At 61.9% G+C, this 113,561-nt stretch carries 108 protein-coding genes, 1 tRNA gene and 1 other RNA gene (2 of these 110 only partly in view); 68 read left to right on the forward strand and 42 right to left on the reverse strand.

The window, feature by feature from the left end; all coding sequences use genetic code 11:
- The 5 genes from NUH88_RS18760 to NUH88_RS18780 form a co-directional block, all read left to right on the forward strand.
- A protein-coding gene (locus tag NUH88_RS18760; protein WP_257768080.1) for a tetratricopeptide repeat protein crosses the window boundary here: on the forward strand, positions 1 to 30 show its 3' end. The gene continues 660 nt to the left of window position 1, outside the view; 30 of the gene's 690 nt are visible here — the last part of the coding sequence; its start codon lies off the left edge, out of view; it ends in the stop codon at positions 28 to 30.
- 93 nt (positions 31 to 123) lie between these two features.
- Positions 124 to 1,374 carry a TIGR04372 family glycosyltransferase gene (locus NUH88_RS18765; RefSeq protein ID WP_257768082.1) on the forward strand — a complete coding sequence of 417 codons (1,251 nt, stop codon included), beginning with the start codon at positions 124 to 126 and terminating at the stop codon, positions 1,372 to 1,374.
- A 103-nt stretch (positions 1,375 to 1,477) separates the two neighbouring features.
- Complete coding sequence (locus NUH88_RS18770) at positions 1,478 to 2,230, forward strand: FKBP-type peptidyl-prolyl cis-trans isomerase (protein ID WP_257768084.1); 753 nt, start codon at positions 1,478 to 1,480, stop codon at positions 2,228 to 2,230.
- Positions 2,231 to 2,239: 9 nt separating this feature from the next.
- Positions 2,240 to 3,154, forward strand: a complete 915-nt coding sequence (locus NUH88_RS18775; protein ID WP_257768086.1) for a heme-dependent oxidative N-demethylase family protein — start codon at positions 2,240 to 2,242, stop codon at positions 3,152 to 3,154.
- 11 nt (positions 3,155 to 3,165) lie between these two features.
- Positions 3,166 to 3,540 carry a VOC family protein gene (locus NUH88_RS18780; RefSeq protein WP_257768088.1) on the forward strand — a complete coding sequence of 125 codons (375 nt, stop codon included), beginning with the start codon at positions 3,166 to 3,168 and terminating at the stop codon, positions 3,538 to 3,540.
- Positions 3,541 to 3,976: 436 nt separating this feature from the next.
- Here the strand turns inward: NUH88_RS18780 and NUH88_RS18785 are convergent, their stop codons facing one another.
- Both NUH88_RS18785 and NUH88_RS18790 read right to left on the reverse strand, forming a co-directional pair.
- On the reverse strand, positions 3,977 to 4,870 hold the full coding sequence (locus NUH88_RS18785) for a dimethylarginine dimethylaminohydrolase family protein (protein WP_257768089.1): 894 nt from the start codon (positions 4,868 to 4,870) through the stop codon (positions 3,977 to 3,979).
- A 40-nt stretch (positions 4,871 to 4,910) separates the two neighbouring features.
- Complete coding sequence (locus NUH88_RS18790; RefSeq protein ID WP_257768091.1) at positions 4,911 to 6,449, reverse strand: acyl-CoA synthetase; 1,539 nt, start codon at positions 6,447 to 6,449, stop codon at positions 4,911 to 4,913.
- 202 nt (positions 6,450 to 6,651) lie between these two features.
- Here NUH88_RS18790 and NUH88_RS18795 point away from each other — a divergent pair, with 202 nt between their 5' ends.
- Positions 6,652 to 8,937: a mechanosensitive ion channel family protein gene (locus tag NUH88_RS18795; RefSeq protein ID WP_257768092.1), complete on the forward strand. Its 2,286-nt coding sequence runs from the start codon at positions 6,652 to 6,654 to the stop codon at positions 8,935 to 8,937.
- Positions 8,938 to 9,057: 120 nt separating this feature from the next.
- Complete coding sequence (locus NUH88_RS18800; protein WP_257768093.1) at positions 9,058 to 9,228, forward strand: hypothetical protein; 171 nt, start codon at positions 9,058 to 9,060, stop codon at positions 9,226 to 9,228.
- A gap of 7 nt (positions 9,229 to 9,235) precedes the next feature.
- On the opposite strand, the gene NUH88_RS18805 is transcribed toward NUH88_RS18800, so the two are convergent.
- Both NUH88_RS18805 and NUH88_RS18810 read right to left on the reverse strand, forming a co-directional pair.
- Positions 9,236 to 10,099, reverse strand: coding sequence for an alpha/beta hydrolase (locus tag NUH88_RS18805; protein ID WP_257768094.1), 864 nt, complete (start codon positions 10,097 to 10,099; stop codon positions 9,236 to 9,238).
- Complete coding sequence (locus tag NUH88_RS18810; RefSeq protein ID WP_257768096.1) at positions 10,096 to 11,313, reverse strand: OpgC family protein; 1,218 nt, start codon at positions 11,311 to 11,313, stop codon at positions 10,096 to 10,098. Before NUH88_RS18810 ends, NUH88_RS18805 begins: the two co-directional genes overlap by 4 nt.
- Before the next feature lie 264 nt (positions 11,314 to 11,577).
- Here NUH88_RS18810 and mdoH point away from each other — a divergent pair, with 264 nt between their 5' ends.
- Entirely contained in the window at positions 11,578 to 13,443 is a 1,866-nt protein-coding gene (mdoH, locus tag NUH88_RS18815) for a glucans biosynthesis glucosyltransferase MdoH (RefSeq protein WP_257768097.1), read from the forward strand.
- A 69-nt stretch (positions 13,444 to 13,512) separates the two neighbouring features.
- Complete coding sequence (locus tag NUH88_RS18820; RefSeq protein WP_257772260.1) at positions 13,513 to 14,100, forward strand: NUDIX domain-containing protein; 588 nt, start codon at positions 13,513 to 13,515, stop codon at positions 14,098 to 14,100.
- 2 nt (positions 14,101 to 14,102) lie between these two features.
- Here the strand turns inward: NUH88_RS18820 and NUH88_RS18825 are convergent, their stop codons facing one another.
- Positions 14,103 to 14,774, reverse strand: a complete 672-nt coding sequence (locus NUH88_RS18825) for a Fe2+-dependent dioxygenase (protein ID WP_257768099.1) — start codon at positions 14,772 to 14,774, stop codon at positions 14,103 to 14,105.
- 131 nt (positions 14,775 to 14,905) lie between these two features.
- Here NUH88_RS18825 and NUH88_RS18830 point away from each other — a divergent pair, with 131 nt between their 5' ends.
- The 4 genes from NUH88_RS18830 (at position 14,906) to NUH88_RS18845 (ending at position 17,636) form a co-directional block, all read left to right on the forward strand.
- Positions 14,906 to 15,880 (forward strand): glutathione S-transferase family protein, encoded by a 975-nt coding sequence (locus NUH88_RS18830; RefSeq protein WP_257768100.1) that lies wholly within the window; start codon positions 14,906 to 14,908, stop codon positions 15,878 to 15,880.
- An 80-nt stretch (positions 15,881 to 15,960) separates the two neighbouring features.
- The gene (locus NUH88_RS18835) at positions 15,961 to 16,608 is read left to right on the forward strand and encodes a hypothetical protein (protein ID WP_257768101.1); all 648 of its coding nucleotides are present in this window, start codon (positions 15,961 to 15,963) and stop codon (positions 16,606 to 16,608) included.
- A 44-nt stretch (positions 16,609 to 16,652) separates the two neighbouring features.
- Entirely contained in the window at positions 16,653 to 17,108 is a 456-nt protein-coding gene (locus tag NUH88_RS18840; protein ID WP_257768102.1) for a hypothetical protein, read from the forward strand.
- A gap of 51 nt (positions 17,109 to 17,159) precedes the next feature.
- Complete coding sequence (locus NUH88_RS18845) at positions 17,160 to 17,636, forward strand: hypothetical protein (protein ID WP_257768104.1); 477 nt, start codon at positions 17,160 to 17,162, stop codon at positions 17,634 to 17,636.
- A 68-nt stretch (positions 17,637 to 17,704) separates the two neighbouring features.
- Here the strand turns inward: NUH88_RS18845 and NUH88_RS18850 are convergent, their stop codons facing one another.
- Positions 17,705 to 18,193, reverse strand: coding sequence for a hypothetical protein (locus tag NUH88_RS18850; protein WP_257768105.1), 489 nt, complete (start codon positions 18,191 to 18,193; stop codon positions 17,705 to 17,707).
- A 603-nt stretch (positions 18,194 to 18,796) separates the two neighbouring features.
- Here NUH88_RS18850 and NUH88_RS18855 point away from each other — a divergent pair.
- Both NUH88_RS18855 and serA read left to right on the forward strand, forming a co-directional pair.
- Positions 18,797 to 19,960: a phosphoserine transaminase gene (locus NUH88_RS18855; RefSeq protein WP_372743527.1), complete on the forward strand. Its 1,164-nt coding sequence runs from the start codon at positions 18,797 to 18,799 to the stop codon at positions 19,958 to 19,960.
- A 77-nt stretch (positions 19,961 to 20,037) separates the two neighbouring features.
- Positions 20,038 to 21,615, forward strand: coding sequence for a phosphoglycerate dehydrogenase (serA, locus tag NUH88_RS18860; protein ID WP_257768108.1), 1,578 nt, complete (start codon positions 20,038 to 20,040; stop codon positions 21,613 to 21,615).
- A gap of 75 nt (positions 21,616 to 21,690) precedes the next feature.
- Here the strand turns inward: serA and NUH88_RS18865 are convergent, their stop codons facing one another.
- Positions 21,691 to 22,248, reverse strand: coding sequence for a P-loop NTPase family protein (locus tag NUH88_RS18865; RefSeq protein ID WP_257768110.1), 558 nt, complete (start codon positions 22,246 to 22,248; stop codon positions 21,691 to 21,693).
- Between the two features lie 10 nt (positions 22,249 to 22,258).
- Positions 22,259 to 23,467, reverse strand: a complete 1,209-nt coding sequence (locus NUH88_RS18870) for a DUF3500 domain-containing protein (RefSeq protein ID WP_257768112.1) — start codon at positions 23,465 to 23,467, stop codon at positions 22,259 to 22,261.
- Positions 23,468 to 23,664: 197 nt separating this feature from the next.
- Between NUH88_RS18870 and NUH88_RS18875 the strand changes: the two genes are divergently transcribed.
- The 3 genes from NUH88_RS18875 to NUH88_RS18885 are packed head-to-tail and all read left to right on the forward strand — an operon-like array spanning position 23,665 to position 25,194.
- The gene (locus NUH88_RS18875) at positions 23,665 to 24,243 is read left to right on the forward strand and encodes a TetR/AcrR family transcriptional regulator (RefSeq protein WP_257768114.1); all 579 of its coding nucleotides are present in this window, start codon (positions 23,665 to 23,667) and stop codon (positions 24,241 to 24,243) included.
- 39 nt (positions 24,244 to 24,282) lie between these two features.
- Positions 24,283 to 24,573, forward strand: coding sequence for a YciI family protein (locus NUH88_RS18880; RefSeq protein ID WP_257768116.1), 291 nt, complete (start codon positions 24,283 to 24,285; stop codon positions 24,571 to 24,573).
- 9 nt (positions 24,574 to 24,582) lie between these two features.
- A complete protein-coding gene (locus NUH88_RS18885) occupies positions 24,583 to 25,194 on the forward strand; it encodes a DNA-3-methyladenine glycosylase I (protein ID WP_257768118.1) in 612 nt (203 codons plus the stop codon).
- 98 nt (positions 25,195 to 25,292) lie between these two features.
- Here NUH88_RS18885 and gcvA read toward each other — a convergent pair whose 3' ends face one another.
- Entirely contained in the window at positions 25,293 to 26,174 is an 882-nt protein-coding gene (gcvA, locus tag NUH88_RS18890) for a transcriptional regulator GcvA (protein ID WP_257768120.1), read from the reverse strand.
- 95 nt (positions 26,175 to 26,269) lie between these two features.
- On the opposite strand from gcvA, the gene NUH88_RS18895 reads away from it, so the two are divergent.
- Positions 26,270 to 26,809, forward strand: a complete 540-nt coding sequence (locus NUH88_RS18895) for a GNAT family N-acetyltransferase (protein WP_257768122.1) — start codon at positions 26,270 to 26,272, stop codon at positions 26,807 to 26,809.
- A gap of 3 nt (positions 26,810 to 26,812) precedes the next feature.
- On the opposite strand, the gene NUH88_RS18900 is transcribed toward NUH88_RS18895, so the two are convergent.
- The gene (locus tag NUH88_RS18900) at positions 26,813 to 27,067 is read right to left on the reverse strand and encodes a DUF1127 domain-containing protein (protein ID WP_257768123.1); all 255 of its coding nucleotides are present in this window, start codon (positions 27,065 to 27,067) and stop codon (positions 26,813 to 26,815) included.
- 192 nt (positions 27,068 to 27,259) lie between these two features.
- Between NUH88_RS18900 and NUH88_RS18905 the strand changes: the two genes are divergently transcribed.
- Positions 27,260 to 28,171: a transcriptional regulator GcvA gene (locus tag NUH88_RS18905; protein ID WP_257768124.1), complete on the forward strand. Its 912-nt coding sequence runs from the start codon at positions 27,260 to 27,262 to the stop codon at positions 28,169 to 28,171.
- A 766-nt stretch (positions 28,172 to 28,937) separates the two neighbouring features.
- On the opposite strand, the gene NUH88_RS18910 is transcribed toward NUH88_RS18905, so the two are convergent.
- Positions 28,938 to 29,453, reverse strand: a complete 516-nt coding sequence (locus NUH88_RS18910; RefSeq protein WP_257768125.1) for an adenine phosphoribosyltransferase — start codon at positions 29,451 to 29,453, stop codon at positions 28,938 to 28,940.
- Between the two features lie 145 nt (positions 29,454 to 29,598).
- Here NUH88_RS18910 and NUH88_RS18915 point away from each other — a divergent pair, with 145 nt between their 5' ends.
- The 8 genes from NUH88_RS18915 to NUH88_RS18950 all read left to right on the forward strand — a co-directional run bounded on the left by NUH88_RS18915 (position 29,599) and on the right by NUH88_RS18950 (position 39,084).
- Positions 29,599 to 30,732 carry an MlaE family lipid ABC transporter permease subunit gene (locus NUH88_RS18915; RefSeq protein ID WP_257768130.1) on the forward strand — a complete coding sequence of 378 codons (1,134 nt, stop codon included), beginning with the start codon at positions 29,599 to 29,601 and terminating at the stop codon, positions 30,730 to 30,732.
- 3 nt (positions 30,733 to 30,735) lie between these two features.
- Positions 30,736 to 31,575, forward strand: a complete 840-nt coding sequence (locus NUH88_RS18920) for an ABC transporter ATP-binding protein (protein WP_257768131.1) — start codon at positions 30,736 to 30,738, stop codon at positions 31,573 to 31,575.
- A complete protein-coding gene (locus tag NUH88_RS18925) occupies positions 31,576 to 32,565 on the forward strand; it encodes an MlaD family protein (RefSeq protein ID WP_257768132.1) in 990 nt (329 codons plus the stop codon).
- Positions 32,562 to 33,227: an ABC-type transport auxiliary lipoprotein family protein gene (locus NUH88_RS18930; protein WP_257768134.1), complete on the forward strand. Its 666-nt coding sequence runs from the start codon at positions 32,562 to 32,564 to the stop codon at positions 33,225 to 33,227. The genes NUH88_RS18925 and NUH88_RS18930 overlap by 4 nt, the downstream gene beginning before the upstream one ends.
- Before the next feature lie 69 nt (positions 33,228 to 33,296).
- Positions 33,297 to 34,619: an aspartate aminotransferase family protein gene (locus tag NUH88_RS18935; protein ID WP_257768136.1), complete on the forward strand. Its 1,323-nt coding sequence runs from the start codon at positions 33,297 to 33,299 to the stop codon at positions 34,617 to 34,619.
- A gap of 269 nt (positions 34,620 to 34,888) precedes the next feature.
- Positions 34,889 to 35,872, forward strand: a complete 984-nt coding sequence (locus NUH88_RS18940) for a TAXI family TRAP transporter solute-binding subunit (RefSeq protein ID WP_257768138.1) — start codon at positions 34,889 to 34,891, stop codon at positions 35,870 to 35,872.
- Positions 35,873 to 36,053: 181 nt separating this feature from the next.
- The gene (locus tag NUH88_RS18945) at positions 36,054 to 38,645 is read left to right on the forward strand and encodes a TRAP transporter permease (protein ID WP_257768140.1); all 2,592 of its coding nucleotides are present in this window, start codon (positions 36,054 to 36,056) and stop codon (positions 38,643 to 38,645) included.
- A gap of 13 nt (positions 38,646 to 38,658) precedes the next feature.
- On the forward strand, positions 38,659 to 39,084 hold the full coding sequence (locus NUH88_RS18950) for a universal stress protein (protein WP_257768142.1): 426 nt from the start codon (positions 38,659 to 38,661) through the stop codon (positions 39,082 to 39,084).
- 93 nt (positions 39,085 to 39,177) lie between these two features.
- Here the strand turns inward: NUH88_RS18950 and NUH88_RS18955 are convergent, their stop codons facing one another.
- Positions 39,178 to 39,999, reverse strand: a complete 822-nt coding sequence (locus NUH88_RS18955) for a flagellin (protein ID WP_257768144.1) — start codon at positions 39,997 to 39,999, stop codon at positions 39,178 to 39,180.
- 594 nt (positions 40,000 to 40,593) lie between these two features.
- Between NUH88_RS18955 and NUH88_RS18960 the strand changes: the two genes are divergently transcribed.
- Positions 40,594 to 40,845, forward strand: coding sequence for a hypothetical protein (locus NUH88_RS18960; protein WP_257768146.1), 252 nt, complete (start codon positions 40,594 to 40,596; stop codon positions 40,843 to 40,845).
- On the opposite strand, the gene NUH88_RS18965 is transcribed toward NUH88_RS18960, so the two are convergent.
- The 5 genes from NUH88_RS18965 to NUH88_RS18985 all read right to left on the reverse strand — a co-directional run bounded on the left by NUH88_RS18965 (position 40,842) and on the right by NUH88_RS18985 (position 45,576).
- Positions 40,842 to 41,483 (reverse strand): alpha/beta fold hydrolase, encoded by a 642-nt coding sequence (locus NUH88_RS18965; protein ID WP_257768148.1) that lies wholly within the window; start codon positions 41,481 to 41,483, stop codon positions 40,842 to 40,844. The two genes, NUH88_RS18960 and NUH88_RS18965, sit on opposite strands and share 4 nt — an antisense overlap.
- A gap of 9 nt (positions 41,484 to 41,492) precedes the next feature.
- Positions 41,493 to 43,103 (reverse strand): fumarate hydratase, encoded by a 1,611-nt coding sequence (locus tag NUH88_RS18970; protein WP_257768149.1) that lies wholly within the window; start codon positions 43,101 to 43,103, stop codon positions 41,493 to 41,495.
- An 89-nt stretch (positions 43,104 to 43,192) separates the two neighbouring features.
- Complete coding sequence (locus NUH88_RS18975) at positions 43,193 to 43,681, reverse strand: SspB family protein (RefSeq protein WP_308220073.1); 489 nt, start codon at positions 43,679 to 43,681, stop codon at positions 43,193 to 43,195.
- 42 nt (positions 43,682 to 43,723) lie between these two features.
- Positions 43,724 to 44,079, reverse strand: a transfer-messenger RNA (tmRNA) gene (ssrA, locus tag NUH88_RS18980).
- A gap of 24 nt (positions 44,080 to 44,103) precedes the next feature.
- Complete coding sequence (locus tag NUH88_RS18985; protein WP_257768150.1) at positions 44,104 to 45,576, reverse strand: tetratricopeptide repeat protein; 1,473 nt, start codon at positions 45,574 to 45,576, stop codon at positions 44,104 to 44,106.
- 217 nt (positions 45,577 to 45,793) lie between these two features.
- On the opposite strand from NUH88_RS18985, the gene NUH88_RS18990 reads away from it, so the two are divergent.
- Genes NUH88_RS18990 through NUH88_RS19000 form a run of 3 tightly spaced genes read left to right on the forward strand, consistent with a single transcriptional unit; the run spans position 45,794 to position 47,642 of the window.
- Positions 45,794 to 46,588 (forward strand): thymidylate synthase, encoded by a 795-nt coding sequence (locus NUH88_RS18990; RefSeq protein ID WP_257768151.1) that lies wholly within the window; start codon positions 45,794 to 45,796, stop codon positions 46,586 to 46,588.
- Positions 46,589 to 46,596: 8 nt separating this feature from the next.
- Positions 46,597 to 47,121, forward strand: a complete 525-nt coding sequence (locus tag NUH88_RS18995; RefSeq protein WP_257768152.1) for a dihydrofolate reductase — start codon at positions 46,597 to 46,599, stop codon at positions 47,119 to 47,121.
- Positions 47,122 to 47,123: 2 nt separating this feature from the next.
- Positions 47,124 to 47,642, forward strand: coding sequence for a GNAT family N-acetyltransferase (locus NUH88_RS19000; RefSeq protein ID WP_257768154.1), 519 nt, complete (start codon positions 47,124 to 47,126; stop codon positions 47,640 to 47,642).
- A gap of 20 nt (positions 47,643 to 47,662) precedes the next feature.
- Here the strand turns inward: NUH88_RS19000 and NUH88_RS19005 are convergent, their stop codons facing one another.
- Positions 47,663 to 48,118 (reverse strand): GNAT family N-acetyltransferase, encoded by a 456-nt coding sequence (locus tag NUH88_RS19005; protein ID WP_257768156.1) that lies wholly within the window; start codon positions 48,116 to 48,118, stop codon positions 47,663 to 47,665.
- 14 nt (positions 48,119 to 48,132) lie between these two features.
- Positions 48,133 to 49,287, reverse strand: coding sequence for an iron-sulfur cluster carrier protein ApbC (gene apbC / locus NUH88_RS19010; protein WP_257768158.1), 1,155 nt, complete (start codon positions 49,285 to 49,287; stop codon positions 48,133 to 48,135).
- A 142-nt stretch (positions 49,288 to 49,429) separates the two neighbouring features.
- Between apbC and hflK the strand changes: the two genes are divergently transcribed.
- The 4 genes from hflK (at position 49,430) to NUH88_RS19030 (ending at position 53,479) form a co-directional block, all read left to right on the forward strand.
- Positions 49,430 to 50,611: an FtsH protease activity modulator HflK gene (gene hflK / locus NUH88_RS19015; RefSeq protein ID WP_257768160.1), complete on the forward strand. Its 1,182-nt coding sequence runs from the start codon at positions 49,430 to 49,432 to the stop codon at positions 50,609 to 50,611.
- Complete coding sequence (gene hflC / locus NUH88_RS19020; protein WP_257768162.1) at positions 50,608 to 51,483, forward strand: protease modulator HflC; 876 nt, start codon at positions 50,608 to 50,610, stop codon at positions 51,481 to 51,483. The genes hflK and hflC overlap by 4 nt, the downstream gene beginning before the upstream one ends.
- Positions 51,484 to 51,523: 40 nt before the next feature.
- Complete coding sequence (locus tag NUH88_RS19025; RefSeq protein WP_257768164.1) at positions 51,524 to 51,712, forward strand: DUF2065 domain-containing protein; 189 nt, start codon at positions 51,524 to 51,526, stop codon at positions 51,710 to 51,712.
- A gap of 267 nt (positions 51,713 to 51,979) precedes the next feature.
- Positions 51,980 to 53,479: a DegQ family serine endoprotease gene (locus tag NUH88_RS19030; RefSeq protein WP_257768166.1), complete on the forward strand. Its 1,500-nt coding sequence runs from the start codon at positions 51,980 to 51,982 to the stop codon at positions 53,477 to 53,479.
- 85 nt (positions 53,480 to 53,564) lie between these two features.
- Here NUH88_RS19030 and serB read toward each other — a convergent pair whose 3' ends face one another.
- A complete protein-coding gene (gene serB, locus NUH88_RS19035; protein ID WP_257768168.1) occupies positions 53,565 to 54,461 on the reverse strand; it encodes a phosphoserine phosphatase SerB in 897 nt (298 codons plus the stop codon).
- Positions 54,462 to 54,492: 31 nt separating this feature from the next.
- Between serB and miaA the strand changes: the two genes are divergently transcribed.
- From miaA to NUH88_RS19090, 11 genes are all read left to right on the forward strand, one after another.
- Positions 54,493 to 55,458: a tRNA (adenosine(37)-N6)-dimethylallyltransferase MiaA gene (miaA, locus tag NUH88_RS19040; RefSeq protein WP_257768170.1), complete on the forward strand. Its 966-nt coding sequence runs from the start codon at positions 54,493 to 54,495 to the stop codon at positions 55,456 to 55,458.
- Positions 55,459 to 55,620: 162 nt separating this feature from the next.
- Positions 55,621 to 57,411, forward strand: coding sequence for an acetolactate synthase 3 large subunit (locus tag NUH88_RS19045; RefSeq protein WP_257768171.1), 1,791 nt, complete (start codon positions 55,621 to 55,623; stop codon positions 57,409 to 57,411).
- Between the two features lie 111 nt (positions 57,412 to 57,522).
- Positions 57,523 to 58,116: an acetolactate synthase small subunit gene (gene ilvN, locus NUH88_RS19050; protein ID WP_257768172.1), complete on the forward strand. Its 594-nt coding sequence runs from the start codon at positions 57,523 to 57,525 to the stop codon at positions 58,114 to 58,116.
- A gap of 119 nt (positions 58,117 to 58,235) precedes the next feature.
- Positions 58,236 to 59,273 (forward strand): ketol-acid reductoisomerase, encoded by a 1,038-nt coding sequence (gene ilvC / locus NUH88_RS19055; RefSeq protein ID WP_308220102.1) that lies wholly within the window; start codon positions 58,236 to 58,238, stop codon positions 59,271 to 59,273.
- A 272-nt stretch (positions 59,274 to 59,545) separates the two neighbouring features.
- Entirely contained in the window at positions 59,546 to 60,589 is a 1,044-nt protein-coding gene (locus tag NUH88_RS19060; RefSeq protein ID WP_193171299.1) for a rod shape-determining protein, read from the forward strand.
- A gap of 50 nt (positions 60,590 to 60,639) precedes the next feature.
- On the forward strand, positions 60,640 to 61,581 hold the full coding sequence (mreC, locus tag NUH88_RS19065) for a rod shape-determining protein MreC (protein ID WP_257768178.1): 942 nt from the start codon (positions 60,640 to 60,642) through the stop codon (positions 61,579 to 61,581).
- On the forward strand, positions 61,578 to 62,087 hold the full coding sequence (mreD, locus tag NUH88_RS19070) for a rod shape-determining protein MreD (RefSeq protein ID WP_257768179.1): 510 nt from the start codon (positions 61,578 to 61,580) through the stop codon (positions 62,085 to 62,087). The genes mreC and mreD overlap by 4 nt, the downstream gene beginning before the upstream one ends.
- Positions 62,088 to 62,094: 7 nt before the next feature.
- The gene (mrdA, locus tag NUH88_RS19075; RefSeq protein ID WP_257768181.1) at positions 62,095 to 64,101 is read left to right on the forward strand and encodes a penicillin-binding protein 2; all 2,007 of its coding nucleotides are present in this window, start codon (positions 62,095 to 62,097) and stop codon (positions 64,099 to 64,101) included.
- A gap of 3 nt (positions 64,102 to 64,104) precedes the next feature.
- Positions 64,105 to 65,268: a rod shape-determining protein RodA gene (rodA, locus tag NUH88_RS19080; RefSeq protein WP_257768183.1), complete on the forward strand. Its 1,164-nt coding sequence runs from the start codon at positions 64,105 to 64,107 to the stop codon at positions 65,266 to 65,268.
- Positions 65,269 to 65,427: 159 nt separating this feature from the next.
- Positions 65,428 to 65,985 (forward strand): hypothetical protein, encoded by a 558-nt coding sequence (locus NUH88_RS19085; protein ID WP_257768184.1) that lies wholly within the window; start codon positions 65,428 to 65,430, stop codon positions 65,983 to 65,985.
- A gap of 120 nt (positions 65,986 to 66,105) precedes the next feature.
- A tRNA-Lys gene (locus NUH88_RS19090) sits at positions 66,106 to 66,181 on the forward strand.
- Positions 66,182 to 66,213: 32 nt separating this feature from the next.
- On the opposite strand, the gene cysG is transcribed toward NUH88_RS19090, so the two are convergent.
- The 10 genes from cysG to NUH88_RS19140 form a co-directional block, all read right to left on the reverse strand.
- Positions 66,214 to 67,686: a siroheme synthase CysG gene (gene cysG / locus NUH88_RS19095; protein ID WP_257768187.1), complete on the reverse strand. Its 1,473-nt coding sequence runs from the start codon at positions 67,684 to 67,686 to the stop codon at positions 66,214 to 66,216.
- The gene (locus NUH88_RS19100) at positions 67,661 to 70,318 is read right to left on the reverse strand and encodes a nitrate reductase (RefSeq protein ID WP_257768189.1); all 2,658 of its coding nucleotides are present in this window, start codon (positions 70,316 to 70,318) and stop codon (positions 67,661 to 67,663) included. The genes cysG and NUH88_RS19100 overlap by 26 nt, the downstream gene beginning before the upstream one ends.
- A gap of 5 nt (positions 70,319 to 70,323) precedes the next feature.
- Positions 70,324 to 70,677 (reverse strand): nitrite reductase small subunit NirD, encoded by a 354-nt coding sequence (gene nirD, locus NUH88_RS19105; protein ID WP_257768192.1) that lies wholly within the window; start codon positions 70,675 to 70,677, stop codon positions 70,324 to 70,326.
- Complete coding sequence (gene nirB, locus NUH88_RS19110) at positions 70,674 to 73,121, reverse strand: nitrite reductase large subunit NirB (protein ID WP_257768194.1); 2,448 nt, start codon at positions 73,119 to 73,121, stop codon at positions 70,674 to 70,676. Before nirB ends, nirD begins: the two co-directional genes overlap by 4 nt.
- Complete coding sequence (locus NUH88_RS19115) at positions 73,121 to 73,564, reverse strand: globin family protein (protein WP_257768196.1); 444 nt, start codon at positions 73,562 to 73,564, stop codon at positions 73,121 to 73,123. The genes nirB and NUH88_RS19115 overlap by 1 nt, the downstream gene beginning before the upstream one ends.
- Positions 73,565 to 73,592: 28 nt before the next feature.
- Positions 73,593 to 75,269: an ABC transporter ATP-binding protein gene (locus tag NUH88_RS19120; RefSeq protein ID WP_257768199.1), complete on the reverse strand. Its 1,677-nt coding sequence runs from the start codon at positions 75,267 to 75,269 to the stop codon at positions 73,593 to 73,595.
- Positions 75,270 to 75,282: 13 nt separating this feature from the next.
- Entirely contained in the window at positions 75,283 to 76,377 is a 1,095-nt protein-coding gene (locus NUH88_RS19125) for an ABC transporter permease (protein WP_257768201.1), read from the reverse strand.
- 73 nt (positions 76,378 to 76,450) lie between these two features.
- Positions 76,451 to 77,833, reverse strand: coding sequence for a CmpA/NrtA family ABC transporter substrate-binding protein (locus tag NUH88_RS19130; RefSeq protein WP_257768203.1), 1,383 nt, complete (start codon positions 77,831 to 77,833; stop codon positions 76,451 to 76,453).
- 320 nt (positions 77,834 to 78,153) lie between these two features.
- A complete protein-coding gene (locus NUH88_RS19135) occupies positions 78,154 to 79,320 on the reverse strand; it encodes a CmpA/NrtA family ABC transporter substrate-binding protein (RefSeq protein WP_257768205.1) in 1,167 nt (388 codons plus the stop codon).
- Entirely contained in the window at positions 79,317 to 79,892 is a 576-nt protein-coding gene (locus NUH88_RS19140) for an ANTAR domain-containing response regulator (RefSeq protein WP_257768207.1), read from the reverse strand. Before NUH88_RS19140 ends, NUH88_RS19135 begins: the two co-directional genes overlap by 4 nt.
- 758 nt (positions 79,893 to 80,650) lie before the next feature.
- On the opposite strand from NUH88_RS19140, the gene NUH88_RS19145 reads away from it, so the two are divergent.
- From NUH88_RS19145 to NUH88_RS19160, 4 genes are all read left to right on the forward strand, one after another.
- Entirely contained in the window at positions 80,651 to 81,499 is an 849-nt protein-coding gene (locus NUH88_RS19145; RefSeq protein WP_257768209.1) for a formate/nitrite transporter family protein, read from the forward strand.
- A gap of 53 nt (positions 81,500 to 81,552) precedes the next feature.
- Positions 81,553 to 83,292, forward strand: a complete 1,740-nt coding sequence (locus NUH88_RS19150) for a bifunctional protein-serine/threonine kinase/phosphatase (protein WP_257768211.1) — start codon at positions 81,553 to 81,555, stop codon at positions 83,290 to 83,292.
- A gap of 27 nt (positions 83,293 to 83,319) precedes the next feature.
- Positions 83,320 to 83,769, forward strand: coding sequence for a cyanase (cynS, locus tag NUH88_RS19155; protein WP_257768213.1), 450 nt, complete (start codon positions 83,320 to 83,322; stop codon positions 83,767 to 83,769).
- A gap of 253 nt (positions 83,770 to 84,022) precedes the next feature.
- Positions 84,023 to 84,520: a PAS domain-containing protein gene (locus tag NUH88_RS19160; RefSeq protein WP_257768215.1), complete on the forward strand. Its 498-nt coding sequence runs from the start codon at positions 84,023 to 84,025 to the stop codon at positions 84,518 to 84,520.
- Positions 84,521 to 84,560: 40 nt separating this feature from the next.
- On the opposite strand, the gene NUH88_RS19165 is transcribed toward NUH88_RS19160, so the two are convergent.
- The 4 genes from NUH88_RS19165 to NUH88_RS19180 all read right to left on the reverse strand — a co-directional run bounded on the left by NUH88_RS19165 (position 84,561) and on the right by NUH88_RS19180 (position 89,030).
- The gene (locus NUH88_RS19165) at positions 84,561 to 85,052 is read right to left on the reverse strand and encodes a PAS domain-containing protein (RefSeq protein WP_257768217.1); all 492 of its coding nucleotides are present in this window, start codon (positions 85,050 to 85,052) and stop codon (positions 84,561 to 84,563) included.
- A 122-nt stretch (positions 85,053 to 85,174) separates the two neighbouring features.
- On the reverse strand, positions 85,175 to 85,696 hold the full coding sequence (locus NUH88_RS19170) for a hypothetical protein (protein ID WP_257768219.1): 522 nt from the start codon (positions 85,694 to 85,696) through the stop codon (positions 85,175 to 85,177).
- A gap of 62 nt (positions 85,697 to 85,758) precedes the next feature.
- On the reverse strand, positions 85,759 to 88,170 hold the full coding sequence (locus tag NUH88_RS19175; RefSeq protein WP_257768220.1) for a GcvT family protein: 2,412 nt from the start codon (positions 88,168 to 88,170) through the stop codon (positions 85,759 to 85,761).
- Positions 88,167 to 89,030 carry a MurR/RpiR family transcriptional regulator gene (locus tag NUH88_RS19180; RefSeq protein ID WP_257768221.1) on the reverse strand — a complete coding sequence of 288 codons (864 nt, stop codon included), beginning with the start codon at positions 89,028 to 89,030 and terminating at the stop codon, positions 88,167 to 88,169. The genes NUH88_RS19175 and NUH88_RS19180 overlap by 4 nt, the downstream gene beginning before the upstream one ends.
- 272 nt (positions 89,031 to 89,302) lie before the next feature.
- Here NUH88_RS19180 and NUH88_RS19185 point away from each other — a divergent pair, with 272 nt between their 5' ends.
- The 4 genes from NUH88_RS19185 (at position 89,303) to NUH88_RS19200 (ending at position 92,615) form a co-directional block, all read left to right on the forward strand.
- Complete coding sequence (locus NUH88_RS19185) at positions 89,303 to 90,133, forward strand: transporter substrate-binding domain-containing protein (protein WP_257768226.1); 831 nt, start codon at positions 89,303 to 89,305, stop codon at positions 90,131 to 90,133.
- Between the two features lie 69 nt (positions 90,134 to 90,202).
- Positions 90,203 to 90,958, forward strand: coding sequence for an amino acid ABC transporter permease (locus tag NUH88_RS19190; protein ID WP_257768227.1), 756 nt, complete (start codon positions 90,203 to 90,205; stop codon positions 90,956 to 90,958).
- Positions 90,955 to 91,845, forward strand: coding sequence for an amino acid ABC transporter permease (locus NUH88_RS19195; RefSeq protein WP_257768228.1), 891 nt, complete (start codon positions 90,955 to 90,957; stop codon positions 91,843 to 91,845). Before NUH88_RS19190 ends, NUH88_RS19195 begins: the two co-directional genes overlap by 4 nt.
- A gap of 14 nt (positions 91,846 to 91,859) precedes the next feature.
- A complete protein-coding gene (locus tag NUH88_RS19200) occupies positions 91,860 to 92,615 on the forward strand; it encodes an amino acid ABC transporter ATP-binding protein (protein ID WP_308220074.1) in 756 nt (251 codons plus the stop codon).
- Positions 92,616 to 92,622: 7 nt separating this feature from the next.
- Here NUH88_RS19200 and NUH88_RS19205 read toward each other — a convergent pair whose 3' ends face one another.
- Positions 92,623 to 93,495 (reverse strand): LysR family transcriptional regulator, encoded by an 873-nt coding sequence (locus tag NUH88_RS19205; RefSeq protein WP_257768229.1) that lies wholly within the window; start codon positions 93,493 to 93,495, stop codon positions 92,623 to 92,625.
- Positions 93,496 to 93,598: 103 nt separating this feature from the next.
- Here NUH88_RS19205 and NUH88_RS19210 point away from each other — a divergent pair, with 103 nt between their 5' ends.
- Together NUH88_RS19210 and NUH88_RS19215 are read left to right on the forward strand one after the other, a co-directional pair.
- Complete coding sequence (locus tag NUH88_RS19210; protein WP_257768230.1) at positions 93,599 to 94,069, forward strand: c-type cytochrome; 471 nt, start codon at positions 93,599 to 93,601, stop codon at positions 94,067 to 94,069.
- 62 nt (positions 94,070 to 94,131) lie between these two features.
- Positions 94,132 to 95,046 carry a cytochrome c gene (locus NUH88_RS19215; protein WP_257768231.1) on the forward strand — a complete coding sequence of 305 codons (915 nt, stop codon included), beginning with the start codon at positions 94,132 to 94,134 and terminating at the stop codon, positions 95,044 to 95,046.
- A 36-nt stretch (positions 95,047 to 95,082) separates the two neighbouring features.
- Here the strand turns inward: NUH88_RS19215 and NUH88_RS19220 are convergent, their stop codons facing one another.
- Both NUH88_RS19220 and NUH88_RS19225 read right to left on the reverse strand, forming a co-directional pair.
- Positions 95,083 to 97,134 (reverse strand): methyl-accepting chemotaxis protein, encoded by a 2,052-nt coding sequence (locus tag NUH88_RS19220; protein ID WP_257768232.1) that lies wholly within the window; start codon positions 97,132 to 97,134, stop codon positions 95,083 to 95,085.
- 530 nt (positions 97,135 to 97,664) lie between these two features.
- Entirely contained in the window at positions 97,665 to 98,093 is a 429-nt protein-coding gene (locus NUH88_RS19225) for an Hsp20/alpha crystallin family protein (protein WP_257768233.1), read from the reverse strand.
- A gap of 270 nt (positions 98,094 to 98,363) precedes the next feature.
- Between NUH88_RS19225 and NUH88_RS19230 the strand changes: the two genes are divergently transcribed.
- The 3 genes from NUH88_RS19230 (at position 98,364) to NUH88_RS19240 (ending at position 101,896) form a co-directional block, all read left to right on the forward strand.
- On the forward strand, positions 98,364 to 99,539 hold the full coding sequence (locus NUH88_RS19230; protein WP_257768235.1) for a M20 aminoacylase family protein: 1,176 nt from the start codon (positions 98,364 to 98,366) through the stop codon (positions 99,537 to 99,539).
- A gap of 189 nt (positions 99,540 to 99,728) precedes the next feature.
- Entirely contained in the window at positions 99,729 to 100,583 is an 855-nt protein-coding gene (locus tag NUH88_RS19235; RefSeq protein ID WP_257768237.1) for an FkbM family methyltransferase, read from the forward strand.
- 89 nt (positions 100,584 to 100,672) lie between these two features.
- The gene (locus NUH88_RS19240) at positions 100,673 to 101,896 is read left to right on the forward strand and encodes an aminotransferase-like domain-containing protein (RefSeq protein WP_257768239.1); all 1,224 of its coding nucleotides are present in this window, start codon (positions 100,673 to 100,675) and stop codon (positions 101,894 to 101,896) included.
- Here the strand turns inward: NUH88_RS19240 and NUH88_RS19245 are convergent.
- The 4 genes from NUH88_RS19245 to NUH88_RS19260 form a co-directional block, all read right to left on the reverse strand.
- Positions 101,893 to 103,002: a pyridoxal phosphate-dependent aminotransferase gene (locus NUH88_RS19245; RefSeq protein WP_257768241.1), complete on the reverse strand. Its 1,110-nt coding sequence runs from the start codon at positions 103,000 to 103,002 to the stop codon at positions 101,893 to 101,895. The two genes, NUH88_RS19240 and NUH88_RS19245, sit on opposite strands and share 4 nt — an antisense overlap.
- 112 nt (positions 103,003 to 103,114) lie before the next feature.
- Entirely contained in the window at positions 103,115 to 103,621 is a 507-nt protein-coding gene (locus NUH88_RS19250; RefSeq protein ID WP_257768242.1) for an SRPBCC family protein, read from the reverse strand.
- Positions 103,618 to 103,932, reverse strand: coding sequence for an ArsR/SmtB family transcription factor (locus NUH88_RS19255; RefSeq protein ID WP_257768244.1), 315 nt, complete (start codon positions 103,930 to 103,932; stop codon positions 103,618 to 103,620). The genes NUH88_RS19250 and NUH88_RS19255 overlap by 4 nt, the downstream gene beginning before the upstream one ends.
- Before the next feature lie 95 nt (positions 103,933 to 104,027).
- The gene (locus NUH88_RS19260; protein WP_257768246.1) at positions 104,028 to 104,408 is read right to left on the reverse strand and encodes a hypothetical protein; all 381 of its coding nucleotides are present in this window, start codon (positions 104,406 to 104,408) and stop codon (positions 104,028 to 104,030) included.
- A gap of 222 nt (positions 104,409 to 104,630) precedes the next feature.
- Between NUH88_RS19260 and NUH88_RS19265 the strand changes: the two genes are divergently transcribed.
- From NUH88_RS19265 to NUH88_RS19280, 4 genes are all read left to right on the forward strand, one after another.
- Complete coding sequence (locus tag NUH88_RS19265) at positions 104,631 to 105,275, forward strand: TetR/AcrR family transcriptional regulator (RefSeq protein WP_257768248.1); 645 nt, start codon at positions 104,631 to 104,633, stop codon at positions 105,273 to 105,275.
- Positions 105,276 to 105,413: 138 nt separating this feature from the next.
- Complete coding sequence (locus NUH88_RS19270; RefSeq protein WP_257768249.1) at positions 105,414 to 106,730, forward strand: MFS transporter; 1,317 nt, start codon at positions 105,414 to 105,416, stop codon at positions 106,728 to 106,730.
- 12 nt (positions 106,731 to 106,742) lie between these two features.
- A complete protein-coding gene (locus tag NUH88_RS19275) occupies positions 106,743 to 108,959 on the forward strand; it encodes a TonB-dependent receptor (protein WP_257768250.1) in 2,217 nt (738 codons plus the stop codon).
- A 162-nt stretch (positions 108,960 to 109,121) separates the two neighbouring features.
- Positions 109,122 to 110,093, forward strand: a complete 972-nt coding sequence (locus tag NUH88_RS19280; protein ID WP_257768251.1) for an MBL fold metallo-hydrolase — start codon at positions 109,122 to 109,124, stop codon at positions 110,091 to 110,093.
- Between the two features lie 59 nt (positions 110,094 to 110,152).
- Here the strand turns inward: NUH88_RS19280 and NUH88_RS19285 are convergent, their stop codons facing one another.
- The gene (locus tag NUH88_RS19285; protein ID WP_257768253.1) at positions 110,153 to 110,662 is read right to left on the reverse strand and encodes a PAS domain-containing protein; all 510 of its coding nucleotides are present in this window, start codon (positions 110,660 to 110,662) and stop codon (positions 110,153 to 110,155) included.
- Between the two features lie 241 nt (positions 110,663 to 110,903).
- Here NUH88_RS19285 and NUH88_RS19290 point away from each other — a divergent pair, with 241 nt between their 5' ends.
- The 4 genes from NUH88_RS19290 to NUH88_RS19305 form a co-directional block, all read left to right on the forward strand.
- The gene (locus NUH88_RS19290; protein WP_257768254.1) at positions 110,904 to 111,377 is read left to right on the forward strand and encodes a YHS domain-containing (seleno)protein; all 474 of its coding nucleotides are present in this window, start codon (positions 110,904 to 110,906) and stop codon (positions 111,375 to 111,377) included.
- Position 111,378: 1 nt separating this feature from the next.
- Complete coding sequence (locus tag NUH88_RS19295; RefSeq protein WP_257772266.1) at positions 111,379 to 112,347, forward strand: NAD(P)-dependent oxidoreductase; 969 nt, start codon at positions 111,379 to 111,381, stop codon at positions 112,345 to 112,347.
- A 174-nt stretch (positions 112,348 to 112,521) separates the two neighbouring features.
- Positions 112,522 to 113,106, forward strand: a complete 585-nt coding sequence (locus NUH88_RS19300; RefSeq protein WP_257768255.1) for a PAS domain-containing protein — start codon at positions 112,522 to 112,524, stop codon at positions 113,104 to 113,106.
- Between the two features lie 114 nt (positions 113,107 to 113,220).
- Positions 113,221 to 113,561 carry the 5' portion of a response regulator gene (locus NUH88_RS19305; RefSeq protein WP_257768257.1) on the forward strand. Its footprint extends 25 nt past the window's final position, so only the first 341 of its 366 coding nucleotides appear in the window; the start codon lies at positions 113,221 to 113,223; its stop codon lies beyond the right edge, outside the window.

The following is a 113,561-nucleotide window of genomic DNA, read 5'->3' on the forward strand; positions in this document are numbered from 1 at the left end:
GATGGCTGGAAAATGACGCTCCCGGAGTAGGGCCGAGGTATCGCGGCCGAGGCGTTTTCCAGGCGGCAAAGGTCCCGGTTCCGGTACGCTTGAGCGAAATATAGACCGGTTTGGGTACAGCCTTTGACCCCTCAGGAACATCTTGCCGAACTCAACAAACCGGAGACTCTGCAGGAGCTGTACGCTCTCGTTCAGCCGCATCTGAGAGAGGGAGAGAAGGCGCTCGTCTACCCCTTGCCGTTCGCCATTGCGATCGGTCACCTGGCGCCGGAGCCGCATTATCTCGCGTCTCTCTATGACGAGGTGTACGACAAACTGGTCTTGCTGACGCCGCCGCGGGCTCTGCCGCGTATCAACAAGCCTCTGTTCGATATTCTCTCCAACAGATTTGCCATGGTCGAGACGCAGAACGTCACGTTACTGACGGCCCGCGACCTTGATCTCGGCATGACAAGTGTCGGGCCCTTCGATTTTTGCCTGGAGCACACCAACAGGTTCTACCGTGCTTTCACGCTCCATTGTGCTGCGGGGAAGCGACAGGTGCATCTCGGGCTGGATCCCGGTGCCCGCGAACGCGGCGAAAGCTGGCTGAAAAACGAGGCCGGTATCGATCCGGGGACGCCGTTCGTCGTCATGCATGTGCGTGAGCCGAATTATTCCAACGATTCCGGGAGCGCTTCATTTGGACGGACCCGCGTCGTCGACCCCGAGAGTTTCCGGCCCGCTGTCGACTGGCTCCTGGAGGCGGGATATGCGGTGTTCCGGATCGGCCGGCCCGGATCTCCGCCATTCCGGCATGTGTCCTCCCGAGTCTTAGATCTGGCGAATGAAGACCGGGGTTCGGATTTTCTGGATGTGTATCTTTCGGCCGCCTGCGCGTTCTCGCTCAATTGCATGTCCGGGCCGGAGGCACTCGCCAGGGCGTTCGGCAGGCCGAGCGTGAACACAAATCTGCTGCACAACATCTACGCTCACCACCTGCCGGAAGATCTTTTTCTTTTCAAGAAGTTCCACATCAGGGACTCAACCGAACCCCTGTCCTACGAAGAGCAGCTGGAATTGAAAATGCCGAGCCGGATGGTGCTCGGTCCGCTCCCGGACTCTCGCTGGTACGAGGCAGAACAAATCCGCGCCGAGGCCTGTACGCCGGAAGATATTCTGGGAGCGGTTCGGGAAATGCATGACCGGTTGTCAGGAGCGCGGCAGGCGAACCCGGCGAACGAGCGTTTCCTCGAACTGAGCAGGTCTTACGAGAACTCGATTTCGAGGGACGAGCAGGCCAGGTCGCTTGGCATGGACATCTATTCCTACGCGCATGGGATGGGCGAGCTGTCGTCGGCATGGGCGAACCTCAACCCATGGTTCCTTGGCTGAGCCGCTTGGCAAGGTGCTCGGGCGGATTGCGTGTCTGCACGGATTGGATTCCCGAGCGTCACCGATTACCGTGGGCGCGACGACGAATTTTAGGACCGTGCCGATGTCGAACCAACTTCGTGCCGCGCTGGCTGCGCTGATCCTTGTTCTTGCTCCGGCGACAGGTGAGGCGCATCACCAACCCGGCCACCTCACCGTGACGGATCTGACGGTCGGCACGGGCGCCACGGCTGCGGAGAACGCGTCCGTAACTGTGCACTACACCGGTTGGCTGATGGACGGCACCAAGTTCGACTCCAGTCTCGACCGCAACACCCCCTTTACCTTCACGCTCGGCGCGGGACGGGTAATTCGCGGGTGGGATCAGGGTGTCGAAGGCATGAAGGTGGGCGGCAAGCGGGAGCTCATCATTCCGGCGGACCTTGCCTACGGAGAGCGGGGGGCCGGCGGAGGTCTCATCCCGCCGAACGCGACGCTGAAGTTCGAAGTGGAACTGATCTCGGTGGCGGCGCCGAAATTCAGGACGATCGGCAATGCCGATCTGAAGTCTCTGATGGACCGAGGTGTGACTGTGATCGACATCCGGCGCCCGGACGAATGGGAGCAGACCGGAACAATCCCGGGGGCGAAGCGCCTGACCGCTTTTGACGGGCGCGGTCAGTTTGTTCAGAGTTTTCCGGGCGCGCTCGAAAAGCTCGTGACCCGCGATCAGGAGGTTGTGCTTATCTGTCGGACGGGAAGCCGCTCACTCGCGCTCGCTCGCGCCATGGCCGATCAGGCCGGGTATACGAGGGTCTATAATCACGGATCCGGCATCCTTGACTGGGTGAAGGATGGGAATCCGGTCGAGAAATAGGAAGAAAAAGTGCCTGCAACGGAGAATACGGGGCCGCGCTATGCGCCCTATGCCAACGGCAAATACGCGCTGGCGATGGGATTGGTCGGACTCGATCTGAAGGACTGGATCGATATCGACGACAAGCGCGCGGTGGAATTGCAGGAAAAGGAGCGCCTGCTTGCAGCGGATCGTAAGGCGGTCTTCGGGGATCTGCCGGGCAGTGAGGAGGCCCAGCGCGAAGTGCTCGTGCTGCTGCTTGAGCATCTCGAGCGGCACCACCCAGACCTGATCGGCTTCGCGGACGGGACGATCACCATCAAGGAGACGGGCAAGAGCTACCGGATGGCCGATTTCGCCGATCATGCGCTCGATCTCGCGGGCCGGCTCGTTCAGGAGGATCTCTGCCTGATGCGACCGGGAGAGGAGGGCTATGTCCTGCACGCCGCCTCGCTCTGCTTTCCCGCGCGCTGGCTGCTTGCCGAGAAGCTGGGCCAGCCGATGATGCGGATCCACGAGCGGGTCTCCGGCTATGCCGAGAAGCTCGGGCGCCCGGTCGACCGTTTCTTCGAGCATCTCCGGTCCGACAAGCCGGTGCAGCGGCTCAACTGGTCGATCGTCGACGATCCGGCCCTGTTCCAGAGTGGCGGCAAGTTCCGCACGGAGGCGGAGGACGCCATCACGCCCGAGAATGCGAGCGACAGGCTATGGATCCGGATCGAGCGCCAGACCCTCAGGCGTCTGGAGAAATCCGGAGACATCCTTTTTACCATCCGCACCTTCGTCGATCCGCTTTCCTGTCTCGAAACCCGCCCGGACCTTGCGTCGGCTCTGCGCTCCGCGCTCGCGGAAATGCCGGACGGCATGCAGCATTACAAGAGCCTGCCGCCGTTCCGTGACGCGCTTGACCGGTATCTGGAGCGCATCGGCCAGCAGGCAGCCTGAGACGGCGCCGGATGATCGACCACGTCTCCATCGCCGTCTCCGATCTTGCCCGCAGCGCCGCGTTCTATGACCGCGTGCTGGCCCCGCTCGGCCTCGTCCGGCTCGCCGAGCGAGAACGGACGATTGGCTTTGGCAAGAGGTATCCCGAGTTCTGGCTGAACCTGCGCGAGGGTTTGGCGACCGTGGAGGAGGGCACCGGCATCCATATCTGCCTCCGCACGTCGTCGAGGGAAGCCGTGGACGACTTCCACGCAGCGGCGCTCGCGTATGGCGGCCACAGCGACGGCGTGCCGGGCGAACGGCAGGCGACGGTGACAATCTACTACGGCGCCTTCATCCGCGATCCGGACGGCAACAAGATCGAGGCGGTGACCTTCCCGCGCTGAAAAGAAGCAGGCAAGCTGTTGCCGGCCTGATCGCGCTAAAACAGTTTTTGAAACAGCGATCTGATCTTGAAAAAAATGTGAGCAGATATTTCCAAAATCATCAATGCCACGAACGAACTCAAGGTGAGGTATTTATGATACATGGAAATGTAAAACACAGTTTCGCTTACTTCTTTTTGGCTGCCGTGGCTATTGACATAAAATTTTCCATCTATGGCCCACTCAGTGTCGGCGGCGCCACCTAAATAAATGGCGGTTATTATGAAGAGAATAAAGTTCGCTACTACGATTTTGTAGAGAGTCTTGAAGCGAACATTCATAAATCCAGACCCAATATCCGGGACGCTCTCGAATTTTCACGCTTTAATGATCGTTTTGATCGACGTGCAGCGCGAGCGCGGCGAAACAACTTCAATTATCCAATCCGATCGCGAGTTTAAATCGCTTCCCGCTTCAGCGCCATCGAGAGGCAGCGCGGTCCGCCTCCGGCCTGGGTGAACATCGAGAGGTCCGGGTCGAGCACCGTGATGCCCTCGGCCCGCAGTGCCTCGTTCACCCGTTTCGCACCCTTCGAGGAAATCACCCTGTCGTTCCCGAGCGACATGCAGTTGCACTGGAGCTGCATCGCCTCCTTGTAGGTGACGGCGACCGGCTCGATGCCATGGCCCTTCACCCAGGCGACGAAATCCTCCGGCAGCACGTCGAGGCACATCAGGGCGAGGCGTTCGTTCACCGTGGCGTAGAGCAGGTCGAGATGCAGGAAATGCTCGGCGAAGCGCTGCAGGCGGCATTCCCAGCCCTCGGCCTCGAGCCAGGTCTGGAGCTGTTTCGCCGCGACCTCGGTGGTGCGCTGGCCGGTATAGCCGACGACCGCGACGCCCGGCTTGATCAGGTGGATGTCGCCGCCCTCGATCGGTCCCGCCGTCGCCCAGTTCCAGACCGGAATGCCGAGCCTCTCGTAGAAGCGGTGGGTCGGCGCGATCTCGCCCCGGCGCTGCTGGCGGTACATCTGGCAGAGGAAGACGCCCCAGGGCGTCATCACCGAGGGGTCGCGGGTGTAGACCTGATAGCTGAGCGCGGGATCTGTCTCGGCGAAATGGCAGGAGACGCCGGCGCTTTCATAGGCATCGATGAATTCCTGAAATCCACCGCTCGCCGCGCTCCGGTCGAAGGCGACGCCGTCGCGCAGGGTGGCCCGGACCACGGCGTTGGCCGTCGTGTCCTCCTTGGCGATGTCCGACCATTGAAAATTGTCGGGGCGGCAGAGATAGACGTCTTTCAGGACACCGTATTCGGAGCCGACGGCGAAGGCGTTCGAGCCAGAAGACATATGGGAGATCCGGAGAGGGTGATCAGATAAGGCGGGCAGCTTAGCCTTCCGCCTCGCCCGCCAGCAAGTCGCGCAGCTCGGTTTTCAGGATCTTCCCGTAATTGTTCTTGGTCAGCGCCGTGACCAGCCGATACTCCTTCGGTCGTTTGAAGCGGGCGATGTTTTCGAGGCAAAGCGCGTCCAATTCCGCCGTCTCGATCTCCTTGTCGGGATGCGGCACAACGAAGGCGACCACTTCCTCGCCCCAGTCGGGATGTGGGCGCCCGACCACCGCGCATTCATAGACGTCCGGGTGGCGCAACAGCACCTCCTCGATCTCGCGCGGATAGATGTTGGTACCGCCGGAGATGATCATGTCCTTGGAGCGGTCCTTCAGCGTGACGTAACCGTCCGGATCCATCGCGCCGAGATCGCCGGTCCAGAGCCAGCCGTCGCGGATCGTCTTGGCGGTCGCCTCCGGGTTCTGCCAATAGCCGCCCATGACGATATCGCCGCGGCAGATGATCTCCCCGGTCTCTCCGAAGCCGACATTGTTGCCGTCGGCATCGACCACGCGGACTTCTACTCCGGTGCGCGCGAACCCGGCGGAGCCCAGGCGGGCGAGATAGCGTGGATGGTCCTTGTCGAGATAGGCCGATTTCGGCAAGCCTGTGATGGTCATCGGCGCCTCTCCGAGACCGTAGATCTGGGTCAGCTTCGGGCCGAGCTTTTCCTGCGCCCTCAGCACGTCCTCCAGATACATCGGCCCGCCGCCATAGACGATGGTCTTGAGATTGGTCAGGTCCGCACCGCCGAGGGCCGGATGGTTGATCAGGCGGCTCACCATGGTCGGGGCGAAGAAGAAGCTCGCACCCGGCCAGTTCGAAATCAGGTCGAGGCACTCCTCCACATCGTAGCCGCCGCTTTCCGGCACGACATTGTTGGCGCCGCGGGCGATATGCGGCATCGCGTAGAGCCCGGAGCCGTGGCTCATCGGTGCGGCGTGGATCATGCAGTCGCCTGGATCGATCCCGTCGACGTCTGCGAGATAGTTCGTGGTCGCGAACATCAGGCTGCGATGGGTGATCATCGCGCCTTTCGGCCGCCCGGTGGTACCGGAAGTGTAGAAGAGCCAGCAGAGCGTGTCCGGATCGACGGAGGCGGGCGGGACGGGATCGGCCTCGTAGAGTTCCTCGATATCGGCGTCGACGGTGGAAATCAGGTGTTCCAGGTCGGGAACCTCGTTCTTGATCCCGGCCAGCATGCCTGCGAGGTCCGGTGTTGCGAAACAGGCCCGCGCCCCGCTGTTGTCGAGGATGTAGGCGAACTCCTTTGGATGCAGCTTGGCGTTGATCGGAACCGCCGCAAGACCGGCATGCCAGATCGCGTAAAGGATTTCGAGATAGAGCGGGTGGTTCTTCATCGCCAGTGCGACCCGGTCGCCCGGCACAAGGTCGAGTTCGGTTCTGAGCGCGCCGGCGAGGCGGGCAGCACGAGTACCCAGTTCGCGGTAGCTCCGGAACACCGATCGGCCGAATGAAACGGCCGGCCGGTCGCCATGAATGCGCGCCACCTGCGCCAATATTGCGGCCTGATTCATCAGGTGGTCTCCTTCCGGTGCTCCCATGATCCGGTCTCTAAATGTGCCGGCACGAGCGATATCAGCCCAATTCCCCAACCAACTCAAGGGATTGTCGAAACTGGCAGGCATCCGTTCTACGGATGCACAACGCCGTGATCTCGCGATAGGATCGTGATTGCGCGACACGCAGATGTCCGCCGTTTCGCACCGGAGGAAAGACATGAAAGCGCTGACCGGACTTCGCCGTCTTCTGCTCGGGCTGGCCATCTGCGCGTATGCGATGATTTTCGCAAGCGGCGCGTCCATGTCGCAGATGCCGGTAACGGCGCAGACCGCCGAGCCGGACCCTTTGCAGAAGCTCGTCTCCGAGATGACGCCGGAGCAGAAAGATGCCCTGACCAGACTCATTGAGACACTGGACGCGCATGAGAAGACCGGTGCGTCCGTGGAAACCGGTCCCTCGATGGTCGCTCGGATGCAGACCGTTCTTTCCGGCTTTCGTCTTTATGTAAGCGAAAAAATCGCCGGGTTACCGGATCTGCTATCGAGTATTGGTTCGGGCTTGGCGCAGGCTGAAGGAGAGCTGCTGAAGCTACTCGGCTTTTTGCTGTTGAGCATTGCCGCCGCCGTCGCGGCGGAACAGCTCTTTATCCGCGTGGCTGCTCCGTGGCGCGATCGGATCAGGGTTCCGAGCGGCGGCGCTCTCGGAGAGATCATCGGCAAGCTCGGCCTGAGAGCGGTGCTCGAGCTTGGCGGTGTCGTCGTTTTCCTGGTGGTGGCGTTGCTGATCGCCAATGCGGTCCCGTCGAACAAGGAGCATGTGGTTTCGGTTTCCAGCTTCGTGCTTCTGGCGGTCGGGCTGGCGCGCATCGCCGCCGCCATCCTGCGATTTGTTCTCGCGCCGAACCGGCCAGACCTGCGTCTAGTCGCGGCGAGCGACGACACCGTGCGGACGCTCTACCGCTTTCTCGTGTTTGTTTTCGGAGCCGGCGGTTTTCTCATGTTCCTGTCGGATTTTGTCGTACGCGCCGGTCAGGATGTCGGAGAAGACATGCGCTTCTGGACCTCGCTCCTCGCGACACTTTGGCTGATAGGCACTCTCTGGCACACGCGCGCGGGATTGACCCGGATTTTGATCGGCGATGCAGACGAGCCGACCCCGGGCCTCGCGCGGATGGCGCGCTGGTGGCCGCCGGTCATGATTTTGCTGCTGACGGCAAACTGGCTGTTCCTTCAGACGGCGATCAGTGCGGGTGTCGAAGTGATCTCGCCGCTGCGTGGCACGCTCGTGATCGTCCTGATTCTCATCACGCCCTTTCTCGATACCATGGTTCGCGGGATCGCGAGTTATCTGGTGCCGTCCGAAGCCGTTTCCGGAGGAACGGAGTTTGCGGACGAGAGCGAAAGGCCGGTCCCGGAGATCGAGCGGCAGACCCGTCTCAGCTATATCCGGATTGGCCGGACGCTGCTTTTCGGTGCCATCGTTATCCTGGTCGGCAAACTTTGGGGGCTGAGCCTGCAGGGCATCGCGTCGGTCGGAATCGGCGCGGAGCTGGCGGCCCATATGCTCGGGGCGCTGCTGATCCTCGCCTGCGGTTATCTGGTTTGGGAATTCTGCAATCTCTGGATCAATCGCCGCCTCATCGGGGAAGGGGTGACGGGAGACGCGGCCGCACCCGCGCATGGCGGAGGCGAGGGCGGCGGGGCCGGTCAGTCGAGACTGGCGACCGTCCTGCCTTTGGTTCGCGTGGTTCTGAGCGCCGTCATTGCCGTTCTGACCGTGTTGCTGGCGCTCGACAGCCTCGGGATCAACATCACACCGCTGCTTGCTGGCGCCGGCGTTATCGGCCTTGCCGTCGGATTCGGAGCCCAGACACTGGTCAAGGATGTGGTCTCCGGGGTCTTTTTCCTTCTCGACGACGCCTTCCGGGTCGGCGAGTTCATCGATGCCGGCGGCACGCTCGGGGCGGTGGAGAAGATTTCTGTCCGCTCGATCCTGCTACGCTCGGTCAACGGGCCGATCCACATCATCCCCTATGGAGAGATCGCCAAGGTCACCAACATGAGCCGTGACTGGGTGATCATGAAGCTGCGTTTCACGGTGCCGTTCGACACCGATCTCGACAAGGTCCGGAAGATCTTCAAGAAAATCGGTCAGGAGATGATGGAAGTGCCGGAACTTGCGGAGGGTATCATCGAGCCCTTCAAATCTCAAGGTGCGGCGGATGTGGACGATGTCGGCATCATCGTTCGCGGCAAGTTCATGACCAAGCCGGGCCACCAGTTCGCGGTGCGCAAGGAAGTCTATTCCCGGGTCCAGAGAGCCTTCAGGGAGAACGGGATCGATTTCGCCCGCAAGGAAGTCCGCGTGAACATTCCGGGCCTCGGCGACCATGCCGATCTCACCCCGGAACAGGAGAACGCGATCGCGGCCGCCGCCAGCCAGGCGGCCGAGCCGCCTGCGGCTGAACCGCAGGCCAGGAAAGCGCCCGCCGACGACAGGTAAGCGTCGTCGGACCAACCGCCCTCAACCTTCCGCTCAATTGGCACGGCATTTGCTGTGACTGAATTATGAGTTCGGGAGTGAGCGAAACGCTGAACAGATCAGCTCTTTGAGGAGGGTAGAATGCGTTACATTCCGAAACATGCGGACGATTACGGCGTCACCGGACTGGACGAGTCCTTCGACGCGTCGTTCCTTTACAATGACAGCAGCGAGATGATCGAGCTGCTTGGCGACGACTGGTCCCTCGAGGAAGACGATGTGCTCGAACTGGACATGGTTCTGATCAACTGAGCCCGGTCTACTCGGTTTTCGCGCGCAGGATCTGTCCGTAATAGAGCAGGACATTCTCGATTTCCTCGCGCCAGAGGCGCCAGGTGTGATTGCCGTCGGTCATCCTGAATTCGATGGGGATGCCGGCGCGTTTCAGCGCCAGATAAAGCGCGACATTGCCTTCGTAAAGGCCGAACCCGTCATCGTCTCCGACCGTGACGAAAATAGCCGGTTTCGACGCCGCTCCCGTCAATGCGGGGATGTCCGCGAAGAAGTTCTGCCGGTTGAACATGGGAACATCGAATGGTGTTCCGAAAGCTCCCTTGAAGAAGCGCACCTGCTGCTCGCTGACATCCTCTCTCCGTGTCAGGTCAGGAAAGATCGCCGCGCTCAGGGCGCCCGTCATCTCGAAGCGCGCAGGATGGCGGAAAGCGAGGCGGAGCGCTCCGTATCCGCCCATCGACAGTCCTGCGATGGCCCGCGTTGTCCCAAGAGAATGATGGGATTCGATGTATGGCAACAGGTCGTCCAGGATCGCGTCTTCGTAGGCTCCGTGCGCCTCAGAGTTCACGTACCAGCTGTTGCCCGCGTCGGGCATGACGATTGCGAATGGCGGCACAGCGCCGGTCGCCAGAAGCCGGTCCATGGTGCCTTCTATCCGGCCGAGTTTCTGCCAGTCCCGCTCGTTGCCTCCGAGCCCGTGCAGGAGATACAGGACCGGCAACTGCCCCGCCGTATCGTCCGGCAGGAAGAGGGAGTATTTCATCTCCCGGCCGAGGGCGTTGCTCTCGAATGAAAGGCTTTCACGGAGTTCCGCTGTGGCGCCGCCCGCAGTCGCCAGGCTCAGCCAGAACCCGGCGAGGAGGTGCCCGAACGTTTTTCCGGAAATCATTCTGCAGGCGAGAGGATCGAACCTCTGGGGCCTTGCTTTCCATCGAGATCCGGGACTCCGGCTTCGCGGGCCCGGGTCTCGATCACCATGCGCCACCATTCGGTCTTGATCGCCGTAACGAGGTAGGCGAACAGCACCACGATCGCGAGGCCGGCGAGATTGACCGCCGCCCAGCTCAATTGCGTCCGCCCGATCTGGTCGAGCATCATGCCGCCGAGTTGCGCCAGCCACATGTTCAGAAGGAACACCGGGAGCGCCTGCTGGCCGACGGTGCGGATCGGATGGCAGGCCTTGTGCAGCAGCAGATGCTCCCGGCCGCGCACGAGATTGACGGTGATGTAAGCGAGGGCGAGGAAATGGACGAAGCGGAGGATCCCGTAATCGGTCTTCGCGCGCCAGGGCAGCGTCGCCTCGCGCCAGTCGGCAAGGAACGGCAGGCTGTCCTGATAGCCGACGAAGAACCACCAATGCGAGACCGGCGCCGCAGCGACCACGAACACAACACAGGCCGCCATGAGATAGCGGTTGAACGGTGGCGGGGTCAGCCAGCCGCGTGAGATGGAATAGCCGGTGAAGAACACAAGCTGCCAGCCGAAGGGATTGAAGAACCATTCGATCTGGTCGTGGTTCGGGTGAGCCGGGAGGCCGCCGTCGAGCAGCCAGTTGAGGCAATAGACCGAGAGCGAAAAGCCCATCGCGAGCCAAGGATGGATTCGGGCAAGCGCCATGAAGAGCGGGATCATGAGCAGCGCGCCCATATACATCGGCATAATGTCGAAATAGTTCGGCACGTAGGTCAGCGTCAGCAGTCCGAGCAGGGCCTTCGGGGTCTCGTCGAAGAAGAAATGCAGGTTCAGCCGGGTGATATAGTTCGGCTCGGCGAAAAGCGCGTTGCCTGCGACCATCAGACCGGTGATCAGGAAAAAGATCAGGATATGTGCGGTGTAGAGCTGCCAGATCCGGTAGAGCACGCGGCCGGTCCCGTGCCAGAACCCGGCACGGATGAAGGTGCCGCCGAAGGCGATCGCGGCGGCGAAACCCGAGCAGAAAACGAACATCTCCGCCGCGTCGGAAAAACCGAAACGCGCGGGGATGAAGTTCGACCAGTGATTCTGCGGTACATGGGCGATGAAGATGATCAGCATCGCGATTCCGCGGAAAAAATCGAGCCGCGGATCGCGCTGCTTACGTTTCTTGGTCGCTTGTCCTGCCATAGCCTCCACACACCGGTCCCAGGTCCCGGCCCTGTACGCATCCTAATATGACATAGGGCGGAATAGCGCTGGAACCGCGCCTTCCTCCAGTCAATTCGCTATCGCGTCTTTGTGAAGCTTGTTTTGCTGACGCGGAGCGAGGCGAGGATCAACTGTTTGAATGCGGCGGAAGCAAGGGAAGGGCTCCCCAATTTCGCCTATTTCAATTAGTTAGCTCAGATCTAGATCGCTCATACGGATCTGGCACTCCTAGGTTTGGGGAACATGGACGCTTCACATCTGATGATTTCCGCCGAACGCGAGGGCGCGAAAGGTCCGGCTTCCCTGCGCGGCCGGCGCGCCGTCTTCGCCGGTCTGGTGGCGGGTACGATCGTCGGTCTCTTATCAGCCTTGGCGTTTGTCTTCGCGCGCGACGGTCTCACCGGCATCGAAATCACCATGGTGACCGTCTTCGCGCTGAACACGCCCTGGATGGTGATCGGCTTCTGGAATGCGGTCATCGGCTTTTCGCTGCTGCATTTCCGGCGCGACTGGCTGAAACGGGTCACCGACCTCGAGGGACTCGACGACACCCATTCGCCGGTCACCGCACGAACCGCCATCGTAATGCCGGTCTTCAACGAGGATCCCGCGCTGGTGATCCGCAATCTGCGTGCCGTGACGGACAGTCTCGATGCGACCGGGAAGTCCGACAGTTTCGACATCTTTCTGCTCAGCGACACCAGCGATCCGGCAATCGCCGCGGAGGAGCGGGCGCTGTTCGAGAACTGGCGCGACGGCAATACGCGCCCGGATCGCCTGCATTACCGGCGGCGCGAGGAGAACAGCCGCCAGAAGGTCGGGAATATCGAGGATTTCTGTGAGCGCTGGGGTGACGGCTTCGAGCATATGATCGTGCTCGACGCCGACAGCGTCATGTCCGGCGATGCGATCCTCCGTCTGGTCCGTCTCATGCGGCACAATCCGAAGGTGGGCATTCTGCAGACGCTTGTGACCGGTATGCCGGCGAGCAGCGGGTTTGCCCGTCTCTTCCAGTTCGGCATGCGCCATGGAATGCGTTCCTACACAACGGGCAGTGCGTGGTGGCAGGGTCCGGACGGTCCCTATTGGGGCCATAACGCGATCATTCGTATTGCCGCGTTCCGCGCTCATTGCCGGCTTCCTGAGCTTCCCGGCACGCGTCCGCTCGGCGGCGAGATCCTCAGCCACGATCAGGTCGAGGCGGTGTTCATGCGTCGCGGCGGATACGAGGTTCGGGTTCTCCCGCTCGAGGATGGCAGCTACGAGGAGAACCCGACAAACCTGCCGGATTTCCTGACACGGGACCTCCGCTGGTGCCAGGGCAACATGCAGTATCTGAAGCTTTTCCGGCATCCGTCGCTGATCCGCGGCGTGCGGCCGATGGGTCGGGTCCAGCTTCTGCTCGCTATCATGATGTATACCGGGGCACCGTTCTGGTTCGCCTTCATGGGGCTCGGGCTCGTAGATCTCCATCTCGGTGCGACCTCGACAGGGCACGCCCTGCCAAATGCGGGGCTACCCGGTTTCGGGCTCGGGCTCTTTGTCGCGGTCATGACAATGACTTTCGCACCGAAGCTGCTGGGTGTTCTGGACATCGCGCTCCGCAAGGACGCGCGGCGTTCCTATGGCGGCTTGCCGCGCATTCTTGCCGGCACCCTGTGCGAGCTCATCTTCTCGATGCTGATCTCGCCGGTTGCCGCCCTCGCGCAGACGATCTTCGTCGTCGGCCTGTTCTTCGGCAAACGGATCCGTTGGGACGCGCAGCAGCGCGACGATCGTCGCGTAACCCTTCGTGAGGCCGCTGCCGGTCTCTGGCCTCAGACTTTGCTCGGTGCCGCCTTTCTGACCGCGCTGGTCGAGATCGCCCCGCAGGTGTTGCCATGGGCAGCGCCGGTGATATGCGGACTTCTGCTGGCGGTTCCGGTTGCCGCCGTGACGGCGCTGCCGGGTCTCGGGCGGGCGATGCAACGGACAAGGCTCTGTGCCATCCCTGAGGAGGCCGCGGTTCCGGAAGCGCTCCGGCGGATCGAGGAGCCGGTTTCGCTCGCTCCGGCGGAGAGCGTGCCGGCCGCGGAAATGCGTCCGCTCATGGGATCCGAAAACGCCTGAGGCCGTCTTTTCCTTCCTTCTGCCCTGGATTAGGGTTGCGCCAGTCTCAACGGTTAGGGCGTGAGCCTCATGACGGAACAGGTCGGACAACCGGTCTGGCAAGTGCTGGAAACCCGGAAGGTCTACGACAATCCATGGATCGGTGTGACCGAGCACGACGTGCTCGATCCCAACGGCAATCCGGGGCTCTACGGCGTCGTTCGGGTCAAGGGGCTGGCTGTCGGGGTGTTGCCGGTCGATGGGGAGGGCATGACCTGGCTGGTCGGCCAGCAGCGTTTCCCGCGCGACTATTACAGCTGGGAATTGCCGGAAGGTGGTGGAGATTTTGACGATCCGCGCGGATCGGCGGAACGGGAGCTGCTGGAAGAAACCGGCCTGACCGCCGCAAGCTGGCAGGAGCTGGTCCGGATGGATCTCTCAAATGCGATCACGGACGAGCAGGCCATGGGCTTCCTTGCCTGGGACCTGGCCGAAGGCACGGCGGCACCGGAGGCTTGCGAGCGGCTGGAGATCCGGCGCCTGCCGGTGCGGGACGTTGTCGAAATGGCCCTCAACGGTGAGATCGTCGACGCCTTCTCACAGGCCATGCTGCTGAAAGCCGATCTGCTCGCCCGCCGGGGCGCATTGCCGGGCGATCTCGCCCGGCATTTTCTCTAGCGTCAGGTCCGGGCCCACATCCGGAGCAGATTGAGGCGCCCCTTTTCCAGCATCAGGATGGCCTTCTTGTCTACATTCGAGCTAGTCAGGATCGCCTGGGTTTCGGCCAGGTCGCCGATGATTTCCCGCTGATGCGGGTCCGGGATCATGCTTTCCATCCAGGTCACGATGGCGAGACGGCGTCCTTTCGTCACCGGATTCACCCGGTGCAGATAGTGCGTCGGATATAGCACCGCGTCGCCCGGATTTTCCTTATAGACCATTTCCCCGAAATCGGTGGTCAGAACGAGATCGCCGCCTTCATAGGCATCCGGCTTGTTCAGGAAAATCGTCATCGAAAGGTCTGTGCGCATGCCCGGATAGGGGCCCATCAAGGCGGCGTCGATATGCTCGCCATACTGATTGCCCGTCATATAGGAGGCGAAAATCGGCGACAGGATGCGCCGCGGCATTCCCTTGATGGCAACTGTCTCGTTCGCCTTGATAGCGCCGAGAACCAGCTCCGACATTTCCCTGTAATGCGGGCTGTTGGGCGGGACCTGCGTGTTCTTCTTGATGTCTTTGCCAAGCGGGCCGCCGCTGGAGCTTCCGTCGACGAACTCGGCCGAGAAGAGTTTGGCCGCAATCGCCTTAACCTGATCCTTATTCAGCAGCTCACGAATGACCGCCACCATGGTCCCGTCCCCCAAGAAACAACGAAATTGGCCGCCATCGTAACAGGACAGTTTCCGATTGCGAGCCTTGATCTCTGTCGTCGACCCGCCACGTTTGTCCGGAGCGAAGGGAACAAGCGAGAGGACCGGCAATGGGCGCCCTGGTTGACGGAAAATGGGAATATGAGCCGATCGGCAAGAGCGGCGGAGACGGCCGTTTCGAACGTCAGGAAACCACGTTTCGCGATCAGGTCGAGGACCGGGAGGGCGCGCGTTTCGCACCTGAGTCCGGGCGCTATCATCTCTATGTCTCCTATGCCTGCCCGTGGGCGCACAGGACCCTAATTGCCAGAAAGCTGAAAGGGTTGGAGCCGCATATCGATCTGTCGGTCGTGGATCCGCTGATGGGCCCCGAAGGCTGGGCCTTCGGCGACGATCCGGACGGAATGGACGATCCGGTCAACGGCGCGCGCTATTTGCGCGAAGTCTATCTCGCCGCCGACCCACGATATACCGGGCGGGTTTCGGTTCCCGTGCTCTGGGACAAGCGGGAAGGGACCATCGTTTCGAACGAGTCCTCGGAAATCCTCAGGATGTTCAATTCCGCCTTCGATCGTCTCCCGGGCGTGAATGCCGAACTCGATCTCTATCCGGCGCCGTTGCGTGCGGAGATCGACCGGGTGAACGACGGCGTCTACACTGATATCAACAATGGGGTCTACCGGAACGGATTTGCCGGGACGCAGGCGGCCTACGAGGAGGCCTTCGATGCACTTTTTGCCCGGCTGGACGAGACGGAAGAGCGGCTGTCGCACCATCGCTATCTGGTCGGCGACCGCATTACCGAGGCCGATTGGCGTCTGTTCGTAACCCTTGTGCGCTTCGATGCGGTCTATGTCGCGCATTTCAGGTGCAATCTCCGGCGGATCGCCGATTATCCGAACCTTTCCAATTATTTGCGCGAGCTCTACCAGATGCCCGGTGTCGCCGAAACAGTGAATATACGCCACATCAAGGAGCATTATTTCCGCAGCCACGAGAGCCTCAATCCGAAGGGGATCGTGCCGAAGGGCCCGGAGCTGAATTTCGATCTTCCGCATGATCGCGGCAGGTTGCTTGCCGCCTGAGGTAAAACCGGCACGGTCCTTGCTTTTATCCCTCCGACCATGCCGGCGAAGTGCCGGTGCGTAGTTTGGAGGAGCAGAACATGTCCTTGTCGTCGGCTTTGAAAGCGGGTCTCGGCGCGCGCCTGAAAGATCTTTCCGGAACCGGTGCAGGTGCGGATTGGGACCCATATCCCGAAGACGGCGGCGAGAAGGCATCTGCCAAAGCGAAACTTCCGGCAAAGGCCGCTCCGAAACAGGCGGCGCCGCAATCGGCGAAGCAACCGCTGCGGACCGATAGGGCCGCCGCTGTCGCGCCGGTCGCCCGGGCACCGCGTCCGGCGAACGCCAACAGCGCCGTCGAGGCGCCGGCCGCGCCGAAGACGAAATCTTCCCGCGCCAAGTGGCTGCAGGAAAAGGGTGCCGCGATCCGGGTCAACCCGCAGCAATATGCCCGTGAACTCGACCGCTATATGAACGAACAGAACCGGCATCTGACGCAGGAAACGGTGATGGAAGTCGCCGCCGGCGAACTTGAGGGCGTGGCGCAGATGGCCGCGAAGGCCCGCGGTCGCTATTTCGCCAAACTGCTGGATTCCGGCGCACCGCGTCACGGCTTTCTGCAGGAGGCGGAAGTCGCCGAACTTCGCTTCTATCGCGAGATGTACGAGGAAATGACTAGGGGTTTCGAGGCCATGCGCGATGCAATCGAAGCCGGAGATATCTCGGTTCTTGGAATGAAACGGCCGTAGGCCGCGATACCGGGATCATTTGCTTACGGAGCCGAACTTGTAATGTGACGTCCATGCCGATTGTATCGGGCCGCCGCAATTGTTATTCGGCGGCGAGCTGGCTTGGACTCGGGAAACTCATGCACTGCGACGTCAGGGAAAATCCTGATCAGAATTTCGTCGAAGCCGTCTGCAGCGGTTCGGTTGACCTGACCGGCATGCAGATGGCTATCGCGGATCTGCGGCGGGTCGACGGCTATGTGGATGGGATGAATGCGCTCTGGGACTTCCAGGAGGCGGACCTCTCTCAGTTTTCTGCCGACGATATGAAAGCTTTATTGTCCTATATGGAGGAGACGCCGAAACGGAAGAAGGTCCGGGTCGCGATCCTTCTTTCCGGCAAGGTGGACTTTATGTTGCTGAAACTGTGGCGTGCGGTGTCTTCTCGGCGCTATGGACAGACAACGGAACTCTTCTCCGATCGAGAATCTGCCGTCGCCTGGCTTTGCGAGGCTGTCTGAGACTCCCGCTCCAAAGCGGAAATTGGCATTTTTATTTTAGGTTCGTAGAATATGGCCGTATGTGATTATCACGCGCGGGCCATTATGGAATTCGTGGTACGGACCGATTTCGAGCGCCCTTTCCTTGAAGTGAGGGTGCTGGGTGCGCTCACGATTGACTCGTCGGTCGAGCGGATCGGCCGCCTGCGGGAGAACGAGCACTATCGTCAAGGGATGGGCTTGCTGTTCGATCTGCGGCGCGCCGAGCTGCATTCTCTGGATTTCGATTACATCAAAGAGCTGAAGCAGATTCAGCCGAACAAGCCGGATCCTGTTACCGCGCACGGTGCGAGACAGGTCGTATTCCTTGTTTCGACCGAAGTCGACGGGATGGTGATGAAACTATTTCGCGACATGCTCGATCTTGCACCGGGAGCGCCAAAACGGGAGCGGCGCATCCTGCGGGACTATGACGAGGCAGCGGCCTGGCTCGGCGGTGCTCCGGCGGCGAAGGGCGCTTGTCCCGACCGTTCGGAGAAGGTGACATGAAAAAAGGGCCGCACGCGCGGCCCTAGTTTCTTGGGATTTTGCGCCGGGGGGACGGCGCCTGGGGGAACTCAGTGAACCGTCGTGGTGGTCGGCGCGTTCATGGCAAGGAAGATCTCGGCCGAGTCCCGATGGGCATCGTGGACGCTGCGCTTGTAGCTGTGGGCCTGGTCGAGGTCCGAGATGGGCTGGCCATCGTCGAGCAACTCAAGCAGGCAGGTATAGCCGATATCCGTGAGGCTATCGTATTCCTCGTCCGACAGGGAGGGATTGAGCGCCAGGAACTGATCGGCGAAGGCCTCGGAGAACCGGTTCAGGGCACGGCGGCGCAGGCGCCATGACTGGCCCTGCAGATGCATCGCCCATTCGCCGACCGCGTCGACAATCACTTCCGGCAGCTGGTCGAGCAGGGAGAATTCCGGCGCGCCGACATTCTGGTTGGCTGCTCCGGCCGTCTCGTTACCGCGATTGAAGCCGCCGGCCGGCGTCATCCAGTCCTGCCGGGAATGCGTGCCGGTGGACTCTTGTGCGGGCCAGGTCCGGAAATCGATGTCAGCCATGTGTCGTGCTCCTGTCTCGGATGCTGTGTTCGTTGTCGGGAGCAACGGAGCAATCTGCGGGCCAAGAACTAAAGTGGTGGATAGTGATTTGAAATAATGGGGAAAATCAATGCGCTCCGCTCGGTGGGAGGAGTGCTTTGCCGGGCCGGGATGGCGGAAATTGCCGGTCAAATCTGACCGGTAGGCAAGAAAAAAGGGCCGCTTTGCAGCGGCCCGAGTTAAGGGAGGAAACGCCCAAGAAGTAAACAATACGGCTGGGCAGTCCGTATTGCAGTGCACAATATAGGCCGCAAATTTTCGCGTTGCAACCCATTCGTCCTGTCAAATTGATTTCGAAACCGCACAAACCGGTTTCCATCATGGAATGTGTTGAATTTGCAACTGTTTGAGGCAATTTGAGCCAATTATTGAAGTAATTGATCCTCCTGCCCAGCCGGGAAATGGTTGTTCGAAACGCGTACAGAGCCGAGCCTTGTGACGCCATATTTGGTGCGCTGCAACATCATCGTCGAGAATACGCTGTTGACAGTTTCGCGGAAATCCATAGCGTCTGCGGCGGGCCGCCACTCCCCAACGAGTGGTTACATTTGAAGGATGGTACTTATGAAGCCGACGGTAACCCCGCGTGCTCCGCAGTTCTCATCCGGACCTTGCGCTAAGCGACCCGGATGGGGCCCCGCTGTAATCGCCGACGCCGCTCTTGGGCGTTCTCACCGGTCGAAGATCGGAAAATCCAAACTCAAAGACGTGATTGATCGCACCCGCGCCTTGCTCGGCGTGCCGGACGACTACCGGATCGGCATCGTGCCGGGCTCCGACACCGGCGCCGTCGAGATGGCGATGTGGACCATGCTCGGCGCCCGCGGCGTCGACCTGCTGGCATGGGAAAGCTTCGGTGCCGGCTGGGTGACCGATGCGGTCAAACAGCTGAAGCTGGACGATGTCCGCGTGATCGAGGCGGGTTACGGCGAGATCGCCGACCTTTCCGCCGTCGATCCGAAGCGTGACGTGATCTTCACCTGGAACGGCACCACCTCCGGTGTGCGCGTGCCGAACGGCGACTGGATCGCCGACGACCGCGAGGGTCTGACGATCTGCGATGCGACCTCGGCCGTCTTCGCGATGGAGCTGCCCTGGGATAAGCTCGACGTCACCACCTACTCCTGGCAGAAGGTGCTGGGCGGCGAGGCGGCGCACGGCATGCTGATCCTCAGCCCGCGCGCGGTCGAGCGGCTGGAGACCTACGTTCCGGCCTGGCCGCTGCCGAAGCTCTTCCGCATGACCAAGGGCGGCAAGCTCAACGAAGGCATCTTCAAGGGCGAGACCATCAACACCCCCTCCATGCTGGCGGTCGAGGACGTGCTCGACGCGCTGAAATGGGCGGAAGCGGTTGGCGGTCTGAAGGGCTTGGTCGCCCGCTCCGAAGCCAATCTCGCCGCCGTGGCGAAGTGGGTCGAGGCCAGCAACTGGGCGGACTTCCTCGCGAAGGATCCGGCGGTGCGGTCCTGCACTTCGATCTGTATCTCGATTTCGGATCCGTGGTTCCAGTCCCTGCCCGAGGCGGAGCAGCGGGCCGCGACCAAGCAGATCGACGCGCTGCTGGAAGCCGAAGGTGCCGCCTACGACATCAACGGCTACCGCGATGCGCCCGCCGGTCTCCGGCTCTGGGGCGGAGCGACCGTCGAAGCGTCCGATATGGAGGCGCTGATGCCGTGGCTCGACTGGGCCTATGGCGAGGTCAAACGGTCTCTCTCCGAGGCGGCCTGACGCGCAAGACCGCTCCCGGCGGGGCCGCCGGGAGCGTCTTTCCAGACACGAAGAAATTCGAGCACGAGGAGCAAGCCGTGCCCAAAGTCCTTATCTCAGACAAGCTGAGCCCCGCCGCCGTGGAGATCTTCCGCGCGCGCGGCCTTGAAACCGATTTCAAGCCCGGCCTATCGGCCGAGGAGCTTCTGGATATCGTCGCCGATTATGACGGTCTCGCCATCCGCTCCGCCACCAAGGTGACGAAAGAGGTTCTCGCCAAGGCGAAGAACCTGAAGGTCGTTGGCCGTGCCGGCATCGGCGTGGACAATGTCGATACCGCCGCCGCGACCTCCGCCGGTGTGGTGGTGATGAACACGCCCTTCGGCAATGCCATCACCACTGCCGAGCATGCGATCGCGATGATGTTCGCGCTTGCCCGCCAGATCCCCGCCGCCGACCGCTCCACCCAGGACGGCAAGTGGGAGAAGTCCAAGTTCATGGGGGTCGAGCTTACCGGAAAGCGGCTCGGCCTGATCGGCTGCGGCAATATCGGCGCCATCGTCGCCGAGCGGGCGCGCGGCCTGAAGATGCGCGTCGCGGCCTATGATCCCTATCTCAGCGACGACCGGGCGGCGCAGCTCGGCGTCACCAAGGTCGAGTTGGACGAGCTCTTCGCCGAGGCGGACATCATCACCCTGCACACCCCGCTGACCGACGCGACCCGGAATATCATCGATGCCGGCGCGATCCAGAAGATGAAAGCGGGCGTGCGCATCATCAACTGCGCCCGTGGCGGGCTGGTGGACGAGGTGGCGCTGCGCGGTGCGCTCGAGACCGGGCACGTGGCCGGGGCGGCCTTCGACGTCTTCGTCGAGGAGCCGGCGAAGGAGAACGTGCTGTTCGGCGCGCCGAACTTCATCGCGACGCCGCATCTCGGCGCCTCCACCACGGAAGCGCAGGAGAAGGTGGCCCTGCAGGTGGCCGAGCAGATGTCCGACTATCTCCTGACCGGCGCCGTCACCAATGCGGTGAACATGCCGTCGGTGACCGCCGAGGAGGCGCCGCTGCTGAAGCCCTACATGAAGCTCGCCGAAAATCTCGGCGCCTTCACGGGGCAGGTGATCGGCAGCGCCATCAAGTCGGTGGCGATCGAGTTCGAGGGCCAGGCGGCGGAGATCAACCCGGCGCCGGTGGTCGCGGCTGCGCTTTCCGGCCTGCTGAAGCCGACCCTTGCGTCGGTGAACATGGTGAGCGCACCGGTCGAGGCGCAGGCCCGCGGTATCGCGGTCACCACGATCAAGCATGACCGGCCCTGTGACTATCAGACAATGCTCCGCGTCACGGTGGAGACCGGCGAGCGCACCCGCTCCATGGCCGGCACGCTCTTCGCCGGCACCCTGCCGCGGCTGGTCGACGTGCAGGGCATCGCCATCGAGGCCGAGTTCGGCGACCACATGCTCTATGTCCGCAACTACGACAAGCCGGGCTTCATCGGTTCCCTCGGCTCCGCGCTGGGCGATGCGGGGGTCAATATTGCGACCTTCCATCTCGGCCGCCGCGAAGAGGGCGGCGAGGCGGTCGCGCTGGTCGAAGTCGATAGCGCGGTCGGCGAGGATCTGCTGGCCAAGGTGAAGGCGCTGCCGAACGTCGCCCGGGTTGATGCGCTGAAATTCTGAGCTGGCGCGCCATACCCCAAAAGTCGTCATCCTCCCGAAAGCGGGGACCCAGGGAAGGAGGACGCGGCTCTTCGATCACCTGGATCCCGGCTCTCCAGCCGGGAGGACGGCTGGGCTGGGTGGGGCATCGGACCCCGTTCTTTCCAGGAATAGCTCCAGTTGGTTCGGTGTTTCGAACCGATGGACGGAGCCGCGAAAGCCTTGCATCCGCTCCAGGTCCCGCGCCCGGCTCCGCTGACGGTAGGTCAGGACGAAGCGGAAAAACGGCCAATCCAGCCGCTCGGGGCATCCATCGACAAATTCGCCGGGCCGGACGTTTCCGAGCCCTGAAAATGCGCGGCGGAGAACCCGCGAAGCGCAGACAAATGTCGAGAAATCGAGATGTATCAGCGTGTCGGCGGCCGCGAGGCGCAGATCGAGCGTGCCGCCATAATTTCCGTCCATGATCCAGCTTGGCTGCGCCGTTAGCTCCCGCACCGTCTCTCGCCATTCTGCGCTCTCAGGCCGGACCCAGCCGGGTTTCCAGTAATGCAGATCGAGATGAATCAGCGGCAAGCCGGTGATCTCTGAGAGTCTCCGGGCCGCCGTCGACTTTCCCGCGCCGGGGCAACCGGTGATGAGGACGCGCCGCATTTTCAACTGCTCAGTTCTGGTGTGTGTGGTCGGCGCCGTGTTCATGTGCCTCGTAATGCTGTCTCAGCAGATCCTTGCCGTAGTCGTTGCCGTTCGGCGTTCTGACCACTGTATGGATATGCCGCTTGTTCGGCTTACCCCATGGGCCGTCGAGAGCGATCGTTCCCGCGTGATCGAACTCGATCAGTATCACCGGGCTGTGTATTCGGTAATAGAAGACGGATTCATCTTCAGTATCGCCTTTCCAGGCGAAATAGGTCTCGTCGAGGTGGGCCGAGATCTCGTGCATCTTCGCCGCCGCATGGCCTGTCTGCATGTTGCCGATATGGAGGCCGGCGAGCGCCAGCAAGGCCTCTCTTTGAGGACCCGCCATCGCGGCTGCAGGCAGGCCTTCGTAAGGAATGACAGTATTGTCCTTGAAGGCTTCCGCCTTGTTGGCGTTCTGCTCGTCGCGGGCGCCGATCCGGGCCTTTTTCTGCTGCTCTTGCGAGAGCGAACGCATGAAGGCCAGCCCCTCATTCTGTTCCGGCTGCAGGATCTCGACGCCCGCATATTTGCCGGAGCGTGCGGTCACAGGCTCCGATCCCATGAAGGTAGGTGTCATGACAACCTGATCGCCGAGCACGAAGAAATTGATGATCAGATGGTGCCCTTCGAGCTGCCAGCCCCAAGGCTCGGTCGCGGACGGAGTTCCCATCAGCGCCAACCAATAGCGATGTTCGCCGTAATCCGTAAAGTCGGAGACCAGCTCTCCAAGATGGTGGTTGAGCCGCATGATGTCGCGCGTGGTCTGGTAGCCTTTGGCGCTCAACGATTCTCGCAGAAGCGCGTAGACGGCTTGCCTTTGGGGCACGGACATCTCCCGCAGGGAAACGCCTTCGCGGGGAAATTTGTGGATATTGATCCAGCGCCGCCATTGCGGATTGTCCACGGGGAAGCGGAGGCTCTCCAACTGTTCGGCGTTCATCGCCGCGATCACCGCATTTGCCGCATCGGTGACCGGCCGCATTTCGACGCCGGATGGAACGATTTCGAATAGGCCCGGCTGCACCGTTCCTTGGGCCGTGATGCCGACAAAAGGTTCCGACAGCGCCTTCTTTGCCCGTTCCTGAAAGCCTTGAGCCATTGCGGACTGCATGACGCTGGCGCCGATGATCAGGAGAAGCGCATGTAACGCGTGCCTGCAAGCAGCTGGGATTTTGATTTTGCCGTCGAGCATCTGCGGTAACTCCCCTTTATCCGCGGAATCGGTCTTATCAGTGCTCAACGAATGGACGGAAGAAATCCGTCGAAATCGTTTTGTTCAAATTTCCCGGCGTCGTCTTCGCGCTGTTCTCTTGACGCGCTAGGACGATTGTCCTAAATAAGCGATAGGACAAGCGTCCTAATCAATTCAGGCCAACCCGCGAGGCGGATATGCGTGACGGAAAGACGGGCGGGCAGATCGTCGAGCGCGCCGACGATCTCTTCTACCGCCAGGGTTTCGAGGCGACGTCGTTTGCCGATATCGCGGCGGCGGTCGGGATTTCGCGCGGCAATTTCTATTATCACTTCAAGACCAAGGACGAGATCCTGGACGCGGTGATCGAGGCGCGGATCGCCGCGAGCCGGGAGATGATTGCCGGCTGGGAGGCCGAGAGCGACGATCCGGAACAGCGGATCCGCGGCTATATCCGCATTCTGACTGACAATCAGAACGACATCATGGCCTATGGCTGTCCCGTCGGCACTTTGACCTCCGAGCTTGCCAAGCTGAACCATCAGGCGCAGGGCGCCGCGGGGCGGATCTTCACGCTTTTCCGCGACTGGCTGCGCGGCGAGTTCGAGCGGCTCGGCTGCGGCGGAGAATCCGATCGCAACGCGATGCATGTGCTGGCCTGGAGCCAAGGCGTCGCGACCATGGCGAACGCCTACCGGGACGCGGATTTCGTCGACCGCGAGATCGCGGAGATTTCCGCCTGGCTGCACGACCGCGCCGCCGAGGCGCGGGCCTGACCATTCCACCGATATCACGAGCTTTGAAGGAGATATGCGATGTTCGTCGCCCTGCTGAAACTCTCTACCAACCGCGCGAAGGCCGGCGACTACCTCGAAGGCCACAAGGCCTGGCTGAAGCGCGGATTCGACGAGGGCGTGTTCCTGGCGGCGGGAACGCTCGCGGCGCCGGACGAGGGTGGCGGGATCCTCGCCCACAATACCGACCGGGCGTCGCTCGAGGCGCGGCTGGCGGAAGATCCTTTCGTGGCGGAAGAGGTGGTGCGCATCGAGGTCACGGAAATCGGCGCCTCCATCACCGATCCGCGTCTATCCTTCCTCGGCGCGTGAGGGACGACTATGAGCGAACCTTTCATTGCGCCGGACGGAAAACCGCGTTGCCGCTGGTGCGGCGCGGCGCCGGAGTTTCTCGCTTATCACGACAATGAATGGGGCTTTCCGGTGGACGACGACCGGCGGCTTTTCGAGAAGCTCTGCCTCGAAGGTTTCCAGTCCGGTCTCAGCTGGCGGACCATCCTCGCCAAGCGGGAGAATTTTCGCGCCGCCTTCGAGAATTTCGATTTCCGCAAGGTTGCGGAATATGACGAGGGCGATGTCGAGCGGCTGCTGCAGGACGCCGGGATCGTCCGTCACCGGGGCAAGATCGAGGCGATGATCAACAACGCCGCCCGGGCGGTCGAGATGGTCGAGCGGGAAGGCTCGCTCGCCGCCTTCTTCTGGTCCTACGAGCCCGACCCCGCGACGCTGAGCACGCCGCAGAGCCAGTCGGTCTCCGATGTCTCGAAGGCGATCTCGAAGGAGCTGAAGAAGCGCGGCTGGAAATTCGTCGGCCCGACCACGGTCTACGCCTTCATGCAGGCGATGGGCCTGATCAACGATCATGTCGGGGACTGCGTGGTGCGCGAGCGGGTCGCGGCGGCGCGGGACCGGTTCGAAAGCCCGGCTCCTTAAGTCGTCATTCCCGCGCACGCGGGGACCCAGGGAAGGAGCGCGCGGCCCCACGATCATCTGGGTCCCGGCTCTCCGTCCGGGATGACGGCGCAATTGAATTAAGGCTGCTCCTCGATCAGCCAGCGGCGGAAGACCGCCGCCGGGTCCTGCGGCCGGTCGGCGGCAGGGATCATTACGTGAAAATCCCCCATCGCGAGTACGGGCGCCTCCAGCGGCGTGACGAGGCGGCCCGAGGCGAGGTCGTCGGCGACGAGGGCGGACGGGCCCATCGCCACGCCGACACCCTCGACTGCGGCCTGCAGCACGTAATTGAGACTCTGGAAGCGGAGCTGACGGGACACTTGAAGATCCTCGATCCCGGCCGCGCGCATCCATGACGGCCAGAGATGTTCGAGCGAGTCCGCGTGCAATAATGTGTGATTGCGAAGCGCCCGGGGTGTTGCGAGCGGGATCTGTTCGAGCAGGCGCGGGCTGATTACGGGCAGGCAGCTCTCCCCGAGGAAGGGCGTGCTGGTAAAGCCCTCCCGGTCCATACGGCCCCGGCGGATGACGGCGTCGAAAGTATCACTCAGAAATTCCTCTCCCGAGATCATCGGCCGCAGGCGGACTTCGATATTGGGGTAGGCGCGGGCGAAGGCCGAGAGCCGCGGGATGAGCCAGCGTACGGAAATTGTCTCCGGCGCCAGGAGGCGGAGGACCCGCACCCCCTGCGGCCCGGCCAGCCGCTCGGTCGCGACGGCGAGCTTGTCGAGGACGGCACTCGCCTGATCCCGGTATTCGAGCCCCTCGCGGGTCAGGATGACTTTCCTGTTGGCGCGGGCGAAAAGCGGAAAGCCGAACCAGTCCTCGAGCACCCGTACCTGCCGGCTGACGGCACCATGGGTCACGCCGAGCTCTTCGGCAGCGGCGGTGAAGCTTTCGAGGCGGGCCGCGGCTTCGAAGGCCCGCACGGCATTGAGGGGCGGCAATCGGCGATACATGCGTGAGATTATCTCACAGAATTAACAAACAATCTCGTTTGCCCGAAAGGCGCCGGGGTGAAAAAAGAAAGAGGGAAAAGCACGCGAGGTCAGACATGCCCCTATCCGAGATCATCAAGCCGGACGCCGTCCTGATCCGCTCCCTGGAGGAGACGGATTCCATACCGGACCTGACCTCGATGCTGCATCGGGCCTACGGGCGTCTCGCCCGGATGGGGCTGCGCTATATGGCGACGCATCAGGGCGACGACGTCACCCGCGAGCGGATTGCCGAGGGAACGTGTCTTGTTGCGGTCATGGACGGGGAGGTGGTCGGAACCATCATCGTGAAGACCCCGGAGCAGACGAATGGCTGCGCTTGGTATGACCGGCCGGAGGTCGCGTCTGTCGGCCAGTTCGGGGTCGAGCCGGACATTCAGGCCAAGGGCCTCGGCCTGATGCTGCTGGACGAGGCCGAGCGTCGCGTGCGCGCGGCGGGAGCGGCCGAGATCGCCCTCGACACGGCCGAGCCGGCGACCCACCTCGTCGCATGGTACACGCGGCTCGGATACCGGTTCATCCAGTATCAAAGCTGGGAGCAGACCAATTATCGCAGCGTCATCATGAGCAAGGCGTTGACGGGCGCCGTTTCCTGATCGTCACAGCGGCGTTTTCCTTGCGTCGAGCGCACGATCGATCGCTCCCGGGATCTCGGAGCGGTCGATGCCGATATCCAGCAATTGCCGGTCGCTCATGGCGTCGAGCATCCTGATGCCTGCGCTGCGCCTGCGTGCGCGCTGGATTTCGGCAATGCTCTGAAGGATTGCCGTCTTCACGCTCCTGTACAGCCGCGACGCCACACTGGACGGCGAGGGGATGATTTCCGGGTTTGGCGATGTGCAGCAATGCGACATGACTGATCTCCATCTTTTGGCCGGCCCGGATCTGTCGCTCAAATGAGATATTTTTATTTGAACCGAGAGCGATCCCGACGACGGGGCGGCGAGTTCTGTACGCGTTGATTGATTGGAAAAATGGCTGTATTCCGTTGAATCGACAAACGAGAAGATCTCGTTTTATACATTAGGAAAATTTGAAGAAAAGCGATGGCCCGACCGCTTCCCCCGCTGAAAGCCCTCCGCGCCTTCGAGGCCGCCGGCCGGCATCTCAGCTTCACCAAGGCGGCGGCCGAGCTGAACGTCACGCCGGCGGCGGTCAGCCATCAGGTGAAGGCGCTGGAGGATCTGATCGGCACGCCCCTGTTCCGCCGTCTGACCCGGGCGCTGGCACTGACGGAGGCGGGCCAGGCGGCCCTGCCTCTGCTGGGGCAGGGTTTCGACAGGCTGGCCCAGGGTGTCGAGGCCATGCGCGCGCATTCCGAAAGCGGGATTCTGACCATCAGCGTCAGTCCGTCCTTCGGTGGCATGTGGCTTGTGCCCCGGCTGGAGCGCTTCCGCTGCAGGCATCCGGAGGTCGAGATCCGCATCGACGGCACGGACCGGCTGGCGGACCTTGCCCGCGGCGAGGCTGATATCGCGATACGGTACGGCCCGGGCGGATATGACGGGGTGCGGACCGACTGGCTCTTCCATCAGATCAATACGCCGGTCTGCAGCCCGGCGCTCCTCGGCGGCGAACATCCGCTCCGCCGGCCGGAAGATCTCCGTCATCACACGCTGCTGCATATCGACTGGACCGACACGGAGCCGAGCTGGCGCATGTGGCTGACGGCCGCCGGCCTGCAGGACATCGTTCCGGCTAGCGGGCCGTGGTTCAGCATGGAAAGCATGGCGGTCCAGTCCGCCCTCGACGGCGCCGGCGTCGCACTGATCGGAGACGTGCTGGTCGCCGATCATCTCGCAGCGGGGCGCCTGGTGCGCCCGTTCGATCCGAGCTTCAGCACGCCGCTCGCGTTCTCGTACTATTTGCTATGCGCGGAGGATCGCACGGAGGTGCCGAAGATCGCGGCGTTCCGGGAGTGGCTGCTGGAGGAGGCGAGGGATTTGCGGTCTGCGTGAGGGTTCTGGCGCGGTTGGTAGGGGAGCTGAATTAAGCATCGTGTCCCCGCAATCTGAGTGTCCCCGCAATCTGACGGTGTCCCCGCAATCTGACGTGTCCCCGCAATCTGGTAGGAAAAAGTATAAACCCCTACAATCTCAAGATAACGCGCACGTATATGTACGCAAATAACCAATAAATTACATATCCTAGTATTAATATTGATATCGCGTATGAAATTGAGGCGAGAAAAATTTTGTGTTTATATGCATTCATTTCACTGGAAAGATATTCTGCAATATACTTATGAAAAAACCAAAAAATATATATAATGAATAAATACAATAAATAATACTTAATTGTCCAGCCATCTCCACCAAAAAATGTCATCTGTAAATGTTCATTTCCTGGTAGTATTTTATTGTATGCATTATTCAACAGGAGAACGATGAATTCGCGGGCCGGAAGCCAAAAATACAACAATGAAAGAAAAAATATATATCGTGCTTTAAATGGTTTTTCCAATAACGAAAAACGTCGAGTTCTCTCTCGATCTGCATACTTTTCCCTCATCGCTCTTGCATTCCTTCGCTCGCATAGCGCGGCACCGGCTGCGACGCGTAGTCCGGCACCGCTCTCTCACTATCGGTCCAAGAAACCAGATTGCATATTAACCGGTGCTCTTTTGGCCGTCATCCCGGGCCTGACCCGGGATCTCTTGATGGCGTGCGTGTTCGGACAGGTCACGGCTCTGCGGCCGGATGACGTGCGAGCGGGGGAGAGAGGTCAGTCGTCGTAGGCGATCAGCGAGCTGAACGGGATATCCAGCCGCTCGCGGCCCTTGAGGAAGGTCAGTTCCATGATGCTGGCAGCCCCGGTGACCTCGCCGCCGACCTTGCGCACCAGTTCGACCGCCGCGGCGAGGGTGCCGCCGGTGGCGAGCAGGTCGTCGAGGATGACCACGCGCTGGCCGGGTTCGATCGCGCCGTCCTGCACTTCGATCGTGTCGGTGCCGTATTCGAGATCGTAGGTATAGGGAATGGTCTTGCCCGGCAGCTTGCCCTTCTTGCGCACCATGTGGAAGCCGAGGCCGAGTTCCAGCGCCAGCGGAGCGGCGACGAGGAAGCCGCGCGATTCGATGCCGGCGAGGACGTCGGGCTTGTAGGCGGAGACCAGATCCTTCAGCCGTTCGACCGTCGCTTTCCAGGCTTGCGGATGGGCCAGCAGCGTCGAGACGTCGTAGAACAGAATCCCGGGTTTCGGGAAATCCGGCACTTCGCGGATATGCTGCTTCAGGTCCATCTGAGGATCTCCGGGGCGTCGCTTGGGCAGCGGCCTTGATAGGTGAGAGTTGCGATAAATTCCAGTATCTTATGAAATAAGCGCGTGTTCAGGTCCGTGGGGGAGATCCTGAACACTGGCGATGCGCGGTCCGGGGGGAGAAAACGTGGCAGCAGCGGAGACCTCGCTATCCATCACGGAAGCCGGTGGAGAGCTGCGCGTGGGTATCGCCGGGCCGCTGACCGTAGAGGCCGTGGGCCGGCTCGACCGTCAGTTCCGTGAGGCGCTCGCCGCCAGTCCCCGACAGGTCGTCATCGATGCCACCGGGATCACCGCGCTGGACAGCGCGGGGGCCTGGATCCTGCGTCGGACCTCCGACGGCTTTGCCGGGCGCGGCATCGATGTTCGTCTCGACGGCCTGCAGGAACGCTACCGGGCGCTGGTCGAAAAAGCCTTTGTCCCCGATCCGGACGCACCGGACGGGGAGGAGCGGCCCAATCCCGTGCTCCTCGTCGCGGCCCGCGCCGGCGAGGCGATGTTCACCATGGCCCATGTCGGGCGCGATCTCTTCGGGTTCTTCGGCCTCACCATCGTCTCCCTGCTGGGGATCTTCACCGGCCGCACGAAGCTCCGCTTCATCGCGCTGGTCAGCCAGCTCGAATATGTCGGTCTGAACGCTGTCGGGATCGTTTCGCTGCTCTGTTTCCTGGTCGGGGTGGTGCTCGCCTATATGGGCTCGTTGCAGCTCGAACGGTTCGGCGCGGCCGTGCTGACGGTGAACCTCGTCGGCGTTTCCGTTCTGCGAGAGATCGGCGTGCTGCTGACCGCGATCATCGTCGCCGGGCGCTCCGGCAGCGCCTTCACCGCGCAGATCGGAACCATGAAGGTGAACCAGGAGGTCGACGCGCTGGAGACGCTGGGGCTCTCGCCGGTCGACGTGCTCGTCCTGCCGCGTCTGATCGCGCTCTTCATCGCGCTGCCGATCCTGGTTTTCATCGGCGATATCGCCGGCCTCGCGGGCGGGGCGATGATCGCCGTGCTGACCCTCGATCTCACCATCCAGCAGTTCCTCGTGCAGTTGAAGGGCGCCGTCGATTTCTGGGATTTCGGCACCGGCATCGTGAAGGCGCCTGTCTTCGCCTACGTGATCGCCGTGGTCGGCTGTCATCAGGGGCTGCAGGTCTCGGGCAGCGCGGAGAGCGTCGGTTTCCGGACCACCAAATCGGTCGTCGAGTCCATCTTCATCGTGATCGTGCTCGATGCGCTCTTCGCCATCTTCTTCGCCGAAGTCGGGATCTGATCGATGGCTGCGCTGACCGAGGACATCGCCGCCATGGCACCGGAGGACGCGCCGGCGATCCGGCTGCGCGGGGTGCGCAACCAGTTCGGCGCGCAGGTCGTGCATGACGGGCTCGATCTCGATGTCCGGCGCGGCGAGGTGCTGGGCGTTGTCGGCGGCTCGGGCACCGGCAAGTCGGTTCTGCTGCGCACCATCATCGGCCTGCAGATCCCGGCGGCGGGCGAGATCGAGCTGCTCGGCGAGAAAATCGAGGCCGGGCGCGGGGAGATGGCGACGCGCAAGCTGCAGGGCCGGTTCGGCATGATGTTCCAGGACGGCGCGCTCTTCAGCTCGCTCACCGTGGCGCAGAACATCATGGCGCCGATGCGGGAGAAGGGCGGTATCCCGAAAGCGCTGATGCACGAGCTCGCGCTGCTGAAGATCAATCTCGTCGGCCTGCCGCCGAACGCGGCCGACAAGTTCCCCTCGCAGCTTTCGGGGGGGATGCGCAAACGCGCCAGCCTCGCGCGGGCGCTCGCGCTCGACCCGCAGGTCGTCTTCCTGGACGAACCGACCGCGGGGCTCGACCCGATCGGCGCCTCCAATTTCGACATGCTGATCCGCGACCTGCAGCGCAGCCTGAATCTGACCGTTGTCATGGTGACGCACGATCTCGACAGCCTGGTCGCGATCTGCGACCGCATCGCCGTGCTGCTGGACAAGAAGGTCACCGTCGGCACGATGGCCGAACTGGTGGCCAATCCGCATCCATGGATTCAGGAATATTTTCACGGTCCCCGGGCGCGTGCCGCGTTCGAGACCCCCGGTCTTGAGGACCGTCACGGAGAGGGAGACGTACCCTAGATGGAAACACGCGCCAGCTACGTCATCGTCGGTCTGTTCGTCTTTGCGATGTTCGCCTCCGCCATGGGCTTCGTCATATGGCTCGGCAAGGTGGAACTGAACCGCGAGGTCGCCCATTACGACATCGAGTTCGAGCAGCAGGTCACCGGCCTCTCGGTCGGCAGCCCGGTCCGCTATCGCGGCATACCGGTCGGGCAGGTCCTCCGGATCGGTTTCGATCCCGACAATGTCGAGATCATCCGTGTCCGGGTCGAGCTCGATACCAAGGTTCCGATCAAGCAGGACGTATATGCCGTGCTGGAAAGCCAGGGGCTGACCGGGGTCGGCTTTATCCAGCTCGCCGGCGGGTCGAAGGATGCACCGCTCCTGACCGTACGTCCGGGCGACGAGGTGCCGGTCCTGCCGTCCCAGAACTCGGTGCTGCAGGAAGTCGCGCAGGCGGCGCCGGAGATCGCCTCCCAGCTTGTGGTTCTGGTGAACCGGGCGAACCAGATGCTCGATCCGCAAAACCAGACCGCCCTGCGGAACACACTGAGTAATCTGGAGCAGTTTTCCGGGGCGCTCGCCAGCCGGTCCGGGGAACTGGAACGGATCATCGAGAACCTGAATCTCACAATGGAGACCATGGAGGCGACCGTGGCGCAGGTCAGCGGCGATATCGGGGTGATGAGCGAGGAGATTTCGCAGACCATGGCAACGACCAGGGGAACGGTGAATTCGCTCGATTCCGAAATCGTCGCGGTTTCGGACGAACTTAAGATCGCTCTGAGGAATGTCAGCGAGGTCTCGTCCGGTGCGTCCGCGCTCATTCGCGACAATCGCGATGCGGTGAACGACTTCGCCACGACAGGCCTCTATGAGCTGACCGAGTTCCTGATCGACGGCCGTCAGTTGATGAACGATATGAGCCAGCTTGTCCGGCAGGTGGAGTCGGACCCCTCCCGGATCCTGTTCGGGAACCGGCAACGAGGTGTGGAGACCGACCGATGAGCCAGCAAGACAAAGCAACGATCAGCCGCCGCGGCCTTATTGCCGGCACCGGAACGCTCCTGCCGCTCGCTCTTGCCGGCTGCGGCGTGCTGCCGAAGCCGATGCCGCCGGAGCAGCTTTACAGGCTGTCGCCGAAAAGCACTTTCGACGACGACATTCCGGCGGTCGGCTGGCAACTGGGGCTTGAGCCTCCGCTCGCGCCGGCGGGATTGAACTCCGCGCGGATCGCGGTACTGCGCGGCGAACTGACCATGGACTATTATTCGGGCGCCAAATGGGTCGATACCGCGCCGTCGATGGTCTACCGCCTGCTGATCGAGTCCTTCGAGAATTCGGGCAAAATCGTCGGAGTGGGCCGCAGCGGCGCAAGTCTTCGCACGGATTTCGAATTGCGCACGGAGCTGCGCGAATTTCAGGCGGAATATATCGACGGGGCGTCCAACCCCTCCGTCCGCGTCAGGATCAATTGCAAGCTCATCAAGAAGCCGCAGCGTATCATCCTCGCATCAGAGGCCTTCGAATCGCTCAAGGAGTCCCCGGACAACCGGATCGAGAGCATCGTGAAAACCTTCGACCTCGCTCTTGGCAGCACAATGAAGCGGATCGTGGGCTGGACTTTGAAGAGCGCGGTCGGGCTCCATTCCGCTCGACGGCCCGCTTGACCCGGCCGGTGGCGGGGAGCAGGTTTCTGATACAGGCTATCGACTGCCGATCCATCGAGAGACCCCGCCATGAACCACGTCTTCCACCGCAATGCCCGCGCCTCCTATCCCGTCGCCGCGAAAGGCGACGGCGTCTATATTCTGGACAGTGAGGGGAAACGCTATCTCGATGCCAGCGGCGGCGCCGCGGTCTCCTGCCTCGGGCATAGCGAGACGCGGGTGACGGATGCGATCAAGCGGCAGCTCGACGAGATTCCCTTCGCGCATACAGGCTTTTTCTCGAACGACCCGATGGAGGCGCTTGCCGATCATCTGATCGCGCGGGCGCCCGGGGACCTTGATCGAGTCTATTTCGTCTCCGGCGGTTCCGAGGCGATCGAGGCGGCGCTGAAGATGGCGCGGCAGTATTTCATGGAGATCGGCCAGCCGGAGCGGCACAAGATCATCGCGCGGCGGCAGAGCTATCACGGGAATACGCTGGGCGCGCTCGCGGTCGGCGGAAATGAATGGCGGCGCGAGCAGTTCAAGCCGCTGCTGATCGACACCTCCCACGTCTCGCCTTGTTTCGCTTATCGCGACCGGCGCGACGACGAGAGCGAAGAGGCCTACGGCCAGCGGGTCGCCGACGAACTGGATGCGGCGATCCGGGAGCACGGACCGGAAACGGTCGCGGCTTTCGTCTGCGAGCCGGTCGTCGGTGCCACGCTCGGCGCGGTTCCGGCCGTGCCGGGATACCTGAAGCGGATCCGCGAGATCTGCGACGAGCATGGTGTGCTGCTGATCTTCGACGAGGTGATGTGCGGCATGGGACGGACAGGATATCTCTACGCCTGTGAGGAGGACGGTGCCGCGCCGGACCTGCTGACGATCGCGAAGGGTTTGGGGGCCGGCTACCAGCCGATCGGGGCTACGCTGGTCTCCTCGAAGATTTTCGACGCGATCCATGACGGCAGCGGGTTCTTCCAGCACGGCCATACCTATATGGGCCATCCGGCGGCCTGCGCCGGGGCGCTGGCGGTGCAGAAGGTGATCGAGGAGGACAATCTGCTGGAGAATGTCCGCGCCATGGGAGCGAAGCTGAAGGCGGCTCTCGAGGAGCGCTTCGGCAATCACCATCATGTCGGCGACATTCGCGGCCGCGGGCTGTTTCTGGGCGTCGAGCTTGTCGAGGACCGGGCGTCGAAGAAATGTTTCGATCCGGCGCGCAAGGTGCACGCAAAGGTGAAGGCCAAAGCCATGGAGCTCGGCCTGATGTGCTATCCGATGGGGGGCACGATCGACGGTCGCGTCGGCGATCACGTGCTGCTCGCACCGCCGTTCATCATCGACGAGAACCACATCGAGGAGATTGTCGGCAAGCTCGGCGAGGCGATCGACGAAGCGGTCCGCTGACCGCACTGCAGCATTCGCTAAAGGATCGATAAACTTTTCCTTGTATACAAAATGCCTCTAAACTTTTCTTTTAAATCAATGTCATAGCATGCATTGACCTTTTCCGTTTTTGCGGGCCATAGTCTCTGAGGGCTTGTCTGCGGCCCAACGATCTGGATATCCGTACGCCGGGGGGTGTGCTGGATCCGCATCGGACATTGAGTGTCCGGAATGGTGGTCGTTGAACGCGGGCATAGTTCAAACCATGGATTTACCTTGGAGGAGGCTTCATGAAACGGGCTTTCACGTTTGGCATTGCGGCGGCCCTCGTAGCCGGCGCTTCGTTTATCGGAGCAACGCAGGGCGCCAGCGCTGCCGAGCAGAAGTTCATCACCATCGGCACCGGCGGTGTGACGGGCGTCTACTACCCGACCGGCGGCGCGATCTGCCGTCTGGTGAACAAGGGCCGCAAGGAGCACGGTATCCGCTGCTCCGTCGAGTCGACCGGCGGTTCGATCTACAACATCAACACCATCCGCGCCGGCGAGCTGGACATGGGCGTCGCCCAGTCCGACTGGCAGTACCACGCCTATAACGGCACCTCGAAATTCAAGGATGCCGGGCCGTTCAAGGAACTGCGCGCTGTCTTCTCCGTGCACCCGGAGCCGGTCACGATTCTTGCGCGGGGCGATTCCGGGATCAAGAACGTCACCGATCTCAAGGGCAAGCGCGTCAATATCGGCAATCCGGGTTCCGGTACGCGCGGGACCTGGGAAGTCATGGAAGAGGCCCTCGGCTGGAGCCGTGGCGATCTGAAACTGGCCGCCGAGCTGAAATCCGCCGAAACCGGCCAGGCGCTCTGCGACAACAAGATCGATGCCTATTTCTGGCTTGTCGGCCACCCGTCGGCGCTGACCAAGGAATCCGTCGCCTCCTGTGACGCGGTTCTCGTCAACGCGACCGGCCCGGCCATCGACAAGCTGGTTGCCGACAATTCCTATTACCGCAAGGCCACCATCCCGGGCGGCATGTATGCCAGCAACCCGGAAGACGTGACCACCTTCGGTGTCGGCGCGACGTTCGTCAGCTCCTCCGCGGTTGCCGACGATGTCGTGTATCAGGTCGTGAAAGCGGTCTTCGAGAATTTCGGCGACTTCAAGAAGCTGCACCCCGCTTTCGGCCACCTGAAGGAAGCCGAGATGGTGAAGGACGGCCTGTCCGCTCCGATCCATGGCGGTGCTGCCAAGTACTACAAGGAAAAAGGCTGGATGTAATCCGGCCGACGGAAGGGAGAGGCTCGCCTCTCCCTTCTGCTTTCAGTCTGCTTTCAAAAAAATCGAACCGGTTCGCGGACAACGCGGTTTCCGGAAGTGAACATGGGATATGCGCGCTTCGGCGTGCGGCTAACGGTCTGAGGTTGGACGCGTCCGGCGTGCGGATGCGAGGAGGGGGTATATGAGCAACGAGACGGAATCTAAATCCGCGCGTCAGGCAGCAGAGGATCTTGTCGCTGCCGTCGATACCGGGTCCCGTAACGTACCGGGGGCGGTTGGACAATTCATCGCGCTGGGGGCTCTGGCCTGGTCCTTGTTCCAGCTCTGGATCGCATCGCCGCTGCCGTTCATGCTGGCCGACTTCATCCCGCTGATGAACAACACCCAGACCCGGCCGATCCATCTCTGTTTCGCGGTCGTTCTCGCCTTTCTCTCCTATCCCGCGCTGAAGACCTCGCCGCGGCACAGCGTGCCGGTTACCGACTGGATCTTCGCCGCCGTCTCCGCCGTCTGCATTCTCTATCTCGTGGCCGAGGCAGACGCGCTGGCCGGACGGATGGGAATTCCGACGACTGCGGATATCGTCACCGCGGGTATCGGGCTGGTGCTGTTACTGGAAGCGACGCGGCGTTCGCTCGGCATTCCGCTCATGGCGGTCGCGCTCGTCTTCCTCGCCTACATCTTTTTCGGCCAATACGGACCGGACGTGATCGCCTGGAAGGGCGCGTCCTTCGAGAAGGCGATGTCGCATCTCTGGATCACGCAGGAAGGCGTCTTTGGTATCGGCGTCGGGGTCTCGACCTCCTTCATCTTCCTGTTCGTGTTGTTCGGCGCGCTGATGGACAAATCCGGCGCCGGCATCTACCTGACCAAGCTCTCGATCGCGCTGGTCGGTCACATGCGCGGCGGTCCGGCGAAGGCCTCTGTCGTCTCCTCTGCGATGACGGGGCTGATCTCCGGTTCCTCGCTGGCGAACGTCGTGACCACCGGCGCCTTTACCATTCCGCTCATGAAGCGGACCGGCTTCCCGGCCGAGAAAGCCGGTGCGGTCGAAGTCGCGTCCTCCACCAACGGCCAGCTGACGCCGCCGGTGATGGGCGCCGCGGCCTTCATCATGATCGAGCGCGTCGGCATCGATCTCGTCGAGATCATGAAGCATGCGTTCCTGCCGGCGATCATCTCTTACATCGCGCTTGTCTATATCGTGCATCTGGAAGCCGTGAAGGCGGGTATGACCGGTCTTCCGCGTTCTTCCAAGGCGCGAACGATGCTTGCCAAGCTGTTCAGCTTCGCAACGGTGCTGGTCGGATTCATCGTGTTGATGGCGGTAACCTATTTCGGCTTCGGCTGGACCAAGCAGGTTTTCGGCGATGCCACGATCTACATCGCCTCCATTATTCTGCTGGCGGCTTACGCCTTTCTGCTGAAGCTGGGCGCGTCCTATGAGGACGGCAAGCCGGAAGATCTCGAGAACATGACCGAGTGTCCGGAAATGCGGCCGACCTTCATGTCCGGGCTCTATTTCCTGCTGCCGATCGGCGTGCTCGTCTGGTGTCTCATCGTCGAGCGTTTCTCGCCGGGTCTTGCCGCCTTCTGGACTTCCGTAGTGATGCTGGTCATCGCGGTGACGCATCGGGCCGGAAAGGCCTTCTTCCGGGGCGAGGGGATCGATGTCGCGGCGCTCGGCATGGGTAAGACAGAGCTCTATGAGGGGCTGGTCTCCGGCGCCCGGAACATGGTGCCGATCGGCGTCGCGGTCGCGGTCGCGGGCATCGTTGTCGGCGGCGTGACGCTCACCGGTCTCGGCCAGAAGATGACCGAGTTCGTCGAGTTCATCTCCGCCGGGAACCTCATGCTGATGCTGCTCTTTACCGCGGTTATCTGCCTGGTACTGGGTCTCGGCCTTCCGACGACGGCGAACTATATCGTCGTCTCCTCCCTGATGGCGCCGGTGATCGTCACCCTCTCGGCGGAGGCGGGCGTGATCCTGCCGCTGATCGCGGTGCACCTCTTTGTCTTCTATTTCGGAATATTGGCGGACGATACGCCACCCGTGGGACTCGCGGCCTATGCGGCCGCGGCACTGTCGGGGGGCGATCCGATCAAGACCGGCCTGCAGGGCTTCGCTTACGACATCCGGACCGCGATCCTGCCGTTTCTCTTCATCTTCAACACCCAGTTGCTGATGATAGGGATCGACGGAGTGGTGCATTTCATCGTCACCGTGGTGACGGCGGTCATCGCCATGCTGATGTTCGCCTCGGCGACGCAGAGTTTCTTCCTCGTGAAGAACAGGCTCTGGGAATCAGCGGCTCTGCTGCTGGTCGCCTTCACGCTGTTCCGGCCGGGCTTCTGGCTGGACATGGTCGAAGAGCCGTTCGTGCAGCACAATCCGGCTACCATCAACGAGGTGGCGGAAGGCATCGCTCCGGGGGGGGAGATCCGATTGATGGTCGAGGGTGAGACGGTCGACGGCGATATCGTCTCGAAGGCCGTCCTGCTGCCCCTCGGGGACGCAGGGCCCGGCGCGGACAGGCTGATGAACAGTGCGGGGCTCGAACTGAGATTCGAGGACGGCAAGGCACTGGTCGACAACCTCGGTTTCGGCGGACCTGCCGAGCAGTCGGGGATCGACTTCGACTGGGAGATCATTCAGGTCATGACCCCGGCCGACCGGATGCCGAAGGAAGTGTTCTTCATTCCGGCGATCGGCCTGCTTGTCCTCGTCTATCTATTGCAGCGGGCGCGCCGCGGCCGCCCCGAAACTGTCTGAAGGAGCCGACCCGATGTTTGAACATATCCTTTTGACGGTGGACTTGGACGACGAGAATTCGTGGAACAAGGCTCTTCCGCTCGCGGTTTCCAATGCCAAGACCCACGGCGCGTCCCTTTCCGTGATGACCGTTCTGCCGGATTTCGGAATGAGCCTTGTCGGGCAATATTTTCCGAAAGACCACGTAGAGAAGGTGATGGCGGAAGCCAACAAACGGCTTCACGACCTCGTTTCGGCCAACGTGCCGTCGGACCAGCCGGTGCAGCATATCGTGCGCCAGGGAACGGTCTACGAGATGGTTCTGGAGACGGCGAAAGACATCTCGGCCGATCTGATCGTTATCGCCTCGCACCGGCCGGAGCTGAAGGACTACTTGCTCGGGCCGAACGCCGCCCGGGTGGTCCGCCATGCAGATTGCTCTGTGCTGGTGGTACGCTGAGCTGTCAGCTCTGCAGCAGGCCTTGAATGCAATAAACCCCGCTGAATTTCCCAGCGGGGTTTTTGCTATCGAATGATTTCGGCGGCGCCGTTCTTAGGAGCGGAACAGGCCGAGCACGACTTCCGGGCTGCGGTTCGCGATGCCGAGCGAAAGCTGGCTCAGTTGGCTGCGCGCCTGGTCTGAGGCGAGACGGGCCGCTTCGCGTCCGAGATTGGCGTCCACCAGATTGCCGAGGCCTTCTTCAGTTGCATCGGAAATGCCCTGGAGTTGGTCGTTCTGCGCCACGATGCGGCGGGAGCTTGCCCCGAGCTCGCCGAGCGAGTCATTGAGGGCGGTCTGGAAGGCCGCGAACTCGTTGGACAGAACGGCGGCCGGGTCGCTGAAATCGGCGGCGGAGAGATTTGCCAGCGCATCGCCGACAGAACCCTGACCTGAAACCGTCAGGCTGTCGCCTTCCAGGTTCTGCAGCGTGTTGAGATCGCCTGAGCCGGATTGCAACAGGTTGGTGCCGTTAAAGCTCGCATTGTCGACGAAGCCTTGGGCCTGTTCGAGCAACGCGGTCAGGTCGTTCTGAATGATGCCTTGCTGCTCGCTGGTCAAAGCCGGATTTGACAGCTCCACGAGCTTGCCCTGGATATCCTGCGTCAGGTTGGAGACCCCGGTAGCGCCCGCAGTCGCGACATTGACCACACCCGCGGTCTGGTTCAGGCCCTGCTGCACGGCCGCATTGGCGCCCAGTTCGCCGCGGATGCTTTGCGCGATCGCGAAGATCGCAGCCTGATCCAGCGCACCGGACACGCGCTGTCCGGTTGAAATGCGGTTTTGTGTCCGATCCTGAGAGGATTGCGCGGAATTCAGGTTCCGCAACGCAGTAAACGCACCGACATTGGTGTTTACGGAATTGTTGATGGCCATTGCCTCACGTCCTTATTCGGTGGTGCCGCTTAGCGGTCCGGGCCGTTCGAACTCTGAAACTTAAAGCGTATATATAGCATTTCGGAGCCGGATTGTAAGGTTTTGCATTCAGATCGTCATGCAGTTTCGTCGTGGAATTTCTATTGATTTCAATCAAATGCCGTCCAATTGAGTTCGGAGGAAGGACATTTCGGAGATTCCCGGACCTCAATGCAGCATAACTTAACATGAATTTCGAGACGGATTGAGAGCTTCCAGCGCACATTTAGCCCTTATAGAGGTTACCTGAAGGCTTCATGGTCTTGCTTGTGCTTCCCATAGAATAGGCAGGGTTTCGGTTATCTTTTTTTAATTAATTTCTGCAAGAACCTTCAATTATGAAAGTCTTGGGGCCTCATGGCTTTGCGCATTTGATCCGCGATGCCGAATTTCTGGATTGAGAAAATCCAGTGATTTGTGAGGGTTGCGAGATTTTGTTGCGACATAGCATTGAGAACCCGATTCCTTTCTGATATTGTCGACTAGTCTTGGTTAAAAGACGGAGTTCTCGGCAGACCTTGCGGTAAGCCGGGAAAAGTTCGGTGGGGTTAGAAATTGGCCGTTTGGGAACAGACCGAAGAAAGCTTTTCCGAAGCGCTGCTGCGCTCGGTTGGTCGCATGGTTGCGACGCTTTGCTTCGTCGGCCTGATCGTAGGTCCGCTGGTCGCCGGTGGATGGGCTGCGAGCGCTTATATTTTCTACCGTACGAATTCAGGCGAGCTGCAGCTTCCGGTTCTTGAAAAGAGCATTCCGTCTCCGACCGAACTGATCAACAAGGCGGTCGGACGCCCTTCCGCGACGCATTAAGCGGAGCCTTTTCCGCCCATATCTCTCAAAAACGCGACTGCTGCGCTTACCGCGCCGGAAAGATTTGACGCGCTCGTATGGCCGGACGCTTTCCGTGGCGCGAGGTCGTGGTTCCCGTCGACGGCCCATTGGAGGCGGATCAGCCTGGAAAGTCTGTAGCCCTCGGTCTCCTCGCGCGTTCCGAACGGATCGCGCTCACCCTGGATGATCAGTGTCGGGCAGGTCATGCTCTCAAGGTGCGCAGTGCGCAGATTATCGGGTTTGCCGGGCGGGTGGAACGGGTAGCCGAAGCATATAACACCGCTGACCCCCGTTTCTTCGGCAACAAGCGTCGCCATCCGGCCGCCCATGGACTTGCCGCCGATGAAGAGCGGTCCGTTGCCGGAGGCTTCCTTGATCGCGCTCTTCCAGCATTCCAGCAGCACCGGCTGGCGGTCCGGCGGTCGTTTTTTTCCGCCGGACCTGCGAGCCGCCATATAGGGGAATTCGAAGCGCAGCACCCGGAAACCGGCCTCGGCGATGCCGTCGGCAACGCTGTTCATAAAAGGCGTGTCCATCGCCGCCCCGGCCCCGTGCGCCAGGATCAGCGTCGCCGGCGCGTCCTCGGGACCGTTCGATAGGAAAGCGATTTCCGTCACTGCGGGACGTCAGATATTCGAGAAGAAGTCGTTACCCTTGTCGTCGGTGACGATGAAGGCCGGGAAATCCTCGACCTCGATACGCCAAACCGCTTCCATGCCGAGTTCCGGATATTCCTGAACCTCGACCTTCTTGATGCTGTCGAGGGCCAGCTTGGCGGCGGCGCCGCCGACGGAGCCGAGATAGAACCCGCCATACTTCTTGCAGGCTTCCTTGACCTGCGGGGAGCGGTTGCCCTTGGCGAGCATCACGAAACTGCCGCCCGCTTCCATGAAGGGGTCGACATAAGAATCCATGCGGCCGGCCGTGGTCGGACCGAAGGAGCCCGAGGCGTAGCGTTCCGGGGTCTTGGCCGGGCCCGCATAGTAGACCGGGTGGTTCTTGATGTAGTCCGGGAGACCCTGGCCGCTGTCCAGCCGCTCCTTCAGCTTCGCATGCGCGATGTCGCGGGCGACGATGATCGGGCCGCTCAGCGAGACCGGGGTTTTGATCGGATACTGGCTGAGGGTGTTGCGGATCTCTTCCATCGGCTTGTTGAGGTCGATTTTCACCACGTCGCCCTCGAACTCGCTCGGATCGATATCGGGCATGTATTTCGCCGGATCGGTCTCGAGCCGTTCGACGAAGATGCCGTCCTTGGTGATCTTGGCGAAGCACTGGCGGTCGGCGGAGCAGGAGACGCCGATCCCGACCGGCAGCGAGGCGCCGTGGCGGGGCAGGCGGATGACGCGGACGTCGTGGCAATAATACTTGCCGCCGAATTGCGCGCCGATGCCCATCTCCTGGGTCATCTTCAGCACCCTCTGCTCCATCTCTACATCACGGAAGGCGTGGCCGGACTCGCTGCCGCCGGTCGGCAGGCCGTCGAGATACTTGGTCGAGGCCAGCTTCACCGTCTTCAAGTTGAATTCGGCCGAGGTGCCGCCGATGACGATGGCGAGATGGTAGGGCGGGCAGGCCGCGGTACCGAGTGTCCGGATCTTGGTGTCCAGGAACTTCATCAAGGCGTCCGGATTGAGGATCGCCTTGGTCTCCTGATAGAGGAAGGACTTGTTCGCCGAACCGCCACCCTTCTGGCAGAACATGAACTTGTAGGCGTCGCCCGGCGTCGCATAGAGCTCGATCTGCGCCGGCAGGTTGTTCGCCGTGTTCTTCTCGGTGAACATGTCGAGCGGCGCCATCTGGCTGTAGCGCAGATTGTGCTTGGTGTAGATGTTGTAGACGCCTTTCGCGATGGCCTCTTCTTCCATGTAGCCTGTGAAGACGTTCTGGCCTTTTTTGCCCATCACGATGGCGGTGCCGGTGTCCTGGCACATCGGCAGCACGCCGCCGGCGGAGATGCTTGCGTTTTTCAACAGCTCATAGGCGACGAACTTGTCGTTGTTCGTCGCTTCGCTGTCCTCAAGGATATTGCGCAGCTGCTGGAGATGCGCCGGGCGGAGGAGGTGTGAGATGTCCCGGAACGCCTGTTCGGTCAGCAGCGTAAAGGCTTCCGGCTCGATGGTCAGCATGTCCTGACCGCGGAACTTCTCTACGCCGACAAAATCGCCGCTCAGCTTGCGGTATTCGGTCGTGTCTTCCGCGAGCGGGAACATCTCGGTGAAATTCATCTGGCTCATCGGAACCTCTCTCCAGCATATCTCCGGTGTTCGGGCGCGTTGACCGCGTCCGGTTTATGTCGGCCGTTTCGGCGCGAACGCGCCGGACCTTACTTCTTCTTGCGGAAATTATCGAGCGAGACGACCTGGCCCATGGCCTGGCTGTCGCTCTCGTCCTCGGGCATTTCTTCCGCGGCCTCGTCGTCGGCCATCTCGGGCAGGTCGAGATCCTCGACCTCGCTCTCGTCGAGGGTCTGGAACTGCAGCCCGAACTTCACGGACGGATCGGCGAAGCCGGTGATCGCGGCAAACGGAATGACGAGTCGCTCGCGCACATCGTTGAAGCTCAGCGAGACGCTGAAGAATTCTTCCTCGATTTCCAGGTCCCAAAACTGGAACTGGAGCACGATGGTCATCTCGTCCACGTATTTTTCAAGCAGATAGGGCGGAATCGAAACGCCGTCGCCCCTGGTCTTGAAGGTGATGTAGAAGTGGTGGTTGCCGGGGAGGCCGTGCTGGGCGACCTGTCGGAGCGCGCGCCGGACCACTCCGCGCAGCGCCTCGTCCACCATCATGTCGTATTGGAAAGGCTCTTCCAAAATTTCCCCCGGGTACGCGTCGTTCAGCACTCTCTCGTTCTAAGCGGGACGCTTCTGTTGCCAGGTGCGCCCCAAACCCCGCCTAAAAGTGCGAACCCTTAGGACTTAATTGAAGCACCTGACTGCTTACGCAGCGAGGCGAGCTTCCGCATAGTTGTCGTTTGCAACTACTATAATGGCCCGATAACGGCGGAACCATGCCGAGCGAAAGAACTGTCTTTACCACACGCGTCGATCCTATTTCGCCCCCAAGGAGCCAGCCACGAGGCCGGGAATCTTTGGTGGAGGCGCCGGGTACCGCCCCCGGGTCCGCAATGCTTATTTCACAGGCCGTTTATCGCCATAGTCGGTTGCCCGACAGGCTGAATATAGGCGCTAGTGGCCTTGGGAAAAAGAGGAGAATTGGTGCCGTCTCACGCGATTCAGGGTTGTGCGAGGCGCGTACGTGCAAGCTCCCGCGCCTCGGCCACCGGTCCGTCCCAGTCTCCGAGCGTCGATTGAATGCAGCGATGGTTCGCCGCGAGGAAATAATCCTGCCCGCCGATCAGCGGTACCCAGCCGGGTGTGGAGAGTATTTCCACGGTCGGCGTGCCGACAGCTCCGGAAAGCGCCGCTGTAGCGTTCCCGACCGAGAGCACCAGGTCGAGAGATGAGGCCAGAGCCGCGAGAGTTTCGAGATCGTTTCTGAGGTCGAGATCGGGAAATCGCAGGATCTGGCGGCCAGCCAATTCGGACAGAGAGCGGAGATCATCTCCGGCTTCGCCATATTGCAACGAGACGAAGCGGACGTCCGGCAGATTCAGAAGGTTGTTCCAGGCACGCAACGGCGGGTAGTTGGTGCCGCGCCCGAAGTGACGCGCGCCGCTCGCCCAGGAAATTCCGACCAACGGGCAGCCATCGGACGTGTCGCGCAAGCGTGCTGCCAGGGCCCTAGCGCGCTCCGGGTCCGGTTTCAGATAACTGTTCCGATTTCGAGGCGGAGCGAGGGGGCGGTCCAGAATGTGGGCGAGGCTGCCGAGCTCGATATAGCAGTCCGGCCCGTCCCGCTCCGGCAGCCAGCCGTAGGAATAATGTCCATGCCCGCCCCGTTTCACCCGAGAGAAGGCGTGAATGTCGAGCCCGGGAAAGGACCGTCGGAAGAGGGGAATCAGGCGCGGATCGCACTCCACTGTCAGCCGGCCGACGCGTTCCGCGACCTCCGGAAGCAGAGCGGCGAGGCGGATTTCATCCCCCAGCCCCTGTTCGCTGACCACCAACAGGTGCCGGTCCGCAAATTGTTCGCCGTTCCATCTGGGCAGGGAGAGCGCTCGCAAGGGCGCGTCCGGGAGACGCGGGTCGAGCCTGGCTTCGAATGCCTGCCACCCTTCGTGGACTTTCCCCTGACTCAGCAGATGGATTGCATAATTCAGGCGCAGGTTCGGCGAGTCCGGCGCCAACCGGAGCGCCCGCTCATAGTGCGGTTCCGCGGCGTCGAAGGCGCGGTGAAGGCTCAAGGCTTCCGCGAGGTTTCCGTGATTCTCGGCGCTCGGCGCGAGCGTGACGGCCCGGGAAAAGCCCTTCGGCGCCTCCTCGTACCGGCCCGATTTCAGGCAGATATCGCCGATCGCGGCATATATTTGAGCTGCATCCGGCTGGCGCATGGCAAACCGTCGGAGGAACGCTACGGCGCCATCCGGATGTCCGAGATCTGCCCTGCTTTGTGCCAGACCGACAGCGCATTCCGGCCATTCTGGAGCCGCGTTATGCAGCTGTTCGAAGAGTGTGGCTGCCTTTTCCGCCGCGCCGGAAAGCCGGTAGGCGGTGGCCAGGGAAAAGGCGATCAGAATGTCCGTGGGGGCCGCGGCGAAGGCCTGCTCAAGCCGGGACCGGGCCTCGTTCCATTTACCGTTCGCCATAAGGCGGCTGCAATCGGTAAGCAAGGAGTCGCGGCTATCCGGCATCGTGGCCCTTTCGGCCGGGTCGGGTCGGCAGAGTCGGTTCTGCGCAAAAGTGCGAACGGAATCAGGCGAGTGTCAATCGGCAATAACCATTTACCCGCAATCGCTTGCGTTGGCCCGGCCCTGCTTCGCAATATATGCGGAGCAGTTTTGAACTCGATTGGGCGGTCTCCGCATGCGGCAATATCTCGATCTGATGGCGAAGGTCCTCGAGGAGGGCAGCGACAAGACCGACCGCACCGGGACCGGTACCCGGTCGATCTTCGGCCATCAGATGCGGTTCGACTTATCGGCGGGATTCCCGGTTCTGACGACCAAGAAGCTCCATCTGAAATCCATCATCCACGAGCTGCTCTGGTTCCTCGCGGGCGACACCAACATCGCCTATCTGCAGGAGAACGGGGTTCGGATCTGGAACGAATGGGCGGACGAGAACGGCGATCTCGGCCCGGTTTACGGCCATCAGTGGCGGTCCTGGCCGGACCGCGACGGCGGCACGATCGATCAGATCAGGAACCTGCTGGACGATATCCGCTACCGACCGGATTCCCGCCGTCTGATCGTCACCGCCTGGAACCCGGCGGACGTGCCGAAGATGGCGCTGCCGCCCTGCCATTGCCTCTTTCAGTTCTACGTCGCGGACGGCAAGCTTTCCTGCCAGCTCTACCAGCGCAGCGCCGACATCTTCCTCGGCGTGCCGTTCAATATCGCCTCCTATGCGTTGCTCACCATGATGGTGGCGCAGGTGACCGGACTGAAGCCGGGCGAGTTCGTGCACTCCTTCGGCGATGCGCATCTCTACAGCAATCACTTCGAGCAGGCGCGCGAACAGCTGCAACGCATTCCGGGCCGTCTGCCGACCATGCGCATCAATCCGGCGGTCACCGATCTCTTCGCCTTCCGTTTCGAGGATTTCGAGCTGCTCGATTACGAGGCCGCTCCGCATATCGCCGCGCCGGTCGCGGTCTAGGATTTCAGATGAGTGACATCGTAGTGAAGTTCCCGGTCCCGGTGATCGTCGTCGCCGTTTCGGACAATGGCGTGATCGGCGACGGGGAGAAAATGCCCTGGCATTTGCCGGGCGACCTGAAGCGGGTGAAGAAGATCACCATGGGCAAGCCGCTGGTGATGGGACGCAAGACCTTCCAATCGATCGGCAAGCCGTTGCCGGGTCGCACCAACATCGTTGTCACCCGCGACCGGGGGTTCAAGGCCGAGGGTATCGAGGTGGTGCACGATATCGGCGAGGCGCTGGATCTGGCGCGCCGTGTCGCGCTCAGGGACGGTGTGGACGAGATCGTCGTCTTCGGCGGAGCCGAGATCTACCGCCAGGCGATGGACAAGGTGCAGCGCATGCACCTGACCGAGATCCATCTCGATGTCGAGGGCAAGACCCGCTTTCCGGATTACGATCCGGCCGAGTGGGTCGAGACCGCACGGACAGACATTTCCGAAGAGGACGATAGCCCCGCGCACAGCTTCGTAACGCTGGAGCGCGCCTGACCATGGCGGCCGATCGGATCGGGATCCGGCCGATGATCGCGGAGGACGCGCCGCGTGTTCTTGCGATCTATCAGGCGGGTATCGAGACGGGGCAGGCGACCTTCGAATCCGTCGCTCCAGACTGGCCCCAGTTCGACGAGAAATATCTGCCCGACTGCCGTCTGGTCGCGCTCTCCGGCAAGGAGGTTGTCGGCTGGATCGCTCTGACCCCGGTCTCGAAACGCTCGGTCTATGCCGGCGTTGCGGAGCACAGCCTCTATATCGCGGCGCATGCGCGGGGACGGGGCGTCGGACGCCTGTTGCTCCGGGAACTGATCGAGGCGTCGGAGCGGGCCGGTTTCTGGACCCTGCAGACCAGCATCTTCCCCGAGAACGAGGCAAGCATCGGCCTGCACGAGAGTTGCGGTTTCCGCACCGTGGGCCGCCGCGAGCGGATTGCGAAAATGACCTACGGCCCGATGGAAGGGCAATGGCGGGATACGGTGATCATGGAGCGCCGGAGCGCGGTTGCTGGGAGATAACTTCCGAAGGTCTTCGGCGGTCACCCGGTCACGATTTCCATGCGTTGAAAATAGGGTGAAGTTCCGACCGTCCGCCAGAAAGCCTGCCCCGCGGGATTGCTTTCCATGACGTCCAAAGTGACACGGGTGCCATGACCCAGGCGCTCGTTCAGGAACAGTTTGAAGCCGGCGCGCCCGTAGCCTTTACCGCGCTGGTCGCGCGCGATGCAGAACTGCCGCAGGTATACTTCCGGTATCTCCGGATCCAAAGGCTCCGTTTCCGGCCGATAGGCGAGGTAGCCGACTGTTTCGCCGTCCGCCTCGAGTACGTCCTGCCACCATTCGGCGCTTGCCATCCACGCATTGTGCCGGGCGATCAAGGCATCGATGCCGGGGCGCACCCTGTAGCCTTCGTCTTCGAGCAGCTCGAGGTTCAGTTCTGCGAGGCGCGGTATATCTTCCGCCGTCGCCGGGCGCAGGGACAGGGCAGAGTCCACCACACCGCCGCGCCTTAGCTGAACACGATCTTGGGGGCGTCCCGGCGGCCGCTGTCGCCGCTGCCGATCTTTGCCCAGACCTTGTCCGCAATCGCCTTGTAGGCGACGGAGTGCGCGCTCTCGGGGGCGGAAACGACGATCGGATAGCCGGCATCGGAGGTCTCGCGGATCTCCATGTGCAGGGGGACCTCTCCCAGGAAGTCGACGCCGATCCGCTCGGCCTCGTCGCGGGCACCGCCATGGCCGAAAATATCGGAGCGCTCGCCGCAGCTCGGGCAGAGGAAATAGCTCATGTTCTCGATGATGCCGAGCACCGGCACGTCGACCTTGCGGAACATGTTGAGGCCCTTGCGGGCATCCAGGAGCGCGATGTCCTGCGGCGTCGAGACGATGACGGCGCCGGCAAGCGGTACGCGCTGCGACATGGTGAGCTGGGCGTCGCCGGTGCCCGGCGGCATGTCGACGACGAGCACGTCGAGCTCGCCCCAGAGAACGTCGCGCAGCATCTGCTCGAGAGCGCTCATCACCATCGGGCCGCGCCAGATGGTCGGGCTGTCCTCCGGCACCAGGAAGCCGATTGACATGCATTTGATGCCGAAGCGCTCCAGCGGCTTCAGCGTCTTGCCGTCCTCTGTGGTGGGGCGGCCGGAAATACCCATCATGCGGGGCAGGGAGGGGCCGTAGATATCGGCGTCGAGCAGGCCGACCGTGAGGCCGGACGCTTTGAGGGCGAGGGCGAGATTGATCGCGGTGGTGGATTTGCCGACGCCGCCCTTGCCGGAGGCGACGGCGATGATCGCCTTGATGCCGGGGACCAGCGCTTTCTGGGTGTTCTGTGCGGGGCGGGCCTGCGGGCCTTGCCCCGCCGGCGGCGCCTGCCGCGGGGCGGCCTGTTGCGGTGCCTGGCCCTGGCCGCCCGGGCGATGCGCTGTCAGCACCGCGGTCACGGAAAGCACGCCGGGCACGCCGTCGACGGCTTTCTCCGCCGCCTGGCGCAGGGGCTCCAGCTGCGGGCCGCGCTGCGGGTCGACCTCGATGGCGAAACCGACATTGCCGTCCTTCACGACAAGACCGCTGACCATACCGAGGCTGACGATGTCCTGCCCCTTGTCGGGGTCTTCGACGGCCTTCAACGCCGCCAGGACCTGATCTTCTGTTACCCGTGCCATGCTTGATTTCTCCGGCTTTTGGCCAATATGCGGAAGCAACGTAATGTCGCGCGCAAGCAGATATACGCTTCCCCTATTCCTTTGCAACCGGGGGGGCATCTGCTAAGAGCGACGACGCGCTTTGAAATGAGGGGAAACTTATATGCCTTGGAGCAATCAAGGTGGCGGCGGCGGCCCTTGGGGCGGCGGCGGTGGCAACGGGTCTGGCGGCGGAGGTGGCGGGAAGTCGCCTTGGGGCGGCCGCGGACCGGGCGGTTTCGGCGGTGGAGGCGGCCAGCAGCCGCCGGATATCGACGAGGTCATCCGCCAAGGCCAGGCGCGCCTGAAGCGCATGCTGCCGCGGGGTTTCGGTGGTCCGACTGGGATTACCCTGATTGTCGTCGGGCTGCTCGCGCTCTGGCTCTTTTCGGGGCTCTACCGCGTACAGCCGAACCAGCAGGGCATCGAGCTCGTGTTCGGCCGATACACCGGCGTTCCGACCGATCCTGGCTTGCACTGGAATTATCCCTCGCCGATCGGTTCGGTCATCAAGCCGGATGTGACGCGCGAAAATCGCATCGAGGTCGGTTACCGCAGTTCGGGTGACGGCTCCAGCCGAAGCTCCGTGCAGCGCGACGTGGCCGAGGAAAGCCAGATGATCACCGGCGACGAGAACATCGTCGATATCGATTTCGTCGTGTTCTGGCGGATCGCCGATGCCGGCCAGTTCCTTTTCAACCTGCAGGATCCGGAAGAGAGCGTGAAGATGGCGGCCGAGTCCGCGATGCGCGATGCCATCGGCCGCCGGCCGATTCAGGTCGCGCTGACCGAAGGCCGGCAGCTCATCGAGAGCACGGTGCAGGAAGAACTCCAGGCGCTGATGAACGAATACGGTGCCGGCGTCGATGTGCGTCAGGTGCAGCTGCTCGCAGTCGATCCGCCCACGCAGGTCATCGATGCCTTTAACGAGGTGCAGCGTGCTCGCCAGGACAAGGACCGTCTCCGGAACGAAGCGGAAACCTTCCGTAACGACGTGGTGCCGCGGGCCCGAGGCGAGGCGGCGCAGATCATCGAGGAAGCGGACGCCTATCGCCAGGAGGTGATCAATCGCGCAACCGGTGACGCGGATCGTTTCCGGTCCGTCTATACCGCCTATGCGGCCGCGAAGGACGTAACTCAGAAGCGGATCTATCTCGAGACCCTCGAGGAAGTCCTCGGCAACGTGAACAAGGTCATCATCGACAATACGGAAGGCGGTGGCAGTGGCGTCGTGCCGTACCTGCCGCTTCCAGAGGTGCAGAAGAACATGCAGCAGAACCGTTCGACGACGGGAGGCACGCAATGAACCGCGGGCTCGCCATCATCGGCGTCCTGGTCCTGATTGCCGGGATCGTCGCCTACACCTCGCTCTATGTCGTGACCCAGGTCCAGCAGGCCATCGTCCTGCAGTTCGGTGCGCCGATCGCCGCCGTGCAGGACCCGGGGCTGAAGGTGAAACTGCCGTGGCAGAACGTGGTCTTTTACGAGAAGCGCGTGCTTGATCTCGATCCGCCAAAGCAGCAGGTCATCCTCTCCGACCAGAAGCGTCTCGACGTTGACAGCTACGCGCGCTTCAAGATCGTCGATCCGCTGCTGTTCTACCAAACGGTCCGGGACGAGCTTGGTGCCCGTTCGCGTCTGAGCCCGATCATCAACTCCGCGCTGCGCCGTGTGCTCGGTAACGAGACGCTGCTCGCGATCCTTTCGGATCAGCGGATCGGCATCATGGCGAGCATCCGCCAGCAGGCCAATGACGGCGCCCGGCCGCTCGGCATGGAACTGGTCGAGGTGCGGATCCGGCGTGCGGACTATCCGGAAGAAACCAGCCTCAACATCTACAACCGGATGAAATCCGAGCGTGAGCGCGAGGCCAAGGAATTCCGGGCCCAGGGGCAGGAAGAAGCGCAAAAGATCCGCGCCGATGCCGACAAGCAGCGCGTCGTGATCGTGGCGGAAGCCAAGAAGCAGTCCGAGATCCTTCGCGGTCAGGGCGACGCCGAGGCTATCCGGATCTATGCCGACGCGTTCGGTCAGGATCCGGAATTCTTCGCTTTCTACCGCTCCATGCAGGCGTACCGGAACGCGATGAAGTCGGGCGACACCACGATGGTGCTTTCGCCGGACAGCGATTTCTTCCGGTACTTTAAAGACATCCAGGGCGCGCCGGCCTCCAAGTAGGGGGCCGGATCGCCGGGTCAAAAAGAACGAGGGCGGTGCCGTGACGGAATTCCTGACGGCGCTCGCCCTCGTTTTCTTTATCGAGGGCTGTTTCTACGCCCTGATGCCGGAGCGTATGCAGCAAATGATGCGCATGGCGCTCGAAATGGACGCCGGAACGCTTCGCCGTGCCGGATTGATTGCCATGATCGCCGGTCTTGCGCTTGCTTGGCTCGTCCGTGGCGGGTGAGCACAATCGCGTGTGCAGCGACGCGTGAAACTGCCCCATTTCGGACAATATTAAGCATTCATCACCATAATACGGCCACACCCACCCTCCATATCTGACATTATGGAATGGATGGCGTTGAAAGCCGCACGATCGTCCCCACCTTGATGGCGTGTTTCTGAGGGGCGACCGGAACTTTCCTGCAGCGCGCGTCGCGCCTGCCGGTAACGGATCGGGCTCCCCGTTCCGGATACGGACAAAGAAGCTTGGCTAAGGAGCATTGGAAACATGAAAGGCGTCACCACAGAGATCTCTGTCACGGTCGTACGGGGCCTTAGAAATGGCCTTGTGGCCGGGTTCCTGGCGATTGCTGTGGCTCTGCCGGCATTTGCGCCGGCCAACCCCGCGATTGCCCGGGCGGCCCCCGAGAGCTTTGCCGATCTGGCCGAGAAGCTGCTGCCCGCGGTCGTGAACATTTCGACGACGCAGACGATCACCGCTTCCGGGAACGAACGCACGTTGCCCCCGGGCACTCCGTTCGAGGAATTCTTCAAGGAATTCGAGGACCGGATGCGTCCGGACGGCGAGCGCCGCTCGCGCCGCGCACAGTCGCTCGGCTCCGGGTTCATCGTCGATAAGTCCGGCTACGTCGTGACCAACAACCACGTCATCAAGGATGCGGACGAGATCGTCATCCGCATGCAGGACGACACCGAGTTCGAGGCTGAACTGGTCGGCACCGATCCGAAAACCGACATCGCGCTCCTGAAGTTCGATCCGGCGGGCACCGACCTGCCGGTGGTGAAGTTCGGCGATTCCGACAAGATGCGCGTCGGCGACTGGGTGGTTGCGATCGGCAATCCGTTCGGTCTCGGCGGCACGGTCACCGCGGGCATCGTCTCCGCCCGGGGGCGCGATATCGGCCAGGGTCCGTATGACGATTTCATCCAGACGGATGCCGCGATCAACAAAGGCAACTCCGGCGGCCCGCTGTTCAATATCGACGGCGAGGTCATCGGCGTGAACACCGTGATCTTCTCGCAATCCGGCGGTTCTGTCGGTATCGGCTTCGCGGTCTCCGCCGCGCTGGCTGATCCGGTGGTTGCCCAGTTGCAGGAATTCGGCCGGACGCGTCGCGGCTGGCTCGGCGTGCGTATCCAGGAAGTCACCGAGGAAGTGGCCGAAAGCCTGTCGCTGGACAGTGCACGTGGCGCGCTCGTGGCCCATGTGAACGATCAGGGCCCGGCCAAGGCGGCCGGTATCAAGGCCGGTGACGTCATCCTGAAATTCAACAATCGCAGCGTCGATACCATGCGGGAGCTGCCGAGGATCGTTGCCCGGACCCCGATCGGCAAGGATGTGCCGGTCGAAATCTGGCGCGGCGGCAAGAAGGTCAATGTGACCGCCAATATCGGCGAACTCGAGGAAGCCGAGAAACAGGCTCTGCTGACCAGCGGTGGGCCGATGCCCGCACCGGCGGAGCTGGACAGGGTCGAGTCTCTCGGCCTCCAGCTCTCGACGATCAGCGATGAGATGCGCGGCAAATTCGGTCTCGATACCGATGTGTCCGGCGTCGTGATCACGGAAGTCGATCCGGACGGCCCGGCGGCGCGCGACCTTCGGGCCGGCGACGTGATCGTCGAAGTCCAGCAGGACCCCGTATCTTCGCCGGATGGCGTGCAGAAAGGCATCTCCGCCGCCCGCAGCGCCGGCAAGAAGTCGGTACTGCTGACCGTCAATCGCGGCGGCGAGATGAGGTTTGTCGCACTCCGCATTACCGAGGGCTAAATCTCCCCCGCCCCCCCAGGCAGCCCTTGCGGGTGTGACATGGCGGCGCCGGTCGAAAGACCGGCGCCGTTGTTTTATCGGGCGATCAGAGCGCGAAGTCAGATCGTTTGTAGCCCTGAAGATGCAGCAAGGCACTGAGATCGCCGTGATCGACCCGGAAACGGGCCGCTTCGCGCACGGCCGGTTTGCCGCGGAACGCGACACCGGTGCCGGCGGCCTGCAGCATTGCAAGGTCGTTGGCGCCGTCGCCGACCGTAACCGCGTCCGCGGCATCGATCCCGAGTTCGGCGCAGAATCCGTTGAGCGCGACCAGCTTGGCGTCGCGGCCGAGGATCGGCTCGCCGACCGTTCCGGTAAAGGCGCCGTCGGCCACGTGCAGCGTGTTGGCACGGTCCGTGTGGAAACCGAGGCGCTCGCGCACCGGAGCGGTAAGAGAGGTGAACCCGCCGGAGACGAGGGCGGTATAGGCGCCGTCGCGCCGCATGGTGGCGACCAGTTCCCTTGCGCCGGGCGTGATTTCGACCTCCGCCAAGAGACGGTCGAGCAGACTTGCCGGATGTCCGGCGAGCATCGCCACACGTTCCTTCAGCGCGCCCTCGAAATCGATCTCGCCGCGCATCGCGCGTGCCGTGATCGGGGCGATCTTGTCGCCAATCCCGGCATAGGCCGCGAGATCGTCGAGGGACTCAGAGGTGATCACGGTCGAGTCCATATCCGCGATCAGCAACCGCTTCCGGCGTCCTGCCGCTGCTTGCAGATTGATGTCTGCGGCAATCCCGGCGAGGGCTTCGTGGAGGGACCGTTCAAGAGCTTCCGGCACGGGACCGGAGAAATACAGGTCCACCGCGGTCTCGGGATCCAGCCAGTCGGTATGTTCGACGGAGAGACCTGCTGCTTCGAGCGTTTCTGTCGCGCGGGCGATCACGGCGCTGCCGAGGGCAGGGGCGGTCGGATCGGATGTCAGGGTAAGCACATATTGCATGGTCCCGGCTTATCGCGTAAGCGCCGTATTTATGTCCAGTGAAGTTTCCAGAGCGGTGCCGGTCCGCGCGGTAATCGTCGGCGGCCCGACGGCGAGCGGGAAGTCGGCGCTTGCCGTCGAATTGGCCGAGGCGCTCGGCGGGACCGTGATCAACGCGGATTCCATGCAGGTCTACCGGGAGCTGGACATCGTGTCGGCCCGCCCTGGAACGGATGAGCTCGCGCGGGCGCCGCATCGGCTCTATGGCTTTCTGAGCGCGTCGGAGGTCTGTTCTGCCGCACTCTGGCGCGAGCGGGCGCTGGAAGAGATCGCGATGGCGGCCGGTGAGGGGCGTGTTCCTGTTCTCTGCGGCGGTACCGGGCTCTATCTCCACGCTCTGACGCACGGTCTTTCGGAAATGCCGGATATCTCTCCGCAAACACGCGAAGAAGCGCGAGCGCTGCATGCGCGGATCGGGGGTGCGGCTCTACGCAAAATGCTTGCCGAAGGAGACCCGGTTCTTGCTGCCCGCCTGCACCACGGAGACAGCCAGCGCCTGATCCGGGCCTGGGAGGTATTGCAGGATACCGGGCAGCCGCTCTCGGCCTGGCAGCAGCGCCCGGCGCAGCCGCCGGAAGGAATGGAGTTCTTCACAATGACGATCCAGCCGGATCGTGCGGCGCTATATCGCAGGTGCGATCTGCGCTTCGAGAAAATGCTGGAGGAGGGGGCTTTGGAGGAGGTTCGGGACCTGATGGCGCTCGATCTCGATCCCTCCTTGCCGGCTATGAAGGCATTGGGTGTCCCGCAAATTATTGATTTTATTAAAGGAAATACGTCTCGCGAAGAGTGTGTGCGTCTCGCGCAGCGTGATACGCGGCGTTATGCGAAGCGGCAGATAACCTGGTTCCGAAATCAGGTCCATGCAAATTTGGTGGTCGAAAAGCAAGATTCGGAAAGATCGAGGGAAGAAATCTTTAATAATATTCGTCAGTTTCTGTTGACCGGGCATAGCTGACGGTCTAGGTTCCGGCCCGTCGCGGCGCCTTTGGCGTCGCGATATGCGTCTTGGATCCATTGAATCATGCTGATTTAACTGGATTTTTCTGATCTGGCCCGCTTTGTCGCGGGCGCGGCTCATGCCGCAACTGCGAATGTGATTTGAGAGAGGAACGGTAAAATGGCTACCCCGCGCATGCCGCATGCCCGAAAACCCGACGCCCAGATGAATGGGGCGGCGATCATTCTCAAGGCGTTGCAGGATCAGGGCGTAGAAGTCGTATTCGGTTATCCCGGCGGGGCGGTATTGCCGATCTATGACGAAATCTTCAAGTCCAACCGGATCCGTCACATTCTCGTGCGCCACGAGCAGGCCGCCGTGCACGCGGCGGAAGGCTATGCCCGTTCCACCGGCAAGGTCGGCTGCGTGCTGGTAACCTCCGGTCCGGGCGCGACCAACGCAGTGACCGGCCTGACCGACGCGCTGATGGACTCCATTCCGATCGTGTGCCTGACCGGCCAGGTGCCGACGCATCTGATCGGCAACGATGCGTTCCAGGAAGCGGACACCACCGGGATCACCCGGCCCTGCACCAAGCACAATTACCTGGTGAAGGACGTGGAGAAGCTGGCCGACACGATCCACGAAGCGGTCTATGTCGCCAAGACCGGCCGTCCGGGGCCCGTCGTGGTCGACCTGCCGAAGGACGTACTCTTCGCCGAAGGGCCCTATTACGCGCCGAACGGTCACGAGCATCCGACCTACAAGCCGCAGGTGAAGGGGGAGCCCGACGCGATCGAGCGCGCGGTCGACCTGCTCGCCAAGGCGAAGCGGCCGATCTTCTATGGCGGCGGCGGGCTGATCAATGCCGGCCCGAAGGCCTCCAGGCTCTTTACCGAGCTGGTGCGACTGACTCACGCGCCGGCGACGCTGACGCTGATGGGGCTCGGCGCCTATCCGTCGCAGGACCGCCAGTTCGTCGGCATGCTTGGGATGCACGGCACCTACGAAGCGAACCTCGCGATGTATAATTGCGATGTGATGATGAATATCGGCGCCCGCTTCGACGACCGCGTGACAGGCCGGATCTCCGACTTCGCGCCGAATTCGACCAAGGTTCACGTCGATATCGATCCGAGCTCGATCAACAAGAACGTCGTCGTCGACCTGCCGATCATCGGCGATGCGGCCGAAGTGCTTGAGCAGATGATCAAGATCTGGAAGGCCAAGAATTACAAGGCCAACGCCAAGCCGCTCGAGAAGTGGTGGGCGCAGATCGAGAAATGGCGTAAGCGCGAGTGCCTGAAGTTCGAGGAAGATCCGAAGATCATCAAGCCGCAGCATGCGATCAAGCGGCTTTATGAACTGACCCTCGAGCGGGATGTTTACATCACCACCGAGGTTGGTCAGCACCAGATGTGGGCGGCGCAGTATTTCGGCTTCGAGGAGCCGAACCGCTGGATGACTTCCGGCGGCCTCGGCACCATGGGCTACGGTCTGCCGGCGGCAATGGGCGTGCAGATCGCTCATCCGGAAGCGACCGTCATCGATATCGCCGGCGAGGCCTCCTACCTGATGAATATCCAGGAGCTCTCCACGCTTTCCCAGTACCGCCTGCCGGTGAAGTCCTTCATCGTGAACAACCAGTGGATGGGCATGGTCCGCCAGTGGCAGGAGCTGAACCACGGTGGCCGCTACTCCGAGAGCTATTCGGAGAGCCTTCCGGACTTCATCAAAGTGGCGGAGGCCTTCGGCGGCGTCGGCCTCAGGGCCGAGAATGTCGACCAGCTTGACGACGTCATCATGGAAATGCTGGAGACCGACCGTTTTGTCCTCGCCGATATCCTGGTGAAGAAGGACGAGAACTGTTTCCCGATGATCCCGTCCGGCGCGGCACATTACGAGATGCTGCTGGGCCCGGACGACAAGTCTGAGCTGGAAACGTCGGAAGACGGGATGGTCCTGGTCTAGGAGCACCCAAGGAGGCAGAGGCGCCCGCCACGACCGAACGCGGGCGCCGGCCATCCCTTCATCCCAAGAGGTTCGGCGGCCGGCCTGCCGCCAAGAAAGTGGAGCCCAATCGTGAACGCAGCCACTCCGATCGCAGAAGCGACCCATACGCTCGCCGTGCTGGTGGATGACGAGCCAGGCGTGCTGGCGCGGGTCATCGGCCTGTTCTCCGGCCGCGGATACAACATCGAGAGCCTGACGGTGTCCTCCGTCGATACCGCGGCGCATCTTTCCCGGATCACCATCGTGACAACCGGAACGCCGCAGATCATTGCCCAGATCAAGGCCCAGCTCGGCCGTCTGGTACCGGTCCACGCAGTCCATGACCTGACTCTGGAGGGCCCGCATCTGGAGCGGGAACTCGCGCTGATCAAGATCCGCAATGTCGGCGAGCATCGCATCGAGGCGCTCCGCATCGCCGATATGTTCCGTGCCCGTGCCATCGACAGCACGCTGGAAAGCTTCGTCTTCGAGCTGACCGGCGGACCGTCGAAAATCACCGCTTTCGTCGAGCTGATGAGTGCGCTCGGTGCGATAGAGGTCTCGCGCACCGGCGTCGTCGCCATCGCGCGGGGCAGCAACTTGGATATGCCGGTCTTCAGCACGCTGGAGAAGAACCGGGAGAAGAAAACGCCCGCCAAGAAGAAGGCATCGAAAAAGGCCTGACAAGGCCGATGGTGGTGGGTCCTTATGGAGCCCCGGCCCGCTGCCTCAACTGTTCTGTCCGGCTTGTCCGGGCGGGAATGCGGGGGCTCCGCCCATATGTGTCCGCGTGACAGGAAACGATACGAGAGGTCCGAGAAATGCGCGTCTATTACGATCGGGATGCCGACGTCAATCTGATCAAGAACAAGAAGGTTGCGATTGTCGGTTACGGCAGCCAGGGCCACGCCCATGCCAACAACCTGAAAGACAGCGGCGTGAAGGATATCGTCGTGGCGCTGCGCGAGGACTCGTCCTCTCGCGCCAAGGCGGAAGCCGCCGGCCTGAAATGCATGACCGCCGCCGAGGCTGCCGCCTGGGCCGACGTTGTCATGATGCTGACCCCGGACGAGGGTCAGGCCGACATCTATTACGCCGACCTGAAGGACAACCTGCGCGAAGGCGCGGCGATTGCCTTTGCGCACGGCTTCAACGTGCACTTCAACTTCATCGATCCGCGTCCGGACATCGACGTGTTCATGATCGCGCCGAAGGGCCCGGGCCACACCGTGCGCTCCGAATATGTCCGCGGCGGCGGCGTGCCGTGCCTCGTGGCCGTGCACCAGGATGCCTCCGGCAACGCGCTCGAGATCGCGCTGTCCTACTCCTCCGCCGTTGGCGGCGGTCGGGCCGGCACCATCGAGACCACCTTCAAGGAAGAGTGCGAAACCGATCTGTTCGGTGAGCAGGCGGTGCTTTGCGGCGGTCTCTGTGAGATGATCAAGGCCGGTTACGAGACCCTGGTCGAGGCCGGTTACGCGCCGGAAATGGCCTATTTCGAGTGCCTGCACGAAGTGAAGCTGATCGTCGACCTGATCTATGAAGGCGGCATCGCGAACATGAACTATTCCATCTCCAACACGGCCGAGTATGGCGAATACGTAACCGGCCCGCGCATCATCACCGATGCCGTGAAGGTTGAGATGAAGAAGGTTCTGAACGACATCCAGTCCGGCGATTTCGCCCGTCGCTGGATGCTGGAGAACCAGGTCAAGCAGGCCAGCTTCAAGACCATGCGCCGCCGTGCCGCCGAGCACGAGATCGAGGTCGTTGGCGAGAAGCTCCGCGCAATGATGCCGTGGATCTCCCAGAACGCCCTGGTCGACAAGGCTAAGAACTAAGAATCAGGTGTGCGGCGGCGGCATTTCCGCCGCCGCACACCGCTCATTTACCGCGCTCCGGCAGCAGCTAAAGCGTCAAGACAATTAAAGTTCATAATCTGCTGATTCTTTGATATGATTCGCCTGTGACGTCGCTGAATGCGGATGGACGGCAGGCGGCTGGTGCGGCTGGGAATGATTTTCCGTTGTACGGCTGTTCCGAACTTTGTTCTATTCCGGCGACTGACGTCAGTTGAACCGACTTTGAACGCGCGCGACCGGGCTGAACACACATGTTTTTTGCAAATCTCCTTGGCATGCTCTCCGCCGACATGGCGATCGACCTCGGGACCGCGAACACGCTGGTCTATGTGAAGGGACGTGGCATCGTCCTGAACGAACCCTCGGTGGTCGCCATCGCTACCGTGCGGGGCAAGAAACAGGTGCTCGCCGTCGGCGACGAGGCGAAACAGATGCTGGGCCGTACCCCCGGCAACATCCAGGCGATCCGGCCTCTGCGCGACGGCGTCATCGCTGACTTCGAAGTCGCCGAGGAAATGATCAAGCACTTCATTCGCAAGGTGCACAACCGGCGTAGCTTCGCCAGCCCGCAGGTCATTGTCTGCGTGCCCTCCGGCTCCACCGCCGTCGAGCGCCGCGCGATCCAGGAAAGTGCCGAGAGCGCGGGCGCCCGCCGGGTGTTCCTGATCGAGGAGCCGATGGCCGCCGCGATCGGCGCCAACCTGCCCGTGACCGAGCCGACCGGCTCCATGGTTGTCGATATCGGCGGAGGCACCACCGAGGTCGCCGTGCTTTCGCTCGGCGGTATCGTCTATTCCCGGTCCGTGCGCGTCGGCGGCGACAAGATGGACGAGGCGATCATCGCCTATATCCGCCGCAACCATAACCTCCTCGTTGGTGAAGGCAGCGCCGAGCGGATCAAGAAGGAAATCGGCTCCGCCTTCCCGCCGGAAGACGGTGTCGGCAAGACCCTTGAGATCAAGGGTCGCGATCTGATGAACGGCGTGCCGAAGGAACTTGTGATCGATCAGAGCCAGGTCGCCGAGAGCCTCGCCGAGCCGGTCAGCCAGATCATCGAGGCGGTCAAGGTCGCTCTCGAGCAGACCCCGCCGGAACTCGCGGCCGACATCGTCGACAAGGGCATCGTGCTCACCGGCGGCGGCGCGCTGCTCGGCAATCTCGATTACGTGCTGCGGCATTCGACAGGTCTGCCGGTCTCCATCGCGGACGATCCGCTCTCCTGTGTCGCGCTTGGCACCGGACGCTGCCTTGAGGAAATGAAGGTTCTGCGCAACGTTCTCATCGGTGCCTACTGAGGGTCGGGACCGTGGGAACTGCGGCTGCGTAGGAAGGGGCAGGCAAGAAAATGGGGCGTAGACCGGCATCCTTTTCCCGTGTCGCCCAGCCCGTGCGCACCCTCTGGCAGCGCTTCGCATTCACTGTCCTCGTGCTTGCCGCATTCGGCCTGATGCTGCTTGGCAAGGCCGACATCGTGATGGTGAAGCGTCTACAGGTCGCCGCGGTCGACGCAATGACGCCGATCGTCGAAGCGCTTTCCCATCCCGCCGCCGCTGTTTCGAAGGGAGTGGAAGCAATTGCCTCCCTGCGCGACCTGCATGCCGAGAACGAGCGTCTCCGGGAGGAGAATAGCCGCCTGAAGCAATGGCAGCATGTCGCCAATCTTCTGGAGAGCGAAAACAAGACCCTGAAGCGCTTGACCCGTCATGTGGGCCCGCCGCCGGCAAGCTATATCTCCGCGCGTATCATCGCCGAGGCGGGGGGCGCCTTTGTGCGCAGCGCCCTGCTGAATGTAGGCCGCCGCAACGGTGTGCGCCGGGGGCAGGCGGTGATATCCGAGGACGGTCTGGCCGGCACCATTGTCGAAGTCGGCGAACTGCACGCCCGCATGCTTCTGGTGACCGACCTTAACGCGCAGATCCCGGTCCTGCTTGGCGCGGCGCGCGATCCCGGCATCATGGTCGGCGACAACACCAATCTCGCCCGCATCCTCTATCTGCCGCAGAACAGTGTGGCCTCGCCCGGAGACCTGGTCATCAGTTCCGGTCATGGAGGCATGATACCGGCAGGCATTCCCGTGGGTACGGTCTCCTCGGTCACGGAGTCCGGCATCAAGGTCAAGCCGGTCGTCGATTGGACCCATCTCGAGTTTGTGCGCGTCGTCGACTATCGCATGCAGGGAGTCATCCCGGGGCCGATGGATCCGCCTCCTTTCACCGTGCTTGCGCCGGATCCGGAGCCCAGCCTGGTCGAGCGTCTCGGCGTCAGCCGCGGAAAGACCGCCCCATGAAGTCCGCTTTCGTCCAAAGAATGGATCTTTGGGCGCGCCACCTGATGCCTGCTGCGACGACGCTGTTTCTCGTTCTGCTGAGCGCGGTCCCGCTCGGCATTCCGGGATACGCGCAGGTCGCGCCGTCGCTGACGCTGATGTCGGTGTTCTACTGGGCGGTCTACCGTCCGGACCTGATGCCGCCGTCGCTGGTGTTCCTGGTCGGGCTCGCGGAAGATCTGCTAAACGGGTATCCGTTCGGCCTGACCGCGATTGTCTTCCTCGGGGTCTACGGGATTACCGGTACCCAGCGGCCCACCTTCCTCAGCAAACCCTTCTTCATCGTGTGGGGCGGTTTCGTGGTGATCTCATTCGGCGCCTTCCTGCTCGGATGGATGTTGATGTCGGTTTTCACCCTCTCCTGGATATTCCCGGACACGGTGCTTTTCCGTTTCGGTCTGACGGCGACCCTGTTCCCGGCGGCGGCGTGGATCTTCGTTCGCATCCACCGGTATCTGGTGCGATGATAGAGCGATGAAGAACCCCAAGGATCAGGATACCAAACGGGCCTTCACCCGCCGCTCGCTGCTTCTCGGCGCCGGCCAGCTTGGCCTTGTCGGGGCGCTTGGCGCGCGACTCTATTATCTGCAGGTCGTCGAGGCGGAGCGGTACCGCACGCTGTCGGAAGAAAACCAGTTCAACCTCGAACTTCTGCCGCCGACCCGCGGCCTGATCCTCGACCGGAACGGCATCGAGATCGCGGCCAACGAGGATAATTTCCGCGTCGACCTGGTTCCCGAACAGACGAGTGACGTGCGGGCGACGATCGATGCGCTGCGTCAGATCGTCCATGTCGACGACTGGAACATAAAGCGCGTCCTGAAAGAGGTCTCGCGCAAACGCAGCTTCGTGCCGGTGACTGTGGTCGAGAACCTCACCCGCGAGGATATCAGCCGGGTCGCCGTCAACGCGCCCTACCTGCCGGGCGTCCGGATCGAGGAGGGGCGCTCGCGCTTCTACCCATACGGCTCCAGCGCGGTGAACGTGACCGGCTATGTCGCGGCGGTGTCCGACAGCGAGCTGACCGGCGATCCCGTACTGGAACTCCCCGACTTCCGTATCGGCAAGAGCGGCGTCGAGAAGCTGTATGACGAGAAGATGCGCGGCTCGGCCGGACGGCGGCAGGTGGAAGTGAACGCGCTCGGCCGGATCATTCGCAAGTTGCCGGGCGACGAGGGGCAGCCGGGCCAGAACATCCGGCTCACTCTTGACATGTCGCTGCAGGCCTACGCCCATGACCGTCTGGCTCTTGGGACCTCCGAGCGGGTGCCGATCGCGGATATCCGCGTGCAGGAGGCGCTCGCCCGTCAGGGGGTGCCGAAGCGCTATCTGGAGAACGAGGACGGTACCGTCTTTCTCGACAAGGACGGCAGCATCGTCCCGGGCGAGAGCGGCGGCGCGGTCGTCATGGATGTCCATACCGGCGAGATCCATGCGCTGGTCTCGACACCCGGTTTCGACCCGAACAATTTCAACAAGGGACTGAGCGCGCGCGACTGGGAGGACCTGCTCTCCAATCCGCGTCACCCGATGACGAACAAGGCCATTGCGGGAACCTACCCGCCTGGCTCGACCTTCAAGATGGTCGTTGCGCTGGCGGCTCTGGAGGCCGGCGTGGCGGGGCCGGAGACGCGGGTCTTCTGCAACGGTCACATGGATCTCGGAAATGCCCGGTTCCATTGCTGGAAGCGGTGGGGACACGGCCATATGGATGTCGTGTCCGCGCTGGAACAGAGCTGCGACGTCTATTTCTACGAGGTGGCGAAGCGTGTCGGGATCGACCGGATCGCGGATATGGCACGCCGTTTCGGGCTCGGCGAGAGTCTCGAGATCGAACTGCCGGGCGAGCGCAGTGGTCTGATTCCCACGAAGGAATGGAAGCTCGCGGTCATCGGCGAGCGCTGGCAGAAGGGGGAAACCCTGGTGACCGGCATCGGACAGGGCTTCGTGCTTGCCACCCCGTTGCAGCTCGCGGTGATGACCTCGCGAATGGTCAATGGCGGATACGCCGTGAAACCCTCTCTGGTGCGCAAGCCCGACGGAGCCGGCGAGGCGCCGGCGAAGCTCAATGTTTCGCGCTCCCATCTTTCCTACGTCCTGGAAGGCATGCGCCGGGTCGTAAACGGACAGCGCGGCACGGCCCGCAAGGCGCAGATCCCGGGTGCCGATTTCGAGGTCGGCGGGAAGACCGGAACGGCCCAGGTGCGCCGGATCACCAAAGCCGAGCGCGCCGCTGGCGTCATCGACAACGAGGACTTGCCCTGGCACCGGCGGGATCACGGTCTCTTTGTCGGTTATGCGCCGGCCAAGGCGCCACGCTACGCGGTGGCAGTCGTCCTTGAGCATGGTGGCGGCAGCAAGTACGCGGTCCCGGTCGCGCGGGATATCCTCGCCCGGGCGATGGAGCGGGACGGACTGAAATCCTCGGAGGCGGACCCGGTCCAGATCCTGCCCGACGGCGATCAGACGGAGCGGGGATAGGCGATGGCGATCGGAATGCCGTCCAGCTCACTCAATCCGCCGGAGCTGACTCTGGGGAGCAAGCTGCAGCAGATCAACTGGGGTCTGATCCTCCTGCTGGTGCTGATCTCCTCGGTCGGCTTCGCGATGCTCTATTCGGCGGCGAACGGCAGCTGGACGCCGTGGGCCGTGCGGCAGGCGATCCGCTTCGGGGTCGGACTGGTGATCACGCTTGGCATCGCGCTGATCGATATCCGCTTCCTGCTGCGCTGGTCTTATCTCTTCTACTTCCTTTCCCTCGGCCTGCTTGGCGTGGTCGAGATTGCGGGCGAGATCGGCATGGGCGCGCAGCGCTGGATCGATCTCGGTTTCTTCCGCCTGCAGCCCTCGGAACTGATGAAACTCGCGCTGGTGCTAGCGCTGGCACGCTATTTCCATCACCTGACCTATGAGGAGGTCGGGCGGATCCGCAGCCTGTTCGTGCCGCTCTTTCTCGTCTTCGCGCCGGCCGTTCTGGTGCTGCGGCAGCCCGACCTCGGCACGGCGGGCATGATCATTCTCGGCGGCGGCGCGATCTTCTTCCTCGCAGGCGTCCGGATGTGGAAGTTCATCACCGTGCTGGTGCTCGGCCTCTCGGCGATCCCGGTCGGCTGGCAGTTCCTGCATACCTACCAGAAGAACCGCATCCTCACCTTCATCAATCCGGAGAACGATCCGCTGGGGGCGGGGTACCATATCCTGCAATCCAAGATCGCCCTCGGCTCCGGAGGTCTCTTCGGCAAGGGCTTCCTGCAGGGCTCGCAGAGCCACCTGAACTTCCTGCCGGAGAAGCAGACCGACTTCATCTTCACCATGCTCGCGGAGGAAATGGGCCTCGCGGGCGCCGTGTTCCTGCTGCTGCTTTATGTGCTCGCCCTCGGTTACGGCTTCGCCATCGCGCTGCGCAGTTCGAGCCAGTTCGGCCGCTTGCTGGCGCTCGGCACGACGACGACGCTGTTCCTCTATGTCTTCATCAATATAGCCATGGTGATGGGGCTTATCCCGGTGGTCGGCGTGCCGCTGCCACTGATCTCATACGGTGGCACCGCGATGCTCACGGCGATGATCGGCTTCGGCCTGATTATCAACTGCTACGTACACCGCGACGTGGAAATCGGCCGGCAAGGCCTCGAGGATCACCAAAGCTGAATCCCCGGTGTTCCCTTCGGTGCGCTGCGGTTTCCCCTGAGCCTTTTCGAAACCGGGATTGATGGACTTTTAGGCGATTTTAGGGGTAAACTTTTCCGGCTGAGATCCTGCCTATGCCGCGCCATTGTCGCGGCTCGGCGAACAGAATGAGCGGTGCGCGTGGACAAACTCGAACGGAAGAGCCTCAAGATTCTCGCCGACTCGACGCGTGAGAGTCACGGCGACAGCGATCTTACCCGTAATCTCGAAGCTGCCGCCAAAACCGGAAACCGCGATCACTACGATCGGGCCAGGGACACTTTCGAATCCCTGCCGCCGGAACAGAAACGCACCATCGGCGCCGGCGCGGTGTCGCAGGCCGAAACCGTCAAGGTCAAGATGAAGCGCCGCAAGGCGGCCGCCAAGCCCGCGCCGCAGCCGGAAGATCCGGGCGCGGTCAGTGTCGACTGGCTGCTCGGCAAGAGCGAAGAGGGGCCGAAGGCGCCGCCGAAGACGGAAGCCAAGTACCGCGACCGCAAGAAGACCGAGCCGACCCAGCAGGCCGCGCTCCCGGACGAGGAGGAGGGCGGCTGGAACTGGAAGGCGCTGCCGGACGATCCTCTCTACAAGAAGAACGGGGCAAAGGATCCGTTGCAGGAACTGCGCGAGCAGATGCTGGGCTCCGGCCAGGGCACGACCTGGCGCCGCTCCCTGCCGTCCGGCGAGCAGCCGAAGTAAGCGGAAACACCGTCACTTGCGTACAGTCGCGGCAGGCCTTCCGGGGCTGTCGAAAAACCGTCACCGAAGGCTTGCAATCCGGAACGCGCTCCGGTATCAATCCGCTCCTTCGATACGGGCGGGCGCATAGCTCAGTTGGTAGAGCAGCTGACTCTTAATCAGCGGGTCCAAGGTTCGAGTCCTTGTGCGCCCACCACTTTCCGCCAAATTCAAGACAACCGCATCGCTCTAGGCGAAGCGTAGAGCTTTGCCGGCGGCCGGGCTTTGCAGGCCATGTTCCGAGGTGGAACGCGCCTGTGAGAAGACCGCTCCGATACCGATCAGGACCGGCCGTTCGTAACCCGTGAGCCTGATCCCTTCCGCCAGATCCGCCAGCGACCCGATCCAGCGCTGCTCTTCCGGCCGACTGACGTCCCTTACGATGGCGGCCGGCGTCTCGGGCGCGAGGCCCGAGGCCAGCAGCCGCTCGGCAATGCGGCCGGCGGTACGGCCGCCCATATAGAACAGGGTCGTGGTTGAAGGATCCGCTAGTCCATTCCAGTCGAGATATTCCGGCAGGCCGCCATTGCGGGAATGGCCGGTGACAAAGCGAACCGACTGCGCGCTATCCCTGTGGGTGAGGGAAACGCCGAAAGCCGAGGCCAGGGCGGCACCCGCGGTAATGCCGGGAACGACGGAGACAGCAATGCCTGCGCGCTCCAGCACCGCGATTTCCTCACCTGCGCGGCCGAAGATCATCGGGTCGCCGGATTTCAGGCGCACGACGTGTTTGCCCTGGCTGGCCAGTTTCACCATCAGGGCGTTGATATCTTCCTGGCGGCAGGAAGTCCGTCCTCCACGCTTGCCGACCAGCATGCGCCGTGCTTCCCGGCGGGCCATCTCGAGCACCTCGTTGGAGACCAGGTCGTCGAACAGGATCACGTCGGCGGATTGCAGCGCCCGCACCGCCTTCATCGTGATGAGGTCCGGATCGCCGGGCCCGGCACCGACCAAAGTCACGCGTCCCGCGGGCGTTTGTGCGGCAGAAGCCGCGACAGCGTCCTGTTCGGCATCGTCCGAGCCCGGCAGCCGGCCGGAGAAGGCCCGGTCCACGAAACGCTCCCAGGCCGCGCGGCGTCCGCCGCCCGGAGCGAAACGCGCCATGACGTCCCCGCGGATGCGTTCCGCGGTTCGCCCCCAGGCCGCCAAGGCGCGGGGGAGCACCGTTTCGATCCGCCGCCGCACGGCCTGGCCGAGGATCGGCGCGGCGCCGCTGGTGGAGATCCCGACTACGACCGGCGAGCGGTTCACGATGGAACCGAACTGGACCTGGCAGTAGTCCGGGCGGTCGATCACGTTGGTGATGCAGCCGGCTCCGGTGCCCGCTCTAAAGAAGAGTGCCGCCTCCTCGTCGCTTTCCGCATCGCAGATCGCGAAGGTCATGCCCGTCAGGTCCTCCTCGCGCCAGTCGCGGGAGACATGCATGATCCGCCCGGCCGCGAGGTCAGTCGCGAATAGTTCGCGCATTTCGGAGGAGAGCATGCCGGCGAAGACCGTGACCCACGCGCCGCTCGCCGCCAGCAACTCGGCTTTCCAGGCGGCGGCTTCGCTGCCGCCGGCGACCAGGACGGGCTTTTCCTGCAGATTGCAGAAGATCGGCAGGACCGATAGCGGTTCCATCCGGGCAGGGCGGCGGTCAGCCGGCTTTCTGTCGGTGCGCATGATCGATGATCCTCTGGATTTCACCGCGGCAGGAACCGCAATTTGTGCCGGCGGAAAGACATTCGCCGACCTCTTCCACGGTCGCCGCCGTGCCGTCGCCGATAGCCGTGGCAATCCGGTTGAAGCCGACGCCGAAGCAGGAACAGACGATTGCCCCTTCCTCGACCTCGCCGGCGCCCGGCCGCCCCGCCAGGGTATGGAGACGGTCCTGCGGGCGTTCGAAAACGGTGGTGAGCAGTCCGGCCGCCCAGTTTCGCGAGGCCGGGACCGGTTCCGGGGCAACGAACAGGGCGCCGATGAGCCGGGAGCCCTCGAACGCGGCGAAACGGCGCTGCCCGCTCCGCGCGTCGACAAAGGACAGAATCTGCTGCTCTCCGGACATTCCGAAGAGGGCGCGCGTATAACTTTGCCAGTCCTCCGGAGCACGCTCGCCGGCAAGTTCTAGGCGCCATCCTCCTTCCGCCGCCGCGAGCGCCCAGTAGTCGGCATCGGCGGCCGGGCGGTCACGCAGGACCGCGAACCCGTACCATGCAGCCCGAACCGGCGTAACGGTGACCGGTGCGCTCTTCGCGGCCGGTTGTCCCGAGACAGGATCGGTGTCCGGGCGAATGACGGCGCCGATACGGCCTTTGCTGGAGAGCTGCCCGGTCCAGTGCATCGGTGCGAAGAGGCTGCCCCGGGCCACACGGTCCGAACGGAACACGCGTAGCAGCGCGCTTCCGAATGGGGAGTCGATGCGTGCCAGTCCGGCCTCTTCGAGGCCGACCGCATCCGCGTCCGCGGGATGGATCTGCAGGAACGGTTCGGCGATATGCCGGGAAAGCCGCGGCGATTTGCCGGTCCGGGTCATGGTGTGCCAGTGATCCCGTACGCGGCCGGTATTCAGACGGAAGGAGCCGTCCAGCGGCATTTTCCGTTCCGGCGGCCGAACCGGCAGCATCCGGGCACGGCCGTCCGCGGTGGTGAAGCCGCCATTGACGAATTGCCGCCCGGTTGCTCCATCTTCAAGCGGCCATTGCACCGGCGCCATCGCCTCGTAATCCTCTGCCGCGATGTCCCTATGCTCCGCCAGCGAGAAGACACGGTCGCCGTCGTTGCGGAAGGCCGAGAGGCGCGCATGTTCCCGATAGATTTCGGTGGGCGAGCGATGGGGGAACGCCTCCGCGAAGCCCATCCGCCGCGCTACCTCATTGACGATCCACCAGTCGTGACGGGCGTCTCCGGGTGCCGGGAGAAACGGGCGCTGACGGGAGATCCGGCGTTCGGAGTTGGTCACGGTACCGTCCTTCTCGCCCCAGGCGGTAGCCGGAAGCAGGACATTGGCATGGCGGGTCGTGTCGGTCTCCGACATCACGTCGCTGACCACGACGAAGGGGCAATCGGCCAGCGCCTTTTCGACAAGGTCGGCATTCGGAAGGCTGTCCGCAGGGTTCGTCGCCATCACCCAGAGCGCCTTGATCCGGCCGTCGGCCACCGCGTCGAACAATTCGACGGCCTTCAGACCCGGCCGCTCCGCCACCCGGTCGCTCTGCCAGAATTCGCCGACAATCGCCCGCGCTTCCGGGTCGCCGAGATCCATATGGGCCGCCAGCTGGTTGGCGAGCCCGCCGACCTCCCGTCCGCCCATCGCGTTCGGCTGTCCTGTGACGGAGAACGGACCGGCTCCCGGACGTCCGATCCGGCCGGTCGCAAGGTGGCAATTGATGATCGCATTCACCTTGTCCGTACCGGAGGCGGACTGGTTCACGCCCTGGCTGTAGACGGTGACGACGCGATCCGTCATCGCGAAGGAACTGTAGAAGTCCTCGATCTCCCGGGCCGGAAGTCCGGTTGCGCCGGCAACGGCCTCCACCGTCCATTCCGACGCCGATCCCAGCGCGTCGTCGAAGCCGGAGGTGTGACGGGCGATATAGTCGCGGTTGATGGCGCCGCATTCGAAGAGGAAACGAAGCAGTCCGTTGAACAATGCCGCGTCGCTGTCGCCGTCAAGCGCAAGATGCAGGTCGGCGGACTCTCCGGTCACGGTCCGTCGCGGATCGATTACGACGATTTTCATTCCGGGGCGCCGTTCGCGCGCTGCCATCACCCTCTGGAACAGGACCGGGTGGCACCAGGCAAGATTGGAGCCGACGAGGACGAGCAGGTCGGCTTCTTCCAGGTCCTCGTAGGTTCCGGGAACGATGTCTTCGCCGAAGGCCCGCTTGTGCCCGGCCACCGAAGACGCCATGCAGAGACGTGAGTTGGTATCGATGTTCGCCGAACCGATGAACCCTTTCATCAGCTTGTTGGCGACGTAGTAATCTTCCGTCAGAAGCTGGCCGGAAACATAGAAGGCGACGGAGTCGGGACCATGCTCGGCGATCGTCTCGGAAAACCGGCTCGCGACGAGCTCCAGGGCTTCGTCCCATGAAGCGCGCGTGCCGCCGATCTCCGGATGCAGCAGCCGCCCCTCCAGATCTACCGTTTCTCCCAAGGCGCTGCCTTTGGAGCAGAGGCGGCCGTAGTTCGCCGGGTGATCCGGGTCGCCCTCGATCCGGACCGTGCCGTCCTGCAGCCTGGTTGCGAGCACGCCGCATCCGACCCCGCAATAGGGGCAGGTCGTCCGGACCGTCGCTCCGCTCCGCTCCTTCACCGGCGCTACTCTGACGGCGCGGCGAGCGAGACGGAAACGAGTCCGTTCTCGTCAGTGCGGACGGCGTAGGTTCGCACGCACCCCTGATCGGTGCCCATGGCGCTGCCGCTCTGCAGATCGATGACCCAGTTGTGCAGCGGGCAGGTCACAGAGCCGTCATGCACAATCCCCTGGCTGAGCGGCCCGCCCTTGTGCGGACACTTATCGTCGATCGCATAGACCTTATCGTTCTGGGTGCGGAACACAGCGATCGGCCCGCGCGGCAGAATGATCTGACGTGCGCCCCTGCGAGGGATCTCGGACAGACGCCCGACCGTGAACCAGTGCTCGGATTCCATTTTCATCACCATGTCGTTCATTCCGCGGCCTCCCGGGCTGCGATCCGGTTCAGCGGGGTAAACTCATGGGAGTCCGTCCCGGCGACCCGCTCCGCCCATGGATCTCTTTGTGCGAAACGTTGCGAGTAGAGAAACTTCTCGAACAGGGCGGTACGCCGTGCCTCGTCCTCGACCACCTGCTCCCGGATCGCGTCCAGACCGACCCGGTCCATCCATTTGTAGATCCGCTCCAAGTAACGTCCCTGCTCGCGATAGAGCTGGGTGATGGCCGCACAATATTCGAGCGCTTCTTCCTCCGTCGGGACGGTGCACAGCAGCTCCGTTCCCTTGACGTGCATGCCCGCGGCGCCGCCGACATGGATTTCGTAACCGGAATCCACGCAGACCACGCCAATATCCTTGCAGGTCGCCTCGGCGCAGTTACGGGGACATCCCGAGACCGCCAGCTTGACCTTGTGCGGCGTCCAGGATCCCCAGAGCATCTTCTCCAGCTTGACGCCCAATCCGGTGGAGTCCTGGGTGCCGAAGCGGCACCAATCGGTTCCGACACAGGTCTTTACCGTGCGCAAACCCTTGGCGTAGGCATGGCCAGAGACCATCCCGGCGGCATTCAAATCTGCCCAGACCGCCGGGAGGTTCTCCTTGGGCACTCCCAATAGATCGATGCGTTGTCCCCCCGTCACTTTCACCGTCGGGATGCCGAACTTGTCGACAACGTCCGCGATGGCCCGCAGTTCGGCCGAGCTGGTCATGCCGCCCCACATCCGGGGAACCACGGAATAAGTGCCGTCCTTCTGGATATTTGCGTGCACCCGCTCGTTGATGAAACGGGATTGGTAGTCGTCCTGGTATTCACCCGGCCAGTCGGCGATGAGGTAGAAATTCAGTGCCGGTCTGCACTTGGCGCAGCCGCAGGAGGTCTTCCACTCCAGCTCCTGCATGACCGCCGGGATCGATTTCAGCTCCTTGGCGACGATCAGGCGCCGGACGTCGTCATGGCCGAGATCGGTGCAGCCGCACATCGGCTGCACGGCACCGGGTGTGAAACCTTCGCCGAGGGTGAGGGACATGAGCTGCTCGACCAGACCGGTACAGGAACCGCAGGAGGCGGAGGCCTTGGTCCGGGCGCGCACACCGTCGATCGATGTCAGTCCGTGCTCAGTGATCGCGCCGACGATGGACGATTTGCAAACGCCGTTACAGCCGCAGATTTCCGCATCATCCGGCAAGGCTGCAACGGCCGCCGTAGGGTCCAGCGGAGACCCTCCCGCATAATTCTGGCCGAAGATCAGCGTTTCGCGCATCTCGCCGATCGGCGTCTCGTCCTTCATCAGCTGGAAGAACCAGGCGCCGTCCCGCGTATCGCCGTAAAGCACGATACCGATCAGCTTATCGTCGCGTACCACGAGGCGCTTGTAGATGCCGCCCGCGGCATCGCGGAGCACGATCTCCTCCCGGTCCTTACCCTCGGCGAAGTCGCCGGCGGAGAACAGATCGATCCCGGTGACCTTGAGGCGGGTCGAGGTGACGGAGCCTTCATATCCGGCTTCCTTATCGAGCAGACGCTCGGCGACCACCTTCGCCATCTCGTAGAGCGGGGCGACCAGGCCGTAGCAATGGCCGCGATGCTCGACGCATTCCCCAACCGCGAAAATGTCGGGATCCGAAGTCTGCATCGCATCGTCGACGACGATGCCGCGGTTGACCTCAAGGCCGGCTTCCTTGGCGAGACCGGCATTGGGACGGATGCCGACGGCCATCACGACGATATCGGCCGGTATCTCGGTGCCATCGTCCAGACGGACGGCTTCGACCTTGCCGTCGCCGACAATCTCGTGCGTGTTGGCACCGGTCACCACCTTGATGCCGCGTGCTTCTATTGCTCTCTCGAGCAGGTATCCGGCGGCGGTATCGAGCTGACGTTCCATCAGGGTCGGCATCAGATGCAGGACGGTGACGTCCATGCCCCGTTCCTTCAGGCCTGCCGCAGCCTCGAGGCCTAGCAGGCCGCCACCGATCACAACGGCCGAGCCGCCTTTCTCAGCGGCTGCGAGCATCGCTTCGACATCGTCGAGATCGCGATAGGCAAGAACGCCTTCGAGATCCTTGCCCGGCACCGGAATGATGAAGGGCGCGGACCCGGTCGCGATGAGCAGCTTGTCATAGGCGGCGACGGAGCCGTCGGCCCCGGTGACTGTCTTCCCCGCGCAATCGATCGCCGTGACCTTGCAGCCTTTTTTCAGCGTAATGCCGTGCTTCTCGTACCAGGCATCGTCGTGAATCAGGATGTCCTGGTAGGTCTTCTCTCCGGAAAGCACCGGAGACAGCATGATGCGGTCGTAATTGACCCGCGGCTCGGCGTTGAAGATCGTGATCTCGTAGGCTTCCGGCGCCTGATCCAGCAGCCGTTCGAGGGCCCGTCCGGGGGCCATCCCATTGCCGATGACGACAAGTTTCTTGCTCACTAGGCAACTCCCATAACAGCGTTCGGGGCGGTTCTGTATGCCGCTTCGATCATCACTTCGGACAGCAAGCCGTAGGCACTCGCCCAGGCCTGTTCGACTTCCGGGGCGAAGTCGTCGCCGAGCCCCTTCTCGAGGGTCCAGAGCAACGCGGACCCGACCGGTGCATAATGCTCCTCCGTCACGCCGTAGCCGACATGCCGCTGCGCCAGTTTCCGGGCGACGGGTACGACCGTTTCGAGCGCTCCGAGACCGGCAACGACCATGGCGAGGGTGGCCATCAGCTTCGCGCCCTGTTCCTTCAGGTCGCTCTTGAAAAGAGCACGGACCTCCGGCGCGACTTCGAATAGCCGGCCGTAGAACAGCTCCGCCGCCGGCTCCTTGATCGGAGCGACCTTGGCGAAACTCTTCTGGATCAAAGTGACCTGTTCTGATGTCAGGCTCATGCAATCTCTCCTATTCGCTGTCTGTTGTTCAGGCAGCATCGGCGTGTGCGCCACGCTCGTACTCTTCGAGGAAATTCAGGATCTCCTCGCGGTAGCCGTAATAATTCGGGTGTTCCAGAAGGGCGCGCCGGGTGCGCGGACGCGGAAGGTCGACCTCCATTACCGCTCCGATCCTGGCGTTCGGACCGTTGGTCATCATCACCACCTTGTCGGCGAGCAGGATCGCCTCGTCGACATCGTGCGTGACGCAGATCGAGGTCACCTGGGTGCGGCCCCAGACCTCCATCAAGACCTCCTGAAGATCCCAGCGGGTCAGGCTGTCGAGCATGCCGAAGGGTTCATCGAGCAGCAGCAGTTTCGGCGAGAGGGCAAAAGCCCGGGCAATGCCGACCCGCTGCTTCATTCCGTTCGATAGATCTTTCGCAGAGCGGTCCATCGCGTCGGCGAGCCCGACGCGGGCCAGGTAGTATTCGACAATGTCCTTGCGGTCCTGTTCCGTCGCGTGCGGATAGACCCGCTCCACGCCGAGTTCGACATTCTGCCGTGCCGTCAGCCAGGGCATCAGGGACGGAGCCTGGAAGACGACGCCGCGGTCCGGACCGGCATCGCTGATCTCGCGGCCGTCGAGGATGATCCCGCCGTCGCTGATCCCGGTGAGACCAGCCATCATCGAGAGCACTGTGGACTTGCCGCAGCCGGAATGACCGATCAGCGAAATGAACTCGCCCTGCTTCAGCTTGAGATCGAATCCGTCGACCACGGTGAGGGGGCCTTTCGGTGTCGGATAGACTTTGCGAACCCCGGAGAATTCGACATATCCCTCCTCGATCGGCGAATGCGCCGCGTCCTGGTAGATTTTCGGGGGCATGTCCTTGCGGGTGATCGGCACGACGTCCGGGAGGATCCGGCTCTCGTCCGCAGCCGCTGCATGCTCTGCTCCGATATCCATCAGATACTGGGTGATCTTGGCCCGCAGATGCTTGAAGGCCGGGTCATGGTTCATCGCCGTCCGGTCGCGGGGGCGCGGGATGTTGACCTCGAAATCCGGACCCAGTGTGGCGCCGGGTCCCACGGTCAGAGGAATGACCCGGTCGGCGAGAAGAAGCGCCTCGTCCACATCGTTGGTGATCAGGATGACCGTCTTTTTGTCCCGGCTCCAAATCTGCTCGATCTCGTCCTGCAGTTTAGCGCGGGTGAGCGCGTCGAGCGCGGAGAGCGGCTCGTCCAGGAGGAGAATCTCCGGGCTCATGGCGAGTGCGCGGGCAACGGCCACGCGCTGGCGCATTCCGCCGGAAAGTTCCGCCGGACGCCGCTCCGCCGCATGCGAAAGGCCGACCATCTCGATGGCCTGCTCAACACGGCGTTTGCGATCCGCCTTGCTCTCCTTCGAGAACACCTCGTCCACCGCGAGCGCGATATTGCCGTGCACGGTCAGCCAGGGCATCAGGGAGTAGCTTTGGAACACCACGCCCCGGTCGGGTCCCGGTCCCTTCACCGGCCTGCCTTTCAGCAGAATCTCTCCCGCGTCCGGTTCGATCAATCCGGCGATGCTGGAGATCAGCGTGGTTTTGCCGGAGCCGGAGAAGCCGAGGATGGCGACGAACTCGCCTTCCTCCACTTCCAGCGAAACGTTGTCGAGAACCGACGTCCTGGCAGCGCCGAGACCATAGGCCTTGGAAAGGTTCTTCAGTTCGAGGAATGCCATGTCAGGGTCCTCCTCAGCGGGTCTCGGAGAAGGAGAACATCGTCTGCAGCGCCATCATGACGCGGTCGAGCAGGAAGCCGATGATCCCGATGGTGAAGACGGCGACCATGATCTTGGCGAGCGACTGGGACGAACCGTTCTGGAACTCGTCCCAGACGAACTTTCCGAGGCCCGGATTCTGCGCCAGCATTTCGGCCGCGATCAGCACCATCCATCCGACGCCGAGCGAAAGGCGCAGGCCGGTGAAGATCAGAGGGAGGGCCGAAGGCAGGACCAGTTTCAGGACCTTTACGGACCAGGAGAGATTCAGCACCCGCCCGACATTGATCAGGTCCTTCTCGATACTGGCGACACCGAGCGAGGTGTTGATCAGGGTTGGCCAGAGCGAGCAGAGGGTGACGGTGACGGCGGATATCACGAAGCTCTTCGGAAAGAGCTCGCTGTTCGTGGTCGAGAGGGCCGAGACGATCATGGTCACGATCGGCAGCCAGGCGAGCGGGCTCACCGGCTTGAAGATCTGGATCAACGGGTTCAGAGCCGCCGTCGCGGAGCGCGAGAGGCCGCAGATCACGCCGATCGGCACGGCAAAAATCGTGGCGATGATGAATCCGAGCGCGACGGTTTTCAGCGAGGTGACGATCTGGTCGAAATAGGTGGGCTTCCCGGTATAGGAGCGCTCCTTCACCTTGTCCGCCTTGCCGGCGGCGATCAGCTTCGCGTTGCGCTTTTCCTGGCGTTCGTAGAAAGCCGCTTCCTTGTCCCGTTCGCGCAGGTGGTCCGCATAGAGATTTTCGACCTGCTCCCAGACCTCCGTCGGGCCCGGCACGGTGCCGAGAGAGGTCTGCACCATCGGCGCGGTCGCGGCCCATAGCGCGAGGAACAGCGCGATACCGAGTGCCGGAAGACCGAGCCCGCGCCAGAGTTCCTTTATCTGGCCCGCCGGGCTATCGCCGGCCGCCATTTTCAGGATCGGCGTGACCCAGCCGAGGGCGAGAAGGTTCAGATAGCGGTCCGCCCGGGTAATCCGCGCGTAAATCCGGTCGCGCCGCGCGGCCCGTGCCACGTCCGGCGTCTCGTTCGCAAGATCCATCGCATCCGTCGCGGTCATGATCTCAATCCTCGATCTCTATGCTGGAAAGAGGCGGGACCGGCGTCAGGAGCACCGCCGGTCCCGCCCGCGCTCAACCGCCGGCGACCTGGTTGCCGGTCACGATTTCCTTGCCCTTGAGGCCGATCGGGAACTGTTCCAGATAGGCGTTCGGGGTCCGGCCATCGAAAGTGTGACCGTCGATGAAGGCGGATTGGGGCGCGCGATACCCGTCGGTATCCCAGGGGAAGTCGGCCTTTTCGACGTGACCTTCCTCGACCAGCATTTCCGCGGCCTTGAGATAGATGTCAGGGCGATAGACCTTGCGTGCGACCTCGTCGTACCAGCCGTCGGTCTTCGCTTCGGGGATCTGGCCCCAGCGGCGCATTTGGGTCAGGTACCAGACGGCATCCGAATAGTAGGGATAGGTCGCGAAGTAGCGGTAGAAGACGTTGAAGTCCGGAACGTCCCGCTTGTCGCCCTTCTCGTATTCGAAGGTGCCGGTCATGGAGTTGGCGATTACCTCGGCGTCGGCACCGACATATTCGGAGCGGGCCAGGATCTCGACCGCTTCCATGCGGTTGGCATTGTCGTTCTCGTCGAGCCATTTGGCGGCGCGGATCAGCGCCTTGGTGAGAGCGAGCGCGGTGTTCGGATACTTCTCCGCGAACTCGGCAGTGATGCCGAAGACCTTCTCGGGGTTGTTCTTCCAGATCTCATAGTCGGTGATCACCGGCACGCCGATGCCTTTGAAGACCGCCTGCTGGTTCCAGGGCTCGCCGACGCAATAGCCGTAGATCGTGCCGGCCTCGAGCGTCGCCGGCATCTGCGGCGGCGGCGTCACCGAGAGCAGCGCGTCGGCCAGGATCTGCCCGCTGATGTTCTCCTTGCTGTAGAAGCCCGGATGGATGTCGCCCGAGGCGAGCCAGTAGCGCAGCTCGTAATTGTGGGTCGAGACCGGGAACACCATGCCCATGTTGAAGGGCTTGCCCTCGGCCTTGAACTTCTCGACGACCGGCTTCAGGTACTCTGCCTTGATCGGGTGGGTGATCTTGCCGTCGGGATCCTTCGGCAGATGTGGCTTCATCATCTCCCAGACCTCGTTCGAGACGGTGATGCCGTTGCCGTTCAGGTCCATGGAGAAGGGGGTGATGATATGGGCCTCGGTACCGAAGCCGATGGTCGCGGCGAGCGGCTGGCCGGCCAGCATATGGGCGCCGTCGAGTTCGCCGGTGATGACGCGGTCGAGCAGGACCTTCCAGTTCGCCTGAGGCTCCAGGGTCACGAACAGGCCTTCATCCTCGAAATAGCCCTTCTCGTAGGCGATCGCGAGCGGAGCCATGTCCGTCAGCTTGATGAAGCCGAATTTCAGCTCGTCTTTCTCGACATCGAGCATTTCTGCGGCCGAGGGGGCCGCGAACGCGACGGCAAGCACGGCCGTCGCGGCAACTTTCTTAAGTCCAGCAAAAAACTGCATCTCATCTCTCCGACCTCGACCGGTCCGCTCCCGTCCGTCTGTTGGGGGAAGTAGGAGCGCCGGTCAGATGGTGACCGAGGGCAATAAAAAAAGCCGCTGACCCGGCGGACTCGCATTTCGCGGTCCTCTGGATCGAGCGGCTTTGCCCGGCTTCTGCCCCGCCTTCGGGGCTAAACCCAAGAGTGTTCCGTCTTTGGACGCACTCCTATCTCGCAATGCAGCATAACGGCATTCCGCCGCCGCGCAAGAAGAAAAAGACTATTTTTTGTTCAAAAGTCCCTTTTGATTAATAAATAGGCAATTGCGCGTGTTTTAGCCTATCAGGCGACAAGATCCGGATCGAAAATCGCGCCGTCGCAGAACCGGTCCGGGTCCAGAAAAAGCCGGCCCGCCGCGGATGCCGCGGGCGTCGGCTCGGAAAGCGAGCCTTCCAGTTTCGCATTCGCGCTCGGTACGTCGATTCCGAGAGGGCTCAGGGATTCGCGATAGAGATTCGGCGCCATGATGTTCCGCACCAGCCGTCGGTGCTCGGGTGTTACTTTCATGAAGCCCCAGCGCTCCATCTGGTCAAGGAACCATAGCGCCTGTGACAGCCAGGGGAAGCTCGACGCGCCGCTCTGGAAAACCATAAATCGCTCGACACGCTCTTGCAGACCTTGCGGCGTCCGGGTCAGGGCACCGGAGAGAGCCCGTTCGATGACTTCGGCGGAGAGATCGAGATAGCTCTCCTTCGCCAGCAGTTCGGACAGGGTGACGCGATTACCCGGGTCTTGCGCCCAATTCGATGCGCGGTAAAGCGCGCGGAGCAGGGCATGGACGGCATCCGCATTCTCTTCCGTCCAGCGCCGGCGCATGCCGAAGACTTTCTCCGGAGCGCCGGCCCATATATCCGTCGCGGAAAGAAAGATCGAGGCCGTGCCCATGTCGACCGAGACGGAGCCCCAGGGCTCGCCCACCATCATGCCGTCGATGACTCCATTGGCGATCGCCTCCGGCATCAGCGGCGGCGGAATGACCTCGATCCGTACATCCTTCGCCGGATCGATGCCCTCGGCGGCAAGCCAGTAGCGCAGCAGGAAATGATGGGTCGAGAAGAAGAACGGCACGCCAAAGGTCACCGGACGGCCGAGTGTCCCCGCGCGGATCTTCTCCGAGATCGCACTTGGCGATGCGTTCGCCGGCAGGCCAACAGCATGCAGGAAATCGGTTGTCGCGCAGACCACATCCCCGTTCAGGTTCAGCACATACGGCACCACCAGATCGGCGGGGGGGCCGGCAAGGCCAAGATTGGTCGCGAGCGCCATCGGAGCCAGCAGATGCGAGGCGTCATAGAGGCCGACGGCCAGCTTGTCGCGGATGTTGGACCAGGAAATCTCCCGGTGCAGGGAAACCTCGATCCCTTCTTCGCGGGCGAAACCGATTTCTTTCAGCGCCACAAGCGGCGCCGCGTCGACGAGGGGGATGAAACCGATGCGGATTGCCGTCATTTCTGCAGCAACTCCGCTGCGGTCACGATGCTCTCCGCGATCTCGGCGATCCGCCTGTTCTGGTTCATCGCCGTGTTCCGCAGCAGTTTGTAGGCCTCCTCTTCCTCGATCCCCTTCATCTTCATCAGGATGCCTTTTGCCCGATCGATCAGTTTGCGTTCGGTGAGCGCGGCTTTTGCCGCATCAAGTTCGGTCTGAAGCCGGCTGAAAGTGTTGTAGCGGCTGATCGCCAGTTCCATGACCGGCTTGATCCGTTCCTTGGCCAGCCCGTTCACCACATAGGCGCCGACGCCCGCTTCGACAGCGGCGGCGATCGAGCTCTCGTCGCTATCATCGACAAACATCGCGACCGGCCGTTTCACCTGGCGCGATACCTCGAACATTTGCTCCAGCATGTCGCGGCTGGGCGCTTCCAGATCGATCAGCACCGCATCCGGATCGAGCTCTGCGAGCCGTTCCAGAAGGCGGTCGGTTTCCGCGAGTACGACGACGTCCGGAAAGCCAGCTTCTCCGAGCGCTTCCTTTATCAGGCTGGCGCGCTCCTTTTGCTGGTCTATGACGACAATATTCATTGGCAGAGGGCGTCCAAAATCAGCATATCGGCGTGTTGCATTGCAAAAAATACGCCATTTGAACCGGCTCATTGACTGAGCGAAGGTTTTTACTGACCGCTTGCGGATGTCGGAAAGGTTCGCAACTCTTTCCTCCTGCATCTGCGAGATCAAAAAAGAGGCGATTGCCTTATATCGTGCCTCGGAAACGCATGAATTCGAGGAACGTCACCGTTGAATTAATCAACCCGCTCAAAGCACTCAAAATAACTGCCTTCGATATTGCATTTGGACTGCAGAGTGGGGTGGGAGGCATTCGTTTCGGATGCTGGCCATCATTTCGCACTTGCAAAATAGAAATTCCCACAATTATTCTTTGGACGTGAATGGCTGTCATCGGATCGATGGCCCTGTCTCCGCCGCAACGATGCGGTATCTCAGTCAAGTGGCCTCGTGCGAGGCATGCAGCAGTGGCGCTGCGACTTCGGTTCTCCCGCTTGCCGGGCGAGCTGTGGGATCGCGGCGATCTCTCCGCGTTTCCAGACCGAATTACCGTACGGCGCCGGCGATACCGGCGTCATCGAGGTCAGAGTGGAGACCACATGCCGGACCAGCACGCACTCCTTTCCGGAAACGATTCCTCGGGGCCCGTCCCGTTCGGCCATCCGCTCTCTTCGCTTGCGCACAGGCCTGTCGCCATTGACCGGCCGTCCTGCACACAGGCGAGGCCCACGGCAGCTGCCGTGCGCTGCGCCGTTTCCTCCTGAAAGGAGCCAGATATGGCTTACATCGTCCCGTCCGAGTTCGCGGCGAAGATGATCGACGCAGGTGAGTCGAAAGTCTTCATGTCGACCAAGGACACTTTGATCCGGGCCTATATGGCCGGCGCCATCCTTGCCCTTGCCGCCGCGTTTGCGGTCACCGTCGCGGTGAATACCGGTCAGTTCCTGATCGGAGCGCTGCTCTTCCCGGTCGGTTTCTGCACCCTCTACCTTCTTGGTTTCGACCTGTTGACCGGTGTCTTCACACTCTGCCCACTGGCCTTGCTCGACAAGCGTCCGGGCGTGACGCTTGGCGGCGTGCTCCGGAATTGGGGCCAGGTCTTCGTCGGCAATTTCGCGGGCGCCTTCACGGTCGCCGTATTCATGGCCATCATCTTCACGTTCGGCTTTTCCGAAGAGCCGAATGCTGTCGGCCAGAAGATCGGCGTAATCGGCGAGTCGCGGACGGTCGGTTATGCCGACCATGGCTGGGCCGGCATGCTGACGCTCTTCATCCGTGCGGTGATGTGTAACTGGATGGTTTCGACCGGCGTCGTCGCAGCGATGATGTCGAGTTCGGTCTCCGGCAAGGTCATCGCCATGTGGATGCCGATCCTGATCTTTTTCTATCTCGGCTTCGAGCACTCCATCGTGAACATGTTCCTGTTCCCGTCGGGACTGCTGCTTGGCGGCGATTTCACCTGGGGCGATTACCTGCTCTGGAACGAAATCCCGACGGTGATCGGCAACCTGGTCGGCGGCCTGACATTCGTCGGCGCGACGATCTACGCCACCCACTACAAGACCTCGCCGAAGCGGAACGAGATCCAAACCGCTTCGACCTCGGCCCGCATGCCGGCCGAATAAAATCTCGACGGGAGCCCCGGCCGTATGGCCGGGGCCCTCCATCGGAGTCCCGGATGCCCTATGACATGAACGCGTCCCCGACCCTTGCAGTCAGTATCGGGAGCTACTCCGACTCCGGCCGGAAGAAGGTCAATCAGGACTTCCACGGCGCACTTCTGCCCGAAGGCCGGAACCTGGCGTTAAAGGGCATCGTGCTCGCGGTCGCCGACGGTATCGGCTCCAGCACCGTCAGCCGTGAGGCGGCGGAAACCTGCATCAAGTCGTTGCTGACGGACTACTACTGCACGGCCGACAGCTGGACGACACGCTCCGCCGCCAGCCGCGTCATCGCAGCGACCAATTCCTGGCTTCATTCACAGAACAGGCGGGCTCATCTTGAGAGCATCGATCTCGGCTGGGTCTGCACGCTCTCCGCTGTCATCCTCAAACACCGGACGGCCCATATCTTTCATGTCGGCGACAGCAGGATCAGCCGGCTCTCGGGCGACAGCCTGGAGCCGCTCACCCGGGACCATCGCCATGTTGTCTCCGAGAGCGACAGCTATCTCGGCCGCGCCATGGGGGCCGCTCCGTCGGTCGAGATTGATTATCTGCCGGTCGATCTCGCCCCCGGCGATGTGTTGTTGCTCACCACTGACGGGATTCACGATCATCTGCCGCAGCGCGCCGCCGCGGAATGTATCCGCGACAGCGCTTCGCTCGATGCGGCGGCGGAAGCGATCGCCGCGATCGCCCTCGAACATGGCAGCGACGATAATTTGACGGTCCAGATCGTTCGGATCGAGTCGCTCCCGGAAGCGACCGCGGAAGCGCCATCGACTGCCGAAGCCCAGCTTCCTCCGCCGCCCTTGCCGAACGCGGGGGATGTTCTGGACGGCTACAGGATCTTGCGCGCCCTGCACGCGAGCCATCGCAGCCACATCTTTCTCGCGTCGGCGCCCGACGGCCGTCAGGTCGTGCTCAAGATTCCCTCCCTCGACCAGCGGGAGGATGCCGCTTACCTGCGTCGTTTCGCGATGGAGGAATGGGTCGCCAGGCGGATCACAAGCCCCCACGTTCTCGCGGCGGTCCCATCACCCGAAGAAAGAACGGCCCTCTACACTGTCACCGAGTTCGTCTCCGGACGCACGCTTCGGCAATGGATGCGGGACCACCCCGCGCCGAACCTCGACAAGGTTCGCGACATTGTCCGTCAGATCGCGATGGGCCTGCGCGCCTTCCACCGTCAGGAGATGCTGCATCAGGATCTCCGCCCTGAGAATATCATGATCGACGACGAGGGAACGGTGAAGATCATCGACCTCGGATCGACCTATATCGCCGGAGTCGATGAAGCGGCTCCGGAACCGCAGGAAATCCTGGGGACGCTTCAATACACGGCCCCCGAATATTTCACGGGAGAGCCCGTGAACTGGTCCGCAGACCTCTTCTCTCTCGGGATCATCGCTTACGAAATGCTGACGGGCCGGCTGGCATATGGGACGACAGTTTCCAGGATCCGCAGCCGCCGCGATCTCGGCCGGCTCACCTATCGCAGCGCCTGCGGCGAGGACAACGTCGTGCCGGACTGGATGGACGAGGCGCTGCGGCGCGCCATCAGTCCGCATCCCTCGCGGCGCCAGGCGGCGCTTTCCGAGTTCGTCGGCGAGCTCTCCGCTCCGGGACCCGGCTGGCGTGCCCGGACCCAGCGCCCGTTCGCCGAACGCGATCCGGTCCGGTTCTGGAAGATCGTCTCGCTTGTACTCGCTCTGCTTGTCGTCGTGCTTCTCGTGCGGCTCGCGGACGGATTTTGATCGTCACGTTTAAAGAAAAGGAAATCCATGACTCTCGAAAACAAGGAAGATGTCACTGTTCTGATCCTCAAGTTCAAACGGGCTGCCGGGCTCACCTGGGAGGGGATTGCGGAAAAGATCGGCATGAGCCCGGTCTGGACCCACTCGGCCTGCATGGGCATGAACGCCATGCCGAAGGACAAGGCCGAAGCTCTGGTCAAGGTGCTCGCGCTGCCGCAGGAGGCCGCCCTGATCCTTGAGGAAAGCCCGACCAAGGTCTGGGAACAGAGGGTTCCGACCGATCCCTGTATCTATCGCCTCTACGAGATCGTCGGCGTCTATGGGCCAACCATTAAGGCGCTGATCCACGAGAAGTTCGGTGACGGCATCATGTCCGCGATCGATTTCGACATGTCCGTGACCCGGGTGGAGAACCCGAAAGGCGACCGGGTGAAAATCGAGATGTCCGGAAAATATCTCGCCTACAATTCCTGGTAATGAAAAGGGAAGTGATCTTCGGATGTGGCCTCCAGATGCGAACGGACACTGCTTGAGCGGCGACCACTTTCCGCCAAACATCAGTTCCGGTTTTCCCGCAATTACCGCCGAAGCATGGCGCCCGGCGATACGTGCCGGTCCAGCCGGGATTGGTTCTATTTGCGATTTATTTGATTCAATTTCGATGAAGCGTGTAGGCTGACTCCGGCAGAGATTGGCGAAGCGAACTGTCTCCGAGAAACGGGGGATTGATTTGACGCCGGAGATCGTATGGGGCTCGGCCAGGGACGAGCGGCGCCTGCTTGACGCGGAGACGGTTCCCGCGCGTCATCCGGTGCGGCTGTTCCACGAATATTATCTCTCGCGGCGCGAACGCGATGGCTATCTTGACCGTAAAGCCCTCGATCCCGCGGAATTGGTCACGCTTTTGCCCTGGGTTCAGATCCTCGAGGAGATGGAGGACGGAAGTTTCAATCACCGTCTGATCGGCACGGCGGTGACCGACTTGGTCGGGCTCGACAATACCGGAAAACCGTTCGGATACGGCATCAGCGACGATTTCAAGGAGCTGCGTCTCGAGGAGTTCCAGGCCGCGTTTCGGACTGGCGATCCTGTCTTTTCCAGATCCTCCCTGATGCAGGATGACCGAAGCTTCATCACCGTGATACGGGGCGTTTTCCCCGGCAAGGCGGGCCGCCGGCGCTTGGTCTATATGCCCCTCGCGGCGGAAGAAAAGCGTTTGTACGAGTAACGGATATTGACGGCTGGCCGTTTCAGCCATGCCGTCCGGCTCAATAGCCGTCTTCGAGGTCCGTCTGGCGTTCGAAATCGAGCACCGCCAGCAGCATGTTGACGGATTCCCCATCGTTCGAGAGCGGCAGGATCGCGCGTTCGATCTTGTGGCGATAGTCGTCGGGCTTGCGAAAGGAATGGTCCGAGAATACCGGGCGCTTCTCCGTGACGGCCAGACCGTATTCGCGCAGCACCTTTTCCCGGACGTCGCCGAAGTCGATCTCGTCCAGATAGCTGCCGGTATAGTCGCTGCCGAACATCTCGACGATCTTCGTGCCGGCAAGCCGCACTTTCATCCGGTTCCGGGAGCCTTCGACATCCAAAAGGATAATCAAGGGAAGGAGCCCGGGCATTTCCAGCGGGTCGAAGTCGGCACGGCTGGCCATCGGCCGGTCCCGCCGTTTTTCCTGCCAAAGCCGGAAGGCTTCGCGCAGCAGTGGAGAACTCACATTCTCGAACGGTTTTTCGGAGACGTTCGCTTTCGGGGTCACGCGGCATCACTCACTGGCGGGCAGAGTGAGAAATTGCACTACAGCAACCTTGGCGCGTGGTGAAGTAAAAAATACACCGGAAAATAATATGGGGGCAGTTTTTGCTATAGCCGGACAGTAACTTAGGAAACAGGTCCGCATCCGCGCAGTTTCGCTGTCGCTCGGCCGTCCGGCAGGAAAAACGCGGTCGAAGGTTCCTCGCCGACCGTTGTGATCACGATCGTGGCCCCGGCGATCTCGGCACCGTCGATCACTGTCTGGCCCCAGGCGCTTTCGGCGGAGGTGTCATCGACGTCCACGGTGAAGATGACGCGCTGTCCGGCTTCAAGCGTGCCAAACAGGATCGACGCGACGCGGTCGCCGTCGCGGACCGGAGCGAAGCTGCGCACTGCCTCGCGGCCCTCCAGAAGCTCGAACGGCTGGTAGACGCTCGCGCCGGCGCCGCCTTCGGAAATGTCGAACACCAGGCCGGCGGCCGAACTGCGTAGATCGATCTGAAGGCCAAAATCGTAGAGGTCGCAGGTGCTTCGGTTCTCCACGATGATCAGATCGACCGGGGAGGCTTCGGTGAAGGTGACGGACAAATCTTCGGCCGCGGCGGCTGGGGCCGAGGCGAGCAGCAGGACCGGGAGCAGGGCGTGCAATCTGTCGAGCCGGATCATTTTGAAGAATGTAGAACGCTGGTCCCGAGAGCAAAGGGGCGAGGTCAGCCGGCGTCTGCAATGCGTGCGCGCATCCGGTTTCCGTTCGGGTCGAAGGCGGCCCCCGCTTGAGCACGCGCACCGACCGGTTCTCCTGCGACATCGATTTCCAGGTCTTTGCCGATGGCATGCGGATCGAGTAGGGCGAGTGCCACCGGCGCGCCAATGCGGTAGCCAAAAGCGGCCGAGCTGGTCTTGCCGACAATCGCGCCGTCGAGCCTCACGGGTTCGTTGCCAAGCGGCCAGGAGTCGGTTTCGGCGATCAAGGTTGCCACCGTTGGCCGGTCCGAGCGTTCTCGCCGTGCTTCAAGGGCGTCCCGGCCGATGAAGCCGGTTTCCCAGGCCACGGCGAAGCCGAGTCCGAGCTGTAGCGGATCGAGATCGGTGTCGATGTCATGTCCGTAGGCGAGAAACTGTTTCTCGATCCGCATCGCGGTTTGGGCGAACAACCCGGCCGGGCGCGCGCCGGCCTCGGAAAGGGCGTGGAGTATGATTTCGGCATCTTCCGATCTGCAGGTGATCTCCCAGCCATATTCGCCGACATAGGAGAGCCGCGCCGCCCGTATCGGCCGTCCGGCAATCTCGGACGCGGCGTGGGAGAAGTAGCGGATGCTGTTGAGGTCCGTAGCGCCGATCCGATCCGCGATCGCTCCGCTTTCGGGCCCCATCAGTCCCAGGACAGCATATTCCTCGGTCTCGTCCGTCACGGTCACGCGTTCGTCGGTCTTGAGATGCCGCCGGAGCCAGGCGAGGTCACGCTTGACTGCGCCGGTGCCGACATAGAGACGGTAAGATTCATCGTCGAGACGGAGGGCGGTCAGGTCGCTCTCGATTCCGCCTCGCGCATTCAGCATGGTGGTGTAAATCGCGCGTCCCGGAGGCTTGGCCATATCATTGGCGCAGACACGGTTGAGGAATTGCTCCGCATCGGGACCTCGCACCGCGATCTTGCCAAATGTTGACTGGTCGAAGATCGCGGCGCCTTCGTGCGCAATTCTAATCTCCGCCCCGACAGCATCGAACCATGCCGGTTTCCCGAAGCTCAGCGGTTCTGCTGCCTCGTCGCTGAAATAGAGCGGCCGTTCCCAGCCATAGACTTGGCCGAATTGGGCGCCGGCACCGCGCCAGGCCGCATCCAGGGGCATTCGGCGGAGATCGCGGGCGCTCGACCATTGCCGCCCGGGGTAGGTGATCTCGTAATGCTTTCCCAGCACTTCGGGAGCGCGGGCTGCAAGGGCGCCGGCGGAATTCAGGCATGCAGGAAAGCGCTTCGGGTCGGCTTCATGGAGGTCTACCGGAGGGTGGCCGTCGCGGATTGTGTGAGCGAGTGCCATTCCGGCGCCGCCGCCGGTCGCGACCCCGACGGAGTTCATTCCGCATCCGAGGAACAGCCCACGCGTCTCTGCGGTCTCGCCGAGCAGGAAAGAGCCGTCCGGTGTGAAGCTCTCGGGGCCGTTCAGCAGCATCTTCACCTCCGCCGTCTCAAGCGCGGGCAGCCGGTGAAGCGCGCCGGTCATCATCGGTTCGAAATGATCCCAGTCCTCAGGCAAGAGCTGGAACGCGAAATCCTCTCCTAGCCGTGCCGGGTCGATCGATTTGCCGAGCGGCTCGAAGCAGCCGACGAGAAGGCCGCCGGAATCGTCCCGGATATAGAGATGGGAATCGTGGTCGGAGAGTGTCGGCAGATTGCCTTCGATTCCCGCGACCGGTTTGGTCAGGAGATAGAAGTGCTCGCATGGCCACACCGGCACTTCTGCGCCGGCTCTCGCGGCAGCCTCCCGGCTCCAAAGGCCCGTGCAGAGCGCGACCGCATCGGTCCGGATCCGGCCGGCCGCGGTTTCGACAGCGGTTACACGGCCGCCGTCCGTTTCGATCCCGAGCATCGGTGTGTCCTCGAAAACTTTGGCACCTCGGGCTTTCGCGCCTTTGACGAGGGCGGCGCAGAGATCCGAGGGACTGACCCGTCCGTCGTCCGGCGACCAGACCGCGCCGATCACATCCTCCGCATTCATCAGAGGCCAGCGCTCTTTCGCCTCGCCGGCGGAGACGACGCTCGCTTCGACGCCATAGAGCGCCGCGAGGGCCGCCTGGCGGCGGATATGGGTCATCCGATCCTGTGAAGTCGCGATCGACAGGGAGCCCTTGTTGATCCAGCCTGTGGCCTGCCCGGTCTCTTCTTCGAGTGAGGAAAAGAGCTCGATCGAGTAGCGGATCAGATCGGTGAGATTGCGTGTCGAGCGCAACGCTCTGACCTGCGCGGCGGAATGCCAGGTCGTTCCGGATGTCAGTTTGTTGCGCTCTATCAGGACTGCGTCCGTGATCCCGAGTTTTGCGAGATGATAGAGCGTTGAGCAACCTAGGATCCCGCCGCCGATCACGACGACGGATGCGTGGGAGGGAATGGGGTGATCGCTCATCCTGCGTCGCTCCAGTAAAAATTCGCGTGTTTCAGGGCAGCCTCGAACCGGGCGATCGAGGCGATGGCGGCATCTCCACGCGCGACGGCGACTGCCGCGCTCACCGCCTCGAGGGCTGCGTTGAGGCTGATTTTCGATGGGAAATAATGCGGGTTTCGGGTCTCGATGAAGATCGCGGCCTCCGCCAGCCGCGCGAGCGGGGAACTCGGACGGTCGGTAAGGATGGCGACGCGCGCACCATGCGCGTGAGCGAATTCCGCCGCTTCAACGGTCGGCCGGGCATAGGGTAGGGTGCTGATGGCGAAGACGACGTCGCCGGCGCTGACCGGCGCGACGCCGTCGATTGCATTTTGGCCGGCGATATTCACAAGCTCGATCGCCGGTTGAGCCATGCGGCATACATAGTGAAACGTTGCGGCCGGTCCGAAAGTCGCGCCGGAAGCGACCACGAAGGTCTTCGGCGCGCTGGCGATCAAGGCGGCAACCTTCTCAACGTTGCGGGCGAACCAGGTTTCATGGAACTGCTCCAGACCTGCGATGCCCGCATCCGCGGTATCGGTCACGAGCCCAGCGATGCCGCCGTCTCGGGTGTTTCGCCGCAGATCGGTGGCCCGATCTCGATAGCGCCCGCCTGCAAGGCTCTCCTTGAAGACGTCGCGAAAATCTTCGTAGTTCCCGAAACCGAAACGGCGCGCGAGCCGCAACATGGTTGGGGGAGAAACGGCGGCCTGTTCCGCCATACCCCGCATTGAGGTGACGGCGACGGCTCCCGGATTGTCAAGAACGGCGGCAGCGGCCCGGCGCATGCTCGCGCTGAGCTTGGGCAAGGCTTCGGTCAGAGAGTCCAGGAGCTGTTCCACGGTGCCTATTGTATAGTTTGTAACAAACGATACAGATGATTGCTTAACTGTTACATGTCGCGCAATAGGAAATGCGTAAGGCTCGGAAAGGCAGGCGTAGAGCGACGATTGACAAAAGAAACATTTGATTCGTACGGTTAAAGGACGCTGCATGATCCGTCCTGGATCGGCGGCAAAACAATAAAATGCAACAGGGCTGGCCAGTCTTTCTTGTGCAACGCAGGAGTGGTGGCCGGTTTTCAGAGGCTTGGCGTCAAACAGGAGATTCTCAGATGAAGAAAGTTCTCGCGCTTTCGGCCGCGATGCTTATGGCTTCGGCCAGCATCGCAACGGCCGCGCAATGCACCAACGACACCTGGAAGAAGGTCATGAGCCGCGGCAAGATGGTCGTCGGCGTCAAGGCCGACTACAAGCCGTGGGGCTTCCGGGACGAGTCCGGCAATCTCGTCGGCATGGAAATCGACATGGCGAAGGCTGCCGCGGACGCGATGGGCGTCGAGGTCGAGCTGGTGCCGGTACAGTCCTCGAACCGCATGCAGTTTCTTGAGCAGGGCAAGATCGACCTGATGATCGCGACCATGTCCGACCGTCCGGACCGTCGCAAGATCGTCGGCATCGTGCAGCCCAACTACTACACCTCCGGAACCAACGTCATGTCGCCGAAGGCGCTCGGTCTGACCAAGTGGGAAGATCTCCGCGACAAGCCGGTCTGCGGCAAGCAGGGCGCGTTCTACAACAAGATCGTGACCGAGCGGTACGGTGCCAAGGTCATCGCCTTCACCGGCAACGCCGAAGCCAAGCAAGCCCTCCGCGACAAGAAGTGTATCGCATGGGTCTATGACGATTCCTCGATCGGTTCCGATCTCTCCTCGGGAAATTGGGACGATTTCGAGATGCCGCTCAGCTCCGAGGACGACAATCCCTGGGGCCTCGCTGTGCCGCTTGCCGAGAAGGATTGCGTCTTCGGCAATTTCATGTCCGGCCTCAGCTACAACTGGCTGCAGAACGGCCAGCTGATCGAGTGGGAAAAGAAGTGGGGCATCAAGGCGACCTCCTTCCTCGCCGACAAGAAAGAGCGTTTCAAAGACTGGCTCGACAAGTAAGTCTCTGATCTTCCAATCATTGGAGGCGCCGCTCCGGTGGCGCCTCCTTCAGTATTTGGGCCGGACGGGATGATCGAGTTCATTCGCCAGTTCTTCCTCGATCTTTACGAGGTGGCGCCGCGCTGGAATTTCATCTTCTTTCACGATCCCACCCAGTGGGAGCGGGTCGTTGAGGGATTCTGGGTGACGCTTCAGCTATCGGTCGCCTGCGTGATCTTCAGCGTGCTGATCGGGATTGTCGGCGCCTGGGCGCAAGGCTCGCCGAACCGCATTCTGCGCTCCGTCGTGCAGGGTTATATCCAGTTCTTCCGCAACACGCCGCCCTTCGTACAGCTGCTCTTCTTCTATTTCGCCCTCGGACAGTTCACGCCGACCTACTCGCCGGACGGCTGGCTCGAGGTGCCGATCATTTCCAATGTCGGCTGGGCCATCATCTCCCTCAGCTTCTTCGCCGGAGCATTCAACGTGGAGATCTTCCGGTCCGGGATCGAGGCGGTCCCGGGGTCGACCCGCGAGGCCGCGGAGGCGCTCGGTTTCAGCCGCCTTCAGACCTATATCTACATCGTCTTTCCGCTGGCTTTCCGCGTCAGCCTGCCGGCACTGAACAACAATCTCGTGAACCTGGTGAAGACCACGACCCAGGCGCTCGCCATTGCGGTTCCGGAGCTGCTCTATCAGTTCGTCGGCATCTGGAACGACTATCCCTCGGCGATGTACCCGTCGCTGACCATGGTGTTCGTGATCTATATCGGGCTTGTCGGCATCCTGGTCTTCTCCATGCACCGCTGGGAAAAGGCGATGCGCATTCCGGGATACGGACAATGAGCGCGCGGGGCATTCCGGGCATCGCCCGGCCGGCGACGACCGACCTGCCGGTCCTGTTGCCGATCGATCCTGTGAAAGCGAGCGGGCCGGATCCTTATCTTCTGACCCGATGGCTCGCCAATATTCCGCTCTGGGTTCCGGCTTTGCTCGCCCTCGTGGTCGGGCTCTGGCCACTTGCCGCTCAGGCGGCTTTCACGACGGGCGACGCCTTCAGCACGCTCTACCGCTGGCTCTGGTTCCTGACGACGAAGGGCTTCCTCTTCAACGTGCTGATCTCCTTTTTCGCGATGGCGATCGGAACGGTGCTTGGCGCGGTGCTGGGACTGGCGCAGATATCGCTCAATCCGGGCGTGAGGATGGCTGCGAAATTCATCACCCAGACCTTCCGCAACTCGCCCTGGCTGGTGCTGCTCTATATCGTGCTGCTGGCCTTCCCCTTCGAGATCGTGATCGGCGATCTGATCATCCCGGTTCCGGACTGGATGAAGGCCGTTATCGGTCTCAGCCTGCCGATCATGGCGAATATCGCGGAGATCGTGCGCGGCGCCGTGCAGTCGGTACCGACCGCGCAGTGGGAAGCGTCCGAATCCCTTGCTTTCACTCGCACGCAGACGCTTTGGCGCATCATCCTGCCGCAATGTTTCAAGCGGATGATCCCGCCGTGGATGAACTGGTACGCCATCCTGACCATGGCGACACCGCTCTGCTCGCTGCTCGGTGTCGAGGAACTGCTCACCCTGACGCGTCAGGCAATGGAGTCCGCCGGAAACCAGCCGGAACTCCTGGTGCCGTTCTACGGTTTCGCGCTGCTGATTTTCTTTGCCTACTGCTATCCGATCGCCCGCCTGACGGTCCGCCTAGAGCGGCGGTTCGCGGTCAAGCTCTGAGGGAGGCCGATCTCATGACGACGGCGACATGGACCCCCGACCAGCCAATGGTCAGCGCCAAGGACGTGCACAAGTCTTTCGGCGACGTGGAGGTGCTGAAAGGCATCTCGATGGACGTGATGAAAGGCGAGTGCGTCTGCATCATCGGCCCGTCGGGCTCCGGTAAATCCACTTTCATACGCTGCATCAACGCGCTGAACGACATCCAGCAGGGCTCGATCACGGTCGAGGGGCAGGAGGTCAATGACCCGAAGCTGGACAAGCTGGAGCTGCGCAAGAAAGTCGGCATGGTCTTCCAGCAGTACAATCTCTTCCCGCACAAGACCGCGCTCGAGAACATCATGATGGCGCCGGTCCTGGTCCTGAAACAGGACAAGGAGGAGGTCGAGGCCCGGGCGCGCGATCTGATCCGCAAGGTCCGGCTTGAGGGCAAGGAGGACAGCTATCCGGGCGAGCTCTCCGGCGGCCAGCAGCAGCGCGTCGCGATTGCCCGTTCGCTCGCCATGCATCCCGACGTCATGCTGTTCGACGAGGTGACGGCGGCACTCGATCCGGAAACGGTGAAGGAAGTGCTTGTGACGATCCGCGAGCTGGCGGAAGAGGGGATGACCTGCATTCTCGTCACCCACGAGATGGGCTTCGCCCGCGAGGTCGCGAACCACATCTATTTCACCGACCGCGGGGTCATCGTCGAACACGGTCCGCCGTCGACCTTCTTCTCCGAGGCTAAGGACCCGCGGACGAAAGAGTTCCTGAGTCAGATCCTTTAGGGGCTCTTCAGGCCAGAAATTCGGCCCCGGCCGCGATTGCGTCCGCGAGGAAGGTCATCATGGTGGCCACTCGTTCGGTTTTCATAAGATCCGGGTGTGTGGCAACCCATAGGTCGAATTCCAGTAGGTCCGGAAAGGCCGGCGCAGGCACGAGTTTGGGGCTGCTGCGGCCGACGAAGGCGGGCAGCATCGCAATGCCGAGACCGGCCTCCGCGAGGCGTGAGAGGGTGAGGAAGCTGTCGGCGGAAAGATGGACCGCGCTGCCGATCTGCCGGTCCTGCCAATCCCGTATCGGGCTCCTCGGAAGGTTGATCGCGAGCCAGCGGTGTTGTTGCGGGTCCGTGTCCGGGGTGGCGGTGAGATAGTCCGGATGGGCGAAGACCGCAAAACCCATCGTACAGATTTTCGTTCCGACGAGGCCCTCGGGAAGGGCGGCGGTCGGGCGTAGCGTGATCTCGGCGTCGGGGCGCGCCATGTCCACATGCCGGTTCGAGATCATCAGGTCGACGCTGAGTTTCGGGTGCAGCCGGGCGAGGTCGCCGAGGATGCGGGGCAACAGCAGGTCGGCGATGGAATCCGTGGTGGTCAGCCGGATTGTCCCTTCCAGTCCCTTGCCGAGCGTCGGTATCACGCGCTCGATGCGCTCTGCGGTCCGCCCCATGCTCTCGATCGCGGCCAGCATTTCCCGCATTTCGCTTTTGACCCGGTAACCGCCCGGCGGGCGGTCGAACAGGGCTTGGCCAATATCTTCCTCGAAAGCGGTGATGCGGCGGAGGACCGTGGCGTGATTGACGCCGAGCGCGCGGGCCGCGGCGGAGAGCGATCCGTGCTCCGCGACCGCGAGAACATATTGCAGATCGTCCCAGCGTATATTGTGCATCACCGCACACTTTTCGGTGAAGTATTAGGGAATGTACAGAAATTTACGCGGCGCTAGCCTATAAGAACAATCAATAAAAAACACCTGATACGGGAGAGTGAAAATGCGGAAAGTCTCAATCGCATTGGCCGGTGCCGCTATTGCCGCGACCTTGGCCGGAACCTCCGCCTTGGCGGACGGTCATCTCGAAAAAGCCGTCGAAGCGCGTAATGCCCAGATGAAGCTCTATGCCTGGAATCTCGGCATGCTCGGCGGGATGGCGAAAGGCAGCGTCGAGTACGATGCAAAAAAAGCAAAGCAGGCGGCGGACAATCTCCATGCGCTTTCCAGCCTGAGCCAGCAAGGCATGTGGCCCGAAGGTTCGGACAATTTCGCGATGGAAGGCAAAACCCGAGCGCTGCCGGAAATCTGGACGACCTATCCGGCGATCTCCGAGAAAGGCAAAGCGCTGACGGACGCTGCGGGCGCCCTCGCGCAGGTCGCCGGTAACGGTCTCGACGCGTTGAAGGCCGGGATCGGAGATGTCGGCAAGTCCTGCGGCGGTTGCCACAAGCAGTTCCGCGCTCCGAAATAGACCGAACGGACCCTTGTGGCGGCGGCGCTCGCGCCGTCGCCGCGGGGCCACAGGAGAAAGATTTGACGGGTCCGATGCGCCGGATATCGATAGGCATCGTCGTACTGGGGCTGGCCGCGGCGGTTGCGGCGTGGTTCCTGTCCGCGCCGAAGCAGATCGGTGCGGCGGACTTGCCGGCCGGGAAAGGAGATCCGGAGCGCGGTGCAACGTTGTTTGCCATTGGCGGCTGCGTTTCCTGTCACGCGCCGGAAGGCGCGAAAGGCACGGACAAGCTCGTTCTCGCCGGCGGGCGGGCCTTCAAGACAGAGTTCGGGACATTCTATGCTCCGAATATCTCGCCGGACCCTGACGCCGGGATCGGGCGATGGGAGCCGGTCGACTTCGTGAATGCGATGAAGTACGGCACCTCGCCGGACGGCGGGCATTTCTACCCCGCCTTTCCCTATACCTCCTATGCCCGGATGCAGGTCGAGGATCTGCTGGATCTCTGGGCCTATCTGACGGTGTTGCCGGCATCAGATCGGGCGAACCGGCCGCACGATATCGGGTTCCCTTTCTCGATAAGGCGTGCCGTCGGCTTCTGGAAATTGCTTTATCTCGCCCCCGAGCCGGTCGTGCCGGTCGGTGAAGATCTGGAGCGGGGCCGTTATCTCGTCGAAGGACCGGGCCATTGCGGCGAGTGCCACACGCCGCGCTCTCCGATCGGAGGGCCTGACCTGGCGCGTTGGCTCGGCGGCGGGCCGAACCCGGACGGACCAGGCACGATCCCGAACCTGACGCCGGGCGGCGAGACGATCTCGGGTTGGTCCGAGGCGGATATCGCGGAATATCTGAAATCGGGCTTCACACCGGATTTCGATACGGCGGGCGGCTCGATGGCGGACGTCGTGGAGAACACGTCTCAGCTTGACGACGATGACCGTCTTGCCATCGCCCGCTATCTGAAAGCGCTGCCGGCGGTCGGCGCGGCCGAGTAGCAATCGGCCGTGCCGATATGTTGGTGCCGCGATTGTTCAGGCGGCGGCAGCCATATCGCCCCAATTTCGAATGGCGTCGCGGATTTCGTCCGTCATGTCGATGAATTCCGCGGCGAATCCTTTCACGCGTTTGCGTTGCCGGACGATCTTGGCCTGAACGGTTCCCAGCCCCATGAGATCGACCGCGAAGGTCGTACCGACAGGCGCTTGGTGTTCGGTGCCGATCTCGAGACCGGTCTCGGAGATATCGCTGATTTCGCACATATGCCAAGCGCCAGCGAGTTCGATCCGCGAACTTGCCATAACGGTCCGGCGTTCCGCCTCACGCCGGTTCCCGGCAGCGGATTCCCGCAGGATCACCGTTAGGCGTTCCTGGAGCTGCTCCATTTGCTGGGCAATCGTGACTGCGGAGGTGCTGACCTCTCGGGACATGGCGCCATTCTGTTCGGCGGCGTCGGCGACCGAAGATATCTTGGTGGAGACTTCCCGCGTTCCGGCTGCAGCTTCCTGAATGTTGCGGGCGATTTCGTCCGTCGTCTGGGTCTGTTGACCCATTGCACCGGCGATCTGGTCCGAGATTTCATTGATCTGCTCTACGGTCTCGGCGATCCGGCGCATGGCGGAAACCGCCTCCGTTGCAATCTCCTGAATGCTCCGCACTTGTCCCGAGATGTCTTCGGTGGCGCTGCCGGTCTGATTGGCGAGCGATTTGACTTCGCTGGCAACGACCGCGAAGCCCTTGCCGGCTTCGCCGGCACGGGCCGCCTCGATGGTCGCGTTTAGAGCAAGGAGGTTCGTTTGTTCGGCGATATCGGTGATCAGGCCGACGACCTGACCGATTTTGTCCGCGGCGTTGGCCAGTCCTTCCACGGTGCCATTTGTACGCTCGATATTGTCGGAGGCTTCGCGGGCGATACGCGTGGATTCCTCGATCTGTCGTCCGATTTCCTGGATCGATTGAGCCATCTCTTCCGAGGCTGCGGCGACGGTATTCACATTGACGTTCGCCTCCTCCGAGGCGGCCGCAACCGCGATGCTTTCTTCCTTCACGTTCTCGGAAGACGATGTCATCGAGGCGGAACGTTCTCTCATTTGGTCCATCTCGGCCGCGATGGCGGCAACCGCGGTCTGAAGCTCCTGTTCAAGCTGATCGCTGAGCGATCTCATGGCTTCCTGCAAGCGGCGCTGTTGCTCTTCCTGCTCGCGGTTCCGGGATTCCGTCATCTGTTCCAGCTCGATGCTGGCCTCCTTGAAGACGGACACGGCTTCCGCCATCCCGCCGATCTCGTCCCGTCGCCCGCGGGCCGGGACCTCGGCGCTGTAGTCTCCGGTGGAGAGCCTTGCCATTGCCGACGTGAGTTGCAGGATAGGCCGGGCGATCATTGCGCCGATGCCGATACCCGCGAGCAAGCCCCCGATCAGGCCAAGGACGGAGAGCGCGATGATGATCTTAAGGGCCGATTGTTCATGCGCCTCCGCAGTCAGCAGAGACTGTTGGGTGTAGTTCTCGATCTCCACGAGGATTTCTGCGAGTTCGTGGTCGAGCTTGGTTTCGAGGGTTTCCGTAAGCGCCGCCAGCTCCAGAGCCTTTGCGGCATCGTTTTGCCGATGCGCTTCAAACACCTGTTCCGCCAGTGCTTCGTACTCTGCATGGTGTTTTTCGGCAGCTTTTGTGCGCTCTGCGAGCATCCTGAACTCCGCGAGCGCGTCTGAATGTTTCAACTGCTCAGCCACTTGGATGGCGTGTTCGAGCTTCTCCGCGATATGGCGGAACGTCTCGTCCGCCTTACCGCTTTGTGTTTCGAACAGTTCTACCTGCTTCGCAAATGCGGACTCGTTGTCGCCGTCGCTTGCCCTGATGCCGGCAAACCGCATGGCTTTCTCGAAATGCACGGCCTGTTCCAGCTGGAGTACCGTGACCTCTGTCAGGCCGCGGGTCAGCGGCATGTCTTCTTCCGCAATCTCTTTCAGTTCGGCTCCGATCAAGTTCATGGAGAGGATCGCGTAGCCGAGTGCGATGAGTGGGAGTGGAAGGGTTACCAAGCAGACGCTGATGATCTTGGTTTTGATGGAAAGAGATGAGAACATTTTGTCCCGCCTTCCTTGCCGCATGCGACTCTTAGGGTGTGCGCTTAATCTGTAATTCTAGGTTTAGTCCAAAATTGCATGAATCATGATTTCGCTCAAAATCAACTTTAAATAGCATAAATAAAATAAGGGAAAGATGTAAAAGTATATTTAAATCAGATAATTAGCCATATTGAATACGTATAAGTGCCGCAATTATCTAGGCATATTTTCTTTATTTTGAAAACCAAAAATGGAGCGATTTCCATGGATTGTTCATTTGTTGTAAAAATACCAAGCAATTTGAATAAATAGCTAAATTCATCTCCGGTAATATTTTTTGGGTTTTTGTTGTCCGGCCTTATAAAAATTTCAGTAACGAATATTATGGATCATGTTTTGCGTGACGGATGAGTGATGCTGGCCTTCTGAAGGTTGTTTTCTTACCTCCGCGCTTGGCGCGCGGGCTCTCGCTCATACCGATGCATAAGGCCGTTAACCAAAGTCGCCTTGGCGGCATCCAATAGGGCGAGAGCCGTCGCCGATGCCTTCTAGCGGCGCTGGACCTTGATGCGCTTCGGGTTTGATTGTTCCGGCGAGATCTTTGCGATCAGGATCGTGAGAACGCCGTCCTCGTGATGGGCGGTCACCTTGTTACCGTCCGCATCCGGCGGCAACCGGAACACGCGACGATAGCTGCCGTACTGACGCTCGGAGAAGAAGTAGTTCCGGTCCTTTTCTTCCCGCGTGGAACGCTTTTCGGCGACGATCGTCAGGGTGCTGTCATGCAGCTCGATCGAGATATCGCTTTCCTTTACGCCAGGAAGTTCTATGGCGATCTCATAATATTCCGGCTTGGCCGAAGCTTCCGATGCCGGTGCCAGGAATTCGGCGATGCGCTCTCCAAACTGACGGACAGGGGCATAAAGCTGCGAGAGCCAATCAGGGGTGGGATTGGATTGTGAGACCTTTTCAACCATTTCCGCTCCTCCAACACAAAATCACTTGGGTTTAATGTCGTTTCATAGTCCTCTCGATGCCCGGGCAGAGCATTGACCTCTGTCAAATCTTGGACGGCGACGGTCTTTTTCCCGGCGGGAACCGCGTTGGCGCTTTTCGCCGGATGGCGGACTACGGTAAGAGTTATTCAGCCCACCACAACGCTCCGCCGATGCCGGGATTGGTCGGATACCGATCCGGCACCGGGTGAGCCCTCCGAGCGAACTCAAGTCAGAGAGGATTTCCTTGCCATGGCGATCAAGAACCGTATTGCCGAGTTTGAAGCCGAAATGCGTGAATGGCGGCATGATTTTCACATGTATCCCGAGCTTTGCTACGAGGAGACCCGCACGGCGGGCATCGTCGCCGAGAAGCTGCGCGCCTGGGGGATCGAGACTCACGAGGGGATCGGGAAGACCGGCGTGGTCGGTGTGATCCGGGGCAACGGTTCGGGTGATGGAGCTATCGGCATCCGCGCCGATATGGACGCCCTGCCGATGCAGGAAGTGTCCAATCCGGAATACAAGTCCAAGGTCGACGGAAAGATGCACGCCTGCGGCCATGACGGACATACTTCGGTGCTGCTCGGCGCAGCCAAATACCTTGCCGAGACACGGAACTTCGATGGCACCGTGCATCTCTTCTTCCAGCCTGCCGAGGAAGGCGGCGGGGGCGCCAAGGCGATGATCCAGGACGGTCTGTTCGACCGCTTCCCCTGCGATGCGGTCTATGGCCTGCATAACATGCCGCAGATCCCGAAGAACCAGTTCGCGATCCGCAAGGGCCCGCTGATGGCGGGTGCGGATTCCGTGACCATCACCATCAAGGCACGCGGGGGCCATGCCGCCATGCCGCACATGGCGATCGATCCGATCGCGATCGGGACGCAGATCTACCAGGCGGCCCAGACCTTCGTTTCCCGCTCGATCGATCCGTTCGAAAACGCGGTTGTTTCGATCACCCAGTTCCATGCCGGCACGGCCAATAACGTCATCCCGGGCGAAGCGATGCTGAATGCGTCTGTCCGGACCATGACCAAAGCGACGCAGACGCTGATCAAGGAGAAGTTCCAGAAGCTCTGCGAAGGGCTCGCGCATGCCAACGGTATCGAGATCGAATGCGTCTACAGGGAAGGCTATCCGGTCACGACGAACCACGACGCACAGGTCGAGCGTGTCGTCGCCGCCGCTGCGAGCGTGGTCGGTGCGGATGCGGTCGATACCGACACGGACGCCCTGATGGGGAGCGAGGATTTCTCCTACATGCTCGAAGAGCGTCCCGGTGCGTACATCTTCCTCGGCGGCGGTGACGAGACCCATACTCATTCGGTCCATCACCCGGAATACGACTTCAACGACGAGACCCTGACCACCGGCGCCAGCCTCTGGGCTGCGCTTGTGGAAGCGGAATTGCCGCGCGCAGGCTGAACGCGGGGCCTCGCTTACCGGTCTCTTTTGCGGGCTTGAAGCAGCGGTGCTGCCTCAGGCCCGCATGACGTTTGCAGGGACAGAATTTCGGGCCACGGCGAGGGACCGTGATTGAGCCTTGCGGTTGCCACCCGATTGTCGGAATGCGAGCCTTCAGAAGGCAATAAAACGAGTTCCGAGGATGAGGATATGAAGCACCCGAGGCCGTCGCTGACGGAGTTGCTCGATTTCAAGACCAGGATCAATGTGGTCGATATCGGAGCCAATCCGCATGGCGGAAGCGCATTGCCACCTTATCAGGGCATGCTTGAACGTGGGCTCGTTCATCTCGTCGGGTTCGAACCCAATCCTGAAGCACTTGCCCTTCTTGAAGCGGAGAAAAGCGTCGATGAGACCTATCTGCCGCATGCTGTCTTTGATGGAAGCGTGCAGACGCTGAATTTGTGTCATGCCTCCGGCATGACCTCGCTTTTCGAACCGAACGAGGCCGTTCTCAACGGCTTTCATGGTTTCAGCGAATGGGGAAAGGTCATCGGGCGAGAGGAGATCGAGACGGTCCGTCTGGACGACGTTTCCGAAATCGAGGAGCTCGATTTCCTTAAGATCGACATCCAGGGAGCCGAGCTCGAAGTTTTCCGGAACGGCACGGAGAAGCTCGCCGGCTGTCTCGTTATTCAAACCGAAGTCGAGTTTTTGGAGATGTATAGGGGGCAGCCGCTCTTCGCGGACGTCGATCAGTTCCTGCGCGGTCTCGGCTTCATGCTGCACCGCTTCGAGGATCTGACCAGCCGTGCCGTCAAACCGCTTGTCGTGAACAACGATCCCTATGCCGGCGTGGGGCAGGTGCTCTGGGCCGACGCCATCTATATTCGTGATTTCACCCGCTTCGCGGAACTCGGCGCGGGTAAGCTGCTGAAATTGGCGCTTATCCTGCACGATGTCTATGGTTCCTTCGATCTGGCGCTCCGAGCGTTATTGGTACGGGACGCCATGCTCGGGACGGATCTTGGGAAGTTGTATCTGGAAAAATTGTCGAACGGCTGATCAATAATCCATTGCCGTTGAGGCGCTTGTGGAACGCCAGCCTGCCGGTCACCCTTGAAGCGGGGACCAGTAGCCAATCGGGGACAGCAATGACATCGCCTAAATTCGATTTCGAGAACGTGATCAGGCCGGGACTTCCGGCTCCCGGCGGCCGGTGGAGCGGATTTCCGCCGTTTAACTTCGTTGGTGGACACAATGCGCCGGAGAGCATCCCGACCTCGGACCTGATCGCGGCGATGACGCGGGTCCTGGAGCGCGAGGGCGCGACACTCGCGACCTACAATCTGGAAAGCGGCGCGCAGGGATACCGCCCACTGCGCGAATTCGTGGCCGCTAAGCTCGGCCGCGATGCCGGCATGAAATGTACGGCGGACGACGTGCTGATGGTTTCGGGATCTCTGCAGGGGCTCGATCTGATCAACCAGGTGCTGCTCGCGCCCGGCGATACGGTGCTGATCGAGGCGGCGACCTATGGCGGGTGCCTGACCCGATACCAGCGCCTCGGGGTCACGGCGGTCGGGATCGGTCTCGACGAGCACGGCATGAAGATGGACGAGCTTGCCGCCACGCTGAAGTCGCTCGCGGACGAAGGCAATAAGCCGAAATATATCTACACCATCCCGACGGTGCAGAACCCGACCGCGTCCATCCTCCCGCTCGAACGGCGCCAGGAGCTGTTGCGCCTCGCGGCGGAGTACGACGTGCCGGTGGTTGAGGACGAGTGCTACTCCGACCTGATCTGGAGCGGCGAACGGCCTCCGGCGATGCATGCGCTGGACGAGAGCGGGCGCGTGATCTTCGTCGGCTCTTTCTCGAAATCCATTGCCCCGGCCCTCAGGGTCGGGTTCGTGGTTGCGCCCTGGGCCTTCATGTCACAGATGCTGCCGCTGAAGACGGATGCCGGATCCGGCGCGCTTGAGCAGATGGTGCTCGCGGAATACTGCCGGGAGCATTTCGAAAGCCATGTCGCGGCACTGAATAAGACGCTGAAACAGAAATGCGACGCGCTGGTCGAGGCGGTGGAAGCGAATTTCGGCACCGCTGCCGAATTCGAGCGCCCGCCGGGCGGGATCTTCCTTTGGGTGAAACTGCCGGCCGAGGTCGATACCTCGCGCCTTGCCAAAGAAGCCGCGAAGCACGGGATCGAGATCAATCCGGGCGCCGAATGGTCGATCGAGGGGCCGGACGCGAAGCGCGCTCTCAGGATCTGCTATGCCAACCCGCCGATCGAGACCATCCGCAAGGGCGTCGCCGCACTCGCGGAGGTTTGCCGGGAGGAATTCGGCGTGCCGAAGACGGTGGCGAACCGCTAGAGAGCGGATCCGAGAAAACGGTCGAGCGCGGCAAGGCCTTCAGGGAAGTTCCGGCGGCACATGCCGAAACGGACATGATCGTCGCCCGCGTCGAGGCAGAGGCTCGGCGCGAGCGCGATCGAGGCGTCGCGGATCAGTCTGTCACTCAGATCCTGCGTGCCTCCGGGGCCGAGCCAGCGCGGAAAGGCGACCGTGCCGGCGGCCGGTGGCGTCCAGGAAAAGAGATTGCCGTGGCGCGCGATGAAGCTGTCGGCCGCCTCGATGCTCGCCTCCAGGATCGCGCTGTTGCGGGCCAGAAGCGTGCCTTCATGTTTGAAGGCGAGCTCCGCCAGGAACGCCACGGGCGCGGGGACGTAGGCGTTGAAGAGATTCTTCACCGCTTTCACTTTGGCCATCGCCGCGCTGTCGCGGCCTGCGAGCCAGCCGAAGCGCAGGCTCGGGAGCCCGCATGTCTTGGAAAGGCCGTGCAGTGAAATCGCTTTCTCATAGCGGTCCGCGAGCTTCGGTACCGCGTTGCCGAGCGGAAGGCCGGCATAGATCTCGTCGGAGAAAAGCGGCGTTCCTGTCCGCTCCAGAAGCTGCAGAAAGGCGGCGGTGTAAGCCTCGTCGGGCAGGAAGCCGGTCGGGTTCTGCGGGAAGGTCGTGAGCACTGCCTTTGCCGGTTTCGAGAGAAGCGCTTCCAGCTCCTCCAGGTCCGGCACGAAATCCTTCTCGGGCCGTGCCGGCCAGGGAACGACCTCCGCGCCGCGCCAGGCGGGAAGCTCCATGTGGGGCGGGTAGCAAGGCGTCAGGACGATCACGCGATCGCCGGGTTCGACGAGCGCCGTGAAGAGCAGGGCCAGGCCTTCATCCAAACCGCTCGTTATGAGAACGTTATCGAAGGGGACGCTGGCGTACTTCCGTTTGATCGACGTGCGCAGGTCCGAGGGGCCGAAGCGTTCGGGATAGTCGAGATCGAGCGCGACGAAGCGTTCGGCCGCGCCGGGTTCCAGTGCCAGCAGTTCAGCCTGTCCGACAGGCTCCGAGGCGGAGGCGCTCAGCTTGTGGCGCGTGGCAATGGTTGCCGGATCGTCAAAGAACTCCTGAAGACCGCGCTGCTTCGTCACGTCACTCTCCGGCTTCGCACATCGTATGTCCCGAAGACCTGATAGCACCCTCGGAAAGCGACGACGAGACGAAGTTCGGAAAGGGGCTGATGCCCGCGTCCGGGAGGTACGGTCAGGCGGTTTCCAGCGGAGCCGTCTCCGTGGCGGTCTCTTCGACAAGGGCGCGGATCTTGCTGAAGGAGGCTTCCCATCCGCCGCCGATATTGGAGCGGGAGCCTTCGCTTTCGACGTGCCGGTGGACCAAGCGCATGAAGGTTTCTTCGCCATCGGCCTCGAATGTGAGCGTAACTTCAGAGGCCGGCGTGTCCTCGCCCCGGCCCGCTTCGGTCAGCTTGTGATGGCGCCACGAGAATACGAGGCGGCTCGGCGCCTCGACTTCGAGGTACTCGCCATGCAGGACATCGCGCGTGCCGTCCTTCTCCTCGAATGTGAAATGCCACGATCCGCCGGTTCGGAGATCGACCTTCGCGGTTTCGAGCATGTTGTCGCCGCCGAACCAGTTCAGGAGATCCTCCGGCGTGGTCCAGGCACGGAACAGGCGCTCGGGCGGGACTTTGAAGCGGCCTTCAACGACGACGGGATCGGCGCCACGCGGACTTTTCAGAAATGTGAGCGTCATTCTTCATTCTCCAGGTAGCGGGCGAGGCTGTCGAAATTAGCCTCCCAGAACTGTTTGTAGGCACCGAGCCAGTCGGCGGCCTGCTTCATCGGAGCCGCGCGGAGCGCGCAGTAGCGTGTGCGTCCCCGCTTGGTCACCGAGACGAGACCGGCATCTGTCAGCACGCGGACATGTTTAGAGACCGCTGTCTGGGACATGTCGAAGGGGGCGGCGATTTCGGAAAGGGCGGCCTCTCCGGAACAGAGTCGGGCGAGGATCGCCCGGCGCGTGTCGTCCGAGAGCGCCGCGAAGGTCTGGTCTAGGTCGGGCATCTGGAGCTCTTCTTTTTAATAAACCATTTGGTTAAGTATTAAAGGGTGCGCATTTTTAGTCAACCGATTGGTTCACAGAAATCGAGAAGTCGCGCTCAGCCGATGCGGAGATCGGGGAAGAAGCCTAAAATCACCGCCAGGATCATGAAGATCAGCGCGGAGAGCACGGAGTACTCGGCAAATTTGCGGTATGTCCGATGCAAGACGGATCCGATCAGCTGTTGCGCAATGCTCTTAGGCGGCCGGTCTTCCTTGGCGAGAATGATCCAGAGCTCGGTCTGGCGGTAGGGGCGGGAAGGCGCTTTCAACGAATAGTGAAACAGGATCGCGGCAACGATCAGGCAGAGGATGCATCCCGCCCGGGCGGCGATCACGGGCTCGTAACTGAGGCTCATGACAATGCAGACGATGGCGAGCGCGGCGAAGCCGGTCGCCCGCCCGACGGAGATGATTGCCGCGTTTTCGATCGCTTCCATTCGGCGTCTACAGAGCCGCTTTCAAACTTTTGACATCCAATGATGTAAGGCGACAGCAAGGGGCGGCAAATGATGCGCGGGCGAACCGGCCGCATCGCTATTGCGACTGTCGCGGGACGAAGGTGAGCAGTCTTTCTGCGTTAAAATGAGTAAAAGCTCGTATTCAAGTGGCCGGGAGAGCCGGTATCATCCCCACAACAATAAGAATGGGAGAGGTGTGGCATGCCGGTCGTAACGGACAAGGCCGTGTCCCAGCGCAAGGTCGCCAAGCAACGCCGGTCCAAGGCGAAACTCGAGCTGATTATGGACACCACGCTCAAACTGTTGAGTGAGGGGCCTGCGGACAGGATCACAACGAACGAGATCGCCCGCCGAGCGGGAATATCCGTCGGTTCGCTTTATCAGTATTTCCCGAAGAAGGAAGCGATCTACTACGAGTTGTTCCGGCGGTGGCTGGCAAGGACCCTTGAGGTTCTGGATAGTGTCGATGCCGATTTCAACGGTTCGGAAGATCTGCGGGATTGTGTCGATGCTATTTTCGAGCGGCTGTCAGGGGAGGGCGATCTCAATGCTCCCGGGCACTGGCAGCTCCGTAGGGCCATGGGGGGCTCGAAGGAACTTGCCGCCCTCGAAGCGCAGCATCTCGATCAGATCTTGCAGCGGCTGATCCGACTGCAGGAAAAATTCGGGAGAACCATTCCGGCGGATCTGGCGCATCCGCTCGCCTATCTGCAGAACCAGGTCAGCATTGCCTGCCTGAATGTTGCGGCCAATGCCAGCGACGGAGCCGAACGGGACCGGATTCTGGGATGGTGTCGAAAGACTCTCTATCTCGTCTACGATTTCGACTCGCTGTCTGCCGCGTAACTATCTGATTTTTCGTATTAAAAATATAAATATGAGCAAAAGCTCATTTTTATTGCGAATGAGTTTCATTTCGGTCTAGATAGCGGCGGTCTTGTGCGCCCGGTCGTTTCGCCGGAGCGCGGTCACGGATTGCTCGATATGTCGGACGGAATAGCGCTTCACCGAAAACGAGAGAGTGAGCTGGTTGTGGAAAGCCATGAGCGGCTGGACCGACGCGTCTGGCTGACCCTGCTCGGGCTTTACGTGGCGCAGGCGATTCCGGTCTATCTCGTTGCGGCGGCGATGCCGCCGATCTTCCGCTCGATGGGCGTCAACTTGGCCTCGATCGGCTCGATCGGCATCCTGATGCTGCCGTGGATCCTGAAATTCCTCTGGGCGCCTTATGTGGACCGTATCGGCTCGACCCGCTTCGGCCGGCGCCGGAGCTGGATCCTGCCCATGCAGCTCATTTCCGTCACGATCATACTGACCCTCAGCGCCGTCGAGCCGGCGGACAATCTGCGGATATTTTTTCCGCTTCTGATGTTGCTCGCCATCTGCGCCGCAACGCAGGACATCGCAACCGATGGCTATGCGGTGGAGCATCTGCCCCAGCGCCATCAGGCGCTGGGCAACGCCATTCAGGGCGGCAGCGTCGCCGCCGGGGTGCTGATCGGCGGCTCGCTTACGCTCTTCGTCTACGATCTCCAAGGGTGGAGCGTCGCCTTGCGCATTACCGCGGGGCTGTCGGCGCTATGCCTCCTGCCTGTTCTGCTCATTCCGGAGCGGCTTGGAGCAAGACGGGGAGAGGCTGTTCCCGCGAACGGACAGGATCCCCGTCCTTCGTTGCGCGCGTTCGTTAAGCGCCCGCACGCGCTCGCGCTCCTGTCTTTCGCCCTGGTTTTCCGATTGCCCGAGGGGCTGATCAAAGGGGTCGAACAGGCATTTCTTGTCGACCAGGGGCTGGGATTGTCCGAGATAGGTCTCGTGAGCGGTGGCGCGTCGGCCTGCGTCGGCCTTGGCGGATCGGCGTTGGCGGTGATCGCGATCCGGTCATGCGGATTGCGAGCGTTCTTCTGGACGATCGGAGCGGCAAGGGCCGTCTGCTTCCTCGGCTATGCCGCTTTAAGCTACGGTGTTCTGGATGGCGCTTTGGGAGGATATCCGGCGCTGATCGCGCTCTCGGTCGCCAATACCTTCATCCGCTACATGGAAATTGTCGGGCTATACACCGCCTTCATGCGGTTCAGCTCGCTGTCTCAGGCTGGAACCGATTTCACGTTCCTCTCCTGCGCCAATCTGTTCGTCTATATGTGCGGCAGCATCGCCGCCGGATTTATCGGTGAGGCCTTCGGTTACGGCCCGCTTTTCTCTCTCGCATTCGGTCTCTCGGTCGTCGGCATTCTCCTCGCGATGCGATGCCTTCCCGCCACCCTGACCGTGCGCACGTCTCAACCAGCCGAATTAACTCAATAACGGGAGGCCGTCTTGCCGCGCGCCGAAAAGCTCTTGCCTGTTTCGATCACCGCATTTGGGATCAAACGTCTACTTCTGTCCGCGACTTGCCTCGTGATGCTTCCGGTCCCGAATTCTCTGGCGCAGCAAGCGGGTAACGGTCCCGTCGTCTTGCAGCCGCTTGTCGTATCGGCGACCCGTTCGGAGGAGGCGATCGATTCAATCCCCGGCACGGTCCAGGTGATCGAAACTGACAAGATCGAAGAAGCGCTTGGAGCGGAAGGCAATCTTGGAAGCTTTCTCGGCAAATACGTCCCCGGCATTTCGCCCGGCAACGGCACTCTTGCGAGCAGCGGGCAGACGTTCCGCGGACGTTCCGTTCAGGTTCTGGTCAATGGCGCTCCGCAAAACATCTCTCTCAGGAACAATTCGCGCATCCTGAACCTGATCGATCCGTCATCAATCGAGCGGATCGAGGTCGTGGCCGGAGCAAGCAGCATCTATGGCGACGGTGCAACCGGCGGCATCGTCAATATCATCACCAAATCGGCTGCGCAGGAGGGGCTCAGCGGTTTCGTCTCAGAGGAGATTGCCTCGACGGAGCACGATCTGCTCGACGGTGCCCATACCGACACGAGCGGGCAAATCGCGTACGGCAAGGACCGCCTGAGCCTGCTCATGAACGGGCGTTTTCGGACGACGGGCGACATGTATGACGGCGCTGGCGAACGCATTCCCGAGGATCCGATGATCGGTCAGGGGGGCGGCAGCGGCATCCGCCAATACAATGTCTCCGGCCAAGGCCGCTACGAAGGCAATGGGTTCGACCTTGGGGTCTACGGATCGACCGTTTATCTGAAACAGGATATCGATTTCTATTCGAATTACCTGACGGATCCGGTCTCGTTTGATTCGACCGAACCCTATACCGGTCAGCCGGCGCTCGAGGATACGCAGAATGTCAGTGCGGATCTGAATGTCTACGAGACGCCGGTCGGCGACCTCCGCTTCCAGATCTACTATAACGATGCAGAGAAAAGGGCGAGCCGTGCCTTGCCGGACGCGCAAGTCAATCCCTTCGTCTATTCTGATCCGGGCGTGCTCCAGTCGGACGATGCCCAATCCGTGCTGCTGGCCGAACAGGCGGGCTTTCGCTCGACGGCCATCACCGATGTGGGAATGCTGCTCGACGGAGCCCAGCTCAACTGGGGTTTCGATTACGGATATAACGACGTCACGCAGACGCTCCTCGACGGCCGCGACATCATCGCGCCGATGGAACAGCATTCCTATGCAGGCTTCGCGCAGCTCAGCATTCCGGTGACCGATTTGATCGATGTCCGGGCCGGGGTGCGCCACGAGAGATTTGACCTCGAGATCGACGATTTCGTGCGCCCGGCGGCTAACTTCATCCGTCATCCGACAGACCCTTCCATCGGTGCCATTCCGTTTTCCGCCGCGGCCGTAACCGGAGCCAGCACGACCTTCGAGGCCACGGTGTTCAATATCGGCGCGGTGGCGCACGTGATGCCGAATCTGGATCTGTTCGGTAACTATTCCGAAGGCTACTCGGTTCCGGATGTTGGAGCCTTCACGCGCCGGGCGCTGGATCCGACCAATCCCTTCGAGACCAGTTTCGATTACTCCGAGATCGCTCCCGATGCTGCCGTCGTCGAGAATTACGAGGCCGGCGCCCGCTTTGGAACGGATCGCTTGTCTGTGTCCTTTTCCGCCTTTCTCAGCGAGTCGGACAAGGGAACGAATATCACGGCTGACGCATTGACCCTCAGTCAGAACAAGGAGCGGATATACGGCGCCGAGATGACCGTTGCCGGTCTGCTTACACCGGACTGGGATGCCGGAGCCTTGTTGAACTTCACGGAAGGCGAATGGGACCAGGACGGCGACGGCGATATTGACGACGATCTCCCGAACAGCCGGATCGGCGCGCCGTTCCGTGCCACCGTCTATTCAGGCTACAGGTTCGCGGAGGGTTTCCGACTCTACGGCGAGATGCTCTACACCTCCAGCCGTGAGGCTGACGACGGCGGGTCCGCACAGATGAAAGTCACGCCGACGACGACCTTCAACGCGCGCCTTACCTATGACGGCGGTTTCGGGAAACTCCATCTCGGCGTTGACAATATTCTCGATCGCGAACAGCTCAATCCGACCGCCAGTTCCGTGCGCAACACGCCGGTCGCGGCGGAAGGCCGCAGGTTTTATGTCGGCTTCAAAAAGGAGTTCTGAGGGGCCCCCGCGCGGGATGTGCTGGTTTCGGTGCGTGGAAAGTGGCGTACAACTTTGCCTCGATCGATGTTTCTCTCTGTAATCCGGATGCGTGCTGTGGAAGGCAATCCCCGACGGACGTTCTCCGGAGCATTACTGCACAGTCATTAATGGGAGGGTGGAATGTCGCTTGCGTTCAATCGGCTAGGCGGACTGTTTCTCGGACTCGCGGTTTTCTCGGCGACGGCGGCAGGTGCTCAGACCGTCAACGTCACGCCGCTCGGCAGCCATGACGGTGAGTTCTGCCGTTTCGATCGCGCCATGTTGTTCGAGGATCCGGACGGCACACGTATTCTCTACGACGCCGGACGTACCGTGGCCGGGCCGGCAGATCCGAGGCTCGGGAACGTCGACGCTCTGCTGGTCAGCCACATGCATGGCGATCATGTCGGCGACCGCCATATAGATGCGGTCAATGCCGGTGAGTGCGGTGCCCCGATGATGACCAAGGTCGTCGCGCCCAACACCAATTCGGTCAATATCGCGCTCGACAAGGGCGCCGCGATCGTGACCGGGAGCGAGATGCCGCGCTTCTTCGCCAGCAAGCTGAAGGCGCTCGGCGGCGATCCGAAAAAGTCACAGCTTGTGCGCTTCGGCGCGTCGCGCAAGGTCGGAGGCGTCACCGTAACGACAGTGCCGGCTGCGCATTCCAACGGTGTGGCCGGTGCATTCATAGGTGGCGAGCTCGGCAAACTCCTGAATGCGTCCGGACTGACCGCTTATGCGGGGCCGCCGACCGGATATGTCCTGACGTTCAGCAATGGACTGGTGGCCTATCTGTCCGGCGATACCGGCGTGACGGCCGAGCAGCAAACGGTCGTTGGCGAGCAGTACGGTGCGGAACTGGTCGTGATGAACATCGGCGACACCTATACGACCGGCCCGACGGAAGCGGCTTTCGTAGTCAACGAGCTGATCAAACCGGTATCGGTGATCCCGTCGCATGCAAACGAGGTCGGCACCAAGGGAGGCAAGGTCATTGCCGGCACGAAGACCGATACCTTCGTGAAGGCTGTCACTGTCCCCGCATACTTGCCGCTTAGTGGCAAGACTCTTGGCTTCGATGGGGCCGGAAAGTGCGTTTCGGGGTGCTAGGTAAATGATTTTGGCGGGGCGGCGCCCGGAGAGCCGGCCGCTCCCCGCACTTTTCATTTTCAGGGCTGTTGCGATGGCCGTTGCGACACGTTTCGCGAGACGTCCTTCGGAGCATAATTCGTGAAGCTGAATACGAGCACGATGCGCTCGACCCGTGCCGGTGTTCCGAAAGGCAGGACGAGCGCGCTGAAGAATTTCTCGATCTTCCGTGTCCACTCGGCCGATCCCGAGACAAAGTAAGCTCTTGCGTTGTTTCGGCACCAGATCAATCGCTCGTGCGCATCTGCCGTGCCGTCTATCTCACTCATCCTGAGACCGGTGAAATCCTGTCCCGTTGCTGCACGAACCCCGGTACCGGTGATCCGGACCTTGAAGTCGTCATCCTCAAGAGGTTCCAACACAGTCAGCACCGGCAGGGATTGGCGTGGAAATTCGACCGGGTCGAGGGCTGACTTTGGTGGAAGCAAGGCTTTTCCACGCGCCTTCAGCCAGTACTCGAACATGGCCTTCTGAGCGTCACTGCTCAGGGCATCGGACGCGATATCTTCGAATTGTTCCTGTACGGCCATGTTCCCTCTGACCATCGACTTGATACGCGTGTCGACCGTTCGCTCCGTTGCGTCGCAATTATCCTGGGGTCATTTTGATTCAATCTGGGCGATATTTCGATGCATGCGCGCACCGATGTATTCACGGGGCCGGTTTCGTTTGCGCGAACCTGTCGCGTCAATGTGACTTGGACTTGAAGGCGGACCGACGCAGATTTAGCCCGACATCGAGAATTCAATTACTGCGAGATTGGGAAAGGCCATGCCGCAATATCGCGTGCTGCGTTCTGTATTTATTGCATTTCTTCTGTTCACCGGCGGTGTGATGGCGAGCGCGGCTCCGTCGTCCGCGTCGGAGGATCCGGTCTACACCGGGTTTCTCTCTAATGTGGCTGTTGGGGGATACGACCCGGTCAGTTACTTCTCCGCGACGGGCCCGGTGAAAGGTTTGCCTGAGTTCAAATTGGACTACAAAGGCGCCGAATGGCACTTCGCCAATGCTGCGAATCGTGACGCGTTCCGGCAGCACCCGGAGCGCTACGCTCCGCAATATGGAGGGTATTGCGCCTGGGCCGTGGCGCAGGGAAAGACCGCGAAGGGAGATCCGCAAAACTGGAGGATCGTGAACGGGAAGCTCTACCTGAATTACAATTCGGACATCCAGACGAGGTGGGAGCAGGACATCCCCGGGTTTGTCGAGGCGGGGGACAGGAACTGGCCGCGCGTGCTTGAGTGATGTGCCGGATCGGCATCGTTCGCCGCCTCGCCTTGGGCACGGTGCTCCGCTAATCTCTCGAAAAACACGAAACGAGGGGGAAACGATGGCCGATCAAATCGGGATAGTGGGACTTGGAAATGCCGGGCTGGCCGTTGCTACGGCCTTGTCGAACCATGGCCCGGTCGCTGGATTCGACATGTCGCCGGAGCGCAGGAAGCTTGCCGGTGAAGCCGGAATCCGAGTTGAGGAGACCCTGGCCGGACTAGGGACGCCCTACTGTTCCGCAATTCTTCTCTCGCTCCCCAAACCCGAGGCGTCGCTCAATGTTGTCGAGGAAGTCTGCGGTTGGAACGAGCGCCCGGGACTGATCGTCGAGACAAGCACCGTGACGCCTGATACCGCCAAGCGCTCCGCAGCATTCTGTGCGGCGGAAGGGATCGCTTATGTCGATGCGGCCATCGCCGGCGGAGTTGCAAGCATGGCCGCCGGAGAGATTACGTTTTTTCTCGGCGGCGACGAGAACAGCAAGGCGGCCGCGAAACCGCTCCTCAACCGTATTGCCGCACAGATTTTCGATCTGGGCCCTGTCGGTGCCGGAATGGGGACGAAGGTTGTCAATAACGGCGTCATGCATGCCGTCATGATCGTTCTCATCGAGGCGTTCGCGATGGCGCGCAAACTCGATGTGCCGTCGGAGACGCTGATCCAGATTCTGAACCGGGAGGAAGGCCTGTTGCGTCCGCTCCTGCACCGGGTTGGCGAGCGGATGCGGGATGGTGATTATTCCGCCGGAATGTCGGTGAGCAATGCACGAAAAGACTCCGTTCTTGCCCTGGAGACCGCGCAGCAACTTGGCGTGCCGTTATTTGCAACGCTTGCTTCGCATACGCCCTACGAGATCGCGGAAAGCAAGGGGATGGGGAGCCAGGATTACGCCGCGCTCGCCAGGCTTTGGGAAGATTGGTGCGAGATAGATTTCAACCATTAGGCAGTTGCACTGAGGCCGCTTCCGAGGCGGCCGCTGCTCAGAACCTGATTCTTTCCGGCTTTTCTGGCGGGCTGTCGGGCGCCATGCTAGGACCGTCATGGTTAAAGCCGTTGGGCGTCCGTTAACCTGAAAATGGGGCGGGCCGTCCATGCTGGAATGGAGCGGCCCTATTCGATGATTCACGGAAGTTCGAGCTCGGTTGTAGATGTCGAGCTCGATGCGATCGCCAAGAAAATGCGCACCGATAGCCTCAAGGTTCTATTGAATCATTGGCGGGCGATCCGGGGCCCGCTTCTGATGCCGAGCCGCCGTCAGGTGGACCCGACGGAGTTCGCGAGTGTCCTGACGCGTGTGTGGCTTTGCGACTATGAAAGGGAAACCGACCGGTTCCGGTATCGCCTGACCGGTGAGAAGGTGGCCAAGAGATTTGGTCACAAGCTTTCCCGTCATTATCTCGATGACAATACGGACCCCGATTATTATCCACGCGTTCACCGATACTACCGCAATGTGGTCGATTTCGGGGCTGTGCTCTATATATACGGGCGCCTCTACGCGGAGACCGCCAATCCTATCCACGGTGAACGAATTCTTCTGCCCTTGTCGGAAGATAGCAGAACGGTTCAATCGATTCTCGGTGTGACGGCCGAAGTGCTGGCATCGAATGGAGACAGCGGCCGGTTTTTGCCTGAGTTTCAGAAGCATTCCTACATCACGCTTGAAACCGGTGCGGTGGTTGAAGAGACTCTCCCGGTGTGATCTGCTGATCCGCGCATTCTTCTAAGCGTTAACCCAGTTTTGATTTTTTTTGTTAATCTGAGGTGGCGTTCCGGTGATGTATTGGACCGGATGCCGTCAAGGAGTTTGGTCAAAATGCCTTCGATCCTGATCGTCGATGACGATAAACCGCTGCGCGATCTGCTGGCCACTGTCCTGCAAGAGCAAGGATATGATGTCGAGACGGCTGAGGAAGGTAACGCGGCTTTGACCTGGATGGAGAGTGCGGCGTTCGATCTGGTCATTTCAGACATCATCATGCCGGGCAAGGAGGGGATCGAGACGATCCGCGAGATCCGGTCGCTCTATCCGTCCGTTCTGATCATCGCCATGTCGACGGGAGGGTCGCTTGGCAATGCACAGATCCTTGAATATGCACGTATGATCGGGGCGCATGAGGCGATCCGCAAACCGGTCGAGATCCCTGTTCTGATAGA

Source organism: Nisaea acidiphila (assembly GCF_024662015.1).
Classification (GTDB): domain Bacteria; phylum Pseudomonadota; class Alphaproteobacteria; order Thalassobaculales; family Thalassobaculaceae; genus Nisaea; species Nisaea acidiphila.

Bases quoted from the DNA above. Each gene is read 5' to 3' on its own strand.
- NUH88_RS19225 (WP_257768233.1), bottom strand. From the start codon at position 98,093: ATGGTTGAAAAGGTCTCACAATCCAATCCCACCCCTGATTGGCTCTCG.
- mreC (WP_257768178.1), top strand. From the start codon at position 60,640: ATGGGGCGTAGACCGGCATCCTTTTCCCGTGTCGCCCAGCCCGTGCGC.
- NUH88_RS18810 (WP_257768096.1), bottom strand. From the start codon at position 11,313: ATGGCAGGACAAGCGACCAAGAAACGTAAGCAGCGCGATCCGCGGCTC.
- NUH88_RS18830 (WP_257768100.1), top strand. From the start codon at position 14,906: ATGGGCGCCCTGGTTGACGGAAAATGGGAATATGAGCCGATCGGCAAG.
- NUH88_RS18820 (WP_257772260.1), top strand. From the start codon at position 13,513: ATGACGGAACAGGTCGGACAACCGGTCTGGCAAGTGCTGGAAACCCGG.
- NUH88_RS18880 (WP_257768116.1), top strand. From the start codon at position 24,283: ATGTTCGTCGCCCTGCTGAAACTCTCTACCAACCGCGCGAAGGCCGGC.
- NUH88_RS18790 (WP_257768091.1), bottom strand. From the start codon at position 6,449: ATGAATCAGGCCGCAATATTGGCGCAGGTGGCGCGCATTCATGGCGAC.
- NUH88_RS19240 (WP_257768239.1), top strand. From the start codon at position 100,673: ATGACATCGCCTAAATTCGATTTCGAGAACGTGATCAGGCCGGGACTT.
- NUH88_RS19220 (WP_257768232.1), bottom strand. From the start codon at position 97,134: ATGTTCTCATCTCTTTCCATCAAAACCAAGATCATCAGCGTCTGCTTG.
- NUH88_RS18950 (WP_257768142.1), top strand. From the start codon at position 38,659: ATGTTTGAACATATCCTTTTGACGGTGGACTTGGACGACGAGAATTCG.
- NUH88_RS18905 (WP_257768124.1), top strand. From the start codon at position 27,260: ATGGCCCGACCGCTTCCCCCGCTGAAAGCCCTCCGCGCCTTCGAGGCC.
- NUH88_RS18970 (WP_257768149.1), bottom strand. From the start codon at position 43,103: ATGAGCCAGATGAATTTCACCGAGATGTTCCCGCTCGCGGAAGACACG.
- cysG (WP_257768187.1), bottom strand. From the start codon at position 67,686: ATGCGCACCGACAGAAAGCCGGCTGACCGCCGCCCTGCCCGGATGGAA.
- mreD (WP_257768179.1), top strand. From the start codon at position 61,578: ATGAAGTCCGCTTTCGTCCAAAGAATGGATCTTTGGGCGCGCCACCTG.
- NUH88_RS19135 (WP_257768205.1), bottom strand. From the start codon at position 79,320: ATGACGGCAATCCGCATCGGTTTCATCCCCCTCGTCGACGCGGCGCCG.
- NUH88_RS19115 (WP_257768196.1), bottom strand. From the start codon at position 73,564: ATGAGCCTGACATCAGAACAGGTCACTTTGATCCAGAAGAGTTTCGCC.
- nirD (WP_257768192.1), bottom strand. From the start codon at position 70,677: ATGAACGACATGGTGATGAAAATGGAATCCGAGCACTGGTTCACGGTC.
- NUH88_RS18870 (WP_257768112.1), bottom strand. From the start codon at position 23,467: ATGCTCGACGGCAAAATCAAAATCCCAGCTGCTTGCAGGCACGCGTTA.
- NUH88_RS18885 (WP_257768118.1), top strand. From the start codon at position 24,583: ATGAGCGAACCTTTCATTGCGCCGGACGGAAAACCGCGTTGCCGCTGG.
- NUH88_RS19145 (WP_257768209.1), top strand. From the start codon at position 80,651: ATGGCTTACATCGTCCCGTCCGAGTTCGCGGCGAAGATGATCGACGCA.
- NUH88_RS19175 (WP_257768220.1), bottom strand. From the start codon at position 88,170: ATGAGCGATCACCCCATTCCCTCCCACGCATCCGTCGTCGTGATCGGC.
- mrdA (WP_257768181.1), top strand. From the start codon at position 62,095: ATGAAGAACCCCAAGGATCAGGATACCAAACGGGCCTTCACCCGCCGC.
- NUH88_RS18855 (WP_372743527.1), top strand. From the start codon at position 18,797: ATGAAGCCGACGGTAACCCCGCGTGCTCCGCAGTTCTCATCCGGACCT.
- NUH88_RS18780 (WP_257768088.1), top strand. From the start codon at position 3,166: ATGATCGACCACGTCTCCATCGCCGTCTCCGATCTTGCCCGCAGCGCC.
- NUH88_RS18865 (WP_257768110.1), bottom strand. From the start codon at position 22,248: ATGCGGCGCGTCCTCATCACCGGTTGCCCCGGCGCGGGAAAGTCGACG.
- NUH88_RS19205 (WP_257768229.1), bottom strand. From the start codon at position 93,495: ATGCACAATATACGCTGGGACGATCTGCAATATGTTCTCGCGGTCGCG.
- NUH88_RS18935 (WP_257768136.1), top strand. From the start codon at position 33,297: ATGAACCACGTCTTCCACCGCAATGCCCGCGCCTCCTATCCCGTCGCC.
- NUH88_RS19140 (WP_257768207.1), bottom strand. From the start codon at position 79,892: ATGAATATTGTCGTCATAGACCAGCAAAAGGAGCGCGCCAGCCTGATA.
- NUH88_RS18850 (WP_257768105.1), bottom strand. From the start codon at position 18,193: ATGGCTGACATCGATTTCCGGACCTGGCCCGCACAAGAGTCCACCGGC.
- NUH88_RS19125 (WP_257768201.1), bottom strand. From the start codon at position 76,377: ATGACCGCGACGGATGCGATGGATCTTGCGAACGAGACGCCGGACGTG.
- NUH88_RS19285 (WP_257768253.1), bottom strand. From the start codon at position 110,662: ATGGCCGTACAGGAACAATTCGAAGATATCGCGTCCGATGCCCTGAGC.
- NUH88_RS19060 (WP_193171299.1), top strand. From the start codon at position 59,546: ATGTTTTTTGCAAATCTCCTTGGCATGCTCTCCGCCGACATGGCGATC.
- NUH88_RS18895 (WP_257768122.1), top strand. From the start codon at position 26,270: ATGCCCCTATCCGAGATCATCAAGCCGGACGCCGTCCTGATCCGCTCC.
- NUH88_RS18805 (WP_257768094.1), bottom strand. From the start codon at position 10,099: ATGATTTCCGGAAAAACGTTCGGGCACCTCCTCGCCGGGTTCTGGCTG.
- NUH88_RS19230 (WP_257768235.1), top strand. From the start codon at position 98,364: ATGGCGATCAAGAACCGTATTGCCGAGTTTGAAGCCGAAATGCGTGAA.
- cynS (WP_257768213.1), top strand. From the start codon at position 83,320: ATGACTCTCGAAAACAAGGAAGATGTCACTGTTCTGATCCTCAAGTTC.
- NUH88_RS18930 (WP_257768134.1), top strand. From the start codon at position 32,562: ATGAGCCAGCAAGACAAAGCAACGATCAGCCGCCGCGGCCTTATTGCC.
- NUH88_RS19190 (WP_257768227.1), top strand. From the start codon at position 90,203: ATGATCGAGTTCATTCGCCAGTTCTTCCTCGATCTTTACGAGGTGGCG.
- serB (WP_257768168.1), bottom strand. From the start codon at position 54,461: ATGCAATATGTGCTTACCCTGACATCCGATCCGACCGCCCCTGCCCTC.
- NUH88_RS19045 (WP_257768171.1), top strand. From the start codon at position 55,621: ATGGCTACCCCGCGCATGCCGCATGCCCGAAAACCCGACGCCCAGATG.
- NUH88_RS19235 (WP_257768237.1), top strand. From the start codon at position 99,729: ATGAAGCACCCGAGGCCGTCGCTGACGGAGTTGCTCGATTTCAAGACC.
- NUH88_RS19270 (WP_257768249.1), top strand. From the start codon at position 105,414: ATGTCGGACGGAATAGCGCTTCACCGAAAACGAGAGAGTGAGCTGGTT.
- NUH88_RS19200 (WP_308220074.1), top strand. From the start codon at position 91,860: ATGACGACGGCGACATGGACCCCCGACCAGCCAATGGTCAGCGCCAAG.
- mdoH (WP_257768097.1), top strand. From the start codon at position 11,578: ATGGACGCTTCACATCTGATGATTTCCGCCGAACGCGAGGGCGCGAAA.
- NUH88_RS18985 (WP_257768150.1), bottom strand. From the start codon at position 45,576: ATGGCGAACGGTAAATGGAACGAGGCCCGGTCCCGGCTTGAGCAGGCC.
- NUH88_RS18925 (WP_257768132.1), top strand. From the start codon at position 31,576: ATGGAAACACGCGCCAGCTACGTCATCGTCGGTCTGTTCGTCTTTGCG.
- NUH88_RS19300 (WP_257768255.1), top strand. From the start codon at position 112,522: ATGATTCACGGAAGTTCGAGCTCGGTTGTAGATGTCGAGCTCGATGCG.
- NUH88_RS19195 (WP_257768228.1), top strand. From the start codon at position 90,955: ATGAGCGCGCGGGGCATTCCGGGCATCGCCCGGCCGGCGACGACCGAC.
- gcvA (WP_257768120.1), bottom strand. From the start codon at position 26,174: ATGTATCGCCGATTGCCGCCCCTCAATGCCGTGCGGGCCTTCGAAGCC.
- NUH88_RS19265 (WP_257768248.1), top strand. From the start codon at position 104,631: ATGCCGGTCGTAACGGACAAGGCCGTGTCCCAGCGCAAGGTCGCCAAG.
- NUH88_RS19260 (WP_257768246.1), bottom strand. From the start codon at position 104,408: ATGGAAGCGATCGAAAACGCGGCAATCATCTCCGTCGGGCGGGCGACC.
- NUH88_RS19290 (WP_257768254.1), top strand. From the start codon at position 110,904: ATGCCGCAATATCGCGTGCTGCGTTCTGTATTTATTGCATTTCTTCTG.
- NUH88_RS19280 (WP_257768251.1), top strand. From the start codon at position 109,122: ATGTCGCTTGCGTTCAATCGGCTAGGCGGACTGTTTCTCGGACTCGCG.
- NUH88_RS18785 (WP_257768089.1), bottom strand. From the start codon at position 4,870: ATGTCTTCTGGCTCGAACGCCTTCGCCGTCGGCTCCGAATACGGTGTC.
- NUH88_RS18835 (WP_257768101.1), top strand. From the start codon at position 15,961: ATGTCCTTGTCGTCGGCTTTGAAAGCGGGTCTCGGCGCGCGCCTGAAA.
- NUH88_RS18990 (WP_257768151.1), top strand. From the start codon at position 45,794: ATGCGGCAATATCTCGATCTGATGGCGAAGGTCCTCGAGGAGGGCAGC.
- rodA (WP_257768183.1), top strand. From the start codon at position 64,105: ATGGCGATCGGAATGCCGTCCAGCTCACTCAATCCGCCGGAGCTGACT.
- miaA (WP_257768170.1), top strand. From the start codon at position 54,493: ATGTCCAGTGAAGTTTCCAGAGCGGTGCCGGTCCGCGCGGTAATCGTC.
- NUH88_RS18995 (WP_257768152.1), top strand. From the start codon at position 46,597: ATGAGTGACATCGTAGTGAAGTTCCCGGTCCCGGTGATCGTCGTCGCC.
- NUH88_RS19255 (WP_257768244.1), bottom strand. From the start codon at position 103,932: ATGCCCGACCTAGACCAGACCTTCGCGGCGCTCTCGGACGACACGCGC.
- NUH88_RS18875 (WP_257768114.1), top strand. From the start codon at position 23,665: ATGCGTGACGGAAAGACGGGCGGGCAGATCGTCGAGCGCGCCGACGAT.
- hflK (WP_257768160.1), top strand. From the start codon at position 49,430: ATGCCTTGGAGCAATCAAGGTGGCGGCGGCGGCCCTTGGGGCGGCGGC.
- NUH88_RS18900 (WP_257768123.1), bottom strand. From the start codon at position 27,067: ATGTCGCATTGCTGCACATCGCCAAACCCGGAAATCATCCCCTCGCCG.
- NUH88_RS18825 (WP_257768099.1), bottom strand. From the start codon at position 14,774: ATGGTGGCGGTCATTCGTGAGCTGCTGAATAAGGATCAGGTTAAGGCG.
- NUH88_RS19185 (WP_257768226.1), top strand. From the start codon at position 89,303: ATGAAGAAAGTTCTCGCGCTTTCGGCCGCGATGCTTATGGCTTCGGCC.
- NUH88_RS18845 (WP_257768104.1), top strand. From the start codon at position 17,160: ATGGCCGTATGTGATTATCACGCGCGGGCCATTATGGAATTCGTGGTA.
- NUH88_RS18910 (WP_257768125.1), bottom strand. From the start codon at position 29,453: ATGGACCTGAAGCAGCATATCCGCGAAGTGCCGGATTTCCCGAAACCC.
- NUH88_RS19150 (WP_257768211.1), top strand. From the start codon at position 81,553: ATGCCCTATGACATGAACGCGTCCCCGACCCTTGCAGTCAGTATCGGG.
- NUH88_RS18945 (WP_257768140.1), top strand. From the start codon at position 36,054: ATGAGCAACGAGACGGAATCTAAATCCGCGCGTCAGGCAGCAGAGGAT.
- NUH88_RS19250 (WP_257768242.1), bottom strand. From the start codon at position 103,621: ATGACGCTCACATTTCTGAAAAGTCCGCGTGGCGCCGATCCCGTCGTC.
- NUH88_RS18940 (WP_257768138.1), top strand. From the start codon at position 34,889: ATGAAACGGGCTTTCACGTTTGGCATTGCGGCGGCCCTCGTAGCCGGC.
- NUH88_RS19000 (WP_257768154.1), top strand. From the start codon at position 47,124: ATGGCGGCCGATCGGATCGGGATCCGGCCGATGATCGCGGAGGACGCG.
- NUH88_RS18795 (WP_257768092.1), top strand. From the start codon at position 6,652: ATGAAAGCGCTGACCGGACTTCGCCGTCTTCTGCTCGGGCTGGCCATC.
- hflC (WP_257768162.1), top strand. From the start codon at position 50,608: ATGAACCGCGGGCTCGCCATCATCGGCGTCCTGGTCCTGATTGCCGGG.
- NUH88_RS18800 (WP_257768093.1), top strand. From the start codon at position 9,058: ATGCGTTACATTCCGAAACATGCGGACGATTACGGCGTCACCGGACTG.
- NUH88_RS19120 (WP_257768199.1), bottom strand. From the start codon at position 75,269: ATGGCATTCCTCGAACTGAAGAACCTTTCCAAGGCCTATGGTCTCGGC.
- NUH88_RS18955 (WP_257768144.1), bottom strand. From the start codon at position 39,999: ATGGCCATCAACAATTCCGTAAACACCAATGTCGGTGCGTTTACTGCG.
- NUH88_RS19210 (WP_257768230.1), top strand. From the start codon at position 93,599: ATGCGGAAAGTCTCAATCGCATTGGCCGGTGCCGCTATTGCCGCGACC.
- NUH88_RS19030 (WP_257768166.1), top strand. From the start codon at position 51,980: ATGAAAGGCGTCACCACAGAGATCTCTGTCACGGTCGTACGGGGCCTT.
- NUH88_RS18770 (WP_257768084.1), top strand. From the start codon at position 1,478: ATGTCGAACCAACTTCGTGCCGCGCTGGCTGCGCTGATCCTTGTTCTT.
- NUH88_RS19130 (WP_257768203.1), bottom strand. From the start codon at position 77,833: ATGCAGTTTTTTGCTGGACTTAAGAAAGTTGCCGCGACGGCCGTGCTT.
- NUH88_RS18920 (WP_257768131.1), top strand. From the start codon at position 30,736: ATGGCTGCGCTGACCGAGGACATCGCCGCCATGGCACCGGAGGACGCG.
- apbC (WP_257768158.1), bottom strand. From the start codon at position 49,287: ATGGCACGGGTAACAGAAGATCAGGTCCTGGCGGCGTTGAAGGCCGTC.